Annotated in this window: 102 protein-coding genes and 1 CRISPR repeat array (2 of these 103 running past the window's edge); of the genes, 41 read left to right on the top strand and 61 right to left on the bottom strand. The window is 42.7% G+C overall.

Annotated elements, in window-relative coordinates:
• Together MSSIT_RS16650 and MSSIT_RS16645 are read left to right on the top strand one after the other, a co-directional pair.
• Positions 1–869: the 3' portion of an isocitrate/isopropylmalate dehydrogenase family protein gene (locus MSSIT_RS16650; protein ID WP_048173649.1), read on the top strand. It extends 127 nt beyond the left edge of the window; only the last 869 of its 996 coding nucleotides appear in the window; the start codon falls outside the window, past its left edge; its stop codon occupies positions 867–869.
• A 388-nt stretch (positions 870–1257) separates the two neighbouring features.
• Positions 1258–1785, top strand: coding sequence for a cyclase family protein (locus MSSIT_RS16645; protein ID WP_231589938.1), 528 nt, complete (start codon positions 1258–1260; stop codon positions 1783–1785).
• A 168-nt stretch (positions 1786–1953) separates the two neighbouring features.
• Here MSSIT_RS16645 and MSSIT_RS23660 read toward each other — a convergent pair whose 3' ends face one another.
• A complete protein-coding gene (locus tag MSSIT_RS23660) occupies positions 1954–2115 on the bottom strand; it encodes a hypothetical protein (RefSeq protein ID WP_156157488.1) in 162 nt (53 codons plus the stop codon).
• Between the two features lie 133 nt (positions 2116–2248).
• Between MSSIT_RS23660 and budA the strand changes: the two genes are divergently transcribed.
• Positions 2249–3109, top strand: coding sequence for an acetolactate decarboxylase (budA, locus tag MSSIT_RS16640; protein WP_048173648.1), 861 nt, complete (start codon positions 2249–2251; stop codon positions 3107–3109).
• Between the two features lie 3 nt (positions 3110–3112).
• Here the strand turns inward: budA and MSSIT_RS23655 are convergent, their stop codons facing one another.
• From MSSIT_RS23655 to MSSIT_RS16585, 13 genes are all read right to left on the bottom strand, one after another.
• Positions 3113–3262, bottom strand: coding sequence for a hypothetical protein (locus MSSIT_RS23655; protein WP_156157487.1), 150 nt, complete (start codon positions 3260–3262; stop codon positions 3113–3115).
• Positions 3263–3556: 294 nt separating this feature from the next.
• On the bottom strand, positions 3557–3700 hold the full coding sequence (locus tag MSSIT_RS23650; RefSeq protein ID WP_156157486.1) for a hypothetical protein: 144 nt from the start codon (positions 3698–3700) through the stop codon (positions 3557–3559).
• 252 nt (positions 3701–3952) lie between these two features.
• A complete protein-coding gene (locus MSSIT_RS16635; RefSeq protein WP_048173647.1) occupies positions 3953–5161 on the bottom strand; it encodes an FprA family A-type flavoprotein in 1209 nt (402 codons plus the stop codon).
• A gap of 22 nt (positions 5162–5183) precedes the next feature.
• Positions 5184–5690 (bottom strand): ferritin-like domain-containing protein, encoded by a 507-nt coding sequence (locus MSSIT_RS16630; protein ID WP_048173646.1) that lies wholly within the window; start codon positions 5688–5690, stop codon positions 5184–5186.
• Between the two features lie 66 nt (positions 5691–5756).
• A complete protein-coding gene (afpA, locus tag MSSIT_RS16625; RefSeq protein ID WP_048173645.1) occupies positions 5757–6380 on the bottom strand; it encodes an archaeoflavoprotein AfpA in 624 nt (207 codons plus the stop codon).
• Between the two features lie 156 nt (positions 6381–6536).
• On the bottom strand, positions 6537–7226 hold the full coding sequence (locus tag MSSIT_RS16620) for a flavodoxin family protein (protein WP_048173644.1): 690 nt from the start codon (positions 7224–7226) through the stop codon (positions 6537–6539).
• 33 nt (positions 7227–7259) lie between these two features.
• Positions 7260–8654 carry a multiheme c-type cytochrome gene (locus tag MSSIT_RS16615; protein WP_052721703.1) on the bottom strand — a complete coding sequence of 465 codons (1395 nt, stop codon included), beginning with the start codon at positions 8652–8654 and terminating at the stop codon, positions 7260–7262.
• A gap of 283 nt (positions 8655–8937) precedes the next feature.
• The gene (locus tag MSSIT_RS16610) at positions 8938–9303 is read right to left on the bottom strand and encodes a class II SORL domain-containing protein (protein WP_048173643.1); all 366 of its coding nucleotides are present in this window, start codon (positions 9301–9303) and stop codon (positions 8938–8940) included.
• 77 nt (positions 9304–9380) lie between these two features.
• Complete coding sequence (locus tag MSSIT_RS16605; RefSeq protein ID WP_048173642.1) at positions 9381–9734, bottom strand: carboxymuconolactone decarboxylase family protein; 354 nt, start codon at positions 9732–9734, stop codon at positions 9381–9383.
• Positions 9735–9882: 148 nt separating this feature from the next.
• A complete protein-coding gene (locus tag MSSIT_RS16600; RefSeq protein ID WP_048065787.1) occupies positions 9883–10107 on the bottom strand; it encodes a DUF2180 family protein in 225 nt (74 codons plus the stop codon).
• 11 nt (positions 10108–10118) lie between these two features.
• Positions 10119–10349, bottom strand: coding sequence for a DUF2180 family protein (locus MSSIT_RS16595; RefSeq protein ID WP_011023639.1), 231 nt, complete (start codon positions 10347–10349; stop codon positions 10119–10121).
• A gap of 108 nt (positions 10350–10457) precedes the next feature.
• Positions 10458–10583 carry a desulfoferrodoxin FeS4 iron-binding domain-containing protein gene (locus MSSIT_RS16590; RefSeq protein ID WP_011023638.1) on the bottom strand — a complete coding sequence of 42 codons (126 nt, stop codon included), beginning with the start codon at positions 10581–10583 and terminating at the stop codon, positions 10458–10460.
• 92 nt (positions 10584–10675) lie between these two features.
• Positions 10676–10885 (bottom strand): hypothetical protein, encoded by a 210-nt coding sequence (locus tag MSSIT_RS16585; RefSeq protein ID WP_048173641.1) that lies wholly within the window; start codon positions 10883–10885, stop codon positions 10676–10678.
• 414 nt (positions 10886–11299) lie between these two features.
• On the opposite strand from MSSIT_RS16585, the gene mer reads away from it, so the two are divergent.
• The 3 genes from mer to MSSIT_RS16570 all read left to right on the top strand — a co-directional run bounded on the left by mer (position 11300) and on the right by MSSIT_RS16570 (position 14015).
• Complete coding sequence (gene mer / locus MSSIT_RS16580; RefSeq protein ID WP_048173640.1) at positions 11300–12286, top strand: 5,10-methylenetetrahydromethanopterin reductase; 987 nt, start codon at positions 11300–11302, stop codon at positions 12284–12286.
• A 101-nt stretch (positions 12287–12387) separates the two neighbouring features.
• Positions 12388–13428 (top strand): F420H2 dehydrogenase subunit FpoF, encoded by a 1041-nt coding sequence (gene fpoF / locus MSSIT_RS16575; protein WP_048173639.1) that lies wholly within the window; start codon positions 12388–12390, stop codon positions 13426–13428.
• Positions 13429–13493: 65 nt separating this feature from the next.
• Positions 13494–14015: a nicotinamide-nucleotide adenylyltransferase gene (locus MSSIT_RS16570; protein WP_048173638.1), complete on the top strand. Its 522-nt coding sequence runs from the start codon at positions 13494–13496 to the stop codon at positions 14013–14015.
• Positions 14016–14067: 52 nt separating this feature from the next.
• Here the strand turns inward: MSSIT_RS16570 and MSSIT_RS16565 are convergent, their stop codons facing one another.
• From MSSIT_RS16565 to MSSIT_RS16490, 16 genes are all read right to left on the bottom strand, one after another.
• Positions 14068–14628, bottom strand: coding sequence for an adenylate kinase family protein (locus MSSIT_RS16565; RefSeq protein ID WP_048173637.1), 561 nt, complete (start codon positions 14626–14628; stop codon positions 14068–14070).
• An 87-nt stretch (positions 14629–14715) separates the two neighbouring features.
• Positions 14716–15036 carry a hypothetical protein gene (locus tag MSSIT_RS16560; protein ID WP_148705879.1) on the bottom strand — a complete coding sequence of 107 codons (321 nt, stop codon included), beginning with the start codon at positions 15034–15036 and terminating at the stop codon, positions 14716–14718.
• Positions 15037–15169: 133 nt separating this feature from the next.
• Complete coding sequence (locus MSSIT_RS16555; RefSeq protein WP_052721702.1) at positions 15170–15691, bottom strand: pyridoxamine 5'-phosphate oxidase family protein; 522 nt, start codon at positions 15689–15691, stop codon at positions 15170–15172.
• A 72-nt stretch (positions 15692–15763) separates the two neighbouring features.
• On the bottom strand, positions 15764–15997 hold the full coding sequence (locus tag MSSIT_RS16550; RefSeq protein ID WP_048173635.1) for a cytochrome b5 domain-containing protein: 234 nt from the start codon (positions 15995–15997) through the stop codon (positions 15764–15766).
• Between the two features lie 106 nt (positions 15998–16103).
• Complete coding sequence (locus MSSIT_RS16545; RefSeq protein WP_048173634.1) at positions 16104–18221, bottom strand: thioredoxin domain-containing protein; 2118 nt, start codon at positions 18219–18221, stop codon at positions 16104–16106.
• 245 nt (positions 18222–18466) lie between these two features.
• Entirely contained in the window at positions 18467–19408 is a 942-nt protein-coding gene (gene uppS / locus MSSIT_RS16540; protein ID WP_231589937.1) for a polyprenyl diphosphate synthase, read from the bottom strand.
• 288 nt (positions 19409–19696) lie between these two features.
• Positions 19697–20704, bottom strand: coding sequence for a DUF5305 domain-containing protein (locus MSSIT_RS16535; protein ID WP_048173633.1), 1008 nt, complete (start codon positions 20702–20704; stop codon positions 19697–19699).
• A 98-nt stretch (positions 20705–20802) separates the two neighbouring features.
• Positions 20803–21921 (bottom strand): signal peptidase I, encoded by a 1119-nt coding sequence (locus MSSIT_RS16530; RefSeq protein ID WP_048173632.1) that lies wholly within the window; start codon positions 21919–21921, stop codon positions 20803–20805.
• Between the two features lie 23 nt (positions 21922–21944).
• Positions 21945–22886 (bottom strand): PKD domain-containing protein, encoded by a 942-nt coding sequence (locus MSSIT_RS16525; RefSeq protein WP_048173631.1) that lies wholly within the window; start codon positions 22884–22886, stop codon positions 21945–21947.
• Positions 22883–23176, bottom strand: coding sequence for a hypothetical protein (locus MSSIT_RS16520; protein ID WP_048173630.1), 294 nt, complete (start codon positions 23174–23176; stop codon positions 22883–22885). The genes MSSIT_RS16525 and MSSIT_RS16520 overlap by 4 nt, the downstream gene beginning before the upstream one ends.
• A 524-nt stretch (positions 23177–23700) precedes the next feature.
• On the bottom strand, positions 23701–24186 hold the full coding sequence (locus tag MSSIT_RS16515; RefSeq protein WP_052721701.1) for a signal peptidase I: 486 nt from the start codon (positions 24184–24186) through the stop codon (positions 23701–23703).
• Positions 24187–24417: 231 nt separating this feature from the next.
• Positions 24418–24615 (bottom strand): TasA family protein, encoded by a 198-nt coding sequence (locus MSSIT_RS16510; RefSeq protein WP_048173629.1) that lies wholly within the window; start codon positions 24613–24615, stop codon positions 24418–24420.
• Positions 24616–24788: 173 nt separating this feature from the next.
• Positions 24789–25433 (bottom strand): TasA family protein, encoded by a 645-nt coding sequence (locus tag MSSIT_RS16505; RefSeq protein ID WP_048173628.1) that lies wholly within the window; start codon positions 25431–25433, stop codon positions 24789–24791.
• Between the two features lie 49 nt (positions 25434–25482).
• The gene (locus MSSIT_RS16500; RefSeq protein ID WP_048173627.1) at positions 25483–26028 is read right to left on the bottom strand and encodes a TasA family protein; all 546 of its coding nucleotides are present in this window, start codon (positions 26026–26028) and stop codon (positions 25483–25485) included.
• Positions 26029–26596: 568 nt separating this feature from the next.
• The gene (locus MSSIT_RS16495) at positions 26597–27136 is read right to left on the bottom strand and encodes a DUF7344 domain-containing protein (RefSeq protein WP_052721700.1); all 540 of its coding nucleotides are present in this window, start codon (positions 27134–27136) and stop codon (positions 26597–26599) included.
• A 634-nt stretch (positions 27137–27770) separates the two neighbouring features.
• On the bottom strand, positions 27771–28040 hold the full coding sequence (locus MSSIT_RS16490) for a DUF2551 domain-containing protein (RefSeq protein WP_048173626.1): 270 nt from the start codon (positions 28038–28040) through the stop codon (positions 27771–27773).
• A 222-nt stretch (positions 28041–28262) separates the two neighbouring features.
• Here MSSIT_RS16490 and MSSIT_RS16485 point away from each other — a divergent pair, with 222 nt between their 5' ends.
• The 7 genes from MSSIT_RS16485 to MSSIT_RS16455 all read left to right on the top strand — a co-directional run bounded on the left by MSSIT_RS16485 (position 28263) and on the right by MSSIT_RS16455 (position 35431).
• Positions 28263–29081 carry a 4'-phosphopantetheinyl transferase family protein gene (locus tag MSSIT_RS16485; protein ID WP_231589935.1) on the top strand — a complete coding sequence of 273 codons (819 nt, stop codon included), beginning with the start codon at positions 28263–28265 and terminating at the stop codon, positions 29079–29081.
• Between the two features lie 248 nt (positions 29082–29329).
• Positions 29330–29524: an acyl carrier protein gene (locus MSSIT_RS16480; RefSeq protein ID WP_231589933.1), complete on the top strand. Its 195-nt coding sequence runs from the start codon at positions 29330–29332 to the stop codon at positions 29522–29524.
• A gap of 5 nt (positions 29525–29529) precedes the next feature.
• Positions 29530–31008, top strand: a complete 1479-nt coding sequence (locus tag MSSIT_RS16475) for a class I adenylate-forming enzyme family protein (protein ID WP_048173623.1) — start codon at positions 29530–29532, stop codon at positions 31006–31008.
• Complete coding sequence (locus tag MSSIT_RS16470; protein WP_048173622.1) at positions 30989–32026, top strand: adenine nucleotide alpha hydrolase family protein; 1038 nt, start codon at positions 30989–30991, stop codon at positions 32024–32026. Before MSSIT_RS16475 ends, MSSIT_RS16470 begins: the two co-directional genes overlap by 20 nt.
• Before the next feature lie 236 nt (positions 32027–32262).
• The gene (nadE, locus tag MSSIT_RS16465) at positions 32263–33327 is read left to right on the top strand and encodes an NAD(+) synthase (protein ID WP_048173621.1); all 1065 of its coding nucleotides are present in this window, start codon (positions 32263–32265) and stop codon (positions 33325–33327) included.
• Positions 33328–33441: 114 nt separating this feature from the next.
• Positions 33442–34575, top strand: coding sequence for a DUF362 domain-containing protein (locus MSSIT_RS16460; RefSeq protein WP_048173620.1), 1134 nt, complete (start codon positions 33442–33444; stop codon positions 34573–34575).
• Positions 34576–34882: 307 nt separating this feature from the next.
• A complete protein-coding gene (locus MSSIT_RS16455; protein ID WP_048173619.1) occupies positions 34883–35431 on the top strand; it encodes an acyltransferase in 549 nt (182 codons plus the stop codon).
• Between the two features lie 113 nt (positions 35432–35544).
• Here the strand turns inward: MSSIT_RS16455 and MSSIT_RS16450 are convergent, their stop codons facing one another.
• A complete protein-coding gene (locus tag MSSIT_RS16450; protein WP_048173618.1) occupies positions 35545–36129 on the bottom strand; it encodes a metal-dependent hydrolase in 585 nt (194 codons plus the stop codon).
• Between the two features lie 227 nt (positions 36130–36356).
• Positions 36357–37418 carry a radical SAM protein gene (locus tag MSSIT_RS16445; protein WP_048173617.1) on the bottom strand — a complete coding sequence of 354 codons (1062 nt, stop codon included), beginning with the start codon at positions 37416–37418 and terminating at the stop codon, positions 36357–36359.
• A 157-nt stretch (positions 37419–37575) separates the two neighbouring features.
• On the opposite strand from MSSIT_RS16445, the gene MSSIT_RS16440 reads away from it, so the two are divergent.
• Together MSSIT_RS16440 and MSSIT_RS16435 are read left to right on the top strand one after the other, a co-directional pair.
• On the top strand, positions 37576–37761 hold the full coding sequence (locus MSSIT_RS16440; RefSeq protein WP_048174988.1) for a DUF362 domain-containing protein: 186 nt from the start codon (positions 37576–37578) through the stop codon (positions 37759–37761).
• An 8-nt stretch (positions 37762–37769) separates the two neighbouring features.
• Entirely contained in the window at positions 37770–38531 is a 762-nt protein-coding gene (locus MSSIT_RS16435; protein WP_231589929.1) for a cyclase family protein, read from the top strand.
• Between the two features lie 30 nt (positions 38532–38561).
• Here MSSIT_RS16435 and MSSIT_RS16430 read toward each other — a convergent pair whose 3' ends face one another.
• Positions 38562–39161, bottom strand: a complete 600-nt coding sequence (locus tag MSSIT_RS16430; RefSeq protein WP_048173616.1) for a hypothetical protein — start codon at positions 39159–39161, stop codon at positions 38562–38564.
• Positions 39162–39379: 218 nt separating this feature from the next.
• Between MSSIT_RS16430 and MSSIT_RS16425 the strand changes: the two genes are divergently transcribed.
• Both MSSIT_RS16425 and MSSIT_RS16420 read left to right on the top strand, forming a co-directional pair.
• The gene (locus tag MSSIT_RS16425) at positions 39380–39859 is read left to right on the top strand and encodes a hypothetical protein (protein ID WP_231589927.1); all 480 of its coding nucleotides are present in this window, start codon (positions 39380–39382) and stop codon (positions 39857–39859) included.
• Between the two features lie 635 nt (positions 39860–40494).
• Positions 40495–40866: a hypothetical protein gene (locus MSSIT_RS16420; RefSeq protein WP_048173615.1), complete on the top strand. Its 372-nt coding sequence runs from the start codon at positions 40495–40497 to the stop codon at positions 40864–40866.
• Between the two features lie 106 nt (positions 40867–40972).
• Here MSSIT_RS16420 and MSSIT_RS16415 read toward each other — a convergent pair whose 3' ends face one another.
• The 3 genes from MSSIT_RS16415 to MSSIT_RS16400 all read right to left on the bottom strand — a co-directional run bounded on the left by MSSIT_RS16415 (position 40973) and on the right by MSSIT_RS16400 (position 46389).
• Positions 40973–41527, bottom strand: a complete 555-nt coding sequence (locus MSSIT_RS16415; RefSeq protein ID WP_048173614.1) for an XTP/dITP diphosphatase — start codon at positions 41525–41527, stop codon at positions 40973–40975.
• The gene (locus tag MSSIT_RS16410) at positions 41520–43163 is read right to left on the bottom strand and encodes a bifunctional N(6)-L-threonylcarbamoyladenine synthase/serine/threonine protein kinase (protein ID WP_197080292.1); all 1644 of its coding nucleotides are present in this window, start codon (positions 43161–43163) and stop codon (positions 41520–41522) included. Before MSSIT_RS16410 ends, MSSIT_RS16415 begins: the two co-directional genes overlap by 8 nt.
• A 163-nt stretch (positions 43164–43326) precedes the next feature.
• Positions 43327–46389, bottom strand: coding sequence for a tetratricopeptide repeat protein (locus tag MSSIT_RS16400; protein WP_048173611.1), 3063 nt, complete (start codon positions 46387–46389; stop codon positions 43327–43329).
• Positions 46390–46835: 446 nt separating this feature from the next.
• Between MSSIT_RS16400 and MSSIT_RS23645 the strand changes: the two genes are divergently transcribed.
• The 4 genes from MSSIT_RS23645 (at position 46836) to MSSIT_RS25045 (ending at position 67631) form a co-directional block, all read left to right on the top strand.
• Positions 46836–46988, top strand: coding sequence for a hypothetical protein (locus tag MSSIT_RS23645; protein ID WP_156157485.1), 153 nt, complete (start codon positions 46836–46838; stop codon positions 46986–46988).
• A gap of 1778 nt (positions 46989–48766) precedes the next feature.
• Entirely contained in the window at positions 48767–50416 is a 1650-nt protein-coding gene (locus MSSIT_RS16390; protein ID WP_048173609.1) for a DUF3344 domain-containing protein, read from the top strand.
• Positions 50417–51240: 824 nt separating this feature from the next.
• Positions 51241–57177: a DUF3344 domain-containing protein gene (locus MSSIT_RS25050; RefSeq protein WP_231589925.1), complete on the top strand. Its 5937-nt coding sequence runs from the start codon at positions 51241–51243 to the stop codon at positions 57175–57177.
• A 1649-nt stretch (positions 57178–58826) separates the two neighbouring features.
• Positions 58827–67631 carry a PKD domain-containing protein gene (locus MSSIT_RS25045; protein ID WP_048173608.1) on the top strand — a complete coding sequence of 2935 codons (8805 nt, stop codon included), beginning with the start codon at positions 58827–58829 and terminating at the stop codon, positions 67629–67631.
• A gap of 420 nt (positions 67632–68051) precedes the next feature.
• On the opposite strand, the gene MSSIT_RS23620 is transcribed toward MSSIT_RS25045, so the two are convergent.
• From MSSIT_RS23620 to MSSIT_RS16330, 12 genes are all read right to left on the bottom strand, one after another.
• Positions 68052–68213 (bottom strand): hypothetical protein, encoded by a 162-nt coding sequence (locus MSSIT_RS23620; protein ID WP_156157484.1) that lies wholly within the window; start codon positions 68211–68213, stop codon positions 68052–68054.
• Between the two features lies 1 nt (position 68214).
• Entirely contained in the window at positions 68215–68355 is a 141-nt protein-coding gene (locus MSSIT_RS23615) for a hypothetical protein (protein WP_156157483.1), read from the bottom strand.
• Positions 68356–68844: 489 nt separating this feature from the next.
• The gene (locus tag MSSIT_RS16375) at positions 68845–68994 is read right to left on the bottom strand and encodes a 30S ribosomal protein S27ae (protein ID WP_048129122.1); all 150 of its coding nucleotides are present in this window, start codon (positions 68992–68994) and stop codon (positions 68845–68847) included.
• Positions 68995–69015: 21 nt separating this feature from the next.
• Positions 69016–69321 (bottom strand): 30S ribosomal protein S24e, encoded by a 306-nt coding sequence (locus tag MSSIT_RS16370; RefSeq protein ID WP_048173607.1) that lies wholly within the window; start codon positions 69319–69321, stop codon positions 69016–69018.
• Entirely contained in the window at positions 69302–69889 is a 588-nt protein-coding gene (locus MSSIT_RS16365; protein ID WP_048173606.1) for a GTP-dependent dephospho-CoA kinase family protein, read from the bottom strand. The genes MSSIT_RS16370 and MSSIT_RS16365 overlap by 20 nt, the downstream gene beginning before the upstream one ends.
• 1 nt (position 69890) lies before the next feature.
• On the bottom strand, positions 69891–70076 hold the full coding sequence (spt4, locus tag MSSIT_RS16360; protein ID WP_048173605.1) for a transcription elongation factor subunit Spt4: 186 nt from the start codon (positions 70074–70076) through the stop codon (positions 69891–69893).
• Positions 70077–70104: 28 nt separating this feature from the next.
• On the bottom strand, positions 70105–70689 hold the full coding sequence (locus MSSIT_RS16355) for a DNA-directed RNA polymerase (RefSeq protein ID WP_048173604.1): 585 nt from the start codon (positions 70687–70689) through the stop codon (positions 70105–70107).
• A 59-nt stretch (positions 70690–70748) separates the two neighbouring features.
• Positions 70749–71114: a type II toxin-antitoxin system VapC family toxin gene (locus MSSIT_RS16350; RefSeq protein WP_048173603.1), complete on the bottom strand. Its 366-nt coding sequence runs from the start codon at positions 71112–71114 to the stop codon at positions 70749–70751.
• Positions 71111–72337, bottom strand: a complete 1227-nt coding sequence (locus MSSIT_RS16345) for a translation initiation factor IF-2 subunit gamma (RefSeq protein WP_048174981.1) — start codon at positions 72335–72337, stop codon at positions 71111–71113. Before MSSIT_RS16345 ends, MSSIT_RS16350 begins: the two co-directional genes overlap by 4 nt.
• Positions 72338–72707: 370 nt before the next feature.
• On the bottom strand, positions 72708–73871 hold the full coding sequence (locus tag MSSIT_RS16340; RefSeq protein ID WP_048173602.1) for a formate--phosphoribosylaminoimidazolecarboxamide ligase family protein: 1164 nt from the start codon (positions 73869–73871) through the stop codon (positions 72708–72710).
• A gap of 306 nt (positions 73872–74177) precedes the next feature.
• Positions 74178–74921 carry a stage II sporulation protein M gene (locus MSSIT_RS16335; protein ID WP_048173601.1) on the bottom strand — a complete coding sequence of 248 codons (744 nt, stop codon included), beginning with the start codon at positions 74919–74921 and terminating at the stop codon, positions 74178–74180.
• 109 nt (positions 74922–75030) lie between these two features.
• Positions 75031–75888, bottom strand: coding sequence for a DUF63 family protein (locus MSSIT_RS16330; RefSeq protein WP_048173600.1), 858 nt, complete (start codon positions 75886–75888; stop codon positions 75031–75033).
• Positions 75889–76558: 670 nt separating this feature from the next.
• Here MSSIT_RS16330 and MSSIT_RS16325 point away from each other — a divergent pair.
• The 3 genes from MSSIT_RS16325 to MSSIT_RS16315 all read left to right on the top strand — a co-directional run bounded on the left by MSSIT_RS16325 (position 76559) and on the right by MSSIT_RS16315 (position 79079).
• Positions 76559–77629 carry an NAD(P)-dependent glycerol-1-phosphate dehydrogenase gene (locus MSSIT_RS16325; protein ID WP_048173599.1) on the top strand — a complete coding sequence of 357 codons (1071 nt, stop codon included), beginning with the start codon at positions 76559–76561 and terminating at the stop codon, positions 77627–77629.
• Positions 77630–77919: 290 nt separating this feature from the next.
• Entirely contained in the window at positions 77920–78369 is a 450-nt protein-coding gene (locus tag MSSIT_RS16320; protein ID WP_048173598.1) for a UPF0179 family protein, read from the top strand.
• 74 nt (positions 78370–78443) lie between these two features.
• On the top strand, positions 78444–79079 hold the full coding sequence (locus tag MSSIT_RS16315) for a DUF2150 family protein (protein WP_048173597.1): 636 nt from the start codon (positions 78444–78446) through the stop codon (positions 79077–79079).
• Positions 79080–79299: 220 nt separating this feature from the next.
• Here MSSIT_RS16315 and MSSIT_RS16310 read toward each other — a convergent pair whose 3' ends face one another.
• From MSSIT_RS16310 to MSSIT_RS16280, 7 genes are all read right to left on the bottom strand, one after another.
• Positions 79300–80415, bottom strand: coding sequence for an aldo/keto reductase (locus MSSIT_RS16310; protein WP_048173596.1), 1116 nt, complete (start codon positions 80413–80415; stop codon positions 79300–79302).
• Between the two features lie 442 nt (positions 80416–80857).
• Positions 80858–82021 carry a glycosyltransferase family 4 protein gene (locus tag MSSIT_RS16305; protein ID WP_048173595.1) on the bottom strand — a complete coding sequence of 388 codons (1164 nt, stop codon included), beginning with the start codon at positions 82019–82021 and terminating at the stop codon, positions 80858–80860.
• Between the two features lie 345 nt (positions 82022–82366).
• Entirely contained in the window at positions 82367–83395 is a 1029-nt protein-coding gene (locus tag MSSIT_RS16300) for a galactose-1-phosphate uridylyltransferase (RefSeq protein ID WP_048174979.1), read from the bottom strand.
• A gap of 53 nt (positions 83396–83448) precedes the next feature.
• Positions 83449–85245, bottom strand: coding sequence for a glycosyltransferase family 4 protein (locus MSSIT_RS16295; RefSeq protein ID WP_082089048.1), 1797 nt, complete (start codon positions 85243–85245; stop codon positions 83449–83451).
• A gap of 264 nt (positions 85246–85509) precedes the next feature.
• Positions 85510–86316 (bottom strand): DUF1638 domain-containing protein, encoded by an 807-nt coding sequence (locus tag MSSIT_RS16290; protein WP_048173594.1) that lies wholly within the window; start codon positions 86314–86316, stop codon positions 85510–85512.
• A 371-nt stretch (positions 86317–86687) separates the two neighbouring features.
• Entirely contained in the window at positions 86688–87479 is a 792-nt protein-coding gene (locus MSSIT_RS16285) for a DUF1638 domain-containing protein (protein WP_048173593.1), read from the bottom strand.
• Between the two features lie 161 nt (positions 87480–87640).
• Positions 87641–88465, bottom strand: a complete 825-nt coding sequence (locus MSSIT_RS16280; RefSeq protein ID WP_148706272.1) for an ABC transporter ATP-binding protein — start codon at positions 88463–88465, stop codon at positions 87641–87643.
• 593 nt (positions 88466–89058) lie between these two features.
• Here MSSIT_RS16280 and MSSIT_RS16275 point away from each other — a divergent pair.
• Entirely contained in the window at positions 89059–89409 is a 351-nt protein-coding gene (locus MSSIT_RS16275; protein ID WP_231590562.1) for a hypothetical protein, read from the top strand.
• 134 nt (positions 89410–89543) lie between these two features.
• Here the strand turns inward: MSSIT_RS16275 and MSSIT_RS16270 are convergent, their stop codons facing one another.
• Positions 89544–90038, bottom strand: a complete 495-nt coding sequence (locus MSSIT_RS16270) for a GNAT family N-acetyltransferase (RefSeq protein ID WP_048173590.1) — start codon at positions 90036–90038, stop codon at positions 89544–89546.
• A gap of 130 nt (positions 90039–90168) precedes the next feature.
• On the opposite strand from MSSIT_RS16270, the gene MSSIT_RS16265 reads away from it, so the two are divergent.
• Positions 90169–90888, top strand: a complete 720-nt coding sequence (locus tag MSSIT_RS16265) for a DNA alkylation repair protein (protein WP_048173589.1) — start codon at positions 90169–90171, stop codon at positions 90886–90888.
• A gap of 577 nt (positions 90889–91465) precedes the next feature.
• On the opposite strand, the gene MSSIT_RS22530 is transcribed toward MSSIT_RS16265, so the two are convergent.
• From MSSIT_RS22530 to MSSIT_RS16255, 3 genes are all read right to left on the bottom strand, one after another.
• A complete protein-coding gene (locus MSSIT_RS22530; protein WP_269430793.1) occupies positions 91466–91720 on the bottom strand; it encodes a winged helix-turn-helix domain-containing protein in 255 nt (84 codons plus the stop codon).
• A gap of 417 nt (positions 91721–92137) precedes the next feature.
• Positions 92138–92572, bottom strand: a complete 435-nt coding sequence (locus MSSIT_RS16260) for an IS5/IS1182 family transposase (protein WP_048169740.1) — start codon at positions 92570–92572, stop codon at positions 92138–92140.
• 11 nt (positions 92573–92583) lie between these two features.
• Complete coding sequence (locus tag MSSIT_RS16255) at positions 92584–92943, bottom strand: transposase (RefSeq protein WP_052721650.1); 360 nt, start codon at positions 92941–92943, stop codon at positions 92584–92586.
• Positions 92944–93113: 170 nt separating this feature from the next.
• Here MSSIT_RS16255 and MSSIT_RS16250 point away from each other — a divergent pair, with 170 nt between their 5' ends.
• The 11 genes from MSSIT_RS16250 (at position 93114) to MSSIT_RS16200 (ending at position 108176) form a co-directional block, all read left to right on the top strand.
• Entirely contained in the window at positions 93114–93473 is a 360-nt protein-coding gene (locus tag MSSIT_RS16250) for a hypothetical protein (protein ID WP_197082076.1), read from the top strand.
• A gap of 27 nt (positions 93474–93500) precedes the next feature.
• On the top strand, positions 93501–95369 hold the full coding sequence (locus tag MSSIT_RS16245) for a TIGR02556 family CRISPR-associated protein (protein ID WP_048173587.1): 1869 nt from the start codon (positions 93501–93503) through the stop codon (positions 95367–95369).
• The gene (cas7b, locus tag MSSIT_RS16240) at positions 95362–96342 is read left to right on the top strand and encodes a type I-B CRISPR-associated protein Cas7/Csh2 (RefSeq protein ID WP_048173586.1); all 981 of its coding nucleotides are present in this window, start codon (positions 95362–95364) and stop codon (positions 96340–96342) included. Before MSSIT_RS16245 ends, cas7b begins: the two co-directional genes overlap by 8 nt.
• 9 nt (positions 96343–96351) lie before the next feature.
• Positions 96352–97053 carry a type I-B CRISPR-associated protein Cas5b gene (gene cas5b, locus MSSIT_RS16235; RefSeq protein ID WP_048173585.1) on the top strand — a complete coding sequence of 234 codons (702 nt, stop codon included), beginning with the start codon at positions 96352–96354 and terminating at the stop codon, positions 97051–97053.
• Positions 97028–99460 carry a CRISPR-associated helicase/endonuclease Cas3 gene (locus MSSIT_RS16230; RefSeq protein ID WP_048173584.1) on the top strand — a complete coding sequence of 811 codons (2433 nt, stop codon included), beginning with the start codon at positions 97028–97030 and terminating at the stop codon, positions 99458–99460. The genes cas5b and MSSIT_RS16230 overlap by 26 nt, the downstream gene beginning before the upstream one ends.
• A gap of 1 nt (position 99461) precedes the next feature.
• Complete coding sequence (locus MSSIT_RS16225; RefSeq protein WP_048173583.1) at positions 99462–100121, top strand: CRISPR-associated endonuclease Cas6; 660 nt, start codon at positions 99462–99464, stop codon at positions 100119–100121.
• Positions 100109–101080 (top strand): CRISPR-associated endonuclease Cas1, encoded by a 972-nt coding sequence (gene cas1 / locus MSSIT_RS16220; protein ID WP_048173582.1) that lies wholly within the window; start codon positions 100109–100111, stop codon positions 101078–101080. Before MSSIT_RS16225 ends, cas1 begins: the two co-directional genes overlap by 13 nt.
• A gap of 101 nt (positions 101081–101181) precedes the next feature.
• Positions 101182–101472, top strand: coding sequence for a CRISPR-associated endonuclease Cas2 (gene cas2 / locus MSSIT_RS16215; protein WP_048173581.1), 291 nt, complete (start codon positions 101182–101184; stop codon positions 101470–101472).
• Positions 101473–101488: 16 nt separating this feature from the next.
• Positions 101489–102178 (top strand): CRISPR-associated protein Cas4, encoded by a 690-nt coding sequence (gene cas4, locus MSSIT_RS16210; protein ID WP_082089047.1) that lies wholly within the window; start codon positions 101489–101491, stop codon positions 102176–102178.
• Positions 102179–102290: 112 nt separating this feature from the next.
• A CRISPR array of direct repeats spans positions 102291–107452; the repeat unit is 37 nt; unit sequence ATTCGAAAGCAAGATCCACTAAAACAAGGATTGAAAC.
• A gap of 84 nt (positions 107453–107536) precedes the next feature.
• Positions 107537–107788 carry a DUF7557 family protein gene (locus MSSIT_RS16205; RefSeq protein WP_048173580.1) on the top strand — a complete coding sequence of 84 codons (252 nt, stop codon included), beginning with the start codon at positions 107537–107539 and terminating at the stop codon, positions 107786–107788.
• On the top strand, positions 107769–108176 hold the full coding sequence (locus MSSIT_RS16200) for a type II toxin-antitoxin system death-on-curing family toxin (protein WP_231589916.1): 408 nt from the start codon (positions 107769–107771) through the stop codon (positions 108174–108176). Before MSSIT_RS16205 ends, MSSIT_RS16200 begins: the two co-directional genes overlap by 20 nt.
• Before the next feature lie 255 nt (positions 108177–108431).
• Here MSSIT_RS16200 and MSSIT_RS23610 read toward each other — a convergent pair whose 3' ends face one another.
• A complete protein-coding gene (locus tag MSSIT_RS23610; protein ID WP_156158890.1) occupies positions 108432–108599 on the bottom strand; it encodes a hypothetical protein in 168 nt (55 codons plus the stop codon).
• A gap of 581 nt (positions 108600–109180) precedes the next feature.
• On the opposite strand from MSSIT_RS23610, the gene MSSIT_RS16195 reads away from it, so the two are divergent.
• The 3 genes from MSSIT_RS16195 (at position 109181) to MSSIT_RS16185 (ending at position 112227) form a co-directional block, all read left to right on the top strand.
• Complete coding sequence (locus MSSIT_RS16195) at positions 109181–109810, top strand: hypothetical protein (RefSeq protein ID WP_156158889.1); 630 nt, start codon at positions 109181–109183, stop codon at positions 109808–109810.
• Between the two features lie 417 nt (positions 109811–110227).
• The gene (locus MSSIT_RS16190) at positions 110228–110800 is read left to right on the top strand and encodes a flavodoxin family protein (protein ID WP_048173577.1); all 573 of its coding nucleotides are present in this window, start codon (positions 110228–110230) and stop codon (positions 110798–110800) included.
• Between the two features lie 494 nt (positions 110801–111294).
• Positions 111295–112227: an SAM-dependent methyltransferase gene (locus MSSIT_RS16185; protein ID WP_048173576.1), complete on the top strand. Its 933-nt coding sequence runs from the start codon at positions 111295–111297 to the stop codon at positions 112225–112227.
• A gap of 36 nt (positions 112228–112263) precedes the next feature.
• Here MSSIT_RS16185 and MSSIT_RS16180 read toward each other — a convergent pair whose 3' ends face one another.
• Positions 112264–114039: an RNB domain-containing ribonuclease gene (locus MSSIT_RS16180; protein WP_048173575.1), complete on the bottom strand. Its 1776-nt coding sequence runs from the start codon at positions 114037–114039 to the stop codon at positions 112264–112266.
• A 1046-nt stretch (positions 114040–115085) separates the two neighbouring features.
• On the opposite strand from MSSIT_RS16180, the gene MSSIT_RS16175 reads away from it, so the two are divergent.
• A protein-coding gene (locus tag MSSIT_RS16175; protein ID WP_082089046.1) for a metallophosphoesterase crosses the window boundary here: on the top strand, positions 115086–115343 show its start. 594 nt of this gene lie beyond the right edge of the window; the window shows 258 of its 852 coding nt (coding positions 1–258); it begins with the start codon at positions 115086–115088; the stop codon falls past the right edge of the window.

Here is a 115343-nt window from a genome sequence, read left to right as displayed (position 1 = left end):
AACGAACAGGGAGTGCGATCTCGAAAGAAGATATAGAAATAATTAAAGGGTGTGACGCTGTCCTTTTCGGGGCGGTTACCACAGTGCCTGACCCGAGTTACAAAAGTGTGCTTCTCACTATCCGAAAGGAACTTGACCTCTATGCCAATGTGAGGCCCGTAAAACCTCTTCCAGGCATAATGGGCGTTACAGGGAGAAATGATTTCGATTTTATTATTGTCAGGGAAAATACGGAAGGGCTGTACTCCGGGATTGAGGAAATAGGCCCTGAAATTTCCTGGACAAAAAGAGTAGTTACCCGTAAAGGCTCTGAGAGGATTGCAGAGTACGCCTGCAAGCTTTCAAGCCAGAGAAAGAACAAGCTTACCATTGTCCACAAATCCAACGTCCTGAAGTCCGATAAGCTCTTTCTTGATGTCTGCCGACAGGTTGCCAGCTCCCATGGGGTGGAATACGGCGACATGCTGGTCGATTCTATGGCTTATAGTCTTATGATGCGCCCCGATAAGTACGATGTTGTGGTCGCCACGAACCTCTTTGGAGACATTCTGAGCGACATGTGTGCAGCCCTTGTGGGAAGCCTGGGGCTTGCCCCGAGTGCCAACATAGGGGAGAAATATGCCTTTTTCGAGCCCGTACACGGGAGCGCCCCGGACATCGCAGGAAAAGGTATTGCAAACCCACTTGCTGCAATCCTCTGTGTGAAAATGCTGCTTGAATGGAATGACAGGAGAAAAGAAGCTGCTCTTATTGACAGGGCCATCAGCAACGTTCTGGAAAATAAGTTCATTACTCCTGATCTCGGGGGCACCAGCACCACCGCAGAAGTCGGACGCGAGGTTGCAAAGTATATAGTACAGAATCTTTAAACAGAGATCCGTAAACAGAGATCCGTAAACAGAGGTTCGTAAACAGAGGTTCGTAATCAGAGATCCGTAATCAGAGATCCTTAAACAGAGATCTGTAAACAGAGATTTGTAAAAAGGGATCTGAAACTAAATATCGGATCTTCCGCAAATTTTCTATTATTTTCTTCTCTCAGGGGAATTTTAATATTTTAAAATCCTTTTATTACTGGCATATTTTGCTTTAAAGGCATACAGTTCTGCTGTTGCAAAAAATAACCGCAATGGACTTTTGATTCATTACTAATGAATGTGGGGGGTTTTATTCTGCCAGAGTTTTTCGATGTTTCACAGCTTATTACGGAAGAGATGGTTGTATATCCCGGAAATCCCAGACCTTCGATCGGGAGGTATGCTTCCTTACCGAAGGATAAATGAGTCGGTCCTGGCTCTGGGATGTCACACAGGCACGCACGTTGACTCAAGGCTACATCTTCGAGAGGGAAAAGAAGGAGCTTCATCCCTTCCTCTTGAAAACTTTTATGGAAAATGCAGGGTTTTTGACCTTGTCCATGTGGAAGAAGAGATCCACAGGCAGGACCTTGAAGGATTCAGGATCGATCCCGGAGACATAGTGCTTCTCAAGACAAGAAACTCTACCCTTGGATACGTAAAATTCCTTGAGAACTACGTACACCTGAAAATAGACGCAGCCGAATACCTTGTCAGTGCGGGAGTCAAAACCCTGGGATTCGATTACCTCAGAGTCAAAAAGCTTGAAGGGGACGACGAGGTTCATGAACTGCTTCTCAATAACATGACCCTGTTTGAAGGTCTCAACCTTGCGGGAGTGCACGAAGGAGAGTATACATTCCTGGGCTTGCCTCTTCTTGTAGATACGGAGGGAGCTCCGGCAAGAGTCATATTGATCAAAGAATAATTACGAAATTACAGTAAATTGATAAAAGCAGTAAAATAGATTCTATTTATAGAAGTTAGTATAGAAGTTAGAAAAGAAATTCGAGAGATCGCTGTTTTTGTTCTTACAGGTCTCTCTACATTTATCGGTATCCTGCGTTTTTTCATGTTTATTCATATCTCTTTATATTTAATTTGAAATTGTTTTTTCGGCTACTTCCACATTTATCCACTCCTGTTCAATTCCACCTGGACTTTGCCCGCCTGAACTTTGCTGGCATTCATTTCTAAATGATTCGAACAATGCGTAATAACAGGCTCTCTCGACAAGGTATTTGAAAAATTCATCCATAATTTTTCCCTTTCCCCGTACAGTACTTCTACCTCATATTTGATAAATATTTGCAAGTTTATCGTTTAATTACTAAAATAATTTATACAATAAATACTAATAATTTTAATTAAGTCTCATATGAGGAACATGTATGAATAAAAAAATTCTTTTGATCTTTTTGATTCTTTTGTCAATCACTTTAGTTTCCGGTTGCGGCAGCTCTGCCGACAACTTTTCCGGAAATTCCAGCACCACCGATGTCAATCCAGAGAGCGTTGAGGACTCAGGTTCAGGTGTTGGCAACGGTGATATTGACATTCTCTATCAGATCTCAACAATCGATGCTCTGCTGCAGGGTGTTTATGACGGAATTCTTCCGGTTGCTGCACTTGAAACCCACGGAGACTTTGGGATAGGAACCTTTGACGGGCTCGAAGGGGAAATGCTTGCCCTTGATGGAAATTACTATCAGATAAAAACCGATGGAATTGCCTATCCCGTATCCGGGGAAATGACAACTCCTTTTGCCACAGTCACCTTCTTTGAGGCTGATGAAAATTTCCGGCTTGAGGAGCCTGCAAACCTCACTGAGCTCGAAGCCTTTCTTGACCTTAAGCTACCTTCGGAAAACCTTTTTTACGCGGTAAGGGTCGATGGCAATTTCTCTTACATAAAAGCAAGAAGTGTGCCCAGACAGGAAAAACCCTATCCCAAACTTGCGGATGCCGTATCCACCCAATCAGTCTTCGAATTTGAAAACATAAGCGGCACACTGGTAGGTTTCAGAACCCCTGAATATGTGAAAGGCGTGAACGTGCCGGGGTATCACCTTCACTTCATTACAGAGGACAGAAGAGCTGGCGGACATGTTCTGGATCTCGAGATGGAAAACGGAGAGGCTTCCCTTGACATTACCAGTGCGTTCTTCATGGAGCTCCCCACAAGCGGAGATTTTTATAACGTGGAACTGGGTCAGGACCTCCAGGCTGATATGGAAAAAGTTGAAAAGTGATCTTCAATTCTCACTTTTAATGCTTTCTTTGCTTTTGGAAGGCGAAATTTCCCCCTCTCCCTTTATTTTTGTTTCATTCCCATTTTTTGTTTTATTCTCCTTACTTCTTACTAATTTTGCCTTTATTTTCCCCTCTCTTCCCCTCACTTCCATCTAATTTTTTATTTAATTTCCCTTTACTTCTTCTTAATTTAATTTCCGTTTTGCCCTTCCTTATTCTTGCAAATTTTTAGGTCTGTTAGTTTGCCTTACTTGCTTCTATTTCTTATTTTGTTTTCTTTCTTTTCCTCATGAATTTTTGTTGAGATGAAGGTCTCAACATTCCGCCGGTTCATAGAGGTTTTGCAGCTTTTACTACCCTGATTTACTGTTCCCTATTTTGTATTCCTTATGTATATTCCCAATACTCCCAACTTACTATTATACAACTGTTAAATAATTCCAGTCTTACATGTTCGATACTGAAACTTTCATCTTCAGGCCCATTCCCGGTATCTCTCCGAACTGTTCGGAGATGTAACTGTTTCTGAAGCTTTCAAATTGTTCATAGTACTGAGCACGTTCAACCAATCCTTTGAATATCTCTTCCATTGTATTCACCTCTATTCCCAAAAACTACTCCAGTATTTATTAAGCTCCGCCAAGCAGGGTGAAAGTATTATTTAAAGGGATTCCGAAGGTAAAGGCTTCAATATCCATGTGGTTGCCGTGCCTGAAAACTTATCTCCGCAGGCTGTAATTCTCATACCTGAAAATTTCAAGAGATCGGGCCGAAATTATATCAAGGGCTGAAATTATGTCAAAAAAGAGAGTTTAAAATAAAAAAGTTGTAGGGAGGCTGGTTTACTCTCCTTTTGCAACAACTGCAAGTTGCTCCCCGAGTATTCTGCATCTTTCCAGCTCTTTTTCATATGGTCTGTACCGAACCTGAAGTCCGGGTTCCAGCACTTCGATTCCTGCATCTTTTAATTCCTTTTCTACTGTTTTTACTGCCCCTCCGCCCCAGCCGTATGATCCGAAAGCCACAGCTTTTTTCTTCTGGGGACGAAGGCCTTTGAGATAGACCAGGAAGTCTCCTACTGTTGGGAAAAGCCCGTTATTAAGGGTTGGGGAGCCCACTGCAAAAGCAGCTGCATCGAGCATCTCTTTCATTATATGGTTCCGGGTGTTTTTCCGAAGGTTAAGGAGTTTGACCTCAACTTCCGCTGCCCGGACCGCTTCTGCAATCTCATTTGCCATTATTTCCGTGCTGTTCCACATAGTATCGTATATGACAAGCACCTTTTCCTTCACTTCCCCATTTGCCCATGCCTTATATGCCTCAAGGATTTTTTCGAGGTCCTGTTTCCAGATGATCCCGTGGGAAGGGGCGATCTGCAGAGGGTCCACTCCCAGTTTGTCCAGTACCCCCATAAAACGAAGCAGAGGCATGTGAAACGGCATCAGTATGTTTGCATAATACTCGGCAGCATCCGGGATAACATCCCCTACTTCGAAATCGTACCTCTTTGAGGTAGCTATATGTTGCCCGAAACCATCGTTTGAGAAGAGGATCCTGTCTTCTTTCAGGAAGGTTTCCATACTGTCAGGCCAATGAAGCATGGTAGCTTCAAGGAACATGAGGGTTTTGCCTCCAAGGTCCAGTTCATCTCCGGTCTGCACAACCTCAAGGTCCCAGTTTTCACTCCCCGAGCCTCTGAAATAACCGTTAAGGATGTCAACGCCCCGTTTTGTTATGAAAATTTTTGCATCGGTTTGTTTTTTGAGCTCGGCCAGAGAACCTGCATGGTCAAGTTCCATATGGTTTACTACAATATAATCGAGCTTTGAAGGATCGATTATCTGGGTAATACGCCTGAGCATCTCCCCTGCAAAGGGAGCCTTTACGGTATCGATAAGGGCAGTTTTTTCCCCCACAACAAGGTAGGAGTTGTAGGTCGTCCCACCAGGTGTGGTGAACCCGTGAAAATCCCTGCCGTTCCAGTCGATTGCCCCTACCCAGTAAACTCCCCTGGCAATTTCGACGGCTCCGTCAGTTTTTTCTATTTCCATATCCTCACAGTCCTCTCAGTTTTCAGGTCTGCATCCGGAACTGAGTGATATATTCAAGGTAGCTGTCAATCATTTCGTAGTGGCCCCTTTCGTACCTTGACAGCATTTCAAAGAATTTTTTCTGGGTTTCGTCTTCGACTCTTTTTGCCATTTCCGAATAAAAGTCCTCACTCTTCCTCTCATGCCTCATAGCTGCCAGAAGAATGCCTGCATCTCCGAAAGTGATCTCTCCTACTTTTGTTCGACTGATATCGAATTCAGGGCTGAAGGACTGTCCACTGGAAATTTCCGTGCTGATTTCCGGCAGTTCTTTTTTGTCGCGGTAATTCTCAAGGTAGCCGAGGTGCTTTGCTTCCTCAGCTGCCAGTTCCTCATAAAGCTCCTTGAATTTTGGGTTTTCCATCAAGCCAGCCTGCTGCAGATAGAAGTCCTTTGCTTCCTTTTCCCTCTCAATTGCAAGAGCTATGGCTTCTTCAATTCCTTTAAGATTTTTTACTTCTTCAATTGTTTCATGATACGCGCTTTTCATACCGTTTACCCCCTATGGGACTATTTTTCTCAGATTTCCCTTCCTTTTAAGAGTTTAATTCCCTGTTTACTTCTTAGTTTTGGATTTCTTTTTCTCTTTCACTTTTAAGGTTATATCTTCAGAAGGCTTTTCAAGTCCAAATATATCATAAATGTCATAGGGACTGGCGAGTACGTTTATGTTTTCCATCTGCCCGAGTTTTTCCGAATTTGTAACATCTACTTCGCGCATACTTAGCTCAAATGCTCTACCGCTGGGTGCAGCAGTTTTAACAGTTCCCCTTTTCTGGTCTACCGGCAGGATGAAGATAGGCGTTTTTCCTTTTGCAGTCTGGGAAACCGCATTCGTAACAAGGGTATCTGCAATTCCGTACACGATCTTTGCCACCGTATTGGCAGTTGCCGGAGCTATAAGCAGGAAATCATAATACCCCATCTGCAATGGGCCTGCAATGAATGGGGAATTAGGACCTGCATCTACTTTGAAGTTAGGGAAATCTTTCTGGATTTTGTCCCATAGGTGATACCATTTCATTACGGTTTCGCCCTCCTTGGACAGGAAAACCATTGTTTCAACGCCTGTTCGGTTCTTAATGTCCACCAGAATGCTATAGGTTTCAATCATCTGGTCTCCGGAACCCGTAATTCCCCATGCTATACGTTTAATTTTCTTGCCTAGCGGTTCTACCAAAATAACACCCTCCTTAAGGTTTTAATCCAATCTCTGATGCCTTATTATCCTGATTATCTGAATTTTAATCGGATTTTTGAACTTCTAATCCTTTACTACAGTTTAATGGTTTACTGTCATTTATTCCGCTGCTTATTTGTTTCGCTTCTTCTTATCTCACTGTTTATCTTTTTCTCCTTTCGACATTTCCGGCTCTTGAGCTTCCGGCTCCGCTCTGGAACCGGCTTTTTTTACAAGTCGGGTTGTCTGAATAAGTTTTTTCAGGGTTTTTCTAAGGCTCCTCATACCTTCCGAGTCCTCGGAAACCCCTTCTGCTCCCCTGTCCTGCGACCAGAAAGTCCCGCCCAGATTTGCTCCGAAAGAGCCTCCTCCTACAGGGATCATTTCATTGATCACGTAAAAGTTCAGAATGGTCTGGATAGCCGGTTCCTGTCCTCCCATCCGGTCTCCTCCATCTGCGATCCCCATCCCTACCTTGTTCAAAAAGACCTTCGGATCTTTTGCAACAACTGCCCTGCAGCGGTCCATAATCGTTTTAGTCTGGGCACTTAAAGTTCCCTGATAAACTGGGGTTCCTATAATCCAGGCATCGGCCCAGATCATTTTGTCGTACAGTTCAGCCGAAATGTCATCTTTGTGAATACAACCTTCTTTTTTCCTTATACAGAAATCACAGTGGATACAGAAGTTTAACTTTTTCCCTTTGGCAGAGAAATAATCGATTTCTGCCCCGTACTTTTCCCTTGCTATCATCAAAGCTTCCCGGACCAGAAAATCAGTCGCCATATTTCTGGGACTTCCCGATATTCCCAGAATTTTTATCGGTTTGGTTTCAGTTTCTTGCATGTCCCATCTCCGACATCCCTTTTTAAAAATTAATCATATACCTGATATATACGTTGGTCTTTTTCTGCGCCTTTTGTAAAAGCTTCCCAGAGTGAGGGCAATAAGCGTTCCTGTGGTCCCAAAGCCGGGAGTTGAGGCTTTTTCTTCCTCCGGATAAGCTGCCATATCAATTACAGGCACCGAATAGACTCCTTCTCCGAAAAGCTCATCTATATGTTCCTGAGAGGCTGACCGGTAGTGAAGGATTGCCTTTACACTGATGGGATTGGGAGCGTTTTGAGGCATTGAAAAGGAATGTTTCTCAATTACGGAGGATCTAGGACCTATCCTGTTATCGGAAATGATACTTTCTGCTTCCCATACTTTCACTGTGGGATTTCCCTCGGAGTCGGCAAAAACCGTGTGATAGACCGTTGCTTCGGGGTCAATGTTGCCTTCACTGTCAAGACCCCCCGAGTGGTAAATTTCCTTTCCTTCAGCGTCCAGTGCAGTAAGTTCAAGCCACATCTCTCTGTCTTCGGTAACGCCGGTAGGGATTTTGTGCCCTGCTCCCGTGTTTTTTATCTTTACCGCAACCTCAACATTCTCTCCAGGTTCTGCCGAATCGGGAGCTGTTACCTCAAGGGATGCCGCGTGCTGAAGGTATTCGATAGCCTTCTTTTCGTGCCTCCCCTCACCCATAATGCCTGTTACGAAAGCGTTTGCACCCACAAAGTAATGGGTATACACATGTGTCCTTTCCGGACCTGTTGAGGCAGCTTTTCCGGGGTTTTCTTCGAAACCGACAATTCCCGGGGTCATATGGCAGGCCTGACAGTTCACTCCTTCTTCGGCATATGGGCTTTCTTCCCATTCGGTATAGGTGGCAGCAAGAGTCAGATTATTTGCCGGGTGGTAGATATTATGGCACATGCCGCAGTATGCTGACTCATTATAGAACTCATGTGCTTCTATCTCATGGGAAGGGGATTCAGAATCCTTCCTGCTTCCCCATTTTACATCTCCGGGCTCAAGGACATAAGGGGCGTTTCCTATCCCCTCGCTTTCGGCAATAGAGTGGCAGAAATCACACTGGACCCCTTCTTTTGCAACCTCGCTGAGGTTAGAGCCGTCGAGGGGGGGGATTTCAGCCGAAACCATTCCTATGGGCGTATGGCAGCGAGAACAAAACTCCGGAGGAAGCCCCTGGGCTTCTGCAGCTACACCGTATTCCTGAAGCATTGCCTGGTAAAAGAAGTCGCTGTCCGCATTCGAATGCATCGAGCCGTCCCATTCCCCGAAACTGCTCCCATGGCAGTTCGAGCAGAGACCGGACTTAGAAAACCGGCTCGAGGTAAAGTCCCCGGGCCCGCTCGGGTCTGCCAGGGCAGAGGATGTCCAGATTCCTGTAAACAAAAAAATGCTAATCAAAAGTCCCGTGCTTTTCACTGACGTTCCCTCCAGGCATCACCCTCCGGTTTTTAGGTCTCCCAGGTGCACGTTTGCCTTTTCTCCTCCGGGTATTCTCGATTTACTGGGGCCCTGTCCTGAGGCCGCGTGAGTGTTGCTGTTCTCTCAGGTACGCAGGTCTACTGTTAAGAATTTTTTTCTCCGTAGCCTCCTGCAAGTTTACTCTTCAGACGCTATAGTTCTCACTTTCCCTCAGGCAGCAGGACCCAGCTAGCTTCCTATTTTCCCTGTCAGTTCCTCTTTACTCATCTTGATGATCTATTCAGCTCATCTTGATGGTCATGAACTCTTCCCAGAGCCCATGGATGTTGCAGTTTTCAAGAGCCCGGAGTTTACTCTCTTCTCCTGCCAGGGATTTGTCGGCCTCAACCGTGAATGTGGCTTCAGCCTTCTTGCTTTCTAAGGAGAGTTCAGCCTTCCCTATTTTTTTGTCGTTGAGGTAGAGTTCGATCCATTCAATGTGATGCTTTTCCTCCATTACATGAGGAATTATCCCCACTTCCACGGTCACATCAAAAGGCTCTCCTGCAACGATAGTTTCCGGTACGTTGATTATTGGGATGTGCTTTTTCTCGCCTTCGGTAAGATTGTTAGGATCCGCAGGCTTGTTTATTTTTTCTTCCGCCATTTTCTTTCACATCACTGTTTTGTTTTAATAGTATAAATTTAAAATTTATTTTTTGAGATTCTTTCTCAAATGAAGCGTTACATATCTTTCAGCATTTTAAGAGCATTCCTGCATGCAGCTACTGCAGGAGCACCTGAGGTGATGAAGATTACTTCCATTGTCTCCATAATCTCTTCTTTGGTAGCTCCATTCTTGAGCGCACTTTTCATCTGGGCTACGGTACAGGACTCACACTGCTTTGATGCCACAACTGCAAGGGCCATGAGGATTTTCATTTTGGCTGGAAGGGCCCCGTCTGACAGTATTTTGTGGTCGCATCTTCTGTATTTGTGCAGGAATTCCGGATCTAGATCCCCCAGTGTTTCCAGAACCTGCGGAGTGAATCCCATCTTTTCTCCCATACTCTCCAGTATCTCTTTGTGCTCTGTCATTTTTTTCAGTCTCCTTATTCCGATAACTACCAGCTGTTGATATTTATATTGGCTATTTATATCGATTAGTAATTAATATTTCCCAAATCTGTGTTCAGGCCTTTTCTTAAGATACGCATCCTTTTTTATGGGCTGCAAAATAGTTTTTTCAAACGCAGAACCCATCCCCGAGAATAGAACTGATGCATTCCTTACACATCATTCTGGGAAGTCCCTTCTTTAGAGTTTTGTGGGGCAGTGGGTACCCTCCTCCCTTCATTGGGAATTCTACCTGCTGGATATGTTCCATGCAGAGCCCTTTCCCGCAGACGATGCAAACACCTACTGCTTCACTGTCCTTACCCTCCTCAAGGCAATCGTAACATTTCAGCATACTTGACCACCTCAGCAAACCTCATTAAACAGACAGTTCTCCTTCAGAGCTTCATGGCAGGGGACACAGACGATCCTTTTGATGTGTTCCTTGTCAGGCTTAAGTTCGATAGGATAGTCGCCTTCCCACGCAGGTGTTTCCTCATGGATAAGGTGTTCTTTGCAAACTCCTCTCCCACATACGATACAAATTCCCACAGCATCCGTATCTTTGCCCTCTCTGGCACATTCATAACATTTCATTACTTTCCCTCCAAATCAGGAATCCTTTTTTATCCAAATTTTATCCGCGCATTTTCAGGTCTGAGATATCATAAACCTATCCATATGAGAGAATTTCATACTCTTTTGTTATTCTTCAATGAGGGTCATGTCTTCCCCACAGCAAACAAGTGTCCCGCCTCCTACTTCTGTTACAACGACTTCGTTGCCGCAGATCTCACAGCGGTACTTTTCTCCTTTTCTGGATACAGCCATAGCTACTTCACCTCCTTTCTTCCGAATTTAAATACCTCAAAACTTTCAAGCGGGCTTTCCCCTTCCCTGTAATCCCGAAATTACTCCGGGTTTCACCAACACTCATACATGTTAACCATTCTTTGTATATAATTGTAAGGACTTTTTAAAAAGTAGCATAAATTTTTTCCTTCTACCAGGGTATGTCTTGTTTTTTTCATACATTTCCGTCCGGGTCTCAGGGCATTCCTTCTTCTCTTTTCACTGCTAATAACCTCAATTTTTCCCCTTCCATGTACGGGAAGTTCTGCAAATTTCGGCATCCCACATTTTTACAATATAAATCTTTTCCTGTTTACAGGCTATAAACTTTCTCTAAAATAAGCTAATCCGTCTTCTTCCTGCGTCTGATCCCTGCCAATTGAAATCCGGCCCGGGACTGCCCTACTCTGGAAAAGGTTTATAAGGTTTGGTTATTTCCTTTGAATGGGTCAGGTATTTAATAGGTCTTTACTCTAAAGGATTGATTGAAGATCCGTTTTATCAGTCTTTTTATATACAATTCATTTAATACAGTTAATTATATATAGATTCTTAAATACTGTTATGTGAATTCTAATTAGGGTTGTAATTAACATCGATTGTAATGGATGTTAATTCTAATTTAATGGATATTTTTATATGGGGCGAAAACAGGCCCATCTAGTCACTAAGCAATAGTTTAAGGAGTAATTAAGATGAAGTTCGGAATCGAATTTGTGCCAAGCGATCCTGCCTTAAAGATCGCATATTACGCAAAGCTCTCAGAACAGCAGGGATTCGACTACGTCTGGATCACTGATCACTACAACAACCGTGACGTATATTCCACTCTTACCGTTCTCGCTCTGAATACCAACAGTATCAAGATCGGCTCCGGTGTCACAAACTCCTATACCAGGAACCCTGCAATTACAGCATCAAGCATTGCTTCCATTGCCGAAATTTCCGGCGGCAGGGCAGTCCTCGGGCTTGGACCCGGAGACAAGGCAACCTTCGATGCCATGGGCATTGCCTGGGAAAAGCCTCTTGCAACCACCAGGGAAGCAATCCAGGCTATCAGAGGATTCATTGAAGGCAAGAAAGTCTCCATGGACGGCGAAATGGTCAAGTTCGGAGGCGCAAAGCTTGCTTTTAAAGCTGGAAATGTCCCGATTTACATGGGTGCCCAGGGTCCCAAGATGCTCGAACTTTCCGGTGAGGTTGCAGACGGTGTACTGATCAACGCTTCCCACCCGAAGGACTTTGAAGTTGCTGTGGAACAGATCCGCAAGGGTGCCGAAAAAGCCGGTCGCGACCCCAGTGAAGTCGATGTTACCGCATACGCCTGCTTCTCCATTGACAAAGACCCCGCAAAAGCCATCAACGCTGCAAAAGTAGTGGTCGCCTTCATCGTCGCAGGTTCCCCTGACCTTGTCCTTGAAAGGCACGGAATCCCTGTCGATGCCAAGAAGCAGATCGGTGACGCTATTGCCAAGGGAGACTTCGGAGCCCTCATGGGTGGACTTGTTACTCCCCAGATGATCGAAGCTTTTGCAATCTGTGGAACTCCTGAGGACTGCATGAAGAGGATTAAGGACCTTGAGGCAATCGGAGTCACCCAGATTGTCGCCGGATCCCCGATCGGTCCTGACAAAGAAAAAGCAATAAAGCTTATAGGCAAAGAGATCATTGCAAAGATGTAATTTTTATTACATCTTGCATAATCATTTTTAATTTATTCCGTTATATTTCTAAAAACATCTTGCCATTAAGGCAAGCTTATCAAGGCATTGGAGGTAACTAATTGCCACCAAAAATTGCAGAAGTCATTGATTATGACGTATGCGCAGCCTGCGGGGCATGCGAGGCCGTATGTCCCATTGGGGCTGTTACCGTAAAGAAGGCGGCAGGAATTCGAGATCCGAACGATCTGAGCCTGTATGAGAAAGGGGCCGGATACCAGGTTTGTGAAGGTTGCTTAACCTGTAGCCGGGTCTGTCCGGTAGTTGATGGTTTCATCCAGAATGAACTTACAAATGTGCGCAAGTTCTTTGGTGCAAGGTCAAAAGATAATGCAGGCAGTCAGGACGGTGGAGTATCCAGCGGCATCCTCAAATCTCTCTTCAAGCAGGGTAAAATCGACTGTGCAGTCGGAATTACCAGAAATGAGAAATGGGAACCTGAAGTTGTCCTGCTGACAAGTGCGGAAGACGTGGAACGAGCAAGAGGGACAAAGTACACCTCGGACCCCGTACTCGCAGCTCTCAGGGAAGCCTTCGAAAAGTACGACCGGATTGCAGTTGTTGGAGTTCCCTGCCAGGCTCATGCTGCACATTTGATCCGGGAAAATGTAAACGAAAAGATCGTGCTCATTATAGGGCTGCTCTGTATGGAAAGTTTCCATCATGATGTCATGCTTGAAGAGATCATTCCTGAAATCCTTAAGGTAAAGATCGAAGATATCCGGAAGATGGAATTCACCAAGGGTAAGTTCTGGGTCTACACTGATGACGGGGAGGTCCACTCCGTGCCTATCAAGGACGTGGCCAAGTTTGCCAGAAACCCCTGCCACCACTGCTGTGATTATACCTCGGTCTTTGCCGATATCTCGGTAGGTTCGGTCGGGGCTCCTGACGGGTGGAACTCGGTATTTATAAGAACCGAAGTCGGAGAGAAGTACTTCGATATGGTCCGTGATGATATGGAAATCATGGAAGACCCCAAGCCTGGCCTCGAACTTGTCGAAAAGCTTATAGGGATGAAGCGTAAGGGCAATGCTGAACATTTCCTTGAAGTTTGTGAGAAGTTCAGCTTTGAGACCGGAATCCGCAATGAAACGATCTGAAACCAGAAGATATACCCAGATATATCCAAAAAGATAACCAGTGCAAATTCAAGGTGGAATCCGGGATGATGCGAGCTTTCTATATCGGACGTTTTCAGCCGTATCATTTCGGGCACCATGCCGTAATTACGCGGATTGCCGAAGAGGTGGACGAACTGGTCATTGGCATAGGAAGTGCCCAGAAAAGCCATGAAGCCACCGACCCGTTCACGGCAGGGGAAAGGGTACTGATGCTCTATAACGCGCTTGAGAACCTTCCCATCCGTCATTACGTCCTCCCCATCGAAGATGTCAGGTATAACTCTATCTGGGTCCACCACGTTGCATCCAGAACCCCCCGTTTTGACGTGGTGTACTCGAACAATCCTCTCGTTATCCAGCTTTTCCGGGAAGCCGGGTTCTGCGTTAAGGAGTCTCCGCTCTATGTCAGGGAAAGGTACTCCGGGACTGAAATCCGGAGGCGGATGATTGCCGGAGAAAAGTGGGAGCACCTTGTCCCGATATCTGTCGTAGAAGCAATCAAAGATTTTGACGGAGTTTCCCGCCTCAGGAATGTTTCTGCAAGCGATACTAACTGTTCTTTATAACAACTCTGCTCTATAGTTCTGCTCTGGCATTATTTCTTCTCAGGAATTTCTTTCAGGGTACCGAATCTATCCAGTCAAGGGAGCCGGGGCTGTATTCCTTCAGTCCTTCTTCTTTTCCGCTCAGGAGATAATCTATGATTTTTTCCACATCTCCGGTGGTCTCTTCCGCAGTCCTGCCAGTCGTGTTTACTTCAAAAACTTTGTCGCACCATTCAAAAGCTTCTGCCAGGATCAAATCGATCGATTCGGCTTCTGCGTTTTCGTTTACCTTTTCTTCGGAATATCCGCGCTTTTCAAGCCTTTTTTTCAGTTCGGGAGGATAAGCTCTGAGCACGATTACGATATCTGTTATGTAGTGGGAAAGGTGGCTTTCAAGAATTACCATTTTGTTTTCGGATTCCTTTTCCATTTCATCAATAAGTTCAGGAAGGCGGCTTCGGATAAGCTCCATATCCGCTATTACCGAATCCCTTTTTTCATCAACCTCGGTATAGAGGTGTTCTTTTTTAATCAGGTCGTTGAGGTGAATTACCTTCCACTGCCTTCTTTTTTCAAGAAGCTTGCTTGCCGAGGTCTTTCCCGTCCCCGGCGTACCCGTGAGTCCTATGAGCATGGAGAAGGAGATAAGGTTTTATCGCAGTTATATTTAATCCCGGTTGAGCTGGTCCGGGGTCTTTTTTCCTGCTGCTGGATGGGGAAATCAAGAAATTCGGAATTTTTTCATTCTCGCCTTTTCAGCACCGTAAAGATCCATTTTTTCCGAAATGCCCCAGAGTTCTTCCCAGCGCATCTCTCCAAATGGTTTTCGGCTGAGTTCAAGAAGAATTCTGCCCCTGAGCCCTGTCCTGTCAACATATGCCCCGTAAGCTTCAGTGCAGATGCAGACTCCTGCGGGGACGTCAGACCTTCCCTGTGAAGGATGACAAGAGCAGAAGCTTTTCCTCCGCAGACTTTTCCGGTATTTTCCCGTGTCTCTCCGATAGGTATGAGCCACTTTTCCGTAACTAGCCCCCTCTATCAATTTCAGGCCTGAAAAAAACTCGCAGCATGAATAAAAATAAGGCCTGATGATCTCGAAAAATGTCTGATTATGCTAAGGTATCAAACCAGGTAATGTATCAAACCAGGTAATATATCTCAGGCCAAATAGCAGATTAAACCGAAACTTCAACAACGTGCTGGAAACGGGTCACAACAATATATTTTTCCACCCGGATTTTCAGAAAAGCTGTTGTAGGCGAATGCAAAAAATCCACGAGTTGCGGGTGCTTCATCAGATAGATTTTTTCCATTATGCTCCGTTCGAAGTCCTCTATGGGTTCGACTTTCCCGAGCGCTGTTACAGCCATTGCATCTCTAAGGTCTTCGATTGCGTTCTTCCTGTTATCAATCAACATGGAAACGGAAGGGTTTGCTAATAAATTTAAGTATTTTCTGGTTGCTTTCGTGGTAGAAAAAAGAATATATTTCAGCTTTTCATCCGAGGCAAATGCAACAAGGCTCACGTAAGGCGCTGTTCCGTTTTGAGTTGCCAGGACGGCAAGAAGCTGGGATTCAAAAAATGCTCTCAGTTGTTCAAGCAGTTCTTTTTTTTCGAGCCCTGTCTTCTCTACAGGGGTTTCCCCTTCCTTTTCTTTAAGTTCCTGAGGAATAGCAGATGCAATCTCATCTTTCATACTCACAACCCCCTCTTACTTGTGATTCCCTGCATTTTACTGAAACCTTTTAACCATTCGTCACAATGCCTTTTATTTTTTCAAAGTTCCGACAACCGGGTAATCCTTGAATACCTCAGGGCCGTGGGGCGCTTCGTTGTCCATAGCGTCCGAGAGGTCCTGCCCCGAATCATGGAGTCCCTGGTGAGTCCCGTCTTCCCACATGTAACTGTCCGATACGTCGTATACCTGCCCTGCATAGGCGATGTAAGTCTTGCCGTTCTTTCCGTTGTACTCTGAAAGTTCTTCAAGTGTATACTCTTTCATTTTCGATTTCCCCCTTTCTTTACTTTGCAATACTAATTTGAGTTTTCATCTTATCAAGTCCGAGTTTTCATTTCATCCTGAGGCTCGTATCAACGGAGTGCGGAACTCAGACATTAAGCAGCTTTAACATCTCTCTGGTTTCGGTGGTAGGAAGCTGGCATTCATAGTTCTGGCAGACGTATGCAGTTGTCTTTCCTTCAATAGGGAGCTGTTCTTTTGTGTATTCCGCAAGGTCTGCAATTTCGGGATTTTCTCCTTCGGGCCTGAAAACCAGCACCTTATTGGGTGTGAAGTAGCTCCAGAGCTCTTCGAGCATATTTACTGTATCCGGAGACTCGCGTTTTCCTGAAATAATTACTTCGTATGAAGGGCCCAGCCTGAAATCAAGGGCAGACAGAAACTGAGTGTATCCTGAAGGCGCTTTTTTTATCAGCTTTGAAAATGCGCGTTCGAGTCTGTCAGCAGTTTTCTCCATTCCAGGGTCGGCAATTAGCCTGGAAAGGCGCAGAAGATTCAACGTTTCAAATGAGTTTCCGGATGGGATTGCTGCATCCGCAAACTCCTTTTTTCTGAAGATCAGAGCCTCGCTATCGTTGGCTGTGAAATAAAGCCCTCCGCTCTCCCGGTCCCAGAAATGTTCAAGCAGTTCCCTGTTCAGGGAAACGGCCGCTTTGAGATAGCGCAGCTCGAATCCTGACTCATAAAGTTCCAGGAGCCCATGTATCAGGAAAGCATAGTCATCGGAAGTTCCGGAAATTCCTGCAACTCCGTCTCTGTAGCGGTGAAGCAGCCTTTTTTCGGGGCTGTAAAGGGTTTCCAGGAGAAAATCCGCGGCTTTTTCTGCGGTTTTCAGATACTTTTCTTCCCTGAAAACCTGGAAACCTTTTGCAAAGGCTGCGATCATGAGCCCGTTCCAGTCGGTCAGGATCTTATCATCCAGTGAAGGCCTTTTGCGCTCGTACCTGGCTTTAAGCAGTTTTCCCAGGGCGCTTTTTACTCTGCTTTCAACTTCTTCTACGGGGATCTCAAGTTCGGCTGCAAGGGAACCCGGCGAGTGAACCATATAGAAGAGGTTTGTTCCGGTTTTTCTTCCCCTTATTTCTTCTTCAAAGTTGCCTCCCCTTTTCAAGTTAAACATTTTAATAATCAGTTCGGAATCATCAGGGCCAAGGATACTCATGACCTCTTCTATGGTCCACAGGTAGTACTTTCCTTCTTCTTCTTCAACATCGGCATCCTCTCCGCAGTAAAATCCGCCTACCGGGGATGTCAGGTCCCTTAAAACATAGTCAAGGATTCCTTTTGCCGTTTCTTTATACAGGTCTTTTCCGCTAATCTGATAGGCTTCGGTGTATGCGATTGCGATAAGGGCCTGGTCGTATAACATTTTTTCAAAGTGGGGCAGGAGCCACATGTTATCCGTGGAATAGCGGTGAAAGCCCGATCCCAGATGGTCATAAATCCCTCCGCTGCGCATATTGTCCAGGGTGTGCTCTACCATATCGAGGGCTTCCGGATTCCCGTTGCGTTTCCAGTAGCGGAGTAAAAAGGAAATTTTGTGCGGAGTCGGGAATTTCGGAGCCCTTCCAAAACCTCCGTACCCGGGATCAAATGAATTCAGTAAGTCGTTATAGGCTTCTGCGATTGTATCTTCTCCAAGACCTTCTCCTGTAGATTCTACAATCATGTCCTGGATAGTGGTTGTAATCTTCTCAGCCGAATCAAGCACTTCTTCATGTTGCCGGTTCCAGATTTCTTTTATCCTGGGGACCAGTTCCATCATTCCTGTCTGGTTGAAGCGTGATTTTTTCGGGATATAGGTGCCTGCAAAAAAGGGTTTTTTACCCGGAGTCATAATTATCGTTAGAGGCCAGCCTCCTCTTCCAAGAATAATCTGGCAGACAGTCATATAAATATTATCAATGTCGGGCCTTTCTTCCCTGTCCACTTTTATGGAAACAAAGGCTTCGTTCATGAGTCTTGCAACTTCCTCATCCTCAAAAGACTCATGTGCCATTACATGGCACCAGTGGCAGGTAGAGTATCCTATTGAGAGAAAAATAGGCTTATTTTCTTTTCTGGCTTTTTCAAAAGCCTCTTCCCCCCAGGGATACCAATCCACAGCATTATAGGCATGTTGTAGAAGATAAGGGCTCTTTTCGTTAATCAGGCGATTAGGCTTTCTTTGTCCTTTTCCCAGTATAATCCCTCCTACTTTTTCCATAAAATCCTAATTGAAAAAGCATCTTTTTCTCTTCCCTCGATCCTGAAAGGATTTTTTCATAAATCAGGTATGGATAAACGTCCCCCAATTTACATAGTCGTCACCGGAATATCAATATATCGGTACTTTAAGGAGTTTTTTCCCGTGGCCGGGAGCCAGGGTGATAATTTTTTAAAAAAAGGATTATTGAATCCGTACAGTACAAAAAAGGGTTATTGAGTCTGTATCCACGGGTATTTAAGACCTCAAGACACTCCTTGCTTTTTTACCGGAAGGAGCTGCCCGAGTTCTTCGCCTTTTTCCCCGTATTTTCCTACTCTGAGGAAATTTACAACTTTTGAAACCCGGTATGATTGTTCCTGATTTTTTTCGTCTTTTCGGGCCTGATATACTCTGATTGAGCGAAGAAGATCGATCTTTCGGAATTCCGGCCAGAAAGGAGCACAGAAATAAGTTGCACACTCGCTGCCGTTAGCCTGCCACGGCAGGAAGTTGGAGACTCTTTCGTCGCCTCCGGTGCGGACGATCAGGTCCACGTTCGGGACAGACACTCCCGGAGCTGGGTAGAGGTGTTTTGATATCAGGTTTTCATCAACATCTTCAAGTGAAAGTTTTCCACTTGAAACACAGGCTGCAATATCCCGCACTGCCTGCATTATGTCCTGTCTGCCCCCATAAGCAATAGCCACGTTCAGGTTAAAATTTTGATGGTGTTCGGTGGCTTTCTCAATCTTTTCAACGGACTCTGTCAGAAAAGCCGGCAGCTTTGTCCTGTCTCCTATTACCCGGACCTGCATCTCTTTTTCGTAGGTCCTTTTGTCATAATAAAGTTTCAGAAACTTCTCATTGATCAGGTTGAAAAGTCCATCAACTTCTTCTTCCGAACGCTGGAAATTCTCTGTGGAAAAGGCATAGAGGGTGAGCTCTTTTACTCCTATCTCATAGCACCATTCAATAACCTGTTCGGTGACTTCTGCTCCCATAGCATGCCCGAAACTTCGAGCCTTTCCCAGTTGTCCCGCATATCTGCGGTTCCCGTCCATGATTACAGCTATGTGGTCAGGGATTTCAGAACTTAAAATCTCCTTCTCAAGCAGCTGTTCATACTCCCGGTAGAACATACTGAAAGTTCGGTTTTTCACAAAGCGAAGCCCTGCCCGGAAGGCTTCTTTATTCCACGGCACCATTTTTTGGCTAATAATCTGTTTTCCCCCTAAAATATATCGGTTCCAGGCTTGTCTATGTAGATTTTTTACTATACGCAAAATTCTGTATTCCCTCTAGTTCTGGATAATTAATATCTTTTTTGCTGGAAAGCGTACTATGGGGAATGTCTATAACCCCTATGAACATACTAACAATAGGGGAAATCCGTCTCTTAAGGGAATTCATCTCTCACTAAATTAATTTTAATTCATGAAATACTTTACTGATTTGCTCTCTAAGAGGAATACAAAATCATTTTATCCAGGAATTTAATATTCTTCTTCTGAAGGGTCTTCAAAGAAAATATATAATGTCCCATTATGAATTATGAAATATTCTCCGGATGCGGTATCATGAATTACCCTTTCATTTATATCAGAGGCGACATCTACAAGGTCTTTAAGTGAAGAAATCTCAACCTGCAGCAAGGAGTTCAGGTTTTCGGGAATTTTGCCTTTGCTGATAAACTCTTTAAAAGGTGCTTTTTTACGTTCTTTTTCTATTTTTTCTATATATTCCGTGTCAATTTTTTTCATTTTCCCTATCGGAATAAGTGCTCCTATCAGGATTGCATTTAAAAAAAATAAGAACAGAGGAAATTTGATCATTGATAATGAGGGGTCTCTTTTCACCCTGATATTTTTATACGTATCTTCTCTGGACCCCAATTCTGCAGGCACCTGGTAGTATGTAGAAACGATGTTGATAGGCATAGCAAAATTTTTTGTACCTTTAACTTTCTGTCCATTTATTTTTCCTTCATAATCTACGGTAGTAACAATTTCTATCGCCAGGTCCGAGGAGTAGTTCAGCTGATACTGCACCTTTTTGGCCATTAATTTTGTTTCAGGCATGTCAAGGGTGAAATTATAGATAAAAATGTCTCCGTTTTCCATTTTTACGGTTATCGGGTCCCCAACCGAGAACTTCTTCTGCCAGAATATTTTCTGCTCTTCTCCTGACCCTTCTTTCCCACTGGCCACAATCATTGTCTCAGCCTCCACATCGAGGTCTGCAGAATCTGCGGCTTCAAAGCTGTATATGAATGAAACATCCAGAGTAGGAGACACGGCAAAGAAATAGGCAGCTTTTCCCATTTCAAGCCTTGTTCCTTCCGGGTAGAGAGGATTAGGCTCCGTTACGGAGGCTGAATATGTATACGTGCCGTACTGTGTATAGGAAAGGACTTCTTCCTGTTCATATGACGTCTCTGTATATTTCTCATATATCCAGAGTCCGGAAAAAACCATAATCAATAAGAAAACAACGGTAAGCATTTTCGCTCTGCCTATTAAGCTGTTTTTAAGTTTAAGAAAAATAGTTTCCAGTGTTTCAACCCCTCTGAGACTCTATTTAATTGTACTATCCTGTAAGTTCAGACCAGCTGGAGAGTCCTTTTCCACTGTGCAACCAGACGGCGGATTTTTATCTTCTTTTTCTTTTTTCCAATAACTGATTTCCTGTGCCACAGAGGGAACAAAAGCAATGTGGAAAGGAATGTATAAAACCCGATCTCTACAGCAGCAGGGAGATAAGGGTTTATTTCCGCAAGTGAAATTATCCAGAAGACCGGAAGAATATAGGGGACCGTACTGATCGTTGCAGGCGTATTTTCAGGGGCAATAACCTTAGTTTCATTCATCTGATTCCAGGTAGACGGGGTAATCACTCCTTCGGGAGCAATAGCCTGAGTCTCATAAACCTGAGTCTCATTAGACGAGGTAATTACTCCATACCAGAAATTTATATCAGTTCTTTTCCCGTAGTCATCAGGTGTTATAACATATACACGGGAAAGAGTCCCAGGATTCTTTATTGTGTTTTCCTTTCCAAGGACTAAAGACCCGTTTTCCCCAAGGTTGTTCACTACTATACCTGCAAAAATAAGCCCGCTTATTAAAACAAATGTTGCCAGCCTTTTTCCCTTAACCGAATAAGAGGTTCTCCTGGCAATTTTTTTTCTTTCCTTTTCTACTTTTCGAGCTTTTACCGGATTGCTGTACAGAAGCATATTCCTGATTTCATCGAGAATGATCAGACCTGCAGGCAGTATAACCGTGAAGAGAAAAATGTTCTTGTGTTTTGAGATCTCGGGAAGATATCCTGCAAAAGGGATGACGAATATCAATTTTCCCACAACATTCGATGCAGGTACCTTAAAGTCATCTTCTGCATTGTTTGCATCTCCTTTTGTCTGGAAGGTACGTTCTTCTCCTTCTTCTAAGGAAATGATTCTATGTGTTACGAGGGCATCGGTTTTATCACTATCTGGAGGGTGGAAAACTATCACGTCTCCTATCTGAAGCTCATCTGGATCAACCGATTCCTCAATGATCATATCTCCAGGCATCATCATCGGGGTCATACTCCCGCTCAATACTATAAGAGGCATCTTTGAGCCTGTAAAGAACGGGATTAAGGCATTGACCAGAATAACCGCAATCAACAGGATAATTAAGACCTGAAGAGTCTCTTTTTCCTTCATGTTTTCCATTCCGCGCTGGAATTTAAATCCCCTTAATTATTATTATCCATAGAGCTTTCATTTCCTGAGCTATCTACGGGGTTTTCACTCACAGAAATCTGGCCTGTTTTTATACTCTGACCATTTGCATTGGCTGCAGTCAGGGTAACGATGTAACTTCCTGCTACAGAGTAAGTGTGTACCGGGTTCTGCCCGGAAGAACTGTTTCCATCTCCAAAGTCCCAGTTCCATCCTTTTGCATTTGCAGAAGTGTCGGTAAACTGGACCGTCAGGGGTATGTTCCCGGATGTGACGTTACTGATGAAGCCTGCTTCAGGGAGGGCTTTCTCGACTTCCTTGTCTTTATCTGAACTTCCGGACCTGCCTCCGGAACCTGATCCAGTTCCCGGATCCGGGCTGCCTGTGTTGTTACTGGCTTCTTCCAGAGAAACAGTCCTGTTCACTTTAGAGTTCTTGGTCAGGTTGGTAGAATCTGTAAGGTTGGAAAGACCAGTAATATTAGTAGAACCTGTAATATTAGTCGAATCTGTAATGTTAGTGACATTGGTAAAATTAGTTCTATTGGTAATGTTAGTGACATTGGCATAATTAGTTCTATTGGTAATGTTAGTGATATTGGTAAGGGTAAAGGTCTGGTTTCCTATTGAAGAGTAATTATCCGTTAGATTGTCTGCTGAACTTACGTTATTTGATGATTTTTCACCTACATAATTTGTGTAAGTGGTTATTGAAGTCTGCTTCCCTATTGCGCCTGAAGTGTTTAGCTGGAATCCCCCTCCTTCCAGAGGGTTGAATTCGGAGGACCCTACAAGGCTGGATTCGTTTTCCCAGACGTTTGCGATGATCGCAGCACTCATGTGTTTCGTATCGCTGAAAGAAGCAGATGTACCTGCAAAATAAGGGAAAGTATTACATGAGAAGATAAGAGAGAACGACACCAATCCCAGCAGAAATATTTTATTGAATGCTCTCATTTATGACCTGCCACCAATGGTTGTTGCTTTAAATCCCGAAAAACCCCGGCTGTTAAATTCACATATTGTCCATAATGTCTCTGCCCGAATCTGTACCTCTGGTACTCAGGCCCTGGAACCCGCATAAATCCTGAGATTCCGGATCTAAATTGTTTTAATTTCCAGTAAGGTATGCCCATCCTACCTGCAGATTCCACCTGGACATTCCACCTGCAGTTTTTGATTTCCGTCCGGGATAGAGAAATAAATCTGAATGCAATTATTTTGACATCTGTAATTTTGATATCCATATCTCAAAAAATCCCGAAAAGCGGGCTATTTATACGGAAAATTAGCCCAAAAGTCCCCGGGACGGAATGTAAGATCTATGCGGTTGGAGAAACTACCGAAAACCGTAATCATTAAGACCTTACTATGTTTTTAATACCTGAAGATTTGTTTACATCTTCCTACTTATTTAATTTTATTGCATATTATGTAATAAATTTGTAGAAGTCTCTCATATATATAACTATTGGAATTAATCTATTCGTCGAGATAAAAATTTCATGAAGTATATGTGATTGAAATGGAAATATGTAATTTCTTTTCCAATAAAATCTCGATAATATCTATATTTAAACTATTTACTTTTGTTATATTTATATATAGTTGAAGAGACCTGAATTATCCTCAAAATTTAGCTAAAATTTTTCTGTAAGTATTTTCCTCCCGGTTGTCTTCCGTTTTCCGGTCGAATATAAACCTGAAAAACAGATGCAGAAACATCTGTAAGTTTAAAGCTGAAATTCAATCTATCAAATAGGGCGAGTTCTTATTTTTGTTCCTTCATTTGGCTGGTAATCTCACTTACTTCTTGCAGGATCAGTATGAGCGCAGGTAATATCACAAGTACTAAAAGCCCTTCCACAGTTCCCGCAAAACGAACGAGAGCTCCGATGTACGGAATCTTGAAAAACATAACCCCTACCACATCTTCGGGAGCGACAATAAAATCATCAGGTCTGGGGTAGGCGTCTCCCTGCGTTACATACCCCTCATCCACAACTTTGACCACCCTGTGTGTGACTATGAAGCTCTGATTCTCATTAAATATGTGGCGAAACGACACAATGTCCCCAACCTCAGGCTGCGTCTTTACAGTGTTGACGATAACTATATCACTGTCCGTTATTGTGGGTTCCATACTGCTTCCCGTCACGGTCATGAATTTGACCGGGCCGGTTGGGACCATAGTAGCAATAATGGGAATGATTATAATAAAGATCAAAACAAAAGCAAGAGTATTTATCACTTTCATAACTTACGCCTGAGAAATACTGAAAATTTTTACTATTTATTCCATGCTTTTAAAAATCAATAATCCTTTTTATTGTAGAAACAAAAAGGAATAAATACTTTCTCAAGACATTGGCTCATTGTTCACTTCCAAGCGTATGAGTTACAGAATCTGGAATTCTTGCATCTTGCTTATTTTTGAACCGGTTTCTGGACTGTCAAACATATTTCCTGGCTAGAAATTTGGAGATGATCAGGTAGCCGTTAAACTACCGCTGTAAGTTGAGCTGTCGTTAGATTTCATATCCAGGGTTCCGGATGAGAATGTATTTCCAGTATTTGTTTCAGTATCCTGAAAAGCTGCCCATGTTCCGACACTTGCCAGATTTACGGCTAAGCCGAGTACGAATATAATCAAAATTATTCTTTTATTAACTATTTTTCCTCCCATTTGTGTGGTTATTACCGCAGATGGTGCGTAATCTCAATCTGGTCCAGTAATTCAAAATCATCAAAATATCTGTCAAGTTCGTAATGTGTCAACTTCGTTGTATCATACAAAAAAGTGAAAGGGAAAAAAACCACCTTTTTTCTTTTTATTCCCTTTCAATCAAGTTTTTTCCGTTACTGACTTGGATCCTGGTTCAGGTCGAATTGCATTGTCAATATACATTCGTCTCCCTGGTAGTCGTTTGGAGCACTCATATCGAAAGTTACCTTCATGTTAAAATCTATTGGATCCTGCTGGTTAGGTCTAGGTGGTGCTAGATTATCAAGTGTTAAGCCGTTAAGATCCGCGAGATCAATGAAACCATTTCCATTTGAGTCTGTAATCGATGAAACACTTGAAATCCCATTGTCAACTAGAGTCCCAGGATTTCCTGATCCATATACACTGTATGACATTGAGTCCACTTTCAGGTAACTATCCATTCCGTTGGCACCAGCAAGTGTATCGCTTTCTTCGTTATTCCCCGCATCAGCCCCAGGATCTCTACAAATAGTTGAGAATGTTATCTCTACGTGATCCGCAACGGTTCCATTGTTGTATAAATTTAGCTGACCGGATTTACTCATGCCCGGAATCATGTTTGTGAGTGTCCACTCATAGTCAATAATAGGACCGTTATCTGTCATGTACAGATCCAGTGTTCCTGCAGTAAACGTGTTTCCTGAAGACGTCTCAACATCAGTGTAAGCGGCCCATGTACCTGCAGAAACCAGAAGGAGTACAAAAAAGATTAACAGAACCGAAGGTATCATTTTCATTTTGATTCCTCCTAAAAATAGTGGGGTTGCTCCCCACTATTTAGCTTAATTAAACAACCTGGTCGAGAGTGAAGGTTAAATCGAAACCAGTTTCATCGCCCTGAATTCCATTATCAGTAGCTATTGGAACATCCCAGTTGATGGTAATGGTGGTTGGTCCTACATTGGTGGCTAGGGCAGTAGTAGGGATTGTTGAGGTTTCTAGACCAGCAAGGCTGCCAGAGTAGAGAGAAGTAGTACCTGCAAGGACCTCAACGTGAATTGCTTCATTGATAGTAGAGTTTCCTGCTGGCGTAATTGTAGAAGGTGTTCCTTCAATAGGAGTGTAAACATCAAATGCTAAGCTCAGGGTTCCATTGATAGATCCAACATTTTCCACATCCCAAGCCATAGTACCATTAGCTCCCGGATATATATTTGCAAGATTGACACCACCAGTTACCAACTGACCTAAAGTAAGATCCAAGGTTCCGGCTGTAAAGGTGTTGTTATTGCTCGTTTCAGTGTCACTGAATGCTGCCCACGTCCCGGCGCCTGCCACAACAGCAACAGTACCGATAATGAGTACACTCAAAAGCATTCTCTTGTTAAGCATAGTATAACCTCTTTCTAAATTTTATCTATTCCAATTTTTCCCACTCACTTTGCTATGAGGTCACTGGAATGAAGTATGAACCCTGGAATGAAGTATGAACCTGAAGAGGGTTAAACGTAGGAAATTCCAGTTTCATTCCCTAATTCAGCAAATCTGAGCTACATCATCCCATGGCTCATTTCAAGATAGTTATTGGCGGATTAACCGAAATATCGGGCGGGTAATTGATGATTAACGCTATCAAATGGCTCTGTGAATTTGAGAGGCAGTAATGAACAATTAATGAGATGGGATCGGGAGTAATGGGCCACTTTTGAGTTTTTTTGAAGCCACTTCCTTGATTATTCTCTTCAGATCCAATGTCTTTATATATAATTTCAGAAGGGGGTACGGGCAAGTAAGAGGCGAAGTGTGGGATGGCTGCCACAAGAAGGACGGGGAAAATTTTGAGAAAAATAGGGATTTGAGGGATTAACGCCGGCCTAATGGAAGATTACCACTATCGGTTGGCGGGGGTAATCTATTCCTGAAAAAAAGAGAAAAATCCTGAGCAAAGGGGGGTTCACGCTCAGAGTTTGCGGACATTGTGTATATGGGCTACTGAAGTAGCCATGAAAAGCACGCTTACAAAAAGCATCCACTGGGAGCTTGTGACCCATTCGAAGAGCCCGGTGTAGATTGTTACACTGCCGACAACTGCGAGGGTGCTCAGGCCCAGGTAGAAATGACTCCAGGGGATGTCGCCCTTTTTGACGGTTTCCATGTAAATGTCAAAGTTCCTTGCCGCAGGGAGAAGCTCCACTGTGTCATGTTCTCTATCGTGGCTTACGACTCCCAGGCTTTCCATTTTTGGGATGTGGGTCTGGAGCAGGGAGACATATATACTTTTTCTGACGCTGCTTTTTGGATCCTCTTCTCCGGATTCTAGACGAGCTATTTCTTCCGAAAGTGAACGTACGCTTTGATTTCCTTGTTTGCGGAGGATTTCCAGGACGCATCTTCGCCTGTCGTTCTGGAGGACTCCGAAAATATCGCTTTTCGATAACTCTACTTGCTGGCTCTGGATATCTGCCCTGATTTCCAGTGAATTATTTACTGGCTCGCTCATTGTATCCCTCTATAAACATGAGGTAAACTATCGGGATGCGATATCATTCTCAGAAATAGGGATAATTCTTTAGAGTTCTTCCATAAGTCATTGACTCTAGACTATTGAGAGCTTTTTGAGTTTTTTAGTCAGAAATCCGGCTCATCCAAAAATAAGTCTAAAGAAACAAATTCCGAGTTATGAAATTCACACCTTAGTAAACCCTTCCCGAATACTCTAATTAAGGAGCTTGATTAGAGCAGGAAAATTTTACTTAAACTTGGGGGTTTTTAAGAGGGTTTCAGAGTTTTTACGCTACTCTCACGAGTAAATTTTCACACAAAAATTAAAATATGTGTAAAAACTGTTAAAGAAAACTACGATTAAATATAAATTTTTTTCTATTCTTGTTTCAAAAAAAATAATTGTGAAAAGTTAAGGGGATTTTGAAGATATTCCCTCTCGAACCAAACCGCATCAGGGCTATTGTATCCCTGTACGGAATTTGGAGCGGGAGCGCAAACATACCTTGTCGTTTGAAGCGGGGTCTGCCGGCACAACTTTGATTCTCGCTCGAAATAGACGCCCGTAGTTCAGGTTTTTTATTCAAATCCTCTCAAAAAGTAGGTATAATACAACTTCCAAACATAAAAATTCAGTAATTTTCAAGAACAGAGCCGACTATGTTTTTATAACTCTCTTTCAGGGAATATACATTATGATCCCCCGTGACATTTATGCTCAGGATTCCAAGCCTAGTATTCATAAGCCCGACCATGGCTGACACCCCCCGGTAGCTTACCTCGAAATTTCCTTTATCGAGGAAGTCATAAACTTCACCGGTGGTAAACTTGTCTCCGGTCAGGAAGAGATTGAGCACAACCTTGCGTATCCCGTTTTCGTCCCTGCCGAGATACTTTATCAATCTCGCTCTTACCCTTTCTTCCGCAGTCTGCAGTTTCGGACACCTCAGTTTTTGATGATAATTTGAATTATACTTTTTTATTACTGGTTTGAATCTACTCTTTTAATACCGTATTCATCCCGTTATGTTTGTTATTTCCAAACAGGTGCGACCCTGAAGTAGGGGCGCTAAGAATCGAATACCCTATATCCTTATCGTTTATATATTTTAGGATTACTTTTTTTGAATAAATATATTGGAGTACACTATGGATTTACTGGTTTGTTATGCAGCTTCCCTGATCAATTCGAAATAGCTGAAAATCTCATAGTTTTTATAACAGCCAATTGTAGTAACTATAGTAAATATGCCGTGAGTTGCATGTACAAAAAGAATTCGATCATACTCTCCTCCGTTCCTCTGAAAAATCTCCCCAACTTATGGGCACAAAACGACGTTCTTATTTTTCTTATTGATCTGGGTGATTATGACACTCTGAGCATGGAATGTCTCAACAACAGTGAAAGGGAAAATCTTGAAAAACTTAAAACAGAATATTTTAAAAAAAGATACATTGTCTCCAGAATGGTTTTGAAACATATCTTATGCAAGCTCCTTAACAAAACTTCTGTCCTTGAGATTTCTACTTGTAAGGATAAGTTCGGAGAAGTTCATATACTCAGCCATAAGGAGTTGCATATCTGTATATCCTACTCTGAAAATATCGCAACTCTTGCGGTCTCAAAGGTCAAGGTTGGTATTGATGTCGAAATTAAAAGACCGCTGGCACTGAAAAATACTTTGAAATACCTTAAACCTGTGTCTCAGTTTTCTGACAAATCGGAAAGTGACGCCTACATTCTGATCGGGTGGACTTTGAGGGAGGCTTATTGCAAGTTTTCTAATGAGTCCATGTTATCGGTTCTCGGTAAAGAGCCGGACTTCAATAATATTTTTTATTCAAGTTATTTACTGGACAATAAATACGTATTTTCCCTCATTACTGATTCGGATTCACATACTATTAAGATTAGCCGCCTTGGGAAAATCAGTTCTGATTGAAATAGGATGTTTAACACTTTTATCTTTCGATGCTGTTTTGCTCTTCTGATTTTTTTCTTGTTAATGTTTTTATGACAACTAATTGTTTCAAATTATTTATATAGTTCTATCGCATAGTTACATATGGGCTTTCAACTAATATGGGCAAGTGTGTGTTACTTACGTAATAATTGAATTTGAATAAGGGGTAAGATTGTATGGAACAAATAAAGAATAATATACTTGATTATTTGAAGGACAATTCTTTCATGGAACGTGGATCTGTTCTTGGAGATAATGATTCGCTCACCCAGAATGGCATCATGGACTCTATCGGTTTGCTTGAATTGATAGACTACATCTGTGAAACATACTCTATCGAAATTCCTGAAGAAATGCTGACTCCAGAGAATTTTGATTCTCTGGAGGGGATAACCAACCTGATAAGCAGACTGGCGAAGTGAAGTGTATGAGAATTGATGCTTATATCGCTGAACATGCTAGAAACACTCCTCACCAGACCGCACTAGAAGAGGAGAAAAAATCCATTTCTTACAGCTGCCTTGATGAGGATATAAGCACAATTGCCTCATTTCTGACCGACTTTGAGCATTGCGGATTTGCAATACTCGCTGAGTCGGGCATACAGTACATAAAGATGCTTATGGCAGTATATCGGTCCGGCAACATTGCAATTCCTCTGCCAATCGAATTGCCAGGGTTAAGCCTTGAACGAATTCTTGACGCTTCACGCATCAATAACATAATTGCAACGAAAAAACAATACTTAAGGTTCGGAGCCGAATTTTTTGAGCGTTTTGGAACCGTGATCGTTGTTTCGGATGATACTGCAGTGGAGCTCCTCAGCAAAAGAGTGGTATGTGAAAGAAATAATCCCGAACTGAGGTTGGTGCTTTATACTTCAGGTACAACAGGCACTCCCAAGGGGGTTATGTTGAGCGACAAAAACCTGGTAGCAAACGCCAGGTCGATAATCGAGGTCCTGAACATAAGCTCAAAAGATAAAGGAGCACTGGTAATCTCTCCACATCATGCTTTCGGGAACTCGATAATCAATTCTCACCTGATGGCCGGAGGGGTGGTCCATACAGGAACAATGAATTTCATAGACCCGGTTTTTAATCTTATCGAATCCGGAGTATCTATCTTCTATGGAGTGCCCAGCACATATCGTATTCTTCTCAGATTCCCGGAGAGGTTCAAAAAAGCCTTTGCAAATGTCAGGATTGCTGCATCAGCCGGCGGAGCCATGGAAAGGGTTATCGTATGGAGTATCAGGGAGTTAAGTCCGGGTACGCAAATTCTGCCAATGTACGGCCAGACAGAAGCTACAGCAAGGCTTGCTTACCTGCCGACAGAGGACGTGGATGAATTTATCGATACGATAGGAAAGGCGATTCCAGGGGTTACCCTCGATATCTTTGACCCTGAAAACAGGTCTGTAGGACCTGGTATCACAGGCGAGCTTGTTGCCAGAGGGGACAATATCCTGCTTGGTTACCTCAATGATGAGGCAGCAACTGAAAAAAAGATCATCGATGGGTGGATGCATACGGGAGACCTGGCGCAGAAACTTCCAAATGAATACATAAAGCTGCTTGGTCGCAAGGATGACCTCATCAAAATAGGTGACAATCGGGTTAATCCGAGGGAAATTGAGAAAGAAATCGAGCTGAACAATGAGGTTTCCGGTGTTTTTGTTGTACCCGTATTCCATGAGCTTATGGGTAATGCAATCAGCCTCATGATCATACCAAATCAGGAAACCGACGTCGATAAAATTCTTGCTTTTTGCAGGAAGAACCTGCCAGGCTACCTGTATCCCAGAGAGATCCTCTTCATTGACCATCTTCCGCTGAGCGAGAACGGGAAAATCTCCAACAGGTCCATTATAGAGGAGTATCAGCATGTCAAAGCTAGTATGTAATAAATGTGTTCTGGACTCGGATATTCCAGGCATAGAAATCAACGAAGAAAACGGGCTCTGCCATTTCTGTGAGACCTATGTTCCTCTTTCTTCTCAGGAAAAGGAGCAGTATCTTAGCAGGATTGAAGAACTCTTTAAAGAATACAGTGGCAGGGGCAATTATGATGTGATATTTGCACTTTCAGGGGGGAAAGACTCTTCATATACACTTTACAAACTCAAAAAAGACTATCCCTTCCTGAGAGTCCTTGCTATCCAGTTTGATAACGGGTTCATCTCGGATTATGCCGTAGTAAACGCAAAGAAAATGTGCGAAATTACGGGATGCGACTATTTTAAGCTGACAATGGAAGAGGAAATCCTCTACGAACTCTTCCGAAAGGCAGCCGAATCCTGTGATGCGTTCCCTAACTTTGCCAAGTACAGGGCAAGTGACATCTGCAATATCTGCATCGGTGTCATCAAACAAAAACTGATGGAAGAAGCCATAGTCCAGAAAGCGCCTTTTATCGTCTTTGCTTTTACAGGAGGGCAGTCGCCAAATCCCATAATCAAACTGTCAGCTAATTTCATACAGTGGTCAAGGAACCTTTTTGAAACGCAGCTTCAAAAAATAGGTGTTGAAGACAGGGATGAACAGTTCCTTGTTAAAAATGAGGTAATCAAAAATATAGGTGAGGTTGCCCCCTCTTTTCTGCATCCGCTCTGTCTGTGGGACTACAGCGAGGATAAAGTGCTTGAAACCGTGTTGAATCTCGGGTGGAAAGCTCCTGCTCTCAATGACAGTAATTCGACCAACTGTACATTGAATTCCTTTGCATGTTATAACCACCTGGAAAAGTACGGCTTCCACCCGTATGCCTTTGATATAGCGGGGCTTGTCCGAAGCGGGGAAATGTCAAGGGAAGAAGGGCTGTACAAACTCAGCCAGGAACTCTCGCAGTCGCTTATAGAGGATGTAGCAGAGAAGCTTGAAATAAAGCTCAATTACAGTATAAATTCGCAAAAAGAATGCTGAAAATTTACCCGAATAAAATATTCCTGGATAATAAAATATTCTTGGATAATAAAATATTCCTGGATATAATTTACCTGGATAAGTTATTCGGATAAAGTTACTCTGATAAAATTTACTCAGATATTGTCTCAGCAAAGGGTCATTAAGTAAGAAATCCGGTGATTTGATACATAGTTGCCGGCAGTTTGAACGAATACCTAACTATCAAACAAATAATCGATCAGGGGAGTAATATTATGCAGATAACTGAAAGTAGTGTAACCCGGACTATGGAGAGTAATGCAGGGCAGTTAACTAAAAACGACGCCGAGAAGTTAGCGGACAATGGCAACGTTCAAATTCTTGAGGAACTGAACAAAGGTATTGATAAGCTTGCTGCAAGCCTCAGGGGCTTTATAAGAGAGCATGTCACGGCTTTCAAGAAAAAAGGAGTGGTTCTGGGGGTTTCAGGGGGTGTTGACTCCGCAGTAACCCTTACGCTTTGCGTACAGGAGTTCGGCAAGGAAAAAGTATACGGTCTTCTCCTCCCGGAAAAAGAATCTGCTCCTTCAAGCAAAACCCTGGGAGCAGAAATCTGCGAAAGCCTTGGGGTTTCGTATGAGGAGGTCCCGATTTCTCCAATTCTGGAAGCCCTTAACATTTATGAGAAGAAAGACCAGGTTTTAAAGAGGGCCTGCCCGGAATATGATCCCGAAATACACAAAACCTCACTGATTCTGCCTGATTTCCTTGACCAGGAGCTTTTGAATGTTCCTTATATCCGGCTGATAAAAGATGGGGAAACGGTTGCCAAACACAGGCTGAAGGCAAACGATTATCTGGAACTGATAGGGCTGCAGGGGGTCAAACAGCGGTCAAGAATGTTGGTCCAGTATATGTATGCCGAAAAAATGAATTATGTTGTTTGCGGCACAACAAACAAGACCGAAGTTGTCCTGGGCCAGTATGTCAAATATGGGGACGGCGGCGTGGACCTCGAACCGCTTGCAGACTGCTATAAGACCCAGGTCTATGCTCTGGCAAAGCACCTCGGAGTAAATGAGTCGATCATAAAACGCCCTCCAAGTGCCGATACCTGGGGTCATTATACGACTGACGAGGAGTTTTACTGGCGGATGCCCAGGCACATTATAGACCAGCTCCTGTATGCTCAGGAACGCAACCTGTCTTTAGAGGTAACTGAAAAGAACACCGGGCTTTCTGGAGATACCATCGAAAAAGCCTGGAGGCACATCTTCCGGGTAAAAGACACCACCGAGTATATACGGGCTGTACCCCCGGTTTTCTATCTGGACAAGTAAGCTTCATATACGGGGTAGCTCTTAAGACTTTTTTCCTCTGAAAGGTAATAAACTGGCATTTGAGTCAAAATTAACCCTTCAACATAGTCCTATCAGTAATTCCGATTGATAAGCATGAACTCCAGAGTTTCCATAGTACGCTGTTCCGACTATTCGGGTGTAAAAGCTTCGATTCAGGAGGCGCTCACCCTGATAGGCGGGCTTGAGAACATTATCTCTCCGGGAAATCGCGTACTTCTTAAGCCCAACGTGCTTGCTATCCGGGCCCCTGAAGCCGCTGTCACCACTCATCCTGCAGTAGTGGCTGCAATGTGTGAACTTGTCCGGGAGGCAGGTGGTATTCCTGTTATAGGGGACGGGTCCGGAATTGCGAAACCGGGGTCTACGACGACTTCGGAGGCTTTTCGTGCATCGGGAATCGAAGGGGTCGCATCCGTCTGCGGTGCAGAACTTATCAATTTCGAGACCTCAGGTTACACCGAGGTCGTTGTTTCAAATGCCAGACAGTTTCCGAGCCTGTACATCGCAAAAGCAATTCTTGAGGCTGATGTAGTAATCTCACTTCCGAAACTTAAAACCCATGAACTTACCCTCTATACCGGGGCTGTCAAAAACTTCTTTGGGGCTGTCCCTCAGAAAATTCGAAAGCAGGCTCATGCCCTGGAAGACCGTGACCGCTTTGGGGAAGCCGTAGTCGATATCTATTCGGTAGTCAAACCCCGGCTCGCAGTTATGGACGGAGTGGTCGGGATGGAGGGAAACGGCCCTGCCAATGGGACGCCCATTGTTTCAGGAGTGGTTCTGGTAAGTTACGATTGTGTAGCCCTTGACATTGTTGCTTCCGAACTGATAGGTATTGATCCGTTAAAAGTACCCACAAACAAAGCCGCGCTTTCGAGAGGGTTCGGGACACAAAATCCTGATATTTCAGGGGTGCCCCTGCAGGACTCAGGTCTCAGATTTAAAATGCCTGAAGGCGGAGCCACCGCAATGGTGCCTTCATTTCTGATGAGAGCCCTTCGGAAACAGCTTACTGTAAAGCCCTTCATCAACACCTCAAAATGTGCATTTTGCAAAGCCTGTGTTATGAACTGTTCGGCGCATGCGATTGAGGAAGTGGGCAGGGCTCTCAAAATCAACCAGCAAAAATGTATTCAATGCTACTGCTGTCGTGAACTGTGCCCGAAAGATGCAGTAGAAATAAAAAAGTCTTTCCTCATGAAAATTGTAACCCGAAACAGAACCTGATAAACCCATCACATGCCAGGAAGTGTTCCATGACTTATAATCATTCCTTTGATATGTAATCATTTACACAATAGATAGCTATTACACAATAGATAACTATTACACAATAGATAACTATTGACATGACCGATAATAATTCACCTGATAGATTATCATAAAATTAAATTCCTTTCGATATTATATATCGGAAATCTCCATTACTACGGTTCAAACTTCAATTAATTTCTCTTTCAAGTTTTACTATAGGAAATATATTTATCGGTGGAAGAATAATGGAAAGTAGGTTTCAGGTGTTTTTCACCGCAAAATGGGGGGTATTAAAATGACTGCTGTTGTATCTAACAGAGATAAAGTAGCTTTTTGTGAAGTGGCCGATCATTATCATAGTAATAAAGTCCTCTTTGGAATTAATTACCTGAAAAAATGGGCTCTTGAACGTCTTGCTTCCTGCGCTCCGGTCCCTTCATGGAGAGCGAAATTTCACAAAATGCGAGGCGTAAATCTCGGAAAAAACGTTTATGTTGGTTACGATGTGATTTTTGACAGGATTCACCCCGAGATGATCACAGTGGGCGATTACTCCGAAATAGGGGACCGTTGCATCTTATCCGCTCATACCAGAGGCAGTATGACCACAAGACAGGCGTATCCGAGAACCATGGCTCCTATAAAAATCGGACGTGGGGTTTCTGTAAATCCGGGGTGTATAATCACCCAGGGAGTTGAGATAGGAGATAACTCGATAATCGGCATCGGATCCGTAGTTTCTCGTGATATTTCTCCGAACAGCCTTGCTCTGGGTTATCCGGCTCGAGTTGTTAAAAAGCTAGAGGGCGTAGGTGAACTCCAGACTTGATTTTACAGGTTTTTACCTGTTTCGCATTTTTATTTTTTCGATTTTTCCCTTAATTTGCCTTTATCTCTTTTTTCCATTCCTCTTTAAAAAGAGGAGCTTTTTCCGGCTCTGGATTATTTTTCAGCCCTGTACCCGAACTCAAACCCGAATTTGTTCAATGCGAACAGTGCCATTAATATTACAACAAAAACACAGAAAACGGACACAAAAGATACTATAAGGTACTTAAATAGGCCAGCCTCCGCAAACCCTGTATCCATCATTGAGAATATGCTGATATGTCCGTTGTACAGCGGATAGAGATAAGTGCAGCCTCCCTCAGCGACATCATCCAACAGCAGGTGCGTGAGGAAAGCTGCCTCTGCAAAAATTGCCATATATAGAGCCTTATCGAATTCCCTGTATGCCGCATATCCGACAAGCATTCCGAAGATGATTGCAATGAAACTGAACAGAAGTGAATGTGTCGGGATCGGGCCAATCGAGCAGTGTTCCAGATTGCCGTTTACGAACAGATTATATACGGCTGTTATGTCCGGGAACAGAGTGCATAAACCCCCAACAAACATCAGTAACAGTAGCTTCTTTGTGTCTTTTAGTGAGAGCTCTCTGCGGGAGATCGCTTTTGTTATGGCATATACGGCTACAGCGCTGATGCAAAACCAAAAAAACAGTACATGTACAACAGGATATGGCATGAGGATCCTTTTTCCAATTTATCGTGTTTTCCCCACATGAAACGGATTTGAGTATTCAGAAGCTCCCATCTCTGATCAAATCCGGGAGGAGATTGTTACCTCTTAAACTCTATTACCCTATCTTTTATAAAATTTTGTATCTCATTGGTCCACTGGAAATGACTCTCAATCTTTCTTTAATAAGAAGAAGGGCAAAAGTCCAGGCAGGTCTCTTCAGGGCAAAAAATTTAGAGAGGAATCATTTCTACAAGCAGTCCGTCTTCAAAGGGATGCCTCTCAATTATGAAAAGCCTTGTCCCTAGAGGTTCGAGTTCTTCTTTGAGCCCGTCTTTAAGGTCTTCAAGTACCCACCAGGCGATCTCGATTTTTCCTTTTTTTACTTCAAAAAGTTCATCAGGAACTTCAATATCCCTGAGGATTTCTTCTGCAAGCTTCTGGGATCCACTGTCGATGACTCCGTAGATAAGGGTGCCGTCTTCTGTGATTTCATCAAATTCTCTTGCTGTGTTTTTTGCAATCCTCTGAAACCTTTTGCGTAGCTGGACTGCGTCCTTATAAGTCGAGGAACAGAAATGCACCTGTTTGCATGCCTGAAAAGCCTTTTCAGCATACGTATGGGAACCGGCAGCAGCACAGGAAGTGTCTGATTCCAGGGAAAATCCTTTTTCAAGAAGGGCATCGGAGTTATTATCAGAAAATTCCAGTTCGTTCAGGTTGAGGAAAATTCCCATTTCCTCTGCAAAAGCCGCGACCTTCTCTGCCCCTTCAAGGGAAGGGATTTCGATTCCGGTTTCCATGCCCAGGGTTTTTGCATTTTTCAGGGCGTCCGCATAGGGGCTGTGCCTGATCTCTCCCCATACAACCTGTGGAGGGTGGAAGCGGATTTCGTCAAGGCCTGTCTCTGCTAACTTTTCAAGGGTTTCCCGGTCCGGAGCCATGGAAGTATAAAGATGAATATGGTGCTCTTTTCCAAAAGAGGACTTTAGCAGGCGGATGTAGTATAGGACTCTCTCTACCTTAAGTAGAGGCTCTCCGCCGGTAATTCCTGTCCCGAGGGCGTCCATAAGCCTGGCTTCCTTCAGTAAATCCTCATCGCTTTTTACGGGTCTTTCGTTTGCAAAAATCAGGTCTTTTCCCCGCCTTTCGTCCGAAAGTGGGCAGTAAAAACAGCTTTTAGGGCAGAGTCCTGTTACAAAGAGCACCATTTTGGCGCCCTGCTGGCAGAACCTGCAGCCTTCGGAAAGGTAGCTGCAAAAAGAGCCTGTCTGATCCTCAGTGAACTTTTCCATGCCTGAGACTGCATATTCTTTTGTCCTATATAAGGCTTGTTTCCTGTGCTTTTTTCTAACTTTCGGAGGGAACGCAACAAAAAAGAATTTTTCCGGGTACGGACTGGAAATTCAGGGCTCAGAAACTAATATATCCATGTATGTCAAAAGTTCAGTGATGTCAGAGAAGGATGGATATGTTGTAGTCTTCGGCTGCAAAAGATGTGGCAAGTGCAGGGACATCTGTCCTGTAGGTGCCATTTACGAAGAAAACGAACTTGCAAAAATTGATCCCAATAAATGTAACCTTTGCATGAAATGCATAGATGTATGCACTAACAAGTCCATTATTTACATGGAATGAGCTAAGAATTGATAGGAAAGGGATCGGAAGAGATGTTTTCTCCTGAAAAAATACCGGTTAAGGGAAAGGTTATAGATATTACAGTCTCTATTTCTTCTTTTACACCAATCTTTCCCGGAGACCCGGAGCCTTCAATTGAAAAGACCCTCACTCTCGAAAAGGATGGCTGTGCAGTTTCCAGGTTAATTTTCGGGAGCCATACGGGCACGCACGTTGACGCCCCGTCTCATGTCCTTAAAGGTGGGCTTCCGGTTGACAGCCTGGACATTGAAAGCCTTATGGGTGAGGCAGTTGTTCTGGATTTTTCCCGGAGAGGCGGAGCGTTGACAGGTTCAATTCTTGAGGACGTTTATTCCAAAAGGAAAGTTCTCGAAAGCAGTTCAGGGGTTTCGATTCTCCTTCTGAAAACAAAGGCTCCTTTCCAAAAAGAAGAATATTCTGAGACTTTGGGCTTTTTGGCAGGAAAAAGTGATCCGAGAAGGGAACTTGAGGCGTCACCGGAGAGTTTTGCTTACCTTGATGCAAGCGGTGCAGCCTGGATTGTCCGAAATGGATTCAAAACCGTGGGAATCGATAGTTTTTCCGTGGATAGCCTCTCTTCCGAAAGTCTGCCTGCCCATCACACGCTGCTTTCAAGTAACGTGAACATTGTGGAATGCCTTGACCTGAGTTCAGTTGAGGCCGGGATGTATTTTTTCTTATGCCTTCCCCTCAAAATTGAGGGCTGCGATGGGGCACCTTCAAGAGCGTTACTGATTTCTTACTCCTGATTTGTTCCTGATCTTCCGAACCGGTATTGTTCAGAACCTGGCCATTGTATATCTTATTCCGTCCAGGGTGACCATTTCGAACAGAAACTCCCCTGAAACTGGGGATTCTATCACCACTCCAGTACTTCCGAGCCCTGAAGCGGTCTGGTTTTCGTCCTGACTTTCGGCAGGGACCCATATGCCGTCCGAATTCCGGAAACCTCTTATAAAATGGACCGGGGTTCCTCCGATCAGTACCCTCTTCTTAACTCCGTTTTTGTACTGATAGATAAGGGTGTTGTTTTCCGGAATCCACCCGGAATCGGTAAGGTTGCCGTTGCATTCCTGGTCGGGGTCCGCTCCGAAACTGACATACCTTATCGAAGCCGGAAGCGAAAAGCTCAGGGTGCACATGCTGCCTTCGGGGCTGTACCTGTCTGCAGGGTCCCGGGCATACCCACCCTGGATTGAGAGAAGGGAAAGGGAGGCTGTTTCGATCTGTTTTTTAACTTCCGCTTCCTGAAGGACAGGCGAGGCCGTATTCCAGGCCTGGGCCAGAAGGAGTAACACTGCGGCAAGAAGTCCGAGATATACTACAAGTTTAAGGGGAATCGTATCTGCGGCTACAGTGTCGGAAATAATTTTCTTCATATATTGTAAATGAGCACAACATAGTAAATATTTTTACATTAAGGTTGAGAGTAGTTTTCTTTCTGCTTAAAACTAAAAGGAAAACTTGAAGATAAAGGACTGTTAAAGGATAACAGGAGACGACTGATAAAAGAAAGCTTGCTTAAAATAATGTTAAAATGATAAAATTCTCACGAAAATGAAAGGTACAATAAAAGGTACAGTGAAAAGATAATGAAATGTACAATTTATCAGAAAACACAGGAGGGTTTGGGATAAACAAAGAGTGCGATGAAAATCTGTTATGTATCCCTTTTACTGAGGAGCAGCTTGAGGAAATCAAAAAGTATGCATCCCTTAATGAAATGGAAGTTGAAGAATTTGTAATAAACGTTTGCCTGACTCACTGTCTCCAGCAAATGGAATATTTCCAGGGGCAAATACCGGAAGCCCCAAAAGTCGGAGGCGGGGCTGCAAAATCGGAAAGTGAGTCAAAAGCCGAGCCGAGAAAAGTTGAAATTAAAAGTAAAAAACCTACCTCCAAAGACCTTCTCGATGGGCCTCTGGTCCTGGATCAGCAGTGTATAATGGATTTATTTGCAATCAAACGGGAATTTGGCCATACTTCAAATAACAAGATCATTACCGTTGCCCTGAAAATGGGTTTGAATCAGCTCAGCGTGGCTCTTGATATGCTCAAGCACAAACTGGAAGAATGAAATTAAGGAATGATGAAAATAGAACTTCTAAATTTCAGCTTGGGAATTGATCTATATAGGACTTACGCACTTGAAATATAAAAAGCACATGTGGACTCATCAATATTTTTCAGGTTTATGCAGTTACGTCTTTTACGCTCGTGGTTTTCAGCTCAGCTGCGTAAGTTCTACTATAATTACATTTTCCCCTATAACTATTCTTGGCAACAAAACTCCTTGATATTGTATTTGACTTATTCCTAAATGAACCTAATAGAAAAACGGAAGCAAATAAAACGGAATTAAGGACTCGGGATTAAAGAAAAAGGATTACAAAGAACGGAATAAATGACTCAAAATTAAAGAAAAAGGTTGTCCATTTAATACTCTAGCCATTTTGCCACTTTTGAGAAACCGATTGCTTTCCTTGAAACCTCGATGTTGTCCTGCCTGAATGTTATGTTCTTTCTCTCAAGTAAACTTGATGGAAAAGTAAATATGAAATAGAGGTCAAAAAGTAACCGATTAGGTGAAACTGATAAGGTTACAAGGAAGGGGTTGCAATAACAGCGCAAGATTCGGAAGAAAACCTATTTTGTATTTCTTTTTCGGCTGGGCAGCTGCAGCAGATCGAAACGTATGCTAATGAATACCACATGGGTGTAGAGGAGTTTTTGAAAAATGTCTGCCTGACATATTGCCTTGAACATGTTGAAGAAGCCTGTGGGGAGGAAAAAGAACCCCAAAGAGCCAGCGGGCCGGTGAGTTCCCAACCGGAAGACCTTGTCAGGAAAGCAACTGAGAAAGCGAAAGCCAGAATTGAGCTGAAGACCGGAAAAAAATTTGGTCCTAAAGAACTGTTAAACGAACCCCTTGTCCTGGACGAGCAATCTATCAATTGTCTCAATTCGATAAGGCGGGAGAACCGCTACATCCCGAACAACAGGATTATCCTTGCAGCAATAAGAGTGGGCCTGAACTCAATTAACGAAGCTATGGACCTTGAAAGGCAAAGATTCAGAGATTGACTTTGCTTTTTTCCTTCAGTTTTTTTCTCCAGCCGTTTTTCTCCTTTTAATATTTCATATTTATTTCTGTGCTGTTAATTTGGTTTCTTTTTTTCATGACATGGTTTCAGGCCTGGCTGGTAAACCACTCCAGGAACTTATCGACAGCCCTGCGTCGGTGGGAAACCTTATTTTTCTCGGCATCCCCGAGTTCCCCGAAGGTCAGGCCCTGGTACTCGAAGATAGGGTCATACCCAAAGCCGCCAGTGCCCCGTTCTTCGTATGCGATCTTCCCTTCCACGACTCCGGGGAAAACCAGGGGTTCTTTTCCGGGTTCACAGTATCCGACTACGGTTTTGAAGTAAGCGGTCCTATCTTCTTCTCCTTCCATCATCTTGAGCACTTTCAGGTTTCCGAGTTTATCTTCCACAAAGCGGGAATAGGGGCCCGGAAAACCGTTCAAGGCATTTATGAAGATCCCCGAGTCATCTACCATCACAGGCATGTTCAGTTTGTTTGCAACATACTGTGCTCCGTGTGCGGCAATCGGTTCGAGTTCATCTTCCTGGAGTTCCGGATACCCGTTTTTGTTCTGGATTACTTCGATTCCGAAAGTTTTGAGAATATCCCTGACTTCGGCAAACTTGCCTTTATTTCCCGTAACAAAGACGATCTTATGCATAGCGAGCCCTCTTTTTTATCTCTTCAACTCGCTTGAGTACATCCTTTGAATCTATAAAAGTACTTCCATACCCTTTTTCAAAAGCTTTAACAAGAGTTTCGTGGTCGCGATGCGTGCTTTCAAAAGTCTGGAAAAGCACATGGACGTCCACACCTCTGGCTTCCAGGCTTTTGTCAAAGTAGGCAAGCCCGAAGTCAATAAGATAAAGTCTCTCCCCTGCAAGCAGGAGGTTTGAGGTGGTAAGGTCGCCGTGGACTATCCCCGAACTGTGCAGCCTGCCTACAAGCTCTCCGATCTTTTCGGAAAGCTCGGGAGTTATAAGGTACTTTATGGGGACTCCTTCGATGAACTGCATCCTGAGCTTGAATTCCTCAATATCATAGATGATAGGCGTGGGCACTCCTGCCCTCCTGGCTTCAGACATCAGGCGGGCTTCTGTACGGTTCCTGTCCCTCCTGATCTTTTCATCTATCTCCTTATGCCTGTAAAGCTTCGGGACCCTTTCCTTAACGAGCACCTTCTTCCCTTCCGGCCCCTCGTCAAGGTAAATAATAGCTTCAGCCCCGTTGTCCAGCCTTTCTCCGGGGGGAGCTCTGAGGAACGTCTCGGGAGAGATCTCAGGTACCTTTTTAGTCTCTTCTTCCTTTATCCAGGTCACGTTCACGTCATCGGTCCTGAAACTAGGGTTCACCCGCGAATCCCCAAGGGTGAGGGTATTTCCCGACTTATACATCAGGAGCCCGGTGTATGCGATCATCGTCCCATTATCGCCCATGAAACGCTTTTCGGGTACATAGAACTTTGCTCCCCTGGCTTCACACATCTCATTTAACATCTCGCGAAGCCTGGTGTTTGCTCCCACTCCGCCTGCAAGCAGCACTTCTTTTTTTCCTGTGTGGGCAAGGGCGCGTTCCGCAACCTCCACAACCATTGCAAAAGCTGTTTCCTGATAGGAGTAGCAGACGTCCTCAAGAGAGCCTTTTTTCAGGGCTTCGCTTGAAGCCGTGGAAAGCCCGGAAAAAGAGAGGTCCATCCCTTTAATCACATAAGGGAGATGGATATATTGCTTTGCGTTTTTTGCGCAGGCTTCGATTTTAGGCCCTCCGGGGTGAGGCAGGCCTGCTCTCCGCGCAAACTTGTCAAGGGCGTTTCCAAGCCCGATATCAAGGGTTTCTCCAAAGACTCTGTAGCGCCCTTCCATATATGAGATAACCTGGGAATTTGCCCCGCTTACATAAAGAACAACCGGGTCTTTTGCCGGGGTTCGCCAGATCCCTATTTCTATATGGGCGATGCAGTGATTGACCCCTATAAGAGGAATGCCCAGGGATAGGGAAAGCATCCTGGCTGCGGTTGCAACGGTCCTCAGGCAGGGTCCCAGTCCGGGTCCCTGAGAAAAAGCTATGCCGTCAAGGTCTGAAGGCTCCACTCCTTTTTCTTTTGCCTCTGCAAGGAGTCTTTTGATAACACTTGCTGCATACTTTGCATGGTGCTGGGCGGCTTCCCTGGGATGGATTCCGCCGACTTGGGGTTTATAGGTCTCCGTGACCTCGGCAATGATCTCGGTCTCGGTCACGATTGCGGCACTCAGGTTCCAGGCAGTGCCTTCGATTCCAAGGATGAATGTGTTTTTCAAGGCTTCCGGTCTCCTTCCAGTCCTTATCCTCTACTTGATGTCACTGCCTTCGATAATACCGGAGAGGGTTATATACATTTGCTTTTCTGCCATCCAGGATTTTTTATTTATCCTTTTTTATGGGCTTCACATTCTTCCAGGTTTTTTCCTTCTTTTCCGGATTTCAAAACTTCCCTAATTTTTTCGTACTTCCTCTCATGGGTTCCGGAGAGAACAGGCTTTTTTCAAGCCTTTCCGTAAACTCTTCCAGAACGGATGCGGGGATATCAAAATCAGGTGGTGGCGGGGTAAACGTTTCAAGTTCAAGTTCTTCTTTTTCCGGCCTGCCGAGCCTGAATGCCGGAAGGAACAGGAAGATGAACAGAATAAGAATTGAGATTATATACTCTTTCCCATAAAGTGCCCATAAGACATTGTTTTCCCCGGCCGGATATAAAATCTGGCTTATAACGGATGCAGGCCAGGATATAAGGGGAAGGGTTGAAGCTGCAGGATGGGACAGCAGCAGGCTGAAGACTAATAGGAAAATTAGCCAGAATCCTGCTTTTTTAAGAGTCCCGTGGGTTCCCGGAGCAAGCCACCACTCCCACCAGGTTGATCCCTGACGACCTGTCCGAATGTTTTTAAGGAGGAGGGCCGCAGGCTCTTTCATCTTCAGGGAATTTTCGAGCTTCAGGCATTCTTCGAGCCTTTCGAATGCTTTTCTGAAGTAACGGGCCTTGCAGTAAAAAAGGCCCAGGAAGTACAGGGTGTAAGCTTTCAGTTCATTGTCTTCGGGGGTCTGGCATATGGCTGCCTTTTCGAGTTTTCCTGTAGCTGCTAGGAGCATGTACTTGAAACGTGCACTGTTTTCCTCAAAGGAAGTTTCTGCATAAATATACCTGGCATATGCATCCCAGAGCAGGAGCCTCTGGTCTTCCGTATCCAGGGCAAGAGCAAGCCTGAAGGACTCCAGGGCGTCTTCAAATGCCTGTTCTTCAAGCTCAACTCTGCCTTTCAGATTCCTTGAAAATGCATTTTCCGGAGCTTCAGCAATTGAAGCTTCAAGCTCTTTTAAGGCTCCCCTGCTGTTCCCTATCCTGAAGTAAATCTCTGCAAGTCCGTTCCTGGCATGAATGTTTTTCGTGTTTGCTTCAATTGCTTTCCTGTAAGCCTTCAGGGCCCTATCAAAATCTCCCTGTCTGGCACAGGCAAAGCCCAGCAGGCAGGAGGAAAGATCAGGGCATTTATCCTCTGCTGTGATCCTCTCGAGGACCTCGATAGCCTTCCCAAACTCCTGAAGTCTTATCAGGGCAAAGGCTTTCATTACCGCAGCAGGGGTATCTTTCGGATCGAAGATAAGGACTGTATCAAAAGCTTCCAGGGCTTTTTTCCATTCTTCGCAGTGTACAAAAACAAGGCCTTTTCCGGAACAGGCGATTTTTCCGTTTCCCGAAAGCTTTCTGGCGCTCTCAAAAGCTTCCAGGGCGGCTTCATACCTCCCGAGTGCATCAAGGGCAAAACCTTTCGCGATCCTGAGCTTTTCCAGCACGGGTTTTTTCTCGGCAGCATCCAGAGTCCAGGACATTTCCGCTTCTCTTTCTTCCACGGGCTCCCTGGCTTTTTCTGCGCCTATGCTTGCGTAAAAAAGTTCTTCTGCCTGCTCAAAAACTTGAAGGGCTTCTTCATATTCCCCGAGACATATGAGGGTAATTCCCAGGCAGGTCAGGGGATAGATATCCCCTGACCTGTACCTCGCTGCCCTGTCAAAAGCTTGAAGTGCTTCTTTATATTCCCCTAGTTCGGCAAAAGCAAGTCCTCTATATTTCCAGCCTTCAACCCCTATTTTATCTTCCGGGAGCTTCCCGGACAGCTCAAGGTATTTCTTAAATGCTGCATGTAACTGGTTTTCAAGAGCTTTTTCTTCGTCATTTTGCCGGGATTTAAGCCTGGAGAGGGCAACTCCGCGGTTGTAGCGGGCAGGCAGGCTTTCGTAATCAAGTGTAAGGAGGCTCTCATAAGCTTCGAGGGCTTCCCGGTACTTTCCGAGCTTGCAGAGCACATTTCCTTTCCCGTTCCAGGCAAAGTCGTTTTCGATGTCAAGCCTCAGAGCTTGCTCAAATGCCTCCAGGGCTCTGGAATAGTCTCCAAGCTGGTAATAAATTTCCCCGACTCCGCTCATGATGCAGCTGTTTTCAGGTTCGATGGAGAGGGCTTTTTCGTAAGCTTTCATTGCTTCGTAATATTTTCCGAAGGCGAGGAAACAACTGCCTGTCCCACCCCAGTTTTCGAAATTTTCAGGGTCCTCTTCAATGTTTTTCCTGAATGAGTCAAGCGCCTGTTGAAAATTTCCAAGAGCAAGCAGGGTTTTTCCCCGATTGATCTTTGCTTCGCTAAGAGAACTGTCCATCCAGAGTGAACTTTCAAATGCTTCAAGAGCTTCCTCATACCTTCCCAGGTTTCCGAGTAACTTGCCTTTTTCCATCACGTTTCCTGCATTCATGGGCTCAAGCACAAGGCTTCTTTCAAAAGCTCCAAGTGCTTCTTCTTTTTTCCCGATGCTTTCCATAATTTTTCCCTGAGTTTCCCATGCCTCTGCAGAAGAAGGTTTAAGTTTCAAAGCCTTTTCACTTGCCTTCAAAGCTTCCCTCTTCCTTCCCAGGGAAAGGCATGCTTTTGCCTTACCTTCCCATGCCCCTGCATGCGAGGGTTCCAGCGCCAGGGTCTCTTCAAAGGCTTTAAGAGCTTCTGCACTCTTCCCCAGAATGTAGAGAGACTCCCCCCTGTAATACCAGGCCCCTGGATTTTCGGGATTTATTTCAAGGGCTCCCGAGAGGGCTGAAGCAGCTTCTGTATGCCTTTCTAGCTGGTTTAAGGTAAGCCCGCTGTAATAAAGAGCTCCCGGATGTTCGGGATCTTTTTCAATCACACTCTCGAAAGCCTCCAGAGCTCTCTCGGGAAGGTTCAGGTACCCCAGAGTCAGCCCCTTAAAATAGCGGGCAGAAACATTATCCGGGTCAAAAGCAAGAGCCTTTTCAAAGGCCTCCAGAGCTTCCTCAGGCCGGTCCAGATAACGCAGTATGTTTCCTTTATATTGCCAGGCAATCGTATCCTGAGGGTTTATCTCAAGCAGGGCGTCGAAAGCTTCAAGAGCCTTTTCAAAATTTTTCTCGGACTCAATTGGATTTTTCAGGTTCAAAAGAGCAAGGGCTTTACTGTACCAGGCTCTGGCGTAAAGAGATTGCATATTCCCCCCGGAGTTCTCTTCTTAAAATATTTGTGTGAAATATATCTGCTCACGGCTATATATATGCCTACCGAAAAGAGTTACTTATTTACTTAATTTGGGGTTTATTCGAATTACTTAAATTGAGTATACCCCGTTTTCTAGTGTAAATTATATTAATATGATACACAATGAGATATTTTTAACAATATATACCCATTAGATCTAATTTTATGTTAAGTAATTATGGATACGAGAATATGAACTATGTAAAAGAAACGTTCAGAGAGAAATAAGGAGACAAGGAAGAACAGGCCCGAGATTTCTCTTTTTTTGTCTGTGTATGGTAGCAAAAATCAATGTTGATATCGAGGAGTTCAAGCAGCTATATGCCATAGGATCGAATGACAAAAATAGCTGAATCTCCTGTTTTTTCTTCTCAATCCGCGCGGAGTATACGCAATGATATGAGTTTGCCACCACAACCAGAACAACACTCCGGAACTGATGAAAAAAACATTCCCGAATCAACGAAACCGAATTTCTCGTGCACTACCGGCAGGGCAAAAGCAAAAGAAATCGCAACGAGTTCCATCACTTATGACGTCATGTATGAATGAATGAGAACGCGTAACTACAAATTAAACCGTGTAAAATATGTCCGGGAGGTAGAAATGCCATCCCAGCAGCAACTGGAGCTGAAAAGGAAGCACGAAAAAAGACTCGAGTTGTATAACAGGGCCTTTCAAACACTCAAATTACGGCCAAATTAAGCGAAAAGAAATTTTGACCATAATAACCGTTTCGAAGTAGTTATCCTTACAGGAACGGCGAAGAAATTGAAAAACTTGCTCAGGCTATGACATCTCTCAGAAATGTAACATTCTCAGAGCTCACCACGGTAACATTGGCAGGCAAGATGTGACCTTCCTTTTTAAGTAAAGCCCCTGAACATGAAAATTTACACATGCAAGTTTTGTCAGCTGTTGATAAGAAGCTGAGAGCTACCGAGAGTAATCCTCCTGCAAAACCGAATAACTTTAAAAATTCAAAAACACAAACAGTTTTGATAGCCATGAAATGCTTCAGAAAAGATTAGAGAAATACTCGACATTGGGCAAAAGGAAAATTTATCCGGCTTCGCCCTACACCGTCACTTCTTAACTGCTTTAAACTTCTGCAGGCAGGAAACCTCCGGCATTAAACTGCTCACAATCTCAGAAGAAGTTTCTATATTTTAGAAACGCTTCTGGGAATATGTGTATGGATGTGTCCTATTTAACATTTTTTTATCCACTTTAACATTTTTTTATCCACTTTAACATTTTTTTATCCACTTAATACAATTATATGTTATTTTTATAAATATCTTTAATATTAACTAAGGGAATATAATTATTATTTAAGATCCGTACTATAATCAGCCAAAGAAAAAATCAATTAATGGTATTATCCCTTATTTGAGAGTTCTTCTTTTTCCTGTATCTGAAAATGAATTATTTTTATTTGACAACCTTTATTGATGCTTTTTTTCAATGTAAAACGAGGTAGACGGGCAAAAAAAGAAGTTTCCAGAACCGAGATCGATCAGCCCACGTCAGGAAGAATTATCGTTTCCGATTCTGGCAATAGAAAGCTAGCCAGATAAAAGGCTAATAATAAGATTTTTATTTAAATTAATTGCAATTAGTATGAAATAAAATAAATTTGCTCATAATTTATCATTATAATATACAACGATTTCACACATAATCACAAAATACTATATATAATTAACACATTAGTACTTTTAGAGTCTGTCCAAAAAGTGTTACGACCTGCTGCAACTTTTACAACATGTGCAACCGGAGCGGCCATTCGGATATTATAGATCTGTTGTAACTTTGCAACACTCCATTATTGACTTTGCGGATAGACTCTTTACAACCGGGGAATTTGTGGTAAAAAGGAATATTTATTCATACAGGTTTGGTTTTCAGAATGTGGGGTCATTACTTTTCCATTTTAAAGTAAGATTCTCGTTTTTGTACTGGATGGATATAAAATCAATATTGTGCTGATAGGTCGTAAAAAAGCCAGCGGACTAATATCGCAAAAAACACAACCTGAGTCTTTATTAGAGAAGCCGGGCCGGTGGGGAGATAACCGGTTATCGGTTAGCTGAAGGGGCTAATCGGAGAGCATGAAAAAAACCTGGAATTAAGGGTAAAAGAAGTTAAAGGAAACCCTGCCTCCAGGCTCTCCATTGTATTATTTCGTATGCCTTTACTGGACAGTATCTCTCGGCGAACCCCATCATAAAATCGTCGAAGATGGGATAGTACAATGGAAGTTTGTGTAATGCGGGGACAATTTGCAATAGATGACCAAAAAAAGTAGATAAAAGGAGTAAGTAAAAATGAAAATGTCGAGAATGAAAAATAAAGCGGGTCTGTATTTAGGACTTGGGATCTTAATGTTTTGCATGCTCTGTGCAACAGCGTATGCAGGATATAATTACGATGGATACCCCCTTGAAACCATCGAGGAAGGAACCTTAAAGGGTGATGTTTATGTAAGTTATGGAGACCACGCCGGACTTAATAATTATTACCCTTGGAACTATACTCTCAATACTCTTGTTACCAACTTTTCGGATGTCCCGACCGATGGTATCGTGTGGGCTGAGCTGAAGGTTGGAGTCTGGGGAGGAAAGGTAAACCGTGAAGGTTTTGCAAATGCTACATTGAGCAATTCCACGGACCCCTATCCAGACGGATACAACCTTGGAATGGTGTACCTTAATACAACAGATCCCTCTTCCAACGTAGATTGTTGTGGAAATGGAGTATATTTAATCAAATACAACTGCACAAATGTACTTCCACTTCTGAATAGCGATAATATTACGGCAACAATCAACGCCTGGCCGGACGAGTCACTGGCATCAACTGACTGGCTTGACAGCCGTATATACGGAGCTGTTCTCATAGTCGCCTATGAAAATGGGAACTGTTATACCCAGTACTGGATCAACCAGGGCCTTGAAAACCTGCACAAGGATTACACAGGTTATCCACATAAAGATGCTAACATCACCTGGTTCAACGGAACTGCAGAAGAAGGATGTTCTTGCCTGACGGTTGCATATTTTACAGGCGACTATGGACAGAATGACTACCTGCACTTCAACCCTCCCTGTAACAATACTTCTCCGTACATTTCCCCATACAACAGCAACTTCGGAAATGCAGCCTGGAACAAAACCCACTATTCCGGATATCAGATCGGAGGGGATGATGTTGCTAACGAAAATTCAGACACCGCCAATTACTTTGACCTGCATACTTTCTGCGTAACAGGCCTCGTAAACAACGAAGACAACAATTATGCAACCTTCTGGAGAGCACAAAACGACACCGGCACAATCTATGACCCGGCCTGGCCAGGTGTAGGAGACGGCGAATCCTACTACACTCCGTTCCTTGCAGTGCTGAAGACAAGAATTTGCACCTTTGACTTCAGTAACAACACTTCGGGAGTGGCAGGTGTAGACCACTTTGCCTACAGATACCAGAATAATTCAAGGGCACCGATCACCAATGATGTCCCAGATATCGAATTTACCTCCGCCCAGTATAACAACATCAAAGCAGACGATAGCGTTTTCCAGCAGGATGTAACTAATTCCGATGGCAACTTTGCCGCACACAGGTTTGTGTTCAACGTTAGTTGCTGCTGTTGCAATGCATCTCTTCTCGACGCCAATGTAACCTGGAACGGCAAAGGCTGGCATGATGCAGGTGGTAGTTCCGATGGTGCTTACCTCTACATCTGGAACTTCAATACCGGTGCTTATGAAGAACTGGACAACTGTGATGGTAATGGAAGTGAGCAGTACCTGACCGGCGAAATCACAGCTAATCTCGGAAACTACATCAACAATGGCCAGGTAATCGTGCTGGCAGAACAGAAGACTGCACAAGTAACTTCTGGTATTCCCCCTGTCACAAATAGTTCTCATATCGAAACAGATTATGTAAAATTGTTGTTTAAACCTAAAGCATGATCTCCTGAGTTCTGGAAAAACATAAGGTAGAAAAATGTTCTTAGAAACTTTTCCATTAAACTTGGAGGTTTAATCAAAACCTCCATTTTTTTAAGAAGATTTGGAAACTGCAATAGGTCGTTAGTTAAGGATTTCTTGCCTGCAGTTTATTGATTCTATAGCAGAAATTTGCCTCATAATTTATGTTATCTTTTCTCAAAATCAAAGACATATGATCTCACTTTAAGATTCAATTGTTTCAACATAAAACCCATGCCAATCAAAGTCATTTTTAGTTAAAAAATCAAAAAATAATGTATATATACAAATATTTATTAATACAAAAATTTATATTCATGTTATTTTGCAGATATATAAATGGACATATAATTTATCTTTTAATAAGAATTATATATCCCTTAATGTTAATCTTTTTGTCTGAAGTAAATATGTTGCGGCAAAAATCCGGGTACATGAAAGTTTGCGGAAATATTCCGCTTATTTAGCTAGCATCTAAAAGAGATAGAACTAAGAGTCTATCCAAAAAGTTAGAATACATATTGAAAAAGTCACGGTAGGTCTGTAACCTTAGAGTACATGCTCTGGTTTTGGATATTATATATTCTAAGAGTTACAGCAGGTAACACTTTTCGGATAGGTTCTTAGAGGTTGAGTCAATGAATCCGGAGCACAAATTCTCAAACTATTCAAAAAACTTCACTGTTCACAAACTCTCTCTTGATTCTGATCTCAAATTGCATAAGATATGAAAGAATTATTTTTTGGTTTAGAGGGAATAGTATATGAATAAAAGAATGCTTCTAATCTTCTTTGCACTTATTTGCATGATGTTAATAACACCTGCAGAAGCAAAGACATGGTACGTCGATGATGATGGTGGAGTAGATTTCACTGATATACAGGCTGCTATTAACAGCGCTTCTTCCGGAGATACGATCTTTGTTTACAGCGGAACATATAGCGGTTTTTATGTAAATATACCATACTTAAGCATCATAGGAGAAGGAACTGATTTCGTAACAGTGGGTAGTAGCATATATCTACCTGAAGGCTCAAGTGCATCTGAAAATGCAACTGGAACTGTTCTTGAAGGAATAAAACTAAAGTCGGAGCCAAAGATTACCATTTCTTCAGTAAGTACGGCTTCGGACTTAACTTTCAAGAATTGTACTTTTACCAAAATCAAGACATCTAATGGTGTGGAGTTAGATACAGATAATGTGATTTTTGAAAACAACCTTGTTTTGGAAAGTGGAGGACTTTATGGAATTAGAGTACTATCAGACAATGCAAACTTTGTAAATAATACCCTCTATGATTCCCAATCGACATATGGTGCTATTGCAGTGTGGGGAGTTATGGATGGATTATTTGAGAATAATACTATTGTTAACAGTACAGGAGCTGCTGGTCTTATTTATATGGCAAACAATTGCACATTTTCCAAAAATAATTTCTTACAAAACCCTGAAGGAATATTGCTCTATGAGCCAGGTAACGATCATACGTTTTATAATAACAATTTCATAAAAACGAGTCTTGTAAGAGCATGGGGATGGTCAGGTGATTTTACTGCAAGTTTAAACTCCACCATTCCTATCAAATACACCTACAACGGCCAGACCTACTCAGGTTACATGGGCAACTACTGGTCTGATTACACCGGCACCGACGAAAACAACGACGGGATCGGCGATACTCCCTACACAATTCCAAACGACCTTGGGACCGACTATTACCCCCTGATGCAGCCCTATGAAAACTATTTTGACGAGGAGCCGGTTTTTACCAGCATCGAAGTCACCCCGGTGACTGCGGACCTGACCACCAGCAGCATCCTGCAGTTTACCGCCGTTGCAAAAGACCAGTACGGAAACTCGATGCCAAACATCGCCTTCACCTGGGAAAGCAGCAATGAAATGGTCGGCACAGTAAACTCGACAGGTTTCTTCACGCCCCTTGCAGTCGGAAGCACCAAAATAACAGCATCTGCAGAAAGCCTAAACGGCACTGCTCAGGTAACGGTAGAAACACCGGAACTGACCACTATTGAGGTTTCGCCTTCCTCAGCTGTCCTTAGCACGGGAAACACTCTGCAGTTTACTGCCAGAGCACTGGACCAGGACGGAAATGCCATATCCGGGATTGACTTTAGCTGGTCCAGTGATAACGAGACTGTCGGAACAACGGATTCAACAGGGTTATTCAGTGCAATAGATCTCGGTACAGCAAACTTGAGCGCAGCGAGCGGGGAAGTCTCAGGTGTTGCACTGGTCACCGTAACCAGCACCGATCTTATCGCGGATTCAATCGTTGCTGATTCTCCTGTCCAGGGCAAGCCGGGTTCCGTGAACGTAACGGTCAGGAATGCAGGGCCGGTAGCAACCGGAACATTCGATGTCTCACTGCTAGCCGACAATACGGAAGTTGGCCGGAATACTGTTTATTCCCTCGAAACAGGGGAATCATGCATTGTCACCATCTCCTGGACACCTTCCTCATACGGAGAGGTTAACCTCACGGCCGTTGTGGATCCGGAAGGCGCTATTGCCGATTCCGGTAGCGCGAATAATATACTCTCGGAGACAGTAACGGTTACTGCCTTCAGCCCGGATCTTGTTGCAGAGGCAATCGCAGCCGACTCTCCAGTTGAAGGGACTGCCGGAGACGTAAATGTAACGGTCAGGAACACGGGCCTGGCAGCAGCCGGGGAATTCAACGTCTCACTACTTGCAGATAATGTGGAAGTAGGCCGAAGTACTATTCCTTCCCTTGAAAGCGGAGAATCACGTACTGTCGACATTTCCTGGACACCTTCCTCATACGGTGAGGTAAATCTCACTGCCGTTGTGGATCCCGAAGAAGCGATTGAGGATTCCGACATCTCGAACAATGAAATATCGAAGACAGTGATGGTTACATCTTCCACCCCTGACCTGTCACTATCTTCGGTGTCGTTTACCAATTATCCCTTCTGCAATAACACTCTCAAGGTAACCGTTCTCAATTCAGGTGCAGGAAATACCGGAACATTCAATGTAACGGTACTGATAGGCGAAGTCAGTACAAATGTAACTATACCGGAACTTGGAGGAGGAAACAGCACCACCATCAGTATTGAAGATATAATACGGCAGGTCGGCGATACTGTTGCGATCACTGTCACGGCTGACCCCGCGGACGTTATTGCCGAAACAAATGAAACAAACAACGAATACACTAAAACTGCGACCATATCCACAACCGGCCAGAAATATAACGGGGGCCGGTACTCCAATGGATATGATCTGGTAAACAACGTGTTCTATACGGAAGGCAATGTTGGGGTGGCTGTCGCCATATCAGGTCGTTATGTTTCAACCAACAAAAAAGTCGTCACAACTAGAACTTTTTCCGCAGATGATCTTGATATCCCCGCCGGTGCGACCATAAAGTCGGCCCGGCTTTACCAGGGCTCGACGTGGTATGGAGATCCCGGGTTCAATCTCCAGTTCAACGGTCATGAGACCCAGGAAGCCGATGCAAAATACTGGGACTGCATCAATGGCCAGTATGCCTTCGATGTAACCACATACCTGAACACAACCGGCGACAATACGGCAGTTCTCACTTCCACGAACTCTTTAAATGATTATGCCTACTATGCCACGGCCCTTATTGTGGTCTACGAGGCCGACAGCGAACCTTATCGCCAGATCTGGGTGAACGAAGGCAGCGACTGTCTGCTCGCCGATTACGGTCCTGAATTGGCCTGGGGTTATACGATGTTTGACAACGTAAGCACCGACGATCTTTTCTCCGCCAGGGTCATCACTGTCCTAGAATCAGACGACGGCGACGTCAACTCCATAAACTTCAATGGTGAATCTCTTCCCAGAATTAAAACAGGCGGATCGGATCCGACTATCAAGTACTTCAGTGTCACAGACGCCCTTTCGAACGGGGAGAACGAACTTGGAGTCACTGGCCCCAGCTACTTTAACTTCGCCAATGCTGTTCTTGAAGTCACTAGAGAAACTGCCTCTGAAGCCAACTTCACAGCAAGTGTTACGAGCGGAAACGCTCCGTTAAACGTGGAGTTCACCGACACCTCTACCGGCACCCCAACCAGCTGGGCCTGGGACTTCGGAGACGGGAAAAACTCCACTGAGCAAAATCCGACCCACACCTACACTGCTGAAGGAACCTATACCGTAAAACTCACAGTCTCGAACTCCCTCGGAAGCGATTCTGAAGAGAAAACCGGATACATAACAGTGGGCTCAGTTGTTCTTGCCCCTGAAGCCAACTTCAGTGCAGATCCGACAACCGGAACAGCACCTCTCTCCGTCCAGTTTACGGACGAATCCACAAACACCCCAACCTCATGGACCTGGGACTTCGGAGAAGGAGATACCTCTACTGAGCAAAATCCAACCCACACATATGAAACCATAGGCACATATACTGTAAAACTCACTGCCACAAATTACGGCGGAAGCAATTCCACAATAAAAACCGATTACATCACTGTAACTTCTGATGTTTCAGCACCCATCGCAAGCTTCACTATGGATTCAAATTCAGGCAGGGTGCCGTTTACGGTTCAGTTCACTGATACTTCTAACGGTAGCGTGAGCAGCTGGAAGTGGGAATTCGGAGACGGTGGTATTTCTACCGAACAGAACCCGATCCATACCTATGTGACAGAAGGAAGTTACAATGTCACTCTAATCGCTACAGGACCGGGAGGCAGTAATACAATAACTTCTACCGAACCTGTTGTTGTCAGTGCACCACTAACTTCAGACAGCTACAACGGTGGTATTCCACTGACAAACGTACAAAACGGAACGGTTTCAGGTGGACTCTGGTACGATTCATATTACGCTATGGAGACGTCTGCTCAAAAAGCGTTTACTCTACCTTCTTATTCTGATATTAAGTGGGCCAGACTCTACATTGACGTCTATGACGGACACATGCAAAACAATTACAGAGGAAATGTTGAGATTGGCATCGATGCCGATGGCGATAGCACCTACGAACTCCGGAAGAACGAAACTTTCAACACCACATACTCGTTCCCCGGAGAAGGCGGAGCCGGCCCTGTATGGTTAAGCGACCACATGAACCGTGTAACAAGTGACTACCTGATGTGGTACGATCTCACTGACGCAATTGGAGGTCAGCAGGTGAATGTACAGGCCATAACCTCAAAGATCGACTCCAATTTTGACGGTCGTGTCAAGGCCATGACACTGGTTGTTGCCTACGATGACGGTGATTCCGATGAGGTGTATTACCGGGTCAACCAGGGCCATGATACGGTCAATCCGCTGGATACGGAATATACAGGTTCGACTGCATTTGACACTTCAACGCTTGCAAGCGACTGGAATTCTGCAAACCTCTCTGCAATCTACCTTGCCAGTGTGGACGGTATCTATACTTTCCAGGGTACAACCCTGACCTCAGGGACACCGCAGGGTAGCTACTATGGAGACAATACCTGGGACGTGAGTTCCATGCTCACGGCCGGAGAAGATAGTACTTTTACCTACAACAAGCAGGATGAAAAGTACTACAAGATCCCGCTTGTCCTCATGAGCGTAAAATATGCAGGATCCGGGCCGGTGGCTCCAACTGCAGACTTCAGTGTAAATGTAACTGAAGGTGGGGTTCCTCTGGCTGTCCGGTTCTCCGACGAGTCAACAGGTTCCCCAACTGCCTGGGTATGGGACTTCGGAGATAACGAAACGTCATCGGAACAGAACCCGGTGCATACTTATTCTGCAGCAGGTAACTACACAGTGAACCTCACAGTTACAAATGAAGTTGGTAGCGATTCCGAGGTGAAGACTGATTATATCATGTTATCAGAATCTTCTACGCCTGAAGAACCAGTTGCTGCTTTCACTGCAAATGTAACTAACGGTGATGTTCCTCTGACTGTTCAGTTCAGTGATGAATCTACTGGATCTCCAACCTCCTGGTTCTGGGACTTCGGAGATGGTGCAAACTCAACTGAGCAGAGTCCTATCCACACGTACACATCAGCCGAAACCTATACTGTAAATCTGACTGTAGAAAATGCCGCTGGTTCTGACTTTGAGTCAAAATCGGATTACATTGAAGTTTCCGAAGCTTCCGGGTCAACCGTTACTCTCTATTTCGACCCTGAAAGTTCCTCAGTTGCAGAAAACGAATCCACTGAAATAAATCTCGTTGCCAGTAATTTCCCTGCAGGCCTCTCAGGCTACAACCTGACCGTTGCTCTTGACGACCCGGATGTTGCCGAGATCGTGGACATTGATTATCCCTCCTGGGCTCTTATTACTGAGAACTCTACCCTGCCCGGGACTTCGATCTACATGAAAACTGTTGACCTGGAAGATGCCGTTAAGGCAGATGCAGCAGATGTTGTGCTTGCTACTCTCACGATTTCAGGAAGGGAGAAAGGATCTGCAAACCTTTCGATAGGGGTTAAACGTCTGGAGGAAGATTCCGGTGACTCTATCGAACCAGGATTTTTAACAGGGACAATTGAAGTAACCATTCTTTCCCCTCTGCCTGACCAGGAATATGCCCCTGAAGACCTTGACGGAGACGGACTCTATGAAGACCTCACCGGAAACGGGGAGTTCAGTTTCGTAGATATAGTGGCATACTTCCATAACATGGACTGGATAGAGGAAAACATGCCGGTGGAGTACTTTGACTTCAACGGGAATGGGAGGATAGACTTTGATGATGTAGTGCGGATGTTTGCAATGATTTAATTGAAGAGAAACAATGAAAAAACATGGGTAAATTTGATAAAATGAAAGGGAATAGAGAAAGTTTTTCTTAAATTTCCCACAACTTTTTCTTTCATCTATTTGTAAAATATGATTTTATGGGTCAGAACCTGGGGAGTTGAATTAAGGTTGTTTTTCTCAAAAAACGCAGATGAAATTCTCTGAATTATACTTTTGGACGCTATTCATAGAATAGATACGGATTTATTCTTTACCTGAAACTCCTCACCTGTATACATTTACAGGAGAGGAATTTTCAGAGTCGAATGTGTCGCACATATATTTAGGAGGCGTGTCTGTTTTGGTGTCTTTTGGACATTTTTTGACAGAACTATGTATGTTGAGCAGGTATTTAATATTTTTCCTAATTTTCATAATATTTAATGTTATCATATTTGAAATTTGTATTACCAGGCCACGAGAAATAGTTGATCCAGAGATGTGGAACTCAAAGAACTTTTGAAACTATAATGAGTGTATACGAAAATCAAGCATTGGACCCATATGTAAACAGAGAAAAGTTAAAGAAGAATAGTTTGAATGAAAACATTAAACTCCCCACCTGCCCGCCCTCACAGGTGGGGAATTTCTGGGCGTCCAAATAATGCTAAGGAATTTTTTCTGTTTTTGAGTTTTTTTTGAAGGCATAATATCGGATGAAACACTCCTATTTAAAATTTCTCTTTTAATTCAGGTATATGAAATGTTATGATAATTTTAAATCGTATTATTAATAATGAACTATATCTCGTAATGTATAAAATCATTTTTCAGCCTTATGAAAAAGATGGATGTTTTTGAGAACATAAAGTAACACTTAAGCTTGAATGGGTGAAGCCCGGATATGGGTATTTGAGTCCCCGTTTCTTTTCAGGTTTTGAATATACGCCGTAATTTTTTCATTTTTTTATTATTGGGAGATCTCCCCACGGACTAAAAGAGCTAAAAATAATTGTGATTCAATCCCTAACACCTCTCTTAGATCCTGCTGAAAAAGGCCACAACCACAGGAACTAGCGTCTGCTTTTCTGTAACTCGTTATAATTTATCCCGAAGGAGCAAAATAATTCTTGAATAGTAGTAACTTTTCTCTATTTCATTTCGACCATGTAATTCCTAATCAGCAACACAAGTATTACAAATCAGTATATTTTTGTTACTTATCACGTATATAAATATATACTATTCTTATTTTTCAGATCAATTTATATACGTCATAACCTTTTCTCATACTAAAGTATACAAACTCTGAAAACTGATCCTCTCCAGAAGATTCAGAATCCAAATCCGGATCAACTCCATAACATTGAATCAAATGTTGGAGGACTGAGAGGAGGCAGTAATACTTGGAAAATTTCGTTCTTTACTTCAGAAGTGATAACTAAATTTTGCAGAGTAATTTAAATTCAATAATTTGGGCTGATCTGAAATACGCAATATAATGCAGATCCGGGTTTTTGATATACACCGCAAATTTTTTTGTTTTTCACGATTGGGGGATTCCCCCTTTGACTGAAAGAGCTCTAAAATAATTGTGATTCAATCCCTAAAATCCCTCTTAGATCCTGCTGAAAATGGCCACAATCACAGGATCTTCGAGTGGAAATTTTATAAATGTGGAGTGAGTGAGAGTGAAACGAATATTTCTTATTCTCTGTATCGTTGCACTTCTGTGCATGACTTCGCTTGCGGCCCCCGCATTAGCAGAAACCCATTCCGATTCTCAAGCTTCTGCCACCCAGTTGATGAACGTACATATCCCGTTCGTTCAGAACCAGGGTCAGCAACCGGAAGCTGTGAAGTTTTATGCCGACACATTCTACGGAACGGCTTATATAACCGATACTGACCTGACCCATTCGGTTGCAGTTACAAAGGATAACGTGACCTGTGGGGTCGCATTGAAAGAGCAGTTTGTCACTGCTGACGGTACTGTAATCTCTTTGACCCCGCAGGGAGAATACCCTGCAGAGACAAAAGTCTCTTATTTCTTGGGGAACGACTCCAGCAAATGGCAGACTGGGCTTTCGACCTACAAGATTGTCTCGCTCGGGGAACTGTATCCCGGCATTACAGTGATTGCAAAAGCCCACGGGAATAATGTGGAGAAGCTTTTCTCCGTTGCGCCCGGCGCTGACCCGAATAACATAAGGGTTAAGGTGCTTGGTGCTGATAGTATCCACGTTGCTGATGATGGGAGCCTTGTTATTACAACAGATGACAGCAATGTGACTATGGCTGCACCGAAAGCGTACCAGGACGGGAACAGCGTGAAGGTCATATATCATGTGCTGGACAACGAAACGTATGGTTTTTCGATGGGGGAGTATGACCGGAGCCGGACTCTTCTTATTGATCCGTTCATAAATTACTCCACCTATTTTGGGGGAAACGATTCTGAAATTGTATACGGCATCAAGGTTGATGGTAAAGGCAATATCCACATCACCGGAGGCACATATTCTAAAGATTTTCCTACCACGGCTGGCGCTTATAAGACAACAAACGGTGGTTACTATGACGTATTCGTATCCAAGTTCGACACAGCTGGAAATCTGGTTTACAGCACCTACCTTGGAGGAAATGGGGGATACATTACTGCTTCTGAATATGGATTAGGCATTGCGGTGGATAGCGCAGGAGACGCTTACATCACCGGAAAAACATTATCTCCGGACTTCCCGACTACTACAGGAGCCTACCAAACTACCAAACCATATTCTACTTCATTCAGATGTTGTGCCTTCGTATCAAAGATAAATTCAACTGGAAGTTTAACTTACAGTACCTACCTGGGAGGAGATGGTAATGATGATGAATACGGGACTGGTATTGCAGTAGACAGTTCAGGAAATGCCTACATCACCGGATATACGCCTCGTTATGGCGGTAACTTCCCAACCACCACCGGAGCATACATGGAAACCCGTGCTGGTAACAGGGATGCCTTTGTGACCAAGCTGAACCCTGACGGAACCGCCCTTGTTTACAGTACCTATCTAGGAGGAAGCAGCAATGACTATGGACAAAAAATTGCAGTAGACGATGAAGGAAGCGCCTATGTCACCGGATATGCTAAAAGTGGTTTCCCAACAACTGTCGGAGCATACCAGATAACCCATGGGGGAGGCACTTATGATGCCTTTGTGACCAAGCTAAATCCCGAAGGGACAGGTCTCGTGTACAGCACTTTTCTAGGCGGATCAGATTACGAGCTCAGCTATGCTCTCACGATAGACGGCACAGGAAACGCCTGCATAACAGGAAGTACGTCTTCTTCAGACTTCCCAACCACTTCAGGGGCCTACCAGACAACTTATGGAGGAGGTTCCTATGATGCCTATGTGACAAAGCTGAACCCTGAAGGAACCGGCCTTATTTATAGCACCTACCTTGGGGGAAATGGCAGTGCTGATTACGGATATGAAATTACCACCGATAGCATGGGATACGCCTACATCACCGGCTATACGAATTCTGCAGATTTCCCGGTCACCCCGGGAGCGTACCAGACAAACAGCGGAGGCGGTAGTTATGATGCTTTCGTGACTAAACTGGACCCCGATGGAACCTGCATCTTAAGCACCTATCTCGGAGGGACAGACTCTGACTATGGTTATGGTATTGCAATGGACAGTTCTGGAAACGCCTATGTTGCAGGATCGACATCATCTACTAATTTCCCGGTTACCACAGATGCCTACCAAATTGCTATGTCTGGCGAAAGTGATGCTTTTATAACAAAATTAAATTTCACTTCTCCAGTTGCTGAATTTACCGCTGACATTAATTATGGCGATGCACCTTTGACGGTTAATTTTACAGACCAGTCTACTGAGAGTCCCAGCTCATGGGCATGGGACTTCGACAATGACGGGACTATTGACAGTACAGATCAGAACCCCTCATATACATACAGCATACCCGATGTATACGCAGTCAAGCTGACTGTGTATAATAGTGGCGGCAGCGATTCTGAGACCAAAACGGAATATATTACAGTCACCACTCCCGAACCACCGGTTGCGAACTTTACCGCCGACTATATCATGGGAGGTGCACCCATGACGGTGCAGTTCACAGACCAGTCCACCGGAATTGTCACTGGATGGGCATGGGACTTCGACAATGACGGGGCCACTGACAGCACCGTACAGAACCCTTCATACATCTATACTGCGGTTGGCAATTACACAGTCAGGTTGAAGGTGTCTAATTACGGAGGCAGTGATGAGGAGGTAAAGACGGATTATATAATCTCATTACCGGATACAGAACCCCCTACAGTCACAGCCAATCCTGCTGGAGGGAATATTACTTCGGCAACTCAGGTAACATTATTAACTACGGATAACCTGGACCCGAATCCTGTAATCTACTACACCACCAATGGGGATGATCCCACCACAGCAAGCACACGGTATGCCGGTGCTATCACCATTACCAATTCTACAGTTTTGAAGTTCATAGCAGTAGATGCCAGTGGCAACGCATCACCCATGCAGACCGAGACATACACTCTCGAAGATATGGAAGCTCCAAATGTAACTGCAAGCCCGGCAGGCGGGACTATCACAGTCTCAACACAGGTGATCTTATCAGCAACTGACAATGCGGACCCTGACCCTTCCATCTATTATACAACTGATGGCAGCGACCCCACCACAAATAGCACGCAGTACACAGGTGCTATCAACATCACCGAGTCAACGGTGTTGAAGTTCATTGCGGTGGATACCAGCGGCAATTCATCGCCTGTGCAGACTGAAACATATACCTTTGCGGATATGGAGGCACCAGCTGTGACTGCCAGTCTGAACAGCGGGAATTATTATCCTGCCCGGTCAGTCACGCTATCAGCCACGGATAATGTGGATTCGAACCCCTCTATCTATTATACTACTGATGGTAGTGACCCTACCACAAACAGCACGCTTTATACTGGCCCGATAACTATGGCAGATTATGCCACTACCACGCTGAAATTTTTCGCGGTGGATGCCAGTGGCAACGTGGCAACTGTGCAGATTAGGAACTACACCTCCTATACTGGCGATTACTACACCGGCGGGAGATTTTACACAGGAAATGACCTGGAAACAGGAGCCTACCAGGAAGGAAATATTGCAGTAAAATACTCACAGGGTGATTCCGGTTATAAGTCAGGCGGCGGATGGTATTCTACGACCGTACACTGGACAAATACCGATCTTCCCATTCCTGCGGATGCAACTGTAAAAGAAGCCAGACTTTACCAGTCATATACCTGGAATAATCCCGGCAATCCCGATTTCAGCTTGCAGTTCAATGGCAACACTGTTAACCAGACGGCTTTCTACGGAGATGGAACAGATAACTTCAACGGACAGGGAATTTTTGATGTGACCCCCTACTTCAACAAAAACAGCAACACAGCAATAATAAACGCATCCAACCCGGGAGTAGGTATTGGTGGACTTTATGGTGCGGTACTGGTAGTGATTTATGAGGATGCGGATGAGCCGTATCGGATGATCTGGATTGATGAAGGCTGCGACAGCCTCTACAACGCTGACGGCATAAGTACTGATCCCTACGTCGCCTATGCCATGTTCAATAACGTCACTACCGAAAACTTTGTTTCCTCTAAAATGACAACGTTCCTGCCTTCCGGTGCAGATAACAGCCAGAGCAATATTCTTTTTAATAAGCGGAGCGTCCCAATCAAAGGAAGCGGCGGTGGAGACCCAGCGTACAAATGGTATGATGTAACCGGCACTCTACAAAACGGTACCAACGAGCTTGGTGTTAGCTGTGACGGATATATGAACCTGGCCTCAGCTATTCTTGAAGTCACCAGGGAAACTGCTTCTGAAGCCAACTTCTCGGCAAACACCACAAGTGGACATGCCCCTCTAACGGTGAAATTCACCGATATCTCAACAGGCACTCCAACTTCTTGGGCATGGAACTTCGGTGATGGTGAAAACTCCACTGAACAGAACCCAACTCACATTTACACGACCGAAGGAACCTGTAATGTGACACTTACGGTATCTAACTCTCTAGGAAGAGATTCTGAAGTAAAAACAGGATATATCACTGTCGGTTCCATCGTTCTCGCTCCTATTGCCGAATTAAGTTCGGATGTAACCAGCGGTACAGCTCCTCTCTCAGTCCGGTTCACGGACGAATCGACAAATATCCCGACTTCCTGGGCATGGGACTTTGGAGACGGCAAGAGTTCTACCGAACAAAACCCATCTCACACCTACGAAACCTTAGGTACGTATACAGTAAAACTCACAGCATCAAACTATGGCGGCAGCAACACCACAACAAGGACTGACTACATCAGCGTGACTTCTGATGTTTCAGCGCCTGTTGCCAACTTTACCATCGATGCAGACTCCGGCCAGGTACCTTTCACGGTGAACTTTACCGACACATCGACCGGAAGTGTGAGCAGTTGGAATTGGGAATTTGGCAATGGTAGCACTTCCACTGAACAGAACCCGACTCACACTTACGTGACTGAGGGTAGTTACAACGTCAATCTTACAGTGACCGGGCCGGGTGGCAGCGATACGGCAACACTACCCATAGCTGTCCTTACTCCTCTCACTGCAAACAGTTACAATGGTGGTATTCCCTTAACTACGGTCCAGAGAGGAACAGTTTCTGGTGAGCTCTGGTACGACTCATATTACTCTATGGAGACATCTGCTCAAAAAACGTTTACTCTGCCTTCTTATACCGATATCAAGTGGGCCAGGCTCTATGTTGACGTCTATGACGGCCACATGCAGAACAATTACCGGGGCAATGTAAGTATCGGCATTGATTCAAATGGCGACAGCACTTACGAGCTCCGGAAACAAGAGACCTTCGATACCGCTTACTCCTTCCCAGGTGAGGGTGGAACCGGCCCTGTATGGTTAAGCGACCACATGAACCGTGTGACAAGTGACTACCTGATGTGGTACGATCTCACCGACGAAATCAACGGGCAGACCGTAAATGTGCAGGCAACGACAACCAAGACAGACTCGTCATTTGACGGGCGTGTTAAGGCAATAACACTGGTTGTTGCGTACGATGATGGCGATTCGGATCAGGTTTATTACTGGGTAAACCAGGGCCATGATACTGTAAATCCACTTGATACGGAATATACCGGTTCAACCTTGTTTGGCACGTCTTCACTAGCAAGCGGTTGGAGTTCAGCAAAACTTATTGCAATCTACTTTGCCAGCAAGGATGGAATTTATACTTTCAATGGAACAATACTTGCATCCGGTGTGGCATCAGGACCTTACTATGGGGCTAATACCTGGGATATAAGCAGTCTTCCTATTCCTGGACAGGACAGTGTGCTTGCTTATGACAAGCAGGGCAGCAACTACTACAAGATGCCACTTGCCCTCATGAGTATAGGGTATTCCTCAGCTTCACCCATATTGCCCGATGCAGCATTCGCTGCTGACATAACGAATGGAACTGCTCCTCTCAATGTCAATTTCACGGACCAGTCTACAGGCACACCAACTTCCTGGCTCTGGGACTTCGGCGATGGTGCAACCTCGACAGAACAGAGCCCTGTCCACACCTACACCGCAGAAGGCAACTACAGCGTAAAGCTGACGGTAACCAATGCAAGTGGAAGTGATGACGAACTTAAGACGGACTACATCACGGTTACCAGTGAGGGTGCATCTCTCCCGTGGCAGGATCCCTGCGAATCGCTTGACAGCTGGACCTGCACTAACTGTGGTCTGTTTGATACACCGGTTTATGAAGGAAACTACAGCATAGGCTGTAATCCAGGTCAGTTATCCGGATACAATATCTATACCTCATCTGAAAGGACGATCTATATTCCAGAAGGAGCAAAGACTCTTCGATTTGATGCCTTGTCTTTATCTACTAACTATGTCTACAGCAGCTGGGTAAAAGTCTTCCTGGATGGTGATGAGAAGCTTTCTCTTCCTGTGATTCTGAACAACAAAGACTGGAAACATTACGAGATTGACCTCACGGGAATAGAGCCTGGTGAACACACCTTCAAGATAGGGTCATATATGGAATACTGGTGGGGAAATGCTGGATTCTACATCGACAACATCTGGGTTATTGCCGATGAAGAGGTGCTCAGTACCGTGACAGTTTCTCCGGCTGAGGCCGAACTGGAGGCTGGTGACAACCTCACCTTCTCAGCCCAGGCAAGCACCCAATATGGTGAGAGGCTTACCGACACTGTCTTTACATGGTTCTCTTCGGATGGATCGGTTGGTACGGTCGACAATGACGGAATTTTCACCGCTCTCTCCGCCGGCACTGTCACGGTTAACGCCACCGCCGATGGTGTTACAGGATCTGCAACCTTATCTGTGGGTTCTTCCACTCCCCCAGCTCCAGTAGCAGCTTTCTCGGCGAATGTCACCTCGGGGGAGGTTCCCCTAACTATTCAGTTCGCAGACGAATCTACAGGCGAAGAAATCATTTCCTGGATGTGGGACTTTGAGAACGATGGAGTAGTTGACAGTACTGAGCAGAATCCCTCGTATATCTATAACGCAGCCGGCAACTACACTGTCAACCTCACGGTAACGAACGATGCAGGTTCAGACGATGAGATCAAGACCGATTACATCACGGTAGTCATGCCTCCAGTACCTGAGGCTGATTTCAGTACAAATACAACATCCGGCAGTGCTCCGCTAACCGTTGAATTTTCCGATGCATCTACGAACTCACCGACCAGCTGGGCATGGGATTTCGGGGACAACGAAACATCATCGGAACAGAACCCTGAGCATACCTATTCTGCAGCAGGTAACTATACCGTGAACCTCACGGTCACAAACGCTGGAGGAAGCGATTCCGAAGTGAAGATTGGTTATATCACTGTCTCTGAGCCCTCAACACCTGAGCCTGAACCCGTTGCTGCTTTCACTGCAAATGTAACGAGTGGTAGTGCTCCTCTCACAGTTAACTTCACTGACCAATCCACAGGTTCCCCCACTTCGTGGCTCTGGGACTTCGACAACGACGGTAACGTCGACAGCGAGGAGCAGAACCCCTCGCACGAGTACACGGTTGAAGGGGCATACACCGTAACCCTCACCGCGACGAACGCATATGGCAATGACACCGAGACGAAGACCGGCTATATCACGGTTACCAATCCAAACCGGTTTACCAATTCCGGATTTGAGACCGGTGATTTTACCGGATGGACAACGGGGAGCACTACCAGTATCAGTACCTCGAAGATCCATAGCGGGGTGTATGGTACCCATCTCGATATGTCCGGCACTCAGGACACGAATTTCGTCCAGCAGAGTGTTGACCTGACGAATGTGGAGAGTTTTTCCTTCTGGGGGTACGGGGAATCAACTACCAGGACATATTATGTGTATATTGACGATGTCCTTGTGGCGCAGCCTGCTGCTACTTCAAACGTATGGACCCAGTATACTATCCCGACGAACTACTCGGGAGTCCACACGGTAGCAGTAAAATGGATCGGAAGTTATAGTTTCGGTGCCGATATCGATGACTTTTCAACGAACTATGTTTACGCAAATTTCACCGCGACGCCGACATTGGGAATTGCACCCCTGGCCGTCCAATTCACCGATAACTCGACCGGCTCTCCAACCTCCTGGTTCTGGGACTTCGGCGACGGTGCGACCTCTAATGAATCGAGCCCCATGCATACTTATTCTGCAGCAGGTAACTACACCGTAAATCTGACTGTAGAAAATGCCGCTGGTTCTGACTTTGAGTCAAAATCGGATTACATAGAGGTTTCCGAGATTTCCGGGTCAACCGTTAGTCTCTATTTCGACCCTGAAAGTTCCTCAGTTTCAGAAAACGAATCTACTGAAATAAGTGTCGTTGCCAGCAATTTCCCTGCAGGTCTTTCAGGCTACAACCTGACCGTTTCTATCGACGATCCGGCCATTGCCGAAATAGTTGACATAGAGTACCCCTCCTGGGCTCTGATTACTCAGAACTCTACCCTGCCAGCGACTTCTATCTACATGAAGACTGTTGACCTGGAAGATGCCGTTCAGGAAGGAGCAGCAGATGTTGTGCTTGCTACTCTCACGGTTTCCGGAAAGGAGAAAGGATCTGCGAACCTTTCGATAGGGGTTAAACGTCTGGAGGAAGATTCCGGAGACTCCATCGAACCAGTTCTTTTGGCAGGGACAATTGAAGTAACCCTTCTTTCACCCCTTCCTGATCAGGAATATGCTCCAAAAGATCTTGACGGAGATGGACTCTATGAAGACCTTACCGGAAATGGAGAGTTCAGTTTCGTGGATATAGTGGCATACTTCCATAACATGGACTGGATAGAGGAAAACATGCCGGTGGAGTACTTCGACTTCAACGGGAACGGGAGGATAGACTTTGATGATGTTGTGGATATGTTTGCAATGATATGATTAGGAAAAAAGAAGGAAAAACATGGGAAAAAATGGAAAAACAAAGGGGAATAGAGAAAATTTTTCTCAAATTTCCCACAATTTTTTCCTTTCGTTTATTTAATATATATTTCTAATGAGGCGGTTCTTTGCAAAAAAGGTCGAAATTTTAATTTCAATAACTTTAGCTTTTGCACCCCTTCTTCTGTCCTGGTCTGCCCTGGGCCTGCAGTAGCTTCTCCTTCTCTCATAATAGGGTTTATCGGAGGAAATTTACTGAATGTCGGGAAAGTTGTGAGCTGCCCTGGATTTGGAGAACCTGTCTGGAATCGAGTATTAACAAATTATATATTAAGAACAAGAATACTTGGAGTTATATATTTATTATTCCTTATTTACGAAACTTTTTTTCTGTTTTTTTGCAGGAATACCCGACTTCTCTTACTCTTTCTTTTCCGGCGGGAGTTTGAAGATCAGCCTGACATTTTTTAAGGTAAGGTTCTTTATGATGAAGGGTTTTGGCCCAAGACCTTTTATTTTAAAGTTTTTTATGTCCGAGTCCTTTATGGTAATGATCTTCGTTCTTGTGCTTTTCTCTGACATGTTACCCCTTTGCTTTCCTGACTTCTTTCAAATTCAGGTTCTTTATAATCAGGGGTTTTGGTCTAAGACCCTTTACTTTCAGGTTTGTTATATGAACATTCTTTACTCTGGTTATTTTTGTTTTCGCGCTTTTCTCAGGCATATTTTATCCTTCTCCTTTTTATTTTTTCTCTTGCAAGATGACTTTTTTCAGCTCTCTGACTGTAATTTTTTCATAGATATCCTGTAGATATCTTCAAAAAATGAAATAATCTTGGATGCTATTTCTTACTAAAACTTGGCATACAAAATAGATAAATTATTGCATGAAAATATCCTTAAGATATGATTTAATTCTCTTTTATGAAATAAATAATTAGGATCTTAAAAATATAAATATTGGGAGGAGTTCTGAGGCAATTTCCTTGGAAAAGTAGTCAATTTGTTATAAAATTGCAAAGAAGAGACTTGAAATTTAATTGTGAAACCCGGGAGTGTGAAGAAAATCCTTAAATATATTTCAAAAAAGAGGTTGAATCGATTTCAAAAAGAGCTTGGTATGTTTTCCTCAGGAAGAGGTCATGAATGAAAGAAGCCGCAGGAAAACTCCTGCGGTCCAAGTTGAAAAATGAGTTGTGATTTCCCTTGCGGGTTATTTCTTGAATTCGGTGTAGCCGCACTTTCCGCAGGCAAGGCGGTTTTTGTGGTCGGCAAGGAATATGCCGGGTCCGCATCTGGGACAGAATTGTTTGAGTCTGGTTACGGAGTCGCCCTGAACTTTGTAGTAATCTTTTACTGCCATGTTTATACACCTCGGTAAGGCTTAAGCCTCTTCTTCCTCAGTTTCTGCTCCCGGGGCAGGGTTTCTTTTCAGGACATATTCCTGTTCTACCTGCTTCATGCGGGCTTCTTCTGCGTAGAGCTTTGCATAACCCTTGCTTTCCTGCATTCCGTATTCGGTCTTGATTTTCTGGACGACCAGCAGTTCAAGGGGAGCGTTCAACATTGCAGCAAGTTTGTTCCTCACGTCACTTCTGGAAGGAGTCGAACCTTCATATTTCACGATGAAATCCAGTTCCCTTCTGTTTAAAAGTGAATTATTTTTGTCTTTAAGGATCTTTATGTCCATCTAAAATTCTCCGTATTTTATCCAGTTCAGTATTCTGATTTTTGCTGATGAGCTTTTCAAAAAGTACCCTTATTTCCTCTTTCTTTTTTTCAGTGACCTTCACAAAGACCACGCCTTCATCGGGCTGCCCGTAAAGGACCACGGATCCCAGCGGAGCCATAAGGATAACAGGAAGGGTTGCCAGATCCTCTTCTCCCCTTACAAAAATACGGAGAAGTTTTTCTGAGGCAAACGCTTCGCAAAGGGTTTTTATCAGCTCATCGGTGATAATCCCTGCAGGGTTGTCAACCGAAACTTCTTCATAGACCTTATCCCTGTTCCGGTCCGACACATCTCTGGATACCGGTTTCCTTTTGGTGCGGTTATCCACAATACAGATGTCCGGAATAATCCCGGCTTCTAGCAGGTGGAAGGTAGTAACATCCCCTACGGATATAAGTTTTGTGGGGCTCGCAAGCTCTCCTACAAACTTTTCTACGGTATCCCTGCCCTTCCCCCTGTATAAAGTACCCAGGGGTTTTTTCATGAGTGGGCGAAGTTCTGTCGGAAGCTCGATATGAACACTCAACTCAGCGCACCTTCAAGGCAAATCTATCCGGGATGTCAACCCCGAGTTTTTTTGCGATTTCCGAGCGTTCCGTATCAAGGATAATAACAAGTCCACTCCATTCTTCCGCAAGGTCCGAAGTTCCGCAAACAGGACAGGTTTGCCCATCCAGGACCCTCAAGCAGTGTCGACAGACTTTTTCTGACATTGCAAATTCCTCTTTTGCCTTCTTTTATTCAGGCAGTCTCTTCGCCTGGGACTTCCTGAGGTTGTTTCTTCCTGCGGGCTTCTTCGAGCCACTGCAGTTTTCCGAGGGCAGTCTGGCGCATAGTAAGCCCGATCTTGCTTTCCTTTGGTTCCCTTTCGTTGATGCTAACCGCGACAATTCTGGCCCTTACATGGTCCCCTTCGGAAATTGATTTGCCTCCGTTTTTAGTGACAAGCCTTGCATTTTTGGCATCATAAGAAATAAAGTCGTCAGTAATCTGGCTGACGTGGAGCAGCCCGTCCATCGGGCCCATTCCAACAAAAACCCCAAAGCCAACAGCTTCCACGACCTCTCCTTCAATAATCTCCTGAAGCTCCGGAATGAACATTATGGCTTCGAATGTCACATCATAGTACACAGCCCCGTCTCCTACGAGGATGTGCCCCTCTCCGACCTCGTCGATATTGTAAACAGCGACAAGGGAGCCAAGCTTTTTGTCGACCTGCCCCTCAAGTTTTTCCCGTAACGCGTTTTTAACGGTAGGCATTATTTCCTCCCCTAAAAGGGTCGGAGGAATGCGAACAGTATCAACGAGTTTCATTAATTTATACATCTGCTAATCACCCTAATTTAATCAATGGAACTGCTGCCCGGAAATGTCCGGTGGGATTTTCAGACAAAATCCAGTCTGTTTTTCTGGCGCAGAGACACGGTCTGGATCCCGCATTCGGCAAGTCTGCGCTTCAACCCTATATCGTTTGTCAGAACAGCCGCTTCCATCTCGCCCGCGAGCCTGAGAATCACATCATCCGCAGGCCCCGTTCCGGCTATTCGTTCGCCTCTGTCCATCATTGACCTGGCAACCTTTGCGGCCGTCCTGTTTGAACCTTTTTCCCGCTTTATGAGTTTTTCTATTTCAAATACAACAGCTTCAGGCACATAGAACTCATTAAAACCCAGCCTTTTCAGTTCTTCGAAGATATCCACTCCGAACTGGACAGGGATCATGAACCCGTTAGTATCGATTATGATTTTCAACTCTTTATTACCCCTACTCCAATTAGCCGCCAGCGGGAATCGATTCTCCTGCTGATAGCAACCATCGCCCCAACGGCTGCGCTTATCGGACGCTTGAGTGCCACCTCGGCTTCGTTTTTCCTGGCACTTGTGACGATCCCTACGGTCGTTGCAGTCCCGATGTTAAGCATAAGGGGTTCACTGGTTTTGATTTCATTGATCTTTTCTTCCCTGGTAACTCCCACAACCCTTTCGAGCAGATGAAGTTCCATTACAAACCGGTGCCGGGTCTCGGGTAGGGTACCTGGGACGCCTGCGATCTGCCCGGTTAAAGAGTCACCTTTTGTCAGGGTGGGGTCAAGGTAAGTTCCGACAGCCAGAAGCCCTCCGGGAGTTGCTTCATCTACCTTTGTCGCGCCTGCATAAATGGATGAAATCGTTGTCACGATAGGAATCCATTTGGTGCTGCCTTCGGTTGTGACCTTTATTCCGGGCCTTATCTCAAGTTCGTCTCCCGGGTGAAGTACGCCTTCCGTAAGGGTGCCTCCGATAACTCCTCCGCGGATCTCATCGATTGAGGCCCCGGGCTTGTTAATGTCAAAAGATCGGGCAATCAACATGCTGGCAGGCTTATCCACTTTGTGCACAGGGGTCGGGATCTGGGTTTCCAGGGCATCGATCAGGACATCAATGTTAATATTCTGCTGGGCAGAAATAGGGATTATAGGCGCGTTTTCGGCAACTGTACCCTTAACAAATTCCTTTATCTGGCGGTAGTTCTCGACAAGCTTTTCCCTTGATACGAGGTCGATTTTATTCTGGACTATAACAATGTTTTTAATTCCTATGATGTCCAGGGCCATCAGGTGTTCTTTTGTCTGGGGCTGCGGACAGTCTTCATTTGCGGCAATTACGAGCACTGCCCCGTCCATAATCGCAGCACCGGAAAGCATTGTTGCCATAAGGGTTTCGTGCCCCGGGGCATCTACAAAGGACACTATCCTGTGTTCTTCCGTTTTTTCTCCGCAGTTGGGGCAGGTTTTCTCCACAGTATAACATTGGGGAGCAGGGCATTTCGGGCATTTCATGAATGGGGAATCGGCATATCCCAACCGTATCGAAATCCCTCTTTTTACTTCTTCACTATGCGTATCCGTCCACACGCCGGATAAAGCTCTGACAAGTGTGGTTTTTCCATGGTCGACATGGCCTACCATGCCGATATTAACACAGGGCTGACTCAAGTTGTAGTTTCCTCCAGTAGAGTGAAGATAATCTGATATAAGGCAAGTATTTTTTCCGAAATCCGTGCCTCCGGGGATTTTAACTCCGGGGTCTGCAGATTTCAATTCCAAACCCAGTCTGATTCTTAATTTTCACTATGTGATCCTTGGTTCTATATAAGCTGTAGATAAAGCGGGATATTACAGGAACGGGTTTTACATGAGCCCGAATCCCTTCGGGCAAATCCTGAATTTACAGGTTCAAAGCCCGGGAAAGTTCTTTCATTTTATTTCCGGTTATAACCTGAATCTCGCAGATTCAGATGATACTTTTAAAGTTTACGGTATCCTGCACAACTCATACTACTAATGCCGGAAAGCCTTAATAAATTTATGTGACGATCATGTCAAGTTTCTCGAGTTCCAGAGCGCGCCTGATCTCAAAGGCAAGCCTTCTGCCCGTACTCATCGGCCTCCTCCAGAGGGAGTTGCCGTAGGAATGCCCGACTGACATGTGCACATTGGTCCCGCCGCCTACTCTCGGGGCCACATCATATATGTAGAAATTCAGGTCCTTGTCCACGCAGGTCTGCAGACAGAAAGGCCCTATAATTCCGGGGGCGTAGTGCTCTTGGGTGGCTTTCACATACTTTTCTCCCATTTCGAATACCTTTTCAAGGAGGGACTCGCGAAGAGTTGCCGAGTTGTGCCCGCAGACCGTGTATTCCGGAGTGAGCTGGTGCGGGGCAAGAGCCATCTGCTGGGGAGCAGGGAGCCTTACGTGCCCGTCAAGGCTGGTCTCAAAACGCCAGTCAATGCCAAGGAGTTCCAGTTTGCTCATTTTCGGCTCTATCGGGGAGTAGAACATATCAAGGTTGAACACAGGGCCTATGACATAACGTTCGATTCTGGCGTTTTCAAGAGCTTCGCGCGTAATAACCCCCTGCTTTATAAGGGCTTCGGATTTTTCCTGGTACTCTTTATAACTTGATGCCGTGAAAAAGCCTCTTTCGAGTTTCTTTACAGCATGGGGAAGCTTTACCATGACAAGTTCGTTGATGTCCCTCGGGGACTCGATTTTTTCCGGGAACGGAAGTCCGGCTTTTTCAAGTATCCAGTAGTAACTCTGCTGTTCGCTTCTCTCCTCGCTCCTGAGGAGGTTCCTGCTCCCTACCATGGGCACTCTGAAATTATCTTCGATCTCATCGATGCTGCAGTAGGAGGTAAATGAGCGGTTAGGGACAAAAAGCACTTTTTCATCAACCAGTTTCTGCTGGTTCCGGGGCAGGAGGATTTCGTTATATTTCTTATAGACAACCGTCTCGTCGACAATTCCCCTCTTTATCTCCCCGTAATGGTCTCTCTGAGCCCTGAAGTATTCGGTGTATGTCTTCTCCCTGCCTGCCTGGCAGACTGCAAGGGTCCTGAAATCTTCTTCGACTGCTCCGTCGCAGATGTCGAGTCCCGAGTGAGAGGCAATTGTCCCCACTTTAATCTTATCAGCATGCGTATAATAGCCTTCAACGATTTCCTTAATTTCTTTCCTGTCAATCATATATGATGTCCCTCAGCTTTTTCGAGGTGTTGATACCTGAACTTCTGTGAGATGGTTATCAGGTATGATCCTGTGCGATTCTTTCCCTGATATTCGAGTGAGATGCCTGAAATTCAGTTCATGCCTTAAATATAGGCCCCTGAGGTTGTTTTCCAGGTATTGTGAACCAAAAGCTCTGATTGGATTTTTCCCCATTAACAGCTTTACCTATTAAAACCCTTTCTAATAGAAGTAATCGTTTATATAATAGAGGGTAAGGTGGAGGGCTGGTGTGCCATCTCACGGCAGCTTCGTTTTATCTGATTTTTAGAGGAAATTCAGGATCAAAGGTGTAATAAAGGTCTCAACTACAGCTGCCACGAAAAGGAGAGGCACAATCCAGCGGAAATAAAATCTCATCCCTCCTTTAAATTCTTTTTTAATTTCAGTGTGTCTGCCTATAAGGGCAGAGAAAACCTGGAGCCCTAACCTGAGCCCTATCCCGGCTGACAGGAAGACCATGGGAAGTTCCAGTATCCCGTGCGGGAGCAGAGCAAGTATGATAAAAAGTAAGCCTTTTTCCTGGGCTACGAGGTGAGAGATCACTCCTACAATATATCCATTGAAGGCTACAAACAAAACCGGAAGAACCCCGAAGGCTAACCCCAGTATAAGAAAAAGCAGGCTCAAAAAGGCATTGTTAAGAAATATTCCAAACATAATTACTATCGGAGGCATAGCCAGGAGGGGCTCTAAGCGGTTGCTGAAACTTTTCATGAGTTCGTCAGCCATATGCGGAAAATTTGCCGATGAATTATAGCCTGCAAGCAGAGCCACGAAAAATACCCCGGCCATTATAAGGAAATACGGCCATATAAAATTCAGGTAGCTGGTAAACTCGGATATTTTTGAGTTAGTTCTTTCCCCTGGCCGGGATTTTGTTTCTCTGCTGTCAGTTAAACCGAAATTTTCAACGGGAGAATATATTTTTTCTTCCCCCTCTCCCTCGGAAGTCTCTGCCCGTTCTTCTCCGTTTCTCTCTCGCAAATAATAGTCTTCCTCTTTTTCCATGTTTATCCCCCGATAAAAATTTAAATCCCTTAAATTCAGGTTCAACAAGCAACGTTTTCCTATTCCTTCCGGATTTCAGATTGCCGGCTGAAGACCTTTTTTATTTCTTTCAGATTCCAAGCATCATTCGAATTGTGTTTCGAGTTGCCGGAGAAAGCCCGAGGATCAAAATAACCATCTTAATAAGCATTTTCAGGTTTTCTGACTCTTCATCTTTCTCAAACTGGGTATCAAGTGCATAAATAACCCCTACGAAGATAATTAGCTTCAATGGGTACATAACCAATGCGGTACCTGTAAGTTCAATGAGATAAGATGGAAGAACATGTTTTTCAAAGTATCCCAGTTTCTCTATTCCTATGTATGTCGAAGAAGCATCCATCATATGGGCGAGCAGGATTGAGAGGTTCAGGGGGTCGGTAAAGATCGAGGATTTAAAGTGACGGGCAACCAGGTAAAAGACAAGGGTCAGCCCTGTCCCCGCTCCGATAACAAAGACCGGAACGTACGCAGCTACGACATTTTCGAAATGCAGCAGAGTGCCAAGGTTTAAGAAAAACCATACCAGCCCGAAGCTTGCAAACACAGGGTGATAATCCTTTACAAATCCTGCTTTCTGCAGCTTGATCGAGAGCCAGAGACAGATTATGGTTACTCCGAAAACCAGGAAGTAAATATTCGGGGTTATAAGCATATAGGACAATGGGGGGTGAAATATGTCGGAAGGGGAATCTTCAATCACGCGCAGAGAAGAACCTGCAAGTACGAAGGGCAGGATTGAGAGAATAAACTCCGGGGTTATTTTTATTTCCATCTTTTTTAGGAGCTTGAAAATCCCGAAAATACAGATCCCCAGTACTATTGCCCAGGTAAAGGTATTTACAATATTATACCCGCTATCGGTCTTTATCGGGTCCAGATAGTAAGTATTGATAAATTGTGAAATCTTATCTATAAAAATACTCATCTTATCACTCATTCAAAATGGCAATAACCTAATACGATTAATACTTAATGTACATAGCTTGATTTGCGTACAGGCTCATTTATCTGAAACAAACTTCTTTCTAAACTATGAATGTGCTGATCTCAACTGGTGAACGGTGTTCGGTTTAATCACAGATATTTCTTTGCTTTCCTGAAGCTTTGTTTCAGAAAAAGCAAATATATTATATGAATGTTATATTGAATCTATATTATATTACTACATTTTTATAATTCAGATATGTAGTTGTATTTGTTAAAGGGTAAGGGTCAACAGACCTATCAATAAAGATGGAATTGATTGAAGGATAATCAGGAAAGAAGGGTGTGAAGTAAACCTATCAGAAGCACTTCCTTCTTTATCCCTCTGGGAATTAAGTTAATGAATTAAGTTCTTTTATTAAACACACATTTGATAAGTTGTCCAGATCTTCTGCAGGTTTTATCATCTATCGATATAATACCTGATGCTTATCTGCTGGTGTTAAATACCCGGATGATTAGAGATATCTGCAGAGACAGTTGAGATGTAAATCTTCAGTAAGTAAGCCTCAATACAGGCTGGCTTAAACCTGCCTTATTAATCATGTCTATGGCTCTTTATCACAACTAAATATCACAACTAAATATCACAACTAAAAATTCATGCGGGTATGAAATTGACCATCAATAAAAACAGCGCTAAGTGGATGCAGCTTCCACGGGACGTGCTTGTCGGGCATGGAGTACTTGAGGAAATCGGAGATGTCTGCAGGGATCTGAAACTGAAAGGAAATGCGCTGATAGTTACCGGAAACACTACCCGGGACGTTGCGGGTAAAAGAGTGATCACCCTCCTGGAAAATGAAGGGAGCAGCGCAGAAATGGTGCTCACCTGCAGGGCAACCATGGAAGAAGTCGAGAAAATAATGCAAAAAGCTCTCGAAACCGGGGCGACTTTTCTTCTCGGGATCGGAAGTGGCAGATCTATTGACCTTGCAAAGCTTGCTTCCACGAGGCTTGAAATCCCCTTTATCAGTGTGCCCACGGCAGCTTCTCATGACGGCATTGCATCTTCCCGCGCCTCGATAATTGACAACGGAAAAAATGCTTCCGTACAGGCTCAGGCCCCTATTGCCGTGGTTGCGGACACCGAAATCATCTCTGCGGCTCCGTTCCGATTTCTTGCAGCCGGCTGTGGAGACATTATTTCCAATTACACAGCAGTCCTGGACTGGGAGTTTGCAAGCCGGCTCCGAAACGAGTACTTCGGGGAATACGCTGCCGCTCTCTCCCGTATGGCAGCAAGGGTGGTAATAGAAAATGCCGATTCGATAAAGCCGGAACATGAGACGTCTGCCAGGCTTGTGGTAAAAGCCCTGGTCTCAAATGGGGTTGCAATGAGCATTGCAGGCTCTTCGAGGCCGGCTTCGGGATCGGAACATATGTTCAGCCATGCCCTTGACAGGATTGCCCCAAAGCCTGCGCTGCACGGGGAACAATGCGGAGTTGGTACGATCATGATGATGTACCTGCACGGGGGAAACTGGCAGGAGATCCGGGACGCCTTAAAAAAGATCGGGGCTCCTACTAATGCAGAAGAACTGGGCATAGAAGATAAATATATAGTCGAAGCCCTTTTACATGCACACAGTATCCGCCCGGACCGATACACAATTCTCGGAAACGGGCTTACTCCCTCGGCAGCCGAAAAGGTTGCAAGAATCACAAAGGTCATAAATTGAAAAGTTGTTTTAACTCAGGCTGAAGCAAAAAATCAGCAACTGTTTGAAATATCATAAAGATAATCAATGGTATATCAGAACATTTCAGGCAGGGGTTCAGATCTAATTTCAGATCTGATAGTGTTAACGGCCCATTTGAGTTTAAATGAATTCGATTTATTCAGGATAATCCGTCTTAAGTGCCTGACTTCAGGTCTAATCTCAATACTAATTCGAAATATTTCGGGATCAGCTTTCGGAATCCCGAAAAATCAACGAATACCAGAATACGTTTAAATGGAAGAATTATTATGACAGAAAGCGATACAAAAATAACACTCATCGGATCACGGCTGGCAAGGGAAGGGCTGGAATTCATATTCAAAGGTGAAATGCCTGAATGCAAGAAATGCCGGTTGAAGAATACATGCCTTAACCTTGAACCCGGACGCAGGTATAGAGTCGAGAGAATCAAAAGTAAAGACATACATGAATGTTTCCTGCACGACAGCGGGGTACTTGCTGTGGACGTCAGCAGGGCTCCTATCCTGACAACCCTGGAATCGAGAAAAGCTGTCGAAGGGGCAAAAATTATGTATGAGCCAGCCAGATGTGGAAAGAGAGAGTGCAGCGTGTATGATATCTGCCATCCGGAAGGGCTTTTAAAGGGAGACAAATGCAAAATCGTAGAGGTCCTTGAAAGCCTTGACTCAAAATGTGAAGCCGGCAATTCCTTGAAAAAAGTGAAACTTGCCTGGTGAACATAAACAAACACCTTTTAGTAATAGTAAAACTGATTATTAATTAATAAAAAAGTATATAAGCGGTGTTATAAGTGCCTGAACATGAAATGAACCAGGTCCCCCCCTATGATTTTTATACCCAAAAGCGCTGGGAAAACTGGCTCGGACGGGCAAAGGAAAGCGGTTTTCAAATAAAAGAAACAGAAGAGGAAGCCGGGAAGGAAAGTGCTGTATTCGTCAATATGGTTGACGACGTGATCCTTGCCTGCCTGAAAGTAACCGCTCGCTTTGAAAAGTCTATGCTCTCCAAAGAAAAAGCTCTGGAAATTCTTGGGGAGATCAGGGATATCGTGCTTTCCGAGGTCGACCCTATTTCTGAAGATATCGACCTTATGATCGATTCGGTACAGACCTCTCTTATGGGAGCGCTTGTCGCCTTCGAATGCTATGTTATGGGTGATTATGAGGAAGAATCAAGTATCAACGACCTTATAAAAGCGGCAGTCGATGCCGAAGCATCGGACAACCTTGAACTTGCTCTCGATTACACTGCCCAGTGCGGCGCAATCGTGCTCAAAGGACAGAGCCTGCCTGAAGAGGCAATGGCTGAACTCCCATACGGCATTGTTGCAGAGTGGCTCGACGGGATTGACTCAATCTCGGCAGCAATGGTCGGAAGTGACAGTTATAAAGAATTTGATGAAGACGATGAGGAAGACGCCGTATAACATCTTCCTCTTAAACTTTTCTTTAAATTTTATACATATTTGAGGTTTTTAAGTATCTGAATTTCAGATATGATTTTTAAATATACAATTTGGCATGAAAGTGCCTTCAAGTACTTTCATTTTTTGGGCCTGTTATTCGAAGAGTTTCATGTTCGTTTTTTTGATTCAATACATTGTTAACGGTGGAATGATCAAAAATATAAAATCCTGCCGGAAATTCTCATTTTTCTTTATCAAACCTAGTTGCGATCTCCTTCATGATTTCAGATATTGGCAGATGTTGCGGGCAACTCTTTTCACACTTGCAGCATTCTATGCAGTCGCTTGCTTTACCGTGACCAAAGACTGCATGTTGGTAATGCACAGTGGGGTAGTTGATATCTCCATACTTCATTGTATCATTATAAATTGAGAATAGAACAGGTATCGGGATATCCTGCGGACACCCCTCGACGCAGTACCGGCATGCAGTACAGGGGACCGCGGTACTCTTGCTAATGATCTCCTTGACTTCTTCGAGGACAGTATTTTCTTCAGGGGAAATCGGTGTCAGATTATCGAAGGTCTTGATATTATCCTTCACCTGTTCAATGGTGTTCATACCGCTCAGGACTATGAAAACTCCCTCAAATCCCGCAGCAAACCGAAGTGCCCACGAAGCAGGGGAATCCTCCGGATGGATCTTATGCATAAGTTTTTCCGCCTCTTCAGGGACCGAGGCAAGCGCCCCGCCTTTAACTGGCTCCATGACGATGATCGGTTTGTTATGTTTCCTCGCAACTTCGTAGCATCTGCGTGACTGGATGCTGATGTTTTCCCAATCGATATAATTTATCTGCAATTGCACAACATCCACATCGGGATGTTCTGTTAATATTTTAACAAGAATTTCTGGTGTGTCATGAAACGAAAAACCTATATGCTTCACAACTCCCTCGTCCTTTTTCTGTCGAAGAAACTCAAAACCTCCGAGTTCTTCACATTGTTTATAGGTTCTGTTACCAAGGTTATGGAAGAGATAATAATCGAAATAGTCTACTCCGCAACGTTTCAGCTGTTCGGTGAAAATATTCTCATAGTCCTCACTTTTTTTGAGATTATAGGTCGGCATCTTATCCGCGAGACAGAATTTTTCCCTGGGATACCGTTCTACAATCGCTTTTCTACAGGCGTCTTCAGCACACTGGGAATGATATGGCCAGCCGGTCTCAAAGTAAGTATAACCCGCTTTCATGAATTCGTCAACGAGCCGATTAAAAAGATCCTGATCGATCGATTTCACATCGTCAGGACGGGTGAGTGGAAGACGCAACGTCCCGAATCCAAGTTTTTTCATACTAAAATAATCAAGAAAAAATGATTATAAATAATTTCCGTATTCTAAAAAAATAGCAATGCTTTATCTGAAAAGGTAACCGTTTTCTATTGTATAAAATTGTCCTGAATTAAAATTGCAATGGCGCGGACATATCCCGCAGCAAACTACGGTATGTCCGCGTCAGCGCTATCAACCCCCAGCATAAGATCTCGTTTTATATGCAACCGTTTTTACACTTATTCGAACAGTACTTTACATTACGTCTTTCTGAGTCAATTACAGTCCCAGAAATATACATTTCTTTGGTATGAAAGTACTTTCAATTACTTTTATTATTTGTGCCTGCTATTCGAAGAATATCATGTGTGTTTTTTTGAGGGGGTATCTGTCTCCACTTCTAATTTAATTTTCTTTGTAGCAGCTTCGAGTTTAGAGACACGGTGAAACACTACTTTAGTGTTCAGGCTTTTTCTATTATTTTTTCGTATACTTCAAGGGTTTTTGCAGCTATCGTTTCCCAGTTATATCTCTTTTTCAGGAGATCATACCCCTTTTCTCCCATCCTGTTGCGGCCGAGCCCCTCAAGTACGTAATTGAGGCCCCAGGCGATGGACGAGGGCTCTTTATGGGAAATAACACCTGTCCTGAAGTTCTCAACAAGAGCAACCGCATCGCTTGCAACCACCGGTTTTCCTGCATCCCACGCCTCAAGCACGACTATTCCGAAAGGTTCGTTTCGGCTCGGGACGCAGACAAGGTCACAGGCATTAAACCAGTCTATGACGGTGTTGTCCGGGGCATAACCAAGGAAATTGCAAGAATCTCCGATCCCCAGCCTGTTAGCCTGGTTTTCACATTGGTTCCGCATCTCCCCTTCTCCTATAAGCACAAACCGGGCATCCCGTTTCCTCAGGACTTTTGCTGCGGCTTCAACTAACAGATCCGGTCCCTTCTGGTAAGACATCCTGCCGGTAAAGAGCACCACAGGTAGGCAGGGGTGGATGCCGTAATTCTTCTTTATTGCCCCGGGGTCAACTTCTCTTCTTATTTTCCCCACGTTTATCCCATTGGGAACCTCCCAGAGCTTATAATCGGGAATTTTGTAAATATGCTTGATTTCATCTTTCAAAATCGTAGACGTAACAATTACATCTGAAGCTTCATACCCGCCAAGCCACTCCCTGTGTGAAATCTCCTTTGCTTCCCACCAGTCTCCGTGGCGGTTTCCATTGCGCCCCCACTCCGTACTGTGGAAAGTCAGGACAAAAGGCAGCCCAAACTGGGCTTTAATCCTGCAGAGGACATTTACAGGATGCCAGTCGTGCCCGTGGAGGATATCAAATTCTCCAAATTCCTCCCGCACGTTCAGGAACCGACAGTATATGGCGTCGCACATCCTGTTCATCTGTTCCACTATTCCTCCGTACCGGTCGCATTCCACTCTGTGGTAATGGACTCCTTTGATGATTTCATCACTATTATCTTTGCCTCGGGTAAAAAGGTGGATATCATGACCTTTGGCTGCAAGAGCCTCAGAGAGTTCGGATACATGGGGTGAAATCCCACCCACACGTATCGAATACAAACTTTCCCAGCTAAACATTCCTACTCGAATCTTTTTCATAGACTCACTCATTCCTTTTTGTCAAGTGAAGGACATTGCGGCTGCTAAAAGTTACAGGTATCCCCCAGCCTGTGTTGTTAAAACCTTTCAGTTTTACCTTGTATATTTTCAGATCGGTAAACTCAGGTTGCGCCTTTCTTGTTGTAATTCCTCTATCCGTTTTCCTCTAAAACCCTTCACGTACCTATTCAGAACAGGAATTCTCCAGATATGCCTGCCCACAGGACAATTTTCGCGTTAAGGATACATCTCTATACTTCCCTAACTTTATCCTTTTTAATTGTACATAAACATATCTCCGTTTTTTTCCCCATATTTTGCAGCGAAAACTTTCACTCTAGCTGTTTATTTTTCTCTCCCGGCTTCCTCTTGAGCCAGCTCATTAATATCCCCTCTCAGGTATGAAGCTGCCTTTTCAGGAGAAACCGTATTGATGTAAATTCCGGTATTCAGTTCAAACCCCGCAGCCGTGGTGATCCTGGGCATCAACCTCAGGTTCAGGTGGTACTCCGGTGTTTCAAAAAGCTGGTAGAACATGTGGTTATAGGGTAGGTTCCCGAATACTTTTCCATAACTCCTGAGGACCGTTCTCAAAATTTCCCCGAGGGCAAAAAGGAGTTCAGGACTGAAATCCCCCAGGAAACTGATATGTTCTTTTGGAAGGATCCATACTTCAAAGGGTCCTGTTGAATAGTAAGGGGCAAAAGCCACAAATTTACTATTTTCATGGATAAGGCGTGTTGAAGCTTTTTCTTTTTCAAGGAGCGTGCAGTAAGGGCATTTTTCTCCTTCCCTGATAGCCTTTAATTCCCTTTCCAGGACCTGAGGGCAAACCGGCAGGGCGAGGAGCTGGCTGTGCGGGTGGTTCTGTGAAGCGCCTGCAGCTTTTCCGGAATTTTTGAACAGGGAGACATAACGGATTTTCTCACGGGATGCGTAATAGCATACCCTGTCCTTATAGACTCTCATAAGCCCGGATATTTCAGCATCGGAGAAGTCCTCCAGTTTTTTCCCGTGTACGGGGGATTCCACTATTACCTCATGGAAACCGAATCCCGGAAAAGCTTCAAACCCTTTTCCGTGAAATTCGGGGGAAGAAGGAGCAGGAGAAAGTGCAGGATAGAGGTTCGGAAAACAGCGAAAATCCCAGTTGCGGACTCTTTTTTCTTCGGTGTCGGCAAAGATCCCATCTTTCTTATATGCTGCAGTTGCAGGAGGCGTTTTTTCCTCGTTTCCCCCACAAAACACGCAATTTTCAGAATGGCTTTTTTCGGAAGTTCCGGTTGCTCCTGCAAAGTCCGAAGGTCTTTTAGCCCTCTCTTCGGCAATTATGCAGTATTCGGGGAGAAAATAGTGCTTTCTGATTTCTGACATTTTCGGAAAACCTCTCTGCTCCTGATTTCCTCTTTTATCTGCTTCCGGAGTTCTCATTTTTTCTTTTTACAGAAGCGTGCCCCGCTTATCAGCTCATAATACTGTTCTACGGGTTTCTCCCAGCCCATGTCCTTTGCAAGGAGAAATGCTTCCCTGCAGAGAAGTCTGTATTTCACCCTGTCATCTATGAAATTTCTGGTAAAGTAACTGACTGCCAGAGCGTATTCAAGGACTGTCTCGTAGTAGGAGAGGTCTATGTTGTCTACCACTATTACTCCGCCCAGGCCCTCTACCAGGGACTCGATAGTTTTTATGGCATCACTGAAACCGCAAACCCGGCTTACTACGCTTGGGGTCCCCTCTCTTCCGGCTTCAAGCCCTGTGAGCAGGAAGGGGTCATAACGGGAAGGAAAAACTCCGGCACAGCAGCCAGCCATAAAGTCCCTTACTCCCATTCCCAGTCCCCCATCCCCGGGAGAGATAATCTGGGGATAGAGCATAGCAGCAACCGAACGTTTCCCTCTTACCATTTTCGGGAAATCAAGCTCTCTTTCCTCTATCATCTGCTGAAGCCTCAGCTCGTTTCCTACAAGCACATCTTTTGGCAGGTTTACCGGGAACCCTTCCGGAAGGTTGGTTTTAGGGCCTTCCGTAGCCACAAGGAAGCAGATTACTTTTATTCCTTCTTCCATATGCCCTTCCATGATACTGTTCCTTATTATATGTTCAAGAGCTACAAGGGAATCGAGAAGGTCGGGGTACCCTTTGTTTTCAACCTCTATGCGGGAGATTGTGAAAATGGGGATGATCTTTCCGGGCTCGATCTTTTCCCCTCCGTAATACCTGTACAGGTTTTCGGAAAGGAAACTCTGGATCTTTGCGAGGTAGAGTTCTTTTCGGCTCCAGTCTATTTTTTCGGATTCGATTGTTATCCCGTTTCTAATGACAATCCCGTTAATCCCGTAAAAAAGTCGGGCTTCCTGGCGCGTGGACTCCCCTACTGCCGTAACCATGTCTGCGTACATAGCAAGGGCTTCGAGGGATGCAAGGTTCTCAGGCACTCCCGGAGGCCACGTGCTGTCATTATTTCTCCTTTTCTGGATGGAGTTGTATCCGGCATTCCTGCCTGGAAGAGTGGCATGCAGGGTTGCGACAGAATTCGTCGGGATCCCCAGTTTTTTAAGTCTTGCAGGAGCATAAAATACCCCGAATTCATGGCAGTGCAGGGAAACCCCCGGACAGGGAATTAATTCTTTTTCCTGTTTTTTCTCTTCTGCCAGGGTTTTGGGAGCCGAACTTACAAGAAGCCGGATAAGTTCGGAGATCGAATGTGAAAGGGAAAGGTAATGGGTATATTCCGCACCGTTTGACATGCTTTCGTACTTGAGGGAATCAAGCCCCAGGAGTTCATAGGCTTCGGCTTTGACCCTGCTTTCGAGAGTCATATCTTTCCCCATATAGGTCGAACGGATTTTCCCAAAATCAGAGGTCTGGAATTGCAGGTAACCTATCCTGGTTTCTCCGACCATTTCTTCTCCTGTGAAAACTTTAATGCCTTCGTCTTCAATGGTTTTCAGGCTTTTTTTGAGTTCTCCGTCAGTGCTGAGAGGGGCAAGCCCGTTCATGTCCGTAATCCTGTTCAAGCCCCGGTTCCAGTCAGCTCCCCTGTGCCCGAAATACGGGCCCGCAACAAGGATTTCGGTATTTTCTTTTGCTTTCTTTAGTTTCCCGGAGTCAAAAAGAGCTGCAAGGGTATGTGCCTCTTCGTGAATGACGTTCCAGATCCCACCCATTTTGTTTGAGGAAGGCCCTGCCTCCTCTCCGGCAATTATAATGAAATGATTTCCCAATTCCTGAATTCCCCCTCAGGTTTTTTGACATTAGATTTCTTGTTAACTTTTTATGTCTATGGATATTAATATCTCTCAATTTATAAAGTAAACTGATGTATACGGTAAAGCTGAGATTTGTGCAACAAATATGTGTAATACATGACTATGATGTGTAATATATAACAAATATTTGGAATATGTGACATATATGTGTGAGGTAGAACATTGTATCGATATGTCTTTCAGGTCCTGGTTTTCAGACTCGGATTCATATCCGGGTTTTCAGGCCCGGGAATGAGGGCAGGCCTCTAACATTGAAGCTTTTGTTTTTGCGTAACAATTCTCCACTAGCTGCAGAGTCCCTTCAAGGTCCGTAACCTCAAACTCAAAGAGCGTAGAGAACTCCTTTACCCGGGCATCAAAGTCTTTTTCATAGGCAAGGCCTGTATTTACCCTTGTAACTCTTTTGTAGCCTGCATAGTCAAAGACGAATTTCGACATCTCAATATCATCCGGGTTCTGGCTCAGTCCGGCAGTCCGGATCATTTCCCTCCAGTTAACAGCCCACATAGGGGTCAGGAAAAAGGTCCCTACGCCGCTGCAGTTTTTCAGGGCTTCCAGGTAGCGCCCCCTGCCTCCGAGCACAGCCCCTATGCAGTCGTCCACGATTTCTCCGTTCTCTTCTTTCAGGATGCAGACCCTGCAGTCCAGGGCTTTGAAGTCCTCTTCAATTTTCCCGAGCACGTTTCCGCAGAGCCCGTAAAAGAGCAGAACCCCATCCGAGAGGGGCGCCATAAGTTCTACTTTTGAATAAACGGTTTTTTTGAGGTTTTCAGGGATTGCATGGAGGGCAAGTTCAAGCATGTATATGATCAGGGTTAAACCTTCACCTTTCCCTGCGGATTTTTCGGGAATCGCTTCAAGGGTGAGAGCAGTATGTGCAATTCCCGCTTCGGTCATCTTTCTCATGATCCCACTGCAATCTTCGTTTTCCACCACAAGCACTTTTCCAATCTCAGGGTCGTTTTCAAGAAGGTGCATTATCTCATCTTCGAACATCCTGCACCCTATTATGGTCATTACTGGCATGTAGACTCCTCTGGCATGTACGACTCTTTATTTCCCATATTTTGAAGAAAGCTGCACGGGCAGCTCCTGAGAGATTTCATGTAATCTCCGGAAGATGTTTTTAAAAATAATATGCTTTAAAAATCAGATTTTTTAAAAACCTGAAAAGATTCAACTTAATTTGCGACATTTAAATATATCCAGTTATTATTTACGTGTATCTTTATATATCTGAGCGTTAAGAAAATACACTTATCACTCAAGCCTCCGGTACATTTCAATAACTTCACTTCAGGCCTTCTAAACAATTTTCCGGTATCTTTGATCCAATCCCATTTAGAGCCAGTCCGGAAGTAGTGAAGTTTTTAAGGCCCTTTTTGGATAGAACCTTTTCAGACCCTGAGCGGATTGAGAAGCAGTTTTTGCATTAGTCTGTATGACTTTTGAGCTATTTCAGTACCGCCTTTAAATTCTATGATCTCGAACCCGAAGGTAAGCGCAAATTCTTCAATGTTTTTCTCAAAATCGGGGTCATAGGAGAGCCCTGTATCAATCTTCCCAACTTTTCTATACCCTAGTTCTCTCATGTTTTCAGGGGTGAATTCAAAATCCGGAATCGATTCATCTCCCAACCTGAAAGCTTTTTTCCAGTTACCAGCCCACATTGGGGTTAAGAAAAAGGTGTCACTGTGGCTTTTCAAAATTTCCCGGTAGCGGGAATTGCCTCCAAGGGCTGCTGCAATACAGTCTTCAAGGGGAGCCGTTTTTCCTTCGCTTCTGTCCTGAAGCAGTTTCAGGGAACACCTGAAATATGGAAAATCTTTCTGCATACGGGAAAAAGCATGCCCGCAAAGGCCATAAAAAAGGAGGACCCCGTCTGCAAACCTGGACATCAGGTTCAGGTTTGTATATGTTCTGCTTTTGAGCCTGGAAGGGTCTGTATGGAGTCCTATCTCCTGAAGCTGGACAATGACGCTGAATTCATTCCTTTGCTTCAGGTGGGTTCTTAATTCGTAAAAAGGAAGGACTACCGGATCAAGCCCCTGGGATTTAAGTTTGTGCAGGAGCCCTGTATTTTCTTCATTTTTTATGAGGTAAATCTTTTTCGCTTCAGGGTCGTTTGTAAGCACATGGACAATTTCATCTTCGAAGATCCTGCAGCCGATTATGCCCATCACTGTCATAATATAGACTTTGCCCGGGACTATTAAAGAATATCCTTATCGTGAGAGCTAATAATCCTTAGCGGAAAACGAGGCTTTTTAAATATTGAATCCGTTTCCCGGGCTTCTTTAATCTCTGGAGCGGATCTGTTTTCAGGGTTGGAACCGGAATCTGCTTTTCTTCAGCTCCAGGCCTGGTAGTAACCTTCTTTTTCCAGGACTTGTACCGGGAGGGAGAAAAGCTCCGAGAGGTTTGCGTCTGTCAGGATCTCTTCTTTCTTCCCGTCCCTGAAGATTTTCCCTTCCTTTATGAGGACCACACGGCTGATTTCGGGAATGACGTCCTGCAGGTTGTGGGTGACAAGAATCACACTTTTGCCTGAAAGCGCAATTTTCCGGACACTTTCACGGAAACCGTGAAGGGCTTTTAAGTCAAGGCTGTTTGCGGGTTCGTCCAGGATGAGCGCCTGCGGGTCGTGTACAAGAGCCCGCCCTATCAGCACTCTTCGTGCTTCTCCTGTGGAAAGCTCGCACATCAGCCTCTTTGCGAGGTGAGAAATCTCGAGGAAATCCAGAACTTCTTCTGCTCTGTTTTCCATTTCCGGAGTTACTTTGTGGTTGTAATATATGCCTATGCTGCTGAAAAACCCGGAGAGTACCACATCAAGGACCCGGATCTGGCGGCAGCAGGTCTGCTGGAGTTCTCCCGAGACTATCCCGAGAAGTTTCCTGAGCTCAAAGACGTTCCAGGTCTCTTTTCCCATGATTTCCAGTACGAGCCCGTCGGCTGCTGCAAGGGGGTGGTATTCTTTTGTTAATGTCTTTATCAGGGAGGACTTGCCGGAGCCGTTGGGCCCGATAATTGCAACATGTTCTCCGGGCTTGATAGAAAGGGATACGGAGTCAAGGATCTTTTTACTTCCCCGAGTTACCGTAACATTTTTCATTTCCAGCAGGGAGGGGGAGTTCTCCATCTCTGGTTTTTCGAATTGTTCAGCCATTAGCATCATCTTTTAGTTTGAATCCGATTTTCAGCCATCAGTTTATTCATAAATCAGTTAATTCATAATCTTCATCAAGGCTCTCACTTTGGGATTCCACTGGATTTCTTTTGCTGGTTCCCTTTTAATGTGATCACCTTTGATGAAATTATCTTTTGTCAGAGTTTTTCTCTTTGTTGAAATTCCCCTTTTTAAATCTTTTCCATACTTACAGAACACTTCTTTATTTTATTAAAAACAAATTCAAATTTATTCAAAAACCCCATCTATTAATTATACTGGTCATAAGTTCGAAATACTCTTCTATATATGCTTATAATCCACTTCAGGAACCTTTAAAATCTCTTTTTTTATTTTATTCCTGAAAAAATTCTGTTAAATATATATTTTATTGTTTTTCATCTTATTTATGCTCATTTAAATCTTTATTTCGCGTTCAGTAGCTCATACACACTTTAAATATTCTTAAAATCAATTGCAGGCTCCTTACTAAAATTTGTGAATCTCTACCTTAGTTTCTTACGCTTATATAATCTCATAAAATAAAGTCGCTTTTAATTAAAAACAAAGAAGTAATAAGAGGGGGTTTTTTCTTGGAAGTGGGCTATGTTCGGAGTTCTTTAGGGTCTTATTTGTACGATATCCGTTTTATCATCCTTTTCTATGTGATAGGGGACTGGGCTTCTACGTTTTATGCACTGCCTTTCGGCACAGAGTATAATCCTGTTCCTGCCATGATTCTGGAAAAGTATGGAATTTATCATCTTTTGCTTATAAAAATTGCATTCATCGTTTTGCTGTTTTACGTAGCTCCGGTGATAAAAACTTCAAAGGGACGCTGGACTCTCACAAAACACATCATAGAATCCGTGGGCATCTTTGTAACCGCAAATAACCTTATGGTAGTCTGGTACGGAATAAGCCTTGTAGAGACTCTGGGGCTGGTCTGAGTTTCTACAGATCCCCCTCATCCGTTTTTTGTTTCCTCTCTTTTATTTTCTTCTCGCAGCTTGGTCAAGGTTCCAATTTTGCTTCTGCCCTGCTTCTGCCCTGCTTCAATCTGCTGCTGGCCTGTTATGGCATTTTATATGGTTTTCGCGTATACGAAACAATCGTAGTACTCTTTTCTTATCCTGTGGATTTTTTTTGCCACGCCTTCTTTTTCGTACCCGCACTTCAGGGCGACCTTTTCACTTGCGGGGTTTCGAATATCCATCAGGATGGTAATCCTCTCCAGCTTCAGTTCGCCAAAACCGATTTTTTCAAGCTGCTTTACAGCTTCGGTTGCAATCCCATTCCCGCAATAATCCTTATCCACAAGATATCCGATTTCTCCTGTCCACGGCCTGTGCTGGTCAATCCTGATCCCGCAGGCTCCTACGAGTTTTCCGTCAAAAAGAATCGAATAGTTGTGTTCAAAATTGGTTTTCCTTTTTACCTCGTTCAGATTCAGGAAGCGTTTTTCGTCCTCAAGGGTCTCTACCGGAACTTCTATGTATTCATAGTCCATTTGTGTCAAGATTTCAAGAAAACGTTCGGCATCTGAAAGTTTCTGAGGGCGAATCTTTACGTGAGGCATGATGGAAAATAAGCTTTCCCCATGAAAAATGTTTTTGATGCCTACCTGCTGCTGCCCTGATTTTTCGTTTTGAATAACAAGCTATAATAACACACAAGCTATAATAACACCTTTGATTTAATAAAGAACTGTGCAAACCGATATCGTATCCAGGGTCAGGAAGGAATTAATCGAAAACGTTGACGAAAAGACGAAAAACAGCTATTCCCGCTTTTTTAAAGAGGAAGTGAAATGCCACGGGGTCAGGGCGGCTGCTGTCAGAAAAATCACAAAGGACTATTTTAAGGAGCTGAAATCGGCAGGCATGGCGGACAAGGAAAACATATTTGCCCTCGGGGAAGCTCTCCTGCAGTCGGACTACTGCGAGGAAGCCTTTGTCGCCTTCGAGTGGGCATATATGGTAAGAGCCGAATATACCGAAGCCGATTTCTTTGTTTTTGAACGCTGGGTCGAAAATTATGTCAACAACTGGGCGAAATGCGACACCCTCTGCAACCACGCGGTTGGCTCTTTTATCGAAAAATTCCCCTCCTACATTGAAAACCTCACGCTCTGGGCGCAGTCGGACAACCGCTGGCTCAGGCGGGCGTCTGCCGTAACCCTCATCCTGCCTGCAAGAAAAGGTCTTTTCCTGCCAGAAATCTTCGAAATCGCAGACCTACTCCTCACTGATAAAGACGACCTGGTCCGGAAAGGCTACGGCTGGATGTTAAAAGAAGCCAGCAAACCCCACCTGCAGGAAGTCTTCGCCTACGTCATGAAAAACAAAAAAGAAATGCCCAGGACCTCCCTCAGGTACGCAATCGAAAAGTTCCCTCCGGACCTCAGGGCCAAGGCTATGGAAAAATAAGCTTGAAATCCGAGTTTTTGAATAATAAATAATTGAGATACAGGGTTTGCAGAAAAGAGGATTGCAGAACCGAAAAGACGATTTAAATTTGCAGAAAAGAGGGTTGGAGGAAGAGGGAGAGGGTGTTTTCTCGATGCGGTACCCCCATACTACATATTCGAGCCCCTTCTCCCCCATATTCCCTTTGTTTTATTCCCATATATTTTACCTGCAGGCTGGCATGCAGGCAGGTTCATTATGCAAGTTTTGTCTGTCTGCCAATTACCTCAATGTCTTCACAAGTATTTTTTTCTATTTACCCATCAATGATAACAATTTAATATTTCAGAAGTTTTGATGGGAAAGTTTCCCAGCCTTTTCTTCTTCAAGGTTTCTCAGGATAGCGTAACCTGGTGATAACTTCCTATTCTTATTTATTGAGATATGTTGTGAAGATGTTATTTTGTTAAAATGTGAATTTGTGGAAGTGTGAAGATGTGAAGATTTGAGACATTAGGGGAGGGGGGACCGGGAAAGGCTTTGTCTTCTCAACTTCCCCAAGGCTTTCTGATTTTATTCTTAACTTTCATCCCGGCAGTTAAATAGAGGCAATTTTTCCTGCATCGGTTATTATGTACCCGTTGTCCCCGTCTGCAATATACCCCATGTTTTTCAGTTCCCTGAGGTGGTTGTAAGTCATTCCTTTAGAAATCCCTGCAGTTGCCGCAATCTTAGTAACTGCAGAATTCCCTTTCTGGATCTCTTCAAGTATCAATTTCTTGGTTTCCGAGAAACGTGAATATTGGTGACGTTTTATATTGATTATTGATGCAATAAAATTTCGTAAAAGCACGGCTCTACAGAAATCTATTAAATAACAAATTTTGGTAAATAACAAATTTTGGTCTTGTCCATGAGTTATTGATAAATCTGAAAAAAACAAGCACACTACCTATGTTTGAGTAAATACGTGGAGAGAGTCTTATGCTTGCGATTTTCAATGACTCCTCCCACTACCCAAATTTTCATTAAATTTTAAATGAATGGTTTGATATGCTTTTGCTTATCAAATCTTATACTCTAACAGTTGATTTTGATATCTTTTCTACAAAGACAAAAGAACCTATGAATATAAATAGATTGGATAGTTATATCAAATAAACTTAGATCCATTAAAACAAGGATTGAAATATGTAAAAAATATGTGTAGTTAGCATTAATCATGCATTACTACTCGTAATCCATTAAAACAAGGATTATTTGTTTGAGCCTATCCCAAAAGCTCATTTAATCTAATTATTGCTGCTACCATTACAACTCCTAAATATGATGTCTCTTTAATTTCATATCTTGGAAATACTTTCTTGCATGACTCTATCCAGCTAAAGAACCTTTCTACTATGCTTTTCTTTTTGTATTCTTCCTGATCTACCTTTATTGGTCTTCCTATCTTCTTTTTCTTCCGATTTCTTTTATTTACTGGTATATTGGACTTTATTCCTCTTCTCCTGTTATATTTTCTAATTTTAGCTGTATCATACATTGCATCAGCTGTTACTTTGGAAGGCCTGTTAACAGGCCTTCCTATAGGTCTCTTTATATTGAAATTTTTAAGTGTCGGTATATAAAGTGTAGAATCATTCTTATTTGCAGGAACAATAATAATCGAAAGAGGTAGACCTTGTAAATCTACTAAAACGCTTATTTTTATTCCTTTTATTTTTTTGTGACCATCGTAGCCGATATTCCCCCTTTTTTAGCCGGAACATCCTTTGTATCAGTAAAGCATTGAGAAAGATCTATTTTATTCAAATCGTAACCTTTGTTCAAAAGTTCATTGAAAATCTTCTGATAGATACCATGTTCACACAGATATAGATGAAATCTATGAACTGTTGACTTTGATCCATATCTCTTGGGAACGTCTTTCCACGTACAACCGGTCATAACAACGTAAAAAATACCATTCATTAACTTCCTCATATTTGCACGCGGCCTTCCTGTAAGTGGTTTCTGTGGAGGAAGATAAGGTTCTATGGAGTTCCATAGAACATCATCGATTTCACGAAATGACATAAAAGTAAATTTATAATTTCAACATAATATTACTTTTGGGATAGGCTCTTTGTTAAACAAACAATCTTATTTCTTAATTAATATATTTCTTTGCATAGTTTTTTATATAAGCTCTCATAATTATTTTCATATAGTTTCATGTTTAATGTAAAAAATATATGTTGTTATAGGTGATGCTTATAGTAGAAACCACTCAAATAATTGAAGAATATGATCTTGAACAAAAAAATAAAGAACTAAAAGATCCTTTACCTTCCCTATTTGAAAATCTTGCAAGAAATGAAACACATGAACATATATTCTGCTTCAAGTTGACTTCTACCAATGAAAAAAGGTATTCAAAAGATATAGTTTCAAGAGATTTTTACAAGGAAACCTCATATAGTCCAGATATTCCTCCCGGTGGGAAAGTTACAGAAACCAAAAAAACTGTAACATTTATAGATTTGGTTGTAAATAGACAAATATATGTCTTTCTTAGTACTCTACTTTATGTAGTTATTTGCACTATTACCCATTATTTTATGTAATAAATATGCACACATGATGTGAATCATATGATCGAAGCGATGAAAGAAATTGGTGAATATGCGCTTGAAAAAGAAAACAAGGATTTAAACGATTTTGTGTCAATTCTAGTTGAAAATCCTGCAAGTAATGAAACTTATAAACACGTGTTTTGCATTAAGTTTGTTTCTTGCCAAGATAGTTTTGAGTTTAAAGAAATTGAGCATCAGGAGTATTCTAAAGAGAAAATTGTAAAATATCTCTATAAAAGAGGGTCCTCTAACGGTCCGGACATTACTCCTACTGCACGAGTCACAGAAATCAAAAAAACGTTTTCTAACAAGATTATAGGCTGGTTTTCAAAGCCCTTGAAAAAAGCAAAACCTATATTAGAGGGTGAAGAAGTCCAATTTTTGGAGCTTCTTGGAAAATGTATAAAAGAAAATGAAGAGAAAATAATCTCAGACCTTGAACCTAAAGTTAACTCTATCGATGCAAAGGAAAATTCGATATTAACCTTAGTTCTTGAAGAAAATGATTTAACCAGATATGTAGGAGATTTTGAAGTATTTCGTAAGATCCTTAAAAACAATGGGGCTTCCAAGTTTTATAGTAAATATGATATTATCTCTAAAGCCGATGATAAAGTATGTTCGATTTGCAAAACACATAAAGAAGTTTATGGTTTCGTTACCCCTTATGAATTCTATACCGTAGATAAGCGGGGATTTGTTAGCGGAGGATTTGACCAGAGTAAGGCATGGAGAAACAATCCCGTTTGCCTTGAATGTGCCTTGAAAATTACAGCGGGAAAAGAATATATCGAAAAATACATGTCTTTTGGTTTTTACGGATTCAATTTCCTCCTTATCCCTAAGCTACTTAATAATAGCACTAATGAGGATCTTTTCGATACTTTTGAGAAATTTAATGAAAAAAAATTTACATTTAATAAAGAATATAAAAGATTTTTAACAGCTAATGAAAACGATATCCTTGACATTCTAAGTGAAGAGGATGATTATCTTAATTTTAATTTCCAATTTTATGAAAAGTCCAATTCTGCATATAGAATTCTTTTGTATATCGAGGATATTCTTCCTTCAAGGTTAAGAGAGCTTTTCAAATCCAAAGAAATCGTTGACAAAAAGAAAATATTCAGTAACTATTTTTCTAATGATACCGAAGTAAAATCCATCCAATTTACATTAGGTAATGTAAGATGGTTCTTCCCAAATACTCTAGATGACCCTGATTTAAACAAGTACTTTTTAGAAGTCACAAACGGGATCTTTACAGGAACATCAATTGATTATGGTTTTCTGTTAAAGTATATTATGCGGCGTATTCGAAAAGATTTCAAAAATGAAAATCCAATAAGGTATTCTCTATTTTTAGGATTCCAAATGTTAGACTTTTTAAGTAATTTATGTTTGCTTGGAAATTATACAGGAGGTAATTGTGTGAATTCTACGAATTTATCGACGTTATTAGGGGACATGGCACCAAAGGAAAACAATGGTTATGAGGAGCGAGCAAATGTTGTCTTTTCGGAATTTGAACATTTTTTCAATACCGATGCAAAGAAGGCTATTTTTTTAGAAGGCACACTTGTTCAGTATTTACTAAATATTCAAAAATTTCAGCGTGGAAGCGCTCCTTTCAGAACTAAACTTCGAGGCCTGAATCTTGATGAGCGTTATATAAAAAGAATCTTCCCTGAAACCATAAATAAACTAGAAGAATATGATGCTAATTATTATAAAGAACTTGAATCTCTGATCTCAAAATACATGATTCAGTCTGGCAATAATTGGAAAATGTCAAACGATGAAATCAGTTTTTATTTTGTTCTTGGTATGAATCTATCAAACCTTTTAAAGTCACCTAAACCTGAAAAGGAGATTAAAAATGACTGAAGTAGACAGAAGATCTGAAATTGTATTTTTGTATGATATAAAAGATGGAAATCCAAACGGAGATCCGCTTGATGAAAATAAACCACGTATTGATGAAGAAACAGGAATAAACCTTGTAACAGATGTCAGGCTTAAGAGAACAATACGTGATCATCTCTACAAGTTTAGAGGTAAGGAAATTTTTGTTAGGGAAATCTCAGCTGAAAACGGTTCTATTCAGGATGCAAAAATGAGGGCAAGAGATTTTTTGACAATTGACGAGCCCCTTGATTCATTCGAAACTGGTAAAAACGCCATTAATGAGAAACTTCTGGCTGATTGCATTGACGTTCGTTTATTTGGAGGAACTGTTCCACTTGAACTTAAAGTCAAAAAGGGAAAAAATGAAACCGGGTCAATAACCCATACTGGTCCTGTACAGTTTAAGATAGGCAGATCAATGCATAAGGTCTTCATGAAACATTTTCGCGGAACAGGAGCTTTTGCTTCAAAGGGAGGAGCCAGTCAAAAAACGTTCCGTGAAGAGGATTTCTTACCTTATTCTTTGATAAGTTTTTACGGAATTATTAATGAAAATGCGGCTAAGGATACGAAACTTTCAGAGGAAGATATAGATCTGCTTCTTGATGGAATGTGGAATGGAACTAAGAACCTTATTTCTAGGTCAAAAGTCGGTCAGGTTCCTCGCCTCCTGTTCAAGGTAAATTACAAAGAAGGAAATTATCACATTGGGGATCTGAACAACCTTTTCAGTCTTAAGTCTGATTTGATAGATGAAGAGATTCGGGATATCTCACAGGTAAAGATTGAGGTACAGAGGCTGATTGATGTATTGGGTAAGAACAAAGATAAAATTGGAAATGCCCAGATTTGCTCGGATGGATCAATCACGTTTACATATGACGGGGAAGAGATTGACTTTGAAAAAAGCCTTGCGGAAGCCGGGATTAATACTGAAATACTAACAATGTGAGCTAAGAACATGAAAGTATTAGTGTTCGATGTATGGGGAGAATTCGGTCATTTCCGAAAACACTATACTACAACTTCTCCCCTTACATATTCTATCCCTCCTAGAACGGCTATTGAAGGAATGATTGGTGCTATAGAAGGGTTTGGAAAAGACGAGTATCTGCAGTACTTCTCTAAAGAAAAGGCAAGTATTGCGGTGAAAATAATTTATCCTATCAAAAAGACCAGAATTGCAGAAAATTTAATAGACACTAAAATTGCTCCTCTAATGAGTAGAATCAAGACCAGGACCCAGATCAGATTCGAAGTATTGAAAGATGCAAAATATAGGGTTTATGTTTCTCATTCCTCTGAAGAAGTATATAATAAACTTTATTCTATGCTAAAAGAACATAAATCGGTGTATACTCTATGCCTCGGTCTGAGCGAACACATTGCTAATTATGAATTCATAGGAGAAATGGAAGCTGTCTGTGAACTTTCAGATTCCGAAAGAGAAGTTCATTCTGTAATTCCTGAAAAAGAGCTAATAAAAATAAGTTTTGAAGAAGGAAAAGAGTATTTTTCAGAAACGGTTCCAATAGAAATGCTTCCGAATAGGGAAGTTACAGAATATGGCAAAATTTTGTTTGAAAAAAATGCAAAATGCATTCTTGCTAATGTAAGTAATCTCTGGAGGCTTGAGAATGGAGAAGGAATTGTCTTCATGTGATTTCCATCTTCGTTCCCATCCCGATAAATTATTATTTAGGCACTTATCCAACGTAGGAAACAAATCTAGCTCGACAAGTGAGGAGAAAAGTTTATCACTGGATAAGTTTGGAATTGATGAAAATACTTTTTCTAATATAGCATATCTTGTAGGAATTTGTCACGATTTTGGGAAAGGTACAGAGTATTTTCAAAGTTATCTTTTGGAGACTAATCCTTCCATCCAGAGGAGCTTAAAAAATAAAAAAGAATATCAGCATGGCCTTATCTCAGCTATTTTTGCCTATTACATATTAAAAATGTATATATATCCACTTAATAATAAAAATATTCTGGAATATATTCCCGTCATAGGATATCTTATTGTAAAAAGGCATCATGGAAACTTAAAAGACTCCGAGGATGAAATACTAGAACTAGATGAAGATACTCTTGAAATTATTGATCTTCAAATAGAGTCATTAGATACACGTGAATTGAAAACAATATATGAAGAATTACTCGATGGGTATGCTATTTCTTTTGACATAGATACTTTCTGCAATGAGTACCGTTCCATTGCTAAAGATATTTTAAAAAATAGAAGGAAATTCATAAAATTGCTCAAGAAGGAGCAATTTACAGGCTATTATTTGATTACATTAACTCTTTACTCAATTCTTATAAACTCTGATAAGATAGATGCGTCTTCGATTGATGTTTCCAGTGAAATCGAAATTTCACCTGAACTTGTGGATAAGTATAAGGTAGAAAAGGGTTTCCAAAATAATGAAAGTATAATGAATAAAGTGCGTAACGAGATTTATGAGGAAGTTACAGAAAGTATTGAGAAACTTGATCTTAATAAAAAAATATATTCAATAAGTGTCCCTACAGGTTCGGGAAAAACTCTCACATCACTTTCATTTGCATTAAAATTGAAAGCAAGATTAAGAAAGGAAAAAAGAATTAACTCAAAAATAATTTATTCATTGCCTTTTCTGAGCATAATAGACCAAAATTATGATGCTTTTGAAGATGTTTTCAAGACAGTTGAGACCTCAAATCCTTCTGAGGATGTACTACTTAAACATCATCACCTTGCAGATATTTTTTACAGAACACAGGATGACGAAGAGTTTGAAGGGCTTAAAAGTTTATTTTTAATCGAGGGTTGGAACTCTGAAATAATTGTTACAACTTTTGTCCAGTTTTTCCACACTATAGTATCTAACAAAAACCGTTCACTCAGGAAATTTCACACCATTGCAAATTCGATTGTAATACTTGACGAAGTCCAATCAATTCCTCATAAATATTGGTTATTGCTAAAACAGGTTATTTTCGGTTTTGCTGAATATTTTAATACTTATTTTATTTTTGTAACAGCTACCCAACCCCTTATTTTCGATCCTGAAAAAAAGGAAATAATTGAGCTGGTGAAAAATAAAGACAAATATTTCAGGGAATTTGATCGAGTTAAGCTGGAAATAAACCTAAATCCAATGAACTTGGATGAATTTAAGGAGACAATTGAATCGGAGATCAAAGAAAAGCCGAAAAAAGACTTTTTAGTTGTGTTAAACACAGTTAAATCTTCTCTGAATATATTTAATCATTTAAATAAATTGAAACTTGAAAATACTACTTATTATTATCTTTCAACTAACATAATCCCAAAAGAGAGACTTAAGAAAATTAAGGAAATAAAAGAAGAGTCAGACAAAAGGAAAATCATTGTTAGCACCCAGCTTATTGAAGCTGGTGTAGATATAGATGTTGATATTGTTTACAGAGATTTTGCTACAATTGACTCAATAAATCAAGTTGCTGGACGATGTAACAGGAATTCTTCCAAACCTAAAAGAGGGGAAGTAAAGATAGTAGTATTGAAAGATGAGAGAAAAGAACTCCATCGTTATATATATTCAAGTTTTCTCATCGATAAAACTAGAGATGTTTTAAAAGAAAGTCCTTCTGAACTTTACGAAAAAGACCTTATTTCTTTAAATAACAGTTATTTTCGGAAAGTCAAAGATACTTCAAGTGAAGACGAATCAAACAAATTACTTTCATACGTTAACGAGCTTAAATTCAAATCACTCACTTCGGATTTCAGGCTAATAGACGATAAAGCAGGATACGAAAAAATAGATGTATTTGTCGAACTAGATGACAAAGCAGTTGAGATCTGGAAAGAATATATCCTGTTAAAATCTATTAAAGATCCTTTGAAAAGAAAAGAGAAATATCTAACAATTCGAAAAGAGTTTAATGAATACTTGATTTCCGTACCTAAAAAGGACTTTTCTTGTGAAGAACCAGAAGATCTCAATATCGGATATGTTCCTTTCGAACAAATAAAGCATTATTATAATCCTGAAACCGGTTTTATCTTTGAATTAAAGTCCACCATGATGTGTGATTGACATGAAAGTCAAAACGCTAACTTTAACTCTTGTTCCTGACCGAAAAGTAGGTACAAATGCCTCAAAACTTCGAGGTTTTTTCGCAACCAGGTTTAATGAATATACACTTTTACATCAACATAACTGTGATAAAGTAATTTACATGTATCCTTTAGTCCAATATAAAATTTTAAAAGGAATTCCTCTAGTTATCGGAATAAATGAGGGAGTAGAAGTACTCCAAGAAATTTTCAATAAATATGAAAAAATCGAGCTAGATGAATCCACTTATGATATCCTGGAAAAGAAAATATCTTTTAAAGAACAGGATTTCGGCCTTTCCGACAAGTTCCACACCTACAGGTTCGAAACTCCCTGGTTTGCCCTAAACCAGGAAAATTTCACTGGCAGATACAAAAAGATAGATCTCTCCGAACAAAAAGAACTCCTTCGGAAAACTCTGGTCGGAAACATTCTCTCCATGTCTAAGTCTCTTGGTTACACTGTTCCGGAAAAAATCAAATGCGAGATCAATTTGCATCCCGGCAGCAGCAGGATGAAAGGCGTGGAGATTGCGACATTTAAAGGGGAATTTATGGTAAATTTCCTCATCCCCGATTATTTCGGCCTTGGAAAATCCGTCTCTCGCGGTTTCGGTACGGTGAAAAGATGCAGCTTGTAATCAACACTCACGGCTCCTTCCTGAAAAAGCAAAATAACTGCTTTTTTGTAAAAGTTGACGACAAGACCTTTGAAGTCTCCGAAAAGAAAGTGGATAGCATCCTTATTACAACTTCCGCAACCATAACCACCGATGCCATCAAGTTTGCGGTGGAAAACAATATCGATATCGTTTTTCTGGACAACTTCGGAGATCCATTTGGCAGGGTATGGCATTCAAAACTCGGGAGCACGACATATATCAGGAGGAGGCAGCTTCAGATTTCGGATGAGCCGGAAGGGTTCAGGCTTGCAAAAGGCTGGATTGAACAAAAGATTGACGGTCAGATTCTTTTTTTAAAAGCCCTCAAGAAGAACAGGCACGATCAGAAAGACGAGCTTGATGATTATATTTCCGGAATGGAAGACATGAGATCCCAGCTTGAAGCCCTTGAGGGGAAACTTGATGAGATGCGGGGAAAAATAATGGGCCTTGAGGGAATGGCTTCCAGGCACTATTTTGAGGCTTTGAGTTTCCTTTTGCCTGACAGGTGGAAATTCAAGGGCAGAAGCCGGAATCCTGCAAAGGACGAATTCAATTGCCTTTTGAACTACGGATATGGGGTTTTATATTCAAAAGTTGAAAAGGCGTGCATTATAGCAGGGCTTGACCCTTATGTTGGTTTTAACCATACAGATGACTATAACAAAAAGTCCTTTGTGTTTGATTTGATTGAGATGTACCGCATCCATATCGACAGGACAGTTTTCAACCTTTTCTCAAAAAAACAGGTTTCAGACAGTTTTTTTGATGAGATACCCCATGGGCTGACTCTCAACAAAGAGGGTAAGTCCGTCCTTATTCAGGCTGTCAACGAAACTTTTGAGAAAGAAATAAGCTACCGGGGAAGGAACATAAAAATTGGGAACACAATCCAGTTCGACTGCCACAGAATTGCAAACAGCCTGATAGGGAAATAAAAGCTTTGATGCGATAATTCGTGAAGCAGTAAAGCAATGATTCGACATAATTAATTATTCAACATAATGATTCGATAAAAGTAATAATGAGGTGATAGGGTTTGCTCGTCTGGGTAATATATGATATTACGGAAAACAGGGCTCGCCAGAAAGTCAGCGACTGCTGCAAAAGCTACGGGCTTTACAGAGTCCAGAAAAGTGTTTTCCTGGGAGACCTTAATTCGAATGACAGAGACTCTCTGGGAATTGAATGTGAGGAATTGATAGATGCCGATAGGGATTCTGTATACATTTTCCCAATGGATGACCAGTCTTTTAAAAAGGTTCAGCTGATTGGTCAGGCTTTTGATAAGGAACTTGTCAGCGATGAAATAATTACCAAATTTTTCTGAGTTTTTTGAGGTACATATGACAAATTCTGAGTGTGCAGTGAATGAGGAAATGGTCGAAACAGGCGTCGAAAAAGATGCTGAAAATGAGGATAAAACAGTCATCGAACTTGATTCTGAAAACGATTCCGGAACAATAATCCGAATTTCAGATGTTCTTGAATACCTGTTTTGTCCCCGTTTCATTTACTACATGTACTGTTTGGACATCCCCCAGCATGAAGAAAAAAGATTTAAGGTCCTCAAAGGCCGGGAAGTTCATGAAACAAGGAAACTCACAAACAGGGATTATGTGAGGAAGAAACTGAACTGCATAAGGAAAGAGAGTGAAGTTTTTATTGCTTCAAAACAGCACCATATCAAAGGAATCGTTGACGAAGTACTGTTTCTTGAAGACGGAACTGCTGCCCCTCTTGAATACAAATTTGCCGAATACAAAGACAAGATTTTTAAAACCTATAAATTCCAGCTGGTTTTACAGGCGCTTTTGATCCGGGAAAATTACAATATCAAAGTAAACCGGGCATATATCTGTTTTACTCGTAGCAACAGCCTGGTCAAAGAGATGGGGATTACCAACTCTGATTTCAAAAAAGCCGAGAAAATTATCGAGGAAATAGTCGAGATAGTTCAAAAAGGCTTATATCCAAAGACTTCCAGATCTTCTAGAAAATGCGTAGATTGCTGTTACCGGAATATCTGCGTATGAGAAGTTTTTCTTGTATTTATAAAGGGTTTGATAATTTTCCAGCAAGAATTTTGTCTCCGAAAAAGGGCTCATTTCAGACCTTTTCTGGCCAAATAACGGAAAATTTTGCCCTATTCGAAAGCAAGATCCACTAAAACAAGGATTGAAACATAATTAAAAAAGTATATATAGTAGTATTCATAAATTCGAAAGCAAGATCCACTAAAACAAGGATTGAAACCATACATTTCATCAATTTCGAGGGAGCCAGAAATATTCGAAAGCAAGATCCACTAAAACAAGGATTGAAACTGCTAAGCCTTCGATATATCGGCCTAGCGTCACCTATTCGAAAGCAAGATCCACTAAAACAAGGATTGAAACTAATGTTGTTCCGGCAGTATGTTTCATAACCGGAAATTCGAAAGCAAGATCCACTAAAACAAGGATTGAAACCGAGGTGTTTGATCTTTTGCCATTCGCTGGTATCGGTATTCGAAAGCAAGATCCACTAAAACAAGGATTGAAACCCCAATCGTCGCGGACAGGTGCTATCCTTTTTGGATATTCGAAAGCAAGATCCACTAAAACAAGGATTGAAACTGCATTGCGATCTTGTGACCATCGACGCGGAACGTATTCGAAAGCAAGATCCACTAAAACAAGGATTGAAACTTCTTCAGCGCATGATAATGATTCCAAATTATTTATTCGAAAGCAAGATCCACTAAAACAAGGATTGAAACAGATTCGCACTTCACGGAGTTCAGTTCAAGGAAATAGAATTCGAAAGCAAGATCCACTAAAACAAGGATTGAAACTTATATACACACTTCAAAGGGGTATCAAGAGGCACTATTCGAAAGCAAGATCCACTAAAACAAGGATTGAAACTGAGAAGTGGATGCAGTCGGTGATTGAGCAGAATATATTCGAAAGCAAGATCCACTAAAACAAGGATTGAAACCTGAAGAATAGTATTTTCTGGTGACTGTTTTTTATTCGAAAGCAAGATCCACTAAAACAAGGATTGAAACTGAAGTACAACAGGCCCTTGAAGAAGGGGAGAAAAATTCGAAAGCAAGATCCACTAAAACAAGGATTGAAACATTTCTTCTGTTCTTCTACAGAAATCCCAACAATTCCAATTCGAAAGCAAGATCCACTAAAACAAGGATTGAAACCTGGTCCCGCCGATGAACGCGCGCGCCCGTGGCATGTATTCGAAAGCAAGATCCACTAAAACAAGGATTGAAACGAAATACTAATTGAAGCCGCGAAAAGAGAAGCAAACATTCGAAAGCAAGATCCACTAAAACAAGGATTGAAACCATACTTCTCTCAAGGAATCACACCCTTATTTTCATTCGAAAGCAAGATCCACTAAAACAAGGATTGAAACATGGGAATACATTGTAGGCGGTTAGATTCCTCCGCAGGATTCGAAAGCAAGATCCACTAAAACAAGGATTGAAACTCCCAGATGTCGAAGTACGAGCTATTACGTCATCAAATTCGAAAGCAAGATCCACTAAAACAAGGATTGAAACACTGTTCTAAATATTCATACGTTAGTTCATCTTCTTTATTCGAAAGCAAGATCCACTAAAACAAGGATTGAAACTTTTAACTCTCTGCATTATTCTATTTTTTTTATGTGTATTCGAAAGCAAGATCCACTAAAACAAGGATTGAAACTAGAATTGCTAACATAATATGTATTAGGTCCTAAGAGTATTCGAAAGCAAGATCCACTAAAACAAGGATTGAAACCTCACACTCTAATTCTTTTACTCGAAAATTAATCCCATTCGAAAGCAAGATCCACTAAAACAAGGATTGAAACCCCCAAGGGCATATAGGATTATTATCTGATTTGTCAAATTCGAAAGCAAGATCCACTAAAACAAGGATTGAAACATTGAATGTAACTTGTACCATAAGAAGTCTAAAAATATTCGAAAGCAAGATCCACTAAAACAAGGATTGAAACGTATCGAAAGTAGATCTTGTCTTTTCATATACGGTTATTCGAAAGCAAGATCCACTAAAACAAGGATTGAAACCATACTCTCAAAACTTGACTCTGAGATAATTCAACACTATTCGAAAGCAAGATCCACTAAAACAAGGATTGAAACCATCTATATTTTCAGCCAAAATAGTATACCTCCATATATTCGAAAGCAAGATCCACTAAAACAAGGATTGAAACGTCACCCCCCAACAACCTTCTTCGATACCATTTTTTAAATTCGAAAGCAAGATCCACTAAAACAAGGATTGAAACAGTAAGAGCGACCCCAGGAGAATGGAAAAATGAGTAATTCGAAAGCAAGATCCACTAAAACAAGGATTGAAACAACTCATAACACCCAAATTCACTTACACCACGTCATTCGAAAGCAAGATCCACTAAAACAAGGATTGAAACCAGATCAAGAAATAAATGATAATATCTATGAAAAAATTCGAAAGCAAGATCCACTAAAACAAGGATTGAAACTATTGGTCATCCGAGTACTGTAAAACCCTAAACTATTCGAAAGCAAGATCCACTAAAACAAGGATTGAAACACTTTTTTAATAGTGTCGTCTGCCTGCTTTCGTGTGATTCGAAAGCAAGATCCACTAAAACAAGGATTGAAACCCTGATCGTGTTTATGATCCCGTTCATTTTCATCTGATTCGAAAGCAAGATCCACTAAAACAAGGATTGAAACTTCAGTGGGACGCTTACATAGGGGCTCACGCTTGTTATTCGAAAGCAAGATCCACTAAAACAAGGATTGAAACGATTTTCCGAGTTTCCGGGTCTGAGCTCGTTCTCAGATATCAATATTCGAAAGCAAGATCCACTAAAACAAGGATTGAAACTGTCACAGAATACTATGACGTCTTTCCTGTTATCGTATTCGAAAGCAAGATCCACTAAAACAAGGATTGAAACAGTTCACCTTCTCTGATGAACCTTTTTTCCTGAAGTTATTCGAAAGCAAGATCCACTAAAACAAGGATTGAAACTAGCCCATGTACACATTACAAAATAGTCTGCCGTCGATTCGAAAGCAAGATCCACTAAAACAAGGATTGAAACTGATAATTCTCATGTATACCCCCCGAATTATCACCATATTCGAAAGCAAGATCCACTAAAACAAGGATTGAAACTGTATTTACCCCCTTGGAATATCATTCCTACTTTCATTCGAAAGCAAGATCCACTAAAACAAGGATTGAAACTTGCTATGTTGCCGTCTGCCCGAATTGAACGGGCGTATTCGAAAGCAAGATCCACTAAAACAAGGATTGAAACTCTACAGGACAATACTTTTCCTGAGACTCTTTCATATTCGAAAGCAAGATCCACTAAAACAAGGATTGAAACATTCTTTTATCCCTGTCACAAAAACAAGCAAGGTAGATTCGAAAGCAAGATCCACTAAAACAAGGATTGAAACTCGATATCGAACTCATGGGAACTCAGATAATTCCAATTCGAAAGCAAGATCCACTAAAACAAGGATTGAAACTTTATCGGGATGATGCGATAGAAGAAAAAGGGAGTTATTCGAAAGCAAGATCCACTAAAACAAGGATTGAAACTTCTGCAATCCTCATTAAAGCAAATGGCGGATATGTTATTCGAAAGCAAGATCCACTAAAACAAGGATTGAAACGTCTTTTGAAAATGCTGCTAATGCGTTTGTCATCCTATTCGAAAGCAAGATCCACTAAAACAAGGATTGAAACTTTTCTTCAAGGATTTTAGACTCCTTCAGCCTCCTCATTCGAAAGCAAGATCCACTAAAACAAGGATTGAAACTTATTGACGATTCCACTATCCGGGAAATTGTAGCTGTATTCGAAAGCAAGATCCACTAAAACAAGGATTGAAACTCAAGTTGCTCTCTTTCCTTCTTTGCTTCTTTAATAGATTCGAAAGCAAGATCCACTAAAACAAGGATTGAAACGGGGTTGGATTTGATAGGGAAGTTATGTTTTCATCCTATTCGAAAGCAAGATCCACTAAAACAAGGATTGAAACGTCGGTATGGTTCAGGGGGGATTACCCCCGAACAAAAAATTCGAAAGCAAGATCCACTAAAACAAGGATTGAAACTATTTTTATGTCATATCAAATGATATGACGATTCTTACATTCGAAAGCAAGATCCACTAAAACAAGGATTGAAACCCGTATGCGATTATTTGGAAAAGATAACAACGAAAATTCGAAAGCAAGATCCACTAAAACAAGGATTGAAACTTGTGTACAGGAACTCTATCATACTCTCTATCTATTCGAAAGCAAGATCCACTAAAACAAGGATTGAAACCTACAAATGAAAATCATCCTCTCCACAAAGAACAATTCGAAAGCAAGATCCACTAAAACAAGGATTGAAACTTATTAAAATATGAAAATTCCCCTTGTGTTATATGATTCGAAAGCAAGATCCACTAAAACAAGGATTGAAACTTCCATTGATTATGTCAGCCGCGCTGCTTGCGATTCATTCGAAAGCAAGATCCACTAAAACAAGGATTGAAACTTATTTCGTTCCACCAGAGATCGTAATATATTGAGTATTCGAAAGCAAGATCCACTAAAACAAGGATTGAAACCATAATATTTCGGAGCATTGGCAACATGTGCGACTATTCGAAAGCAAGATCCACTAAAACAAGGATTGAAACTATTGACGGTATAACAAAAACAATTATAAAAATAGTATTCGAAAGCAAGATCCACTAAAACAAGGATTGAAACATGGGACATCCACCGAATTAATCGAGACCGAGCGCCTAACAAAATTCGAAAGCAAGATCCACTAAAACAAGGATTGAAACAGTTTTATGTATATGTATACATCCGATGCTATCAATATTCGAAAGCAAGATCCACTAAAACAAGGATTGAAACTTCGATATCTCGATGTTTTCTTTCAAGTCGTCTATATTCGAAAGCAAGATCCACTAAAACAAGGATTGAAACCATCCTGATGTACATTGATACGGACAACGTTTATAACAATTCGAAAGCAAGATCCACTAAAACAAGGATTGAAACAATCATTTGATATTCCAAATACAGTAACAAATCTTCGATTCGAAAGCAAGATCCACTAAAACAAGGATTGAAACACATAGAAGGCCTTGCGTCAAAACTTAGCCTTTTTGATTCGAAAGCAAGATCCACTAAAACAAGGATTGAAACATATTCAGACCCCCGGTTATGACACTATGTTACGGAAATTCGAAAGCAAGATCCACTAAAACAAGGATTGGAACAATTTTTCTGTTGATACTCTACAGGCTCTAGTTTGGCAAATTTGAATGTACATTTATTTATCATATTATAACATATTATAATATATGTCTACGATAGCTATAGATCCGGATGTAAAGGAATCACTTAAAGAGTTAAAGTTAGCTCCGGAAGAGTCCTATAATTCGGTAGTTAAAAGACTTATTAGCGAAATTAAAAAGAAAGAAGACTATAAACCTATGTTTCCAAAAGAAGGAAAACAAGAACCTGAGGAATCCCATATAAAAGATTTTAATGCCTGGTTAGAAAAAAAGCTGGTGGAAGATAAGAATATTTTAGATGCACTTGGAAGAAAGTGATGCTTTGATCAGTTTAATTGAAATTTTGAAAATTCATCAAATGGTCATAGATTACGATAAATTTAAAGATCCGGATGATTATACCTCTGCAATACGTTCTTTAGCTACGTTAGAATTAATGTTTGAATTTTTAATCAAAGGATCCAATACTATTTTCGAAAATGCTGCAATAATAGTCTATACTATCGTTGCAAAACATCCGTTTTTTAACGGGAATAAAAGAACCGGTTATGAAGCCATGAATTTTATTATTGAAGACGGAGGGTACAGGTTTACATCTACAGATGAAGAGATGATAGAATTCATTGTTAGAGTAGCTACAACAGAAAATGAAATGTCAGTTGAAGAAATAAAAGAATGGATAATCCGGCATACGGAGAGAATATGATAACAGAGAATCAAAGCTATTTATAGGGCAACAATTAATTATTCGAAAGCAAGATCCGCTAACACGAGGATTGAAACAATTTTTCTGTCGATACCCTGCAGGCTCTAATAGAATCAGTTTTGGCAAATCTGAATTATCAAATATATATTGATATTCGCTTACACCCATTTTCTTTGCTGTTTGAACAATTGCCATAAACGAATCATTCTCTTTTCTCCCTTCCTCCACTTTCACTTTTTCGTCCCCCTTATCCCTCTACCTTTTCTTTTCCCGACCCTGTCCACTAAGCTCCCGAACCCTTCGACCTAATTCGCCCGAAGCTCCGGGACCAGGCCTTTTCAGCTCCCGGAGAAGCTCAAGCCCTTCTGATCTGGCTGCTTTCTTCCTCCCGAAAGCCCCTGAGAGCCTGGACTGAGGGAGCATGAAGAAACATACGCACCCATAATAATAAATTAAGTTTCCGAAAAGGGCATTCCATTTAAATAAAGACTGCTGCATGATGCAGAAAAAGTTATAGAATGCTTGAGCCGTATGAAGTGAAACTTTCACGTACGGTTATTAGAAGAGGGAGAGCGAGTAATCGCTCTTTCTTATTCAACATGTCCTTTCAATACAGAAGGTATGGGGGTCCCCATGTCAGGCGAAACTTGGGATAAATGCGGAATTGGAAGCATGTTTATAAAACTTTAAGTAATTCTAAGTTATGCTCACGAAACAGTGTCCAGAAAACTGAGAATGGCTCACATTTTACCTGTCTTGTTTTCCGGGTTCATTATATCCTTTTATTGAATATAATTTTTTTAATATGAGCAAATTAGAGGGGAGAGCTAATCATGTTATATGATAATATTGTATCGCTAAATCATCGTATAATTATGTGTCAGGAGATTTCTGAATCCGAGAAACAAAATATAATCAAACTAATATTGTATAACTGCAAAACTCAAAACAACAGGATAAATTTCTGGCGAAAAAGACATCAGTATATGTATCCCTATTATTTGTTGCCTACTGATGAGGAGAGTTGTTTGGAGCATAGTAAAAAACTAAGACTTATAACAGGGGAACTCCCAAAGACATATTTATTATCACATAACGCATATGAACTTGAATTATTGAGAATTTTAGCTTTATGGCATTCTGACAATGCTGACATAAAAGAAATTCTGAAAGTAACAGGACAAAGATTAGAGAATACTTGTTTTGGACATTTTTGTAGTAAAGGCGAATGTTTTGGATCATCGCTGGTAGCTTTACGTTTTTGGAATACATATGCACCTGAAGATGTTGACAGAATCAATGATAGTCTTATGAAACTTAGTCAGTATAATATTAACAGAGGCATAAAAGGAAGTAATAACAATATCCCATCTTTTTATTATTTACTTATATTATCAGAGCTTGCTGATAAAAACGAGATTGCAAAAGAAATTATTGAGAGCAATAGTCACACTTTATATTCTCAATTTCAAAAAGGATGGATTGTAAATCCTGATAATGCCGATAGATACAATCCTATCAGAAAATATGTTATTAGAAACGCGTTGTCAAAGTTATCAGAATACAGGCATATGAAAAATGCTGAAGTATATCTTAGTAGCGATGGAAGATGTTATGGAAAATGTGTATATTAATAATTGGAGAAGAATATCTTTTAAGAAATAGATCTAGAAATTATTTCGATACAAAAATTCAGATTTTTCTTAGACGCATTGATTGCATCAACGCATTCGATTAAATTTTCTGTTCCTCTTAATATTTTGAAAGTAATATAAAAATTCATAGAGTAGCAGAAATACAATATTTAAATCAACCAGGGTACAATTTAAGTTTATAGTGAGACTGGAACTGTTGGGGAAAATGAGGAGTGGAGCTTAAGACTGCATAAGCCCTTACAAGAATTGAAACCGGGCACTCGCTGAGGGTACTGTATATAATAGGTACTGTATATAATAGGTACTGTATATAATAGAAGGTACTGTATATGATATGTTATTAGAGAGCAAGATCCACTAAAACAGAGGTTGAAACTTAATAATCGAGGTTTGATCATGAAGATAATGGTTATAACAAGCAGTCCCAACAAAGAAGGTTTAACTGCAAGCTGCGGTGAAGCTGCAAAAAGGGGGATCGAAAAAGGAAATGGTGAAGCTGTAATGGTCCGTTTGAACGATTTAAATATTCTCAGGTGTGAGGCCTGTGGTCAGGGATGGGGGATCTGCAGGCAGGAAGATAGATGTAAGCTGGAAGATGATTTTGAGAAGGTTCATGAAGCAATGGGTGAAGCTGATGGTTATGTCATTGTCACTCCTGTATACTGGGGAGAAATGAGCGAATCAGCCAAAGCTTTCTTCGACAGGTTACGAAGATGCGAAGCGAAATTTTCACCCGATAAAATGAATAAAATACAGAATAAACCATTCATATGCGTGGCAGCTGCAGGCGGCAGCGGAAACGGCACTCTTTCCTGCCTTACCAGTATGGAAAGACTGTTTTTCCACCTGAACAGGATGGACTCAAAAAATATCACAAAATTTGATTACATAGGTATCACCCAGAGAAATAAAAGTTATATGCTTGACGCAATCGAAGCTGGAGCTTTAAAAATGGCTAAAGGTGAATAATTTATTACAATGGGAGCGCAGAGGGTCACGAATACCCCGTCCTTTACAGGCTGTCCGACAATTACCTTTGGTAATAAAGGAAATCCTTTTTTTGATTTCCCTGGTGATGCTTATTGATTTCGGAGAGGAGATCGCAGCCGATGCTATGGATATCGAAGGCAATCGCAAGGTCGGATCCAGTTCCTTAGCCCCGGTACTTGGTCGAGAAAATGCCCTGTAAATCAGTGGGGCGACTTTATATTCTCCGGATATACCTGGCCGGATTAGCGGCATTCGTAATTTTTATAATCATTAGAATGTTCAGGTGAAAGTCTGGTGGCAATTTGATTCTAAAAAAACAGGATTGAAACCGGAAATAGCAGTGCAGATAAGCTGCTCATTGCTGCGGTGATTATGAACATATCTGAAAAGTAGGACTGACACGTACCTTTTTTAAATTTGAAAACTTGATTAATATTGATAGTGAAAAAGCGGGTGATAAAGGAGAGTAATTTATGGAAAAAGCTGAGAATTCGGAAAAAGAACTCAATAATATGAACAAAATGTTTAAGGAAATAACAGGGTCAGGCAGCAAAACAGCTATGGGGGTTTTACTTGCCAGATTTCTTGAATCGCAGAAACCCGAAGACGAACGAATCTGTTATGACCCATATGCAGCTTATTTCATCGGCCCGGAGATTTTGGAGTGGACAGTTCAACACCCGGACGAGGCAAGAATATTGAAGGAGCAGAATGACCGATTTTTTCCGGGCAGAAATAATTCAATCGCTGCCAGAGTCAGATTTTTTGACGATTTTGTGAAAAAGTCAATCTGTGAGAGTATTGAGCAACTGGTCATCCTTGGGGCAGGATATGATTCACGTGCCTATCGGATTGAGGGGTTGGAGAGGATTAAAACCTTTGAGGTAGACCACCCTGCTACACAAAATGTAAAAATAGAAAAAATAAAAATGATCTTTGGCAGGTTGCCGGGTCATGTTTTGTATGTCCCCTGCGATTTAGAAACCGACGACTTTGGGCAAAGGTTGATAGATATGGGATATAACCCGCACGCTAAGACTCTCTTTCTGATGGAAGGGGTCTCAATGTACCTTCAGCCAGAAGTAGTAGACAGGGTCCTGTCCTTTATTGTAAATAACTCGGGTAAGAATAGCAGTGTTCTCTTCGATTATTTTCCTCAATCTGCAGTTGATGGAAGCTCCGGGCTTGGGGTGGGAAGGAATCTCCGGAATCAAGTGTCACAGCTTGGAGAGCCTCTTAAGTTTGGTATTAAGGAAGGAACAGTTGAGACATTCCTTACACAGCGAGGATTTATACAGGTATGCAATATAACAGGTGAAGATTGGAAAAAAATCTATTTTCAGGGTGTAAATAAAGACAGAATAGTTGATAGCCTGAAGTCGTTTGTCTACGCTGTTGTCCAGTGAATTTATTGCGTTGGCAAATCCATAGGGGACATACCATCAATTCTCGGATACTAACATGTATATCATCGATTTAGCTGCTAGCCGCTTGGCCCTTTGCTTTTTTCCTGCCTGTTCGGTGCTGGTCAGGGAGCCAAAGGTACAGGTACAGGTGAAGGTCGGCTTATTGGTCGGGCCTTTTGTCTCATATGAATAAGCTGGCAAGGGAAATTTCTTTGCCTGGCAGTACTCCTGCAGGGCAAAAATCGGGTCTTTTGACGTGTTAATTGTTACCTCTTCTTTGCTTGCCGGCAAGCTTGCTATCGTAATTTTCAAGTCCGGAGCAGGTAAGCCTAAAATATTTGCGAGCAGGTCTACGGATGCCCGCTGAATGGCACCTTTTTTTGTCGTGTCCTCGTATGCGGCGGACCGGTACTCTTTGTTCTCGATTAAAATGGTGCTCCGGGCAGTGAATACCGGCAGCTTGCTCCGGGCAGTTTCTGTCACGTCGTATACGGGCATCTGCCAGCCCTGTATATGTTGTGCGATGTCGAAGATCGAGACAGCTTTGTGAGATGCAGTTGCCATTTCCTCCAGCAATGCTTTTTTAAGTTCAGTCCATCTTTTGCCATCAGGGGCTTGCAGGAGTACCAGCCCTGCACAGATGACCGGCAGTTCGCCAGAGCGTTTCCGAAAAGCATCACTGTAGGCCTCCGGGCAGTCCTCCCCCTGGCGGATCAGGAATTTGGTGATGCGCTCGAAGTCTTTATCGCTTGCATCGCTTATCCGATTCTCCAGAACGATCGACTCAGCTTTTTTATACGCCTTTTTCTTCATGTACGCGCTTTTATCCCTATCGTTTTCAAGCCGCCTCAGGTTGATGTGCGATGCAATTGCTTGAAGTTCTTCTTTAGAGTGGGGTAAGGGCTCGTTCCGGATGTAGGCTCGGATCTGTTGGTGGTTTACGAGATCGGCATATCTTCGGATGGGCGAGGTGAAGTGGGTATACGCTCCGAGGTTCAGTCCGAAATGGCCCAGGATGACAGGCCCATATTCAGCTCTGTTGAACATCATATATGTTGTACTTCTGAGGGTAGCTATGTTTTCCTCGGGAATAACAGCCACGCTTTCGAGCAGCTTCATCAAGTCACCTCGCTCAGGAGTGGCGCTCCGGGCCGTATGGTTGCGGAAAAGGATAGGAATGTCATTTTTGACCGCATACTCTGCTACGGCCATGTTAGCGAGAATCATCAGTTCCTGAATGATAACATAGCCGATGGTATCTTCCCTGCGTTTCAGTTGCCGTAGTGACCCTTCCTCATTCGTCACAAGCCCCCGCCTCAAATTGTAGAATGCAAGCGCTCCACGGTTACGGCGCTGCGTCAAAAGGTCGTCTGCGAGCTGGCTTGCAAGTTTGACTATATCGTGCTGCGGGTGCCCCCGATCAGAGATAATGGGAGGGATGTCAGAGAAAGAGAGCCGGGCTTCACTGGTTATCACAGTCCTCAAAAGCCTTGTTTCTAGGATCGACAGATCCATGTCGAGGATGATATCTACAACGAGGACAGATTTCTCCTCTCCCGGCCATAGGGAAAGTTTCTCATCTGCGAACCGCCGGGGCAACATCGGGCTGTTACCGGTTGCATAATACCTGGTCTCGACTCTGGACATCGCAAGCTGATCAAGCTCTGAATGCCCGGGGACTGCCTTTGAAACATCTGAGATCATAACAACGACGTGCCAGCCGCCGTTTTCCGTAATTTCCACCCATATTGCGTCATCCATGTCCCGGGTTTTCACGTTATCGATCGTAATACCTCTTAATATATCTGGCATAGTATCACTCAGATGCAAAATTTGGCATGCTTTCCTTATATGCATATTGGTTAGTAAATAAGCGATATAGCTTGTCTATTTTTATAATTTGTTGTTTTTGCAGTGACGTACTGGTGGAAACAAGATGCGTTCTGTCGTCATGATACATCATTCCTGATCAGAAGGCAGGATCCATTAAAGACAGGGCTTAAAACAAGTTTTCAATCCGGGAATGATGATGACAATCGTAATATCCACACTTTTTTCTTTTCGGATTAGTTTCTTTCGTTTTCTGTTTTGACTTTTTCGCATATTCTGCCGCATCGGCTATTGCAGACACACCAGAGTTGTTTCTATCATCTTTATTTCATTTTTACTTGTTTTAATTTATTCTTTTTTTAGAAAAATACCTCCTAGCCCCCGAAATATTTATGTATGTTGACACATCTATATTATTATGTAAATCAAATTTACTTGATTTATTCGCAAAACGGCATTTTCCTCCCGAAATATGAAGAGCTGATCCCAAAAACCAAAAATACTTCTTTGAACCTCGATTTTGAAATAATCAATCGGGTTTCTTATCGGGAAAGTAGTTCTGAAATTCTTATAGATACAGAAGTAAAAATTGGTCCCGGGACGTGCTCACAACCTTAAGGCAACAGTTTGCCATTTTAAACCTCCGTAAATTTGCAGTTTTTCCAGAAGTTGTTTGCCATTTCAATCTTCTGGAATCTGCAGTTTCCAATATTCATTTATTCGAGAGCAAGATCCACTAAAAAGGAATATGTATTCGATATACTCTTGTTAAGGATCTATTTTTCTATAGTGATAATGTTTATTGAAAAAACTATATATTAAAATTGAATACTTCTTCTACATGCTGCTTTATTTTCCACGGAGGCCTCTGTCTGAGGTTCTTATCTGAACAGTGTCCTGTTCGGCTGATAATCAGCGGGTAAGTGAGAAAAACGAATAATAAATGTAGGTCCGATGCAATAACTTATCTACTTTGCTTTCATTACAAACTCCTTACTTTCAAAAAATAAACCTGCCCCGTCAAAATTATGAAAACAAAAAAAGTAAAACTTCCGGAAATTCTAAAATTCTCTGTAATTGTATTTGCCCTTCTGGCAACCTGTTCTATTTATTCTTTTATTGAGCCGTATCTGATAGAAGAACAGACAACTATCATTAGCGACAGTGATGTGCCCCGGAATTTCACGGGCAAGAAAATTGTTTTTATTTCCGATATCCATCACGGGCAGTTTTTCGAGAGAGACAGAGTCGCAGCCCTGGTAAGAAAAGTAAACGAGCTGGACCCC

This window comes from Methanosarcina siciliae T4/M (assembly GCF_000970085.1).
Lineage (GTDB): Archaea > Halobacteriota > Methanosarcinia > Methanosarcinales > Methanosarcinaceae > Methanosarcina > Methanosarcina siciliae.
Note: the sequence above shows the minus strand (reverse complement) of the source record. Positions and strands in the feature narration are given on the sequence as shown.

Excerpts from the sequence above, each read along its gene's own strand:
- MSSIT_RS16645 (WP_231589938.1), top strand. The coding sequence starts at position 1,258 with ATGCTTCCTTACCGAAGGATAAATGAGTCGGTCCTGGCTCTGGGATGT.
- MSSIT_RS23660 (WP_156157488.1), bottom strand. The coding sequence starts at position 2,115 with ATGGATGAATTTTTCAAATACCTTGTCGAGAGAGCCTGTTATTACGCA.
- budA (WP_048173648.1), top strand. The coding sequence starts at position 2,249 with ATGAATAAAAAAATTCTTTTGATCTTTTTGATTCTTTTGTCAATCACT.
- MSSIT_RS23655 (WP_156157487.1), bottom strand. The coding sequence starts at position 3,262 with ATGGAAGTGAGGGGAAGAGAGGGGAAAATAAAGGCAAAATTAGTAAGA.
- MSSIT_RS23650 (WP_156157486.1), bottom strand. The coding sequence starts at position 3,700 with ATGGAAGAGATATTCAAAGGATTGGTTGAACGTGCTCAGTACTATGAA.
- MSSIT_RS16635 (WP_048173647.1), bottom strand. The coding sequence starts at position 5,161 with ATGGAAATAGAAAAAACTGACGGAGCCGTCGAAATTGCCAGGGGAGTT.
- MSSIT_RS16630 (WP_048173646.1), bottom strand. The coding sequence starts at position 5,690 with ATGAAAAGCGCGTATCATGAAACAATTGAAGAAGTAAAAAATCTTAAA.
- MSSIT_RS16620 (WP_048173644.1), bottom strand. The coding sequence starts at position 7,226 with ATGCAAGAAACTGAAACCAAACCGATAAAAATTCTGGGAATATCGGGA.
- MSSIT_RS16610 (WP_048173643.1), bottom strand. The coding sequence starts at position 9,303 with ATGGCGGAAGAAAAAATAAACAAGCCTGCGGATCCTAACAATCTTACC.
- MSSIT_RS16605 (WP_048173642.1), bottom strand. The coding sequence starts at position 9,734 with ATGACAGAGCACAAAGAGATACTGGAGAGTATGGGAGAAAAGATGGGA.
- MSSIT_RS16600 (WP_048065787.1), bottom strand. The coding sequence starts at position 10,107 with ATGCTGAAATGTTACGATTGCCTTGAGGAGGGTAAGGACAGTGAAGCA.
- MSSIT_RS16595 (WP_011023639.1), bottom strand. The coding sequence starts at position 10,349 with ATGAAATGTTATGAATGTGCCAGAGAGGGCAAAGATACGGATGCTGTG.
- MSSIT_RS16590 (WP_011023638.1), bottom strand. The coding sequence starts at position 10,583 with ATGGCTGTATCCAGAAAAGGAGAAAAGTACCGCTGTGAGATCTGCGGC.
- MSSIT_RS16585 (WP_048173641.1), bottom strand. The coding sequence starts at position 10,885 with ATGCCGAAATTTGCAGAACTTCCCGTACATGGAAGGGGAAAAATTGAG.
- mer (WP_048173640.1), top strand. The coding sequence starts at position 11,300 with ATGAAGTTCGGAATCGAATTTGTGCCAAGCGATCCTGCCTTAAAGATC.
- MSSIT_RS16570 (WP_048173638.1), top strand. The coding sequence starts at position 13,494 with ATGATGCGAGCTTTCTATATCGGACGTTTTCAGCCGTATCATTTCGGG.
- MSSIT_RS16565 (WP_048173637.1), bottom strand. The coding sequence starts at position 14,628 with ATGCTCATAGGACTCACGGGTACGCCGGGGACGGGAAAGACCTCGGCA.
- MSSIT_RS16555 (WP_052721702.1), bottom strand. The coding sequence starts at position 15,691 with ATGAAAGATGAGATTGCATCTGCTATTCCTCAGGAACTTAAAGAAAAG.
- MSSIT_RS16550 (WP_048173635.1), bottom strand. The coding sequence starts at position 15,997 with ATGAAAGAGTATACACTTGAAGAACTTTCAGAGTACAACGGAAAGAAC.
- MSSIT_RS16545 (WP_048173634.1), bottom strand. The coding sequence starts at position 18,221 with ATGGAAAAAGTAGGAGGGATTATACTGGGAAAAGGACAAAGAAAGCCT.
- uppS (WP_231589937.1), bottom strand. The coding sequence starts at position 19,408 with ATGGTGCCGTGGAATAAAGAAGCCTTCCGGGCAGGGCTTCGCTTTGTG.
- MSSIT_RS16535 (WP_048173633.1), bottom strand. The coding sequence starts at position 20,704 with ATGCTTACCGTTGTTTTCTTATTGATTATGGTTTTTTCCGGACTCTGG.
- MSSIT_RS16530 (WP_048173632.1), bottom strand. The coding sequence starts at position 21,921 with ATGGAAAACATGAAGGAAAAAGAGACTCTTCAGGTCTTAATTATCCTG.
- MSSIT_RS16525 (WP_048173631.1), bottom strand. The coding sequence starts at position 22,886 with ATGAGAGCATTCAATAAAATATTTCTGCTGGGATTGGTGTCGTTCTCT.
- MSSIT_RS16520 (WP_048173630.1), bottom strand. The coding sequence starts at position 23,176 with ATGGATATCAAAATTACAGATGTCAAAATAATTGCATTCAGATTTATT.
- MSSIT_RS16515 (WP_052721701.1), bottom strand. The coding sequence starts at position 24,186 with ATGAAAGTGATAAATACTCTTGCTTTTGTTTTGATCTTTATTATAATC.
- MSSIT_RS16510 (WP_048173629.1), bottom strand. The coding sequence starts at position 24,615 with ATGGGAGGAAAAATAGTTAATAAAAGAATAATTTTGATTATATTCGTA.
- MSSIT_RS16505 (WP_048173628.1), bottom strand. The coding sequence starts at position 25,433 with ATGAAAATGATACCTTCGGTTCTGTTAATCTTTTTTGTACTCCTTCTG.
- MSSIT_RS16500 (WP_048173627.1), bottom strand. The coding sequence starts at position 26,028 with ATGCTTAACAAGAGAATGCTTTTGAGTGTACTCATTATCGGTACTGTT.
- MSSIT_RS16495 (WP_052721700.1), bottom strand. The coding sequence starts at position 27,136 with ATGAGCGAGCCAGTAAATAATTCACTGGAAATCAGGGCAGATATCCAG.
- MSSIT_RS16480 (WP_231589933.1), top strand. The coding sequence starts at position 29,330 with ATGGAACGTGGATCTGTTCTTGGAGATAATGATTCGCTCACCCAGAAT.
- MSSIT_RS16475 (WP_048173623.1), top strand. The coding sequence starts at position 29,530 with ATGAGAATTGATGCTTATATCGCTGAACATGCTAGAAACACTCCTCAC.
- MSSIT_RS16470 (WP_048173622.1), top strand. The coding sequence starts at position 30,989 with ATGTCAAAGCTAGTATGTAATAAATGTGTTCTGGACTCGGATATTCCA.
- nadE (WP_048173621.1), top strand. The coding sequence starts at position 32,263 with ATGCAGATAACTGAAAGTAGTGTAACCCGGACTATGGAGAGTAATGCA.
- MSSIT_RS16460 (WP_048173620.1), top strand. The coding sequence starts at position 33,442 with ATGAACTCCAGAGTTTCCATAGTACGCTGTTCCGACTATTCGGGTGTA.
- MSSIT_RS16455 (WP_048173619.1), top strand. The coding sequence starts at position 34,883 with ATGGGGGGTATTAAAATGACTGCTGTTGTATCTAACAGAGATAAAGTA.
- MSSIT_RS16450 (WP_048173618.1), bottom strand. The coding sequence starts at position 36,129 with ATGCCATATCCTGTTGTACATGTACTGTTTTTTTGGTTTTGCATCAGC.
- MSSIT_RS16445 (WP_048173617.1), bottom strand. The coding sequence starts at position 37,418 with ATGGAAAAGTTCACTGAGGATCAGACAGGCTCTTTTTGCAGCTACCTT.
- MSSIT_RS16440 (WP_048174988.1), top strand. The coding sequence starts at position 37,576 with ATGTCAGAGAAGGATGGATATGTTGTAGTCTTCGGCTGCAAAAGATGT.
- MSSIT_RS16430 (WP_048173616.1), bottom strand. The coding sequence starts at position 39,161 with ATGAAGAAAATTATTTCCGACACTGTAGCCGCAGATACGATTCCCCTT.
- MSSIT_RS16425 (WP_231589927.1), top strand. The coding sequence starts at position 39,380 with ATGTACAATTTATCAGAAAACACAGGAGGGTTTGGGATAAACAAAGAG.
- MSSIT_RS16420 (WP_048173615.1), top strand. The coding sequence starts at position 40,495 with ATGGGTGTAGAGGAGTTTTTGAAAAATGTCTGCCTGACATATTGCCTT.
- MSSIT_RS16415 (WP_048173614.1), bottom strand. The coding sequence starts at position 41,527 with ATGCATAAGATCGTCTTTGTTACGGGAAATAAAGGCAAGTTTGCCGAA.
- MSSIT_RS16400 (WP_048173611.1), bottom strand. The coding sequence starts at position 46,389 with ATGCAATCTCTTTACGCCAGAGCCTGGTACAGTAAAGCCCTTGCTCTT.
- MSSIT_RS23645 (WP_156157485.1), top strand. The coding sequence starts at position 46,836 with ATGAGTTTGCCACCACAACCAGAACAACACTCCGGAACTGATGAAAAA.
- MSSIT_RS16390 (WP_048173609.1), top strand. The coding sequence starts at position 48,767 with ATGAAAATGTCGAGAATGAAAAATAAAGCGGGTCTGTATTTAGGACTT.
- MSSIT_RS25050 (WP_231589925.1), top strand. The coding sequence starts at position 51,241 with ATGATGTTAATAACACCTGCAGAAGCAAAGACATGGTACGTCGATGAT.
- MSSIT_RS23620 (WP_156157484.1), bottom strand. The coding sequence starts at position 68,213 with ATGTCAGAGAAAAGCACAAGAACGAAGATCATTACCATAAAGGACTCG.
- MSSIT_RS23615 (WP_156157483.1), bottom strand. The coding sequence starts at position 68,355 with ATGCCTGAGAAAAGCGCGAAAACAAAAATAACCAGAGTAAAGAATGTT.
- MSSIT_RS16375 (WP_048129122.1), bottom strand. The coding sequence starts at position 68,994 with ATGGCAGTAAAAGATTACTACAAAGTTCAGGGCGACTCCGTAACCAGA.
- MSSIT_RS16370 (WP_048173607.1), bottom strand. The coding sequence starts at position 69,321 with ATGGACATAAAGATCCTTAAAGACAAAAATAATTCACTTTTAAACAGA.
- spt4 (WP_048173605.1), bottom strand. The coding sequence starts at position 70,076 with ATGTCAGAAAAAGTCTGTCGACACTGCTTGAGGGTCCTGGATGGGCAA.
- MSSIT_RS16355 (WP_048173604.1), bottom strand. The coding sequence starts at position 70,689 with ATGTATAAATTAATGAAACTCGTTGATACTGTTCGCATTCCTCCGACC.
- MSSIT_RS16340 (WP_048173602.1), bottom strand. The coding sequence starts at position 73,871 with ATGATTGACAGGAAAGAAATTAAGGAAATCGTTGAAGGCTATTATACG.
- MSSIT_RS16335 (WP_048173601.1), bottom strand. The coding sequence starts at position 74,921 with ATGGAAAAAGAGGAAGACTATTATTTGCGAGAGAGAAACGGAGAAGAA.
- MSSIT_RS16330 (WP_048173600.1), bottom strand. The coding sequence starts at position 75,888 with ATGAGTATTTTTATAGATAAGATTTCACAATTTATCAATACTTACTAT.
- MSSIT_RS16325 (WP_048173599.1), top strand. The coding sequence starts at position 76,559 with ATGAAATTGACCATCAATAAAAACAGCGCTAAGTGGATGCAGCTTCCA.
- MSSIT_RS16320 (WP_048173598.1), top strand. The coding sequence starts at position 77,920 with ATGACAGAAAGCGATACAAAAATAACACTCATCGGATCACGGCTGGCA.
- MSSIT_RS16310 (WP_048173596.1), bottom strand. The coding sequence starts at position 80,415 with ATGAAAAAACTTGGATTCGGGACGTTGCGTCTTCCACTCACCCGTCCT.
- MSSIT_RS16305 (WP_048173595.1), bottom strand. The coding sequence starts at position 82,021 with ATGAAAAAGATTCGAGTAGGAATGTTTAGCTGGGAAAGTTTGTATTCG.
- MSSIT_RS16300 (WP_048174979.1), bottom strand. The coding sequence starts at position 83,395 with ATGTCAGAAATCAGAAAGCACTATTTTCTCCCCGAATACTGCATAATT.
- MSSIT_RS16290 (WP_048173594.1), bottom strand. The coding sequence starts at position 86,316 with ATGCCAGTAATGACCATAATAGGGTGCAGGATGTTCGAAGATGAGATA.
- MSSIT_RS16285 (WP_048173593.1), bottom strand. The coding sequence starts at position 87,479 with ATGACAGTGATGGGCATAATCGGCTGCAGGATCTTCGAAGATGAAATT.
- MSSIT_RS16280 (WP_148706272.1), bottom strand. The coding sequence starts at position 88,465 with ATGCTAATGGCTGAACAATTCGAAAAACCAGAGATGGAGAACTCCCCC.
- MSSIT_RS16270 (WP_048173590.1), bottom strand. The coding sequence starts at position 90,038 with ATGCCTCACGTAAAGATTCGCCCTCAGAAACTTTCAGATGCCGAACGT.
- MSSIT_RS16255 (WP_052721650.1), bottom strand. The coding sequence starts at position 92,943 with ATGTCATTTCGTGAAATCGATGATGTTCTATGGAACTCCATAGAACCT.
- MSSIT_RS16245 (WP_048173587.1), top strand. The coding sequence starts at position 93,501 with ATGATCGAAGCGATGAAAGAAATTGGTGAATATGCGCTTGAAAAAGAA.
- cas7b (WP_048173586.1), top strand. The coding sequence starts at position 95,362 with ATGACTGAAGTAGACAGAAGATCTGAAATTGTATTTTTGTATGATATA.
- cas5b (WP_048173585.1), top strand. The coding sequence starts at position 96,352 with ATGAAAGTATTAGTGTTCGATGTATGGGGAGAATTCGGTCATTTCCGA.
- MSSIT_RS16230 (WP_048173584.1), top strand. The coding sequence starts at position 97,028 with ATGGAGAAGGAATTGTCTTCATGTGATTTCCATCTTCGTTCCCATCCC.
- MSSIT_RS16225 (WP_048173583.1), top strand. The coding sequence starts at position 99,462 with ATGAAAGTCAAAACGCTAACTTTAACTCTTGTTCCTGACCGAAAAGTA.
- cas1 (WP_048173582.1), top strand. The coding sequence starts at position 100,109 with ATGCAGCTTGTAATCAACACTCACGGCTCCTTCCTGAAAAAGCAAAAT.
- cas4 (WP_082089047.1), top strand. The coding sequence starts at position 101,489 with ATGACAAATTCTGAGTGTGCAGTGAATGAGGAAATGGTCGAAACAGGC.
- MSSIT_RS16205 (WP_048173580.1), top strand. The coding sequence starts at position 107,537 with ATGTCTACGATAGCTATAGATCCGGATGTAAAGGAATCACTTAAAGAG.
- MSSIT_RS16200 (WP_231589916.1), top strand. The coding sequence starts at position 107,769 with ATGCACTTGGAAGAAAGTGATGCTTTGATCAGTTTAATTGAAATTTTG.
- MSSIT_RS23610 (WP_156158890.1), bottom strand. The coding sequence starts at position 108,599 with ATGCTCCCTCAGTCCAGGCTCTCAGGGGCTTTCGGGAGGAAGAAAGCA.
- MSSIT_RS16190 (WP_048173577.1), top strand. The coding sequence starts at position 110,228 with ATGAAGATAATGGTTATAACAAGCAGTCCCAACAAAGAAGGTTTAACT.
- MSSIT_RS16185 (WP_048173576.1), top strand. The coding sequence starts at position 111,295 with ATGGAAAAAGCTGAGAATTCGGAAAAAGAACTCAATAATATGAACAAA.
- MSSIT_RS16180 (WP_048173575.1), bottom strand. The coding sequence starts at position 114,039 with ATGCCAGATATATTAAGAGGTATTACGATCGATAACGTGAAAACCCGG.